Here is a 111,786-nt window from a genome sequence, read left to right as displayed (position 1 = left end):
CGCCGTCGGCGCCGAGAGTCACCACCAGCGTCTGCCCGGTTTCGCCCGAGAGACGCGCCATGGCCGCGCGACGCTCCTCCGGCGACAGGCCCGTGCGGCCGGCGAGGCGCTCGAATTCATGCTCATTGGCGACAACGATATCGGCGAGCCGCGAAAGCGCGGCGGCTTCCGGCGTCAGCGGCGCGGTGTTGATCAGCGAGGTGATGCCGGCGGTGCGCGCGGCCTTGAGCGCGGCCTCGACGGCGGCGGCCGGTACTTCGAGCTGCAGCATCAGCAGATCGCCGGCCGACAGGCTGGCGACCGCGGCGCGCGCCTCGCTCTCGCCGATCCGACCATTGGCGCCGGAAACGACCACGATCATGTTTTCCCCGTCGTCGCCCACCAGGATATGCGCCGTGCCGGTGGCCTCATCAACGGTGCCGACCAGTGACAGATCGGTGCCGGCCTCGGCCATCAGCGCCAGAGCGCCCTCGGCGAAGCTGTCTGCGCCGACCGCGCCCGCCATGCGCACCGCAGCGCCAGCCCGCGTGGCAGCCAGCGCCTGGTTGGCGCCCTTGCCGCCGGCAGCGGTGGAAAAGCCATGGCCTGCCACCGTTTCGCCCGGTCGCGGCAGCTGCGCCGTGGTGGCGATGAGGTCCATATTGATGGAACCGAAAACGGTGATCATGGGCGGTTTCCTCCTGAAGGAGGCATCGCCGGCCTCAAGGGCGCAGGCACGATGCCGTGTCTTTTCGTCATGTCGTTCGGCCACGAGAGCGGGCCTGAAATTGCGGGATCCGCCATTCGCGGGAGGGTCGTTCCGCTCGCGCCGAGCCTGAGGCGGGAGGGGCCGCAGCAGCCTGCCCATGCCTGCCCCGGCGCGGATGCGTGAGCCCTCCCGGCACGCGCGAATGCGGCGGCACACTGCCTTTCGCGTCAGTCCTCGTCAACCACCCAGAGCTTCAGCGCGCTTTGGCGCGGGCGGCCCTGATCGCCGGGGCCCTGCGGGGCCGAAGCAGAGGAGGAGGGCGTCGCCTGCGGCTGGGCCGGCGGCGGGCTTGCGACCGGGGCGGGGCCTTGCGTGTCGAGCTCCAGCGCCTCGATCCGGCCACCGCGCTTGCGCAGCTTGTCGGAGGAAATCAGGATGTCTTCGACATCGCGCTGGCTGGCGAGGAAGTGGCCCTGCAGCTTGCGCACCCGCTCGTCCAGCCGCCCGAGATCGGCCATCAGATGCACCACCTCGTCGCGGATCAGATGCGCCTGCTCGCGCATCGAGGCATCGCGCAGGATCGCCTGGATCACCTGGATCGATAGCAGCAGGAGCGAGGGCGAGACGATGACGATGCGGGCGCGCTGCGCCTTCTGCACGATCGCCTCGAAATGCTCGTGAATGTCAGCGAAGATCGATTCCGAGGGCACGAAGAGGAAGGCCGTATCCTGGGTTTCGCCCGGCAGCAGATATTTCGTGGCGATATCGCGGATATGCACCTCCATATCCCGGCGGAACTGCTGGGCGGCCTGGCGCTTCACCGCCTCGTCCTGGGCCGAGCGCAGCGTGTTCCAGGCCTCCAGCGGAAACTTGGCGTCGACCACCAGCGCCGGCTGGCCGTTCGGCATGCGGATGGTGCAGTCCGGCCGCGCGCCGTTCGACAGCGTTGCCTGGAAGGTATAGGCGCCCTGCGGCAGGCCGTCGGCGACGATGGTTTCCATGCGCTGCTGGCCGAAGGCGCCGCGCGTCTGCTTGTTGGAGAGGATCTGCTGCAGCCCAGCCATGTCGCGCGCCAGCGTCTGGATATTGGCCTGGGCGCTGTCGATCGCCGTCAGCCGCTCCTGCAGCCGGCGCAGGTTTTCATGCGTCGCCTGGGTCTGCTGCAGGATGGAACTGCCGATGCGCTGGCCCATACCGTCCAGCCGCTCGCCGATCGCCCGGTTGAGCTCGCTCTGGCGCGTGCCGAACACCTCGGTCAGCGTGGCCATGCGGCTCTGCATCTCCGCCTGGGCGGTCAGCAGCCGGTCGATGCGCTCCTGCTCGGCGGCATGGGCGCGCCCGCGCCGCAGCGTTGACAGCAGCATCGTCAGAAGCAGCAGGCCGCAAAGGCTCGCCAGCAGCAGGCCCAGGGTGACGGGATGGCCGCCGAGGATGAAGAGCACGGTATCGAAGCTGAGGGAATCGCGGGACATGGCACCTGGAACGCATGAGGAGAGGGCGCGCGCATGACCCGCAAGGGCGCGGCGCCTGGCGATGGAACCTAGCAGAATTCGCGGTGACCACTAGATCAAAACAAGAACAAGCCCCATCTTTCCGCGGAAAGAGGGGCGGAGCGTGCCCAAGCCGGCGCAAAGCGAATTCCCTCCGGTTCAAGTTTGGGTTAAGGGAGCGCCATGACCATCAAATCGCTCATCATTCTGCCTGATCCGGTGCTGCGCCAGATCTCGGCGCCGGTGGAAACCGTTGACGACGCCGTGCGCCGGCTGGCCGACGACATGCTCGAAACCATGTACGACGCCCCCGGCATCGGCCTGGCCGCCGTGCAGATCGGTGTGCCGCGCCGCATGCTGGTGATCGACGTGGCCAAGGAAGGGGAGGAGAAGGCGCCGCGCGTCTTCATCAATCCCGAGATCCTGACGTCGTCCGATGCCCGCTCGGTCTATGAGGAAGGCTGCCTGTCGATCCCGGATTATTATGCCGAGGTCGAGCGCCCCGCCGCCATCACGGTTCGCCATGTCGATCTCGAGGGCCGCGAGCAGGTGCTGGAGGCCGACGGCCTCTTGGCCACCTGTCTGCAGCATGAGATCGACCATCTGAACGGCGTGCTGTTCATCGACCATATTTCCAAGCTCAAGCGCGAAATGGTGATCCGCAAGTTCACCAAGGCCTCGAAGCTGCGCGGCACGAAGGCGATCTGACGGCAGGGCGGGCCCCCACAGGCACCTGCTGGATCTGGCCGCATTCCACGCCCGTTTCCGCCCGCCTCATGGGGCGGGCATCAATGATCGCAAGGAGGGACGGATGGCGCTACGCATCGTTTTCATGGGCACGCCGGCCTTTTCCGTCGCCACGCTCGAAGCCTTGGTGCGGGCCGGTCACGAGATCGTTGCCGTCTACAGCCAGCCGCCGCGCCCGGCCGGCCGGCGCGGACTGGATCTCACCCCGTCGCCGGTGCATCAGGCGGCCGAGACGCTCGGCCTGCCGGTGCGCACCCCCCTGAATTTCAAGGCGGAAGAAGACCGCGCGGCCTTCCGCGCGCTCGATGCCGATGTGGCCGTGGTCGTCGCCTATGGTCTGCTTCTGCCCGAAGCGATCCTGTCCGGCACCCGGCTTGGCGCCTATAATGGCCATGCCTCGCTCTTGCCGCGCTGGCGGGGTGCTGCGCCGATCCAGCGCGCGATCATGGCCGGCGACCGCGAGACCGGCATGATGGTGATGCAGATGGAGAAGGGGCTGGACACCGGCCCCGTTGCGCTCACCGCCCGCGTGCCGATCGACGATGCCACCACCTATGGCCTGCTGCATGACCTGTTGATGACCACAGGTGCTGAACTGATGGTCGAGGCCATGGCGCGGCTTGAGGCCGGCGACCTGCCGCTGACGCCCCAGAGCGAGGCCGGTGTGCTCTACGCCGCCAAGATCGCCAAGGAGGAGACGCGGATTTCCTTTGCCCGCCCGGCAGAAGAGGTTCTGCGCCATATTCACGGCCTGTCGCCTTCGCCGGGCGCCTGGTTCGAGGTGGAGGCTGGCGGCAAGCGCGAGCGGGTGAAGGTGCTGGCCTGCGAGCTTGAGACCGCCGGCGGCGAGACCGGCACGGCGCTGTTCGACGATCTGACCATTGCCTGCTCGGAAGGCTCCGTGCGCCTGACGCGCCTGCAGCGCGCCGGCGGCAAGGTGCTCGACGCGGAGGATTTCCGCCGGGGCCTGCCGATCCCTGCCGGGACGCGGGTGTTCTGAATGCCGCGCTATCGCATGACCGTCGAATATGACGGCATTCCCTATGTCGGCTGGCAGCGCCAGGAAAACGGCCCATCCGTCCAGGGCGCGATCGAGGGCGCGATCCTCAGGCTGACGGGCGAGACGGTGTCGATCCGCGGCGCCGGCCGCACGGATTCTGGCGTGCATGCGCGCGGCCAGGTGGCGCACGCCGATCTTGCCCGGGTCTGGGCGCCGAAAAAGCTCTGCAATGCGCTCAACGCCCATCTCGGCCAGGCGGGCGAGCGGGTGTCGGTGCTCGAGGTCATGGCGGTGGACGACCAGTTCGACGCGCGCTTTTCCGCCCTGCGCCGCCACTATCTCTACCGCATCCTCTGCCGCCGCGCGCCGCCGGCGCTGGAAGCCGGCCGGGTCTGGTGGGTCCACCGGCCGCTCGATGCCGCGCGCATGCATGAGGCCGCGCAGACGCTCGTCGGCAAGCATGACTTCACCACCTTCCGCTCGGCCCATTGCCAGGCCAACAGCCCGGTGCGCACGCTCGACCGGCTGGATGTGACCCGCGACGGCGAGATGATCGAGATCCGCGCCAGCGCCCAGAGCTTCCTGCACAACCAGATCCGCTCGCTGGCCGGCACGCTGAAGCTTGCCGGGGAGGGCAAGTGGAGCGTGGCGGATGTGCGCGCGGCGCTGGATGCCTGCGACCGCCGCGCCTGCGGCCCCGTAGCGCCGCCGGACGGGCTCTATTTCATGCAGGTGGATTACTGACAGGCTGTTCACGACCTGGAAGGACGGTGAACGTTCCTGTCAGGCGTATTACCCCGGCAGAAGGCCGAGGCTGCGCTGCAGGAGATCGCCCAGCATCAGCGAGGGCAGCACCAGCAGCGCCGAGAGCGCCCAGGAGAGCAGCGCCTGTTCCCCCGTGACGGCGCGCACCACGCGAAACAGTGCCAAAAGCGCGCCGATCAGCGCGAGAAGCGAGAGAAGCCCGCTCAGGCCCTGCGCTTCCGGCAGGAGCAGCCGCAGCGCCGAGGGCACGGCCATGGCATAATAGGTCGGCACCGAGAGCCAGTTGGTCGCCACGATCAGCGGCGCCAGCAGCGTGTCGAAGCCGAGCGGGCGCGACAGCGCCGCCACCAGAAGCAGCGGCACGATCCAGCTCAAGAGATCGACGATCATCAGCTTGGCGATGAAGGCGAGCCCGGTCGGCGTGCCGGCCGGCATGTCCGAGAGATAGGCGAGCCGCCAAGAGGCCCAGGAGACCATCATGGCCGGCAGGCACCAGAGGATGGCGGCAAAGGAGCGCCAGACGCCCGAGACGCTGATATCCAGCCAGCCAAAGCCCTCGGATTTGCCGAGGATCAGCAGCCAGAGGCCCTTGAGATAGATCCCGACTTCCTCAAGCTGCGGCATCGGCGAACCAGCTTTCCACGAAACGCATGTATATCTGCGTCAGCGTCTCCAGATCGGCGACCGCGACCCGCTCGTCGACCATGTGCATGGTCTGGCCGACCAGGCCGAATTCGACCACGGGGCAATGATCCTTGATGAAGCGGGCATCCGAGGTGCCGCCCGTGGTGGACAGCGCAGGCACATGCCCGGTAACGCCTTCAACGGCGGAGGAGAGCGTGGAGATCAGCCGGTCGTTGCGGGTGAGGAAGACATGGCTCGGCCGCTCGGCGAAGGTCAGGCTATAGCTGACGGGCGCGCGGCCGGGGCGCAGGGCCTCATCCCTGGCGGCCGCATCCAGGCGGCGGATCAGCTCGTCCTTCAGGCTGTCGGCGGTCCATGTGTCGTTGAAGCGCACGTTGAAGCGCGCCGTGGCGCTGGCGGGGATGACGTTGGTGGCGGGATTGCCGACATCGATGGAGGTCACTTCCAGATTGGTCGGCTGGAAATTCTCGGTGCCGGTGTCGAGCGGCGGGTCCATCAGCGCCCGGGCCAGCGCCAGGATGCCGCGCACGGGATTGTCGGCCAGATGCGGATAGGCGGCATGGCCCTGGACGCCCGTGACCGTGACGATGCCCGACAGCGAGCCGCGCCGGCCGATCTTGATCATGTCGCCGAGCCGGTCCGGATTGGTGGGTTCGCCCACCAGGCAGGCGTCCCAGCGCTCGCCGCGGGCCACCGCCCAGTCGAGCAGCTTCGGCGTGCCGTTGATGGCAGGGCCTTCCTCGTCGCCTGTGATCAGCAGCGAGACGGAGCCGGGCAGCTTGCGCCCCTCGGCAAGCAGGCGGGCGATGGCGGCGACGAAGCAGGCGATCCCGCCCTTCATATCCACGGCGCCCCGGCCATGCAGCATGCCGTCCTCTATCATGGCCGAAAAGGGCGGATGGCGCCACAGCGCGGCATCGCCCGGCGGCACCACATCCGTATGGCCGGCAAACATCAGATGCGGGCCTTCCGTGCCCAGCCGGGCATAGAGGTTCTCGATATCGGGCGTATCAGGCGTGGAGGAGACGATGCGATCGACCGTGAAACCAAGCGGCCGGAGCTGCTCTTCGAGCACGGCGAGTGCGCCGCCCTCGGCCGGGGTCACGGAGGGGCAACGGATCAGCGCGGCCAGATTGGCGATGGGATCGGTGGCGGACATAGGGATCATCAGAGGGGGATCATCAGAGGGCGATTGTCGGTAGGCGATCAGTGGCGGGATCATCGGTCCTGAACGGAACCGTACGGCGTGAGACCCAAAGCCTCTAGCCGATCCGCCCGCGCCTGTCACGCAATCCCGGGGAGAGGCGACTTTTAACGCCAGCGCATCGGACCGAAAAAGTGTCATCGCTGCGAGGCTCTGGGTTCCTGTTTCCACGCCGGACCGATGCGAAACACGGCTTTGTCTTTTCGCTCGGATGCTCTGGCCCTGGCACGGCAAAACCAGCGCTTTCCTTTTCCCGTCCTCTGCCTATATGCTGTGAGGGCCCTCCTTAATTTAGGAGAGGCCGATTGTCCTTCTCACCTTGTCCGACGTGCGCGACCACCTTGCCGATTCCCCCGTGAATGCCGCAAGCCGTGCCGGCCGCCCGCGCCGAGGAGATTGCTTCATGCGCTACAATCAGCTGGGCCAGACCGGCCTTTTCGTGTCCGAACTCTGCCTGGGCACCATGACCTTCGGTGCCGCGGCGGAAGGCTCCCCCTGGGGCGCCATCGCCGATCTCGACGAGGCCGGCGCCACCCGCATCGTCGAGCGCTCGCTCGAAGCCGGCGTCAACTTCATCGATACGGCCGATGTCTATTCCTTCGGCGCGTCCGAGCGCCTGCTCGGCCAGGCGCTGAAGACGCTCGGCGTGCCGCGCAAGGACGTGGTCATCGCCACCAAGACCTTCGGCCAGATGGGCGACAAGCCCAACGACCGGGGCGCCTCGCGCGGCCATATCATGGATTCGGTCGAAGCGAGCCTTGAACGGCTGCAGACCGACCACATCGACCTCTACCAGATCCACGGCACCGACACGGTGACGCCGATCGAGGAGACGCTGCGCGCCATGGACGATCTCGTCTCGCGCGGGCTGGTGCGCTATGTCGGCGTGTCGAACTGGCAGGCCTGGCGCATCGCCAAGGCGCTGGGAATTTCCGAGCGCCGCGGCTATGCCCGCTTCGAGACGCTGCAGGCCTATTACACCATCGCCGGCCGCGATCTGGAGCGCGAGATCGTGCCGCTCCTGCAGGAAGAGCGGATGGGCCTGATGGTCTGGTCGCCGCTGGCGGGCGGGCTGCTCTCGGGCAAATACGGCCCCGGTGCGCCGGGCAATGGCGAGGGGCGCCGCGCCAATTTCGACTTCCCGCCGGTGGAAAAGGACCGGGCCTGGGCCTGCGTCGCCGTCATGCGCGAGATCGCCGAGGCGCAGGGCACGACGGTGGCCGCCGTGGCGCTCGCCTATATCCTGGCCAAGCCCTTCGTCACCACGGTGATCATCGGCGCCAAGCGGCTGGAGCAGCTTGAGGACAATCTCAAGGCTGTCGATGTTACGCTGTCGGACGACGAGATGCGCCGTCTGGACGAGGTGAGCACCCTGCCGCCGGAATATCCCGGCTGGATGCTCGCCCGTCAGGGCGCCAATCGCCGTCCCGGCCCCTTCACGCCGCCCAAGAAGGACTAAGGCTGCGCGTGCTTGACGCCGGAACGAGAGCATCGGACCGAAAACTGGGCATCGGTTGCCGGAAAATCCGATGCTCCTAGCCATTGGCCCGCGCAGCATGCCGCTACGCCGGCCATGGTGTGCATCGTCCCGCTCCTGAAGCCGTTTCGAGGGGCGGGATGACGGGCGGCCCCTAGGTGTGCGCCTCTGCGCGATTGGCCATTGTTCGCCGGGCCTGTCTGGCCTAAAATCGTTTCGGCCGAGGCAAGACATGTCGGCCACCGGACGCCTGATGAACAGGCATGGGTCTAAAGGATTGGCGAATGGCAGATCTCATATCGCCCCTGCCGGGCGGGCAGGTCGGCGGGGCTGTTCCTGTGCCAGTGCCGCAAGGTCCGGACGAGGCGCGGGAAGCGATCGACCTCATTCAACGCATCGGGATCGTGCCGAAGCTGCTGGACGTGTGCTGCCGGGTGACCGGCATGGGATTTGCCGCCGTCGCCCGCGTAACGGAAACGCACTGGATCGCCACGCAGGTGCTGGACCAGTCGGATTTCGGGCTGAAGGCCGGCGGCCAGCTCAAGGTGGACACCACCATCTGCCACGAGATTCGCAGCCATCGCACGGCCGTCGTCATTGACGATGTCTCGCAGGATCCGGCCTATGCCGCGCATCACACGCCGGCGATCTACGGGCTGCAAAGCTATATCGCCATGCCGATCATCCTGTCGGATGGCACGTTCTACGGGACGCTCTGTGCCGTGGACGCCAAGCCCCACCGCTTGAACACGCCCGAGGTCACCGGTCTGTTCACGCTGTTTGCCGAGCTGCTCGCCTTTCACATCGACGCCCAGCGCCGGGCAGTGGAGCAGGACGAGACCGGGGCGCTGCGTGAGCGCTTCATCGCCGTGCTTGGCCATGATCTGCGCAATCCGCTGGCCTCGCTCGATGCCGGCACGCGCATGCTGGCCAAGACCGAGCTGACCCCGCGCGCGAAAGGCGTGGTGGAACTGATGCGGGCCAGCATCGAGCGCATGTCCGGCCTGATCGACAATATGCTGGATTTCGCCCGCGGACGCCTGGGCAGCGGCCTGGCGCTGGACGAGACCGCGCCCGCCTCGCTGGCGCCGGCGCTCGGCCATGTCATCGAGGAACTGCGGCTTGCCCATCCCAGCCGCCGGATCGAGGCTCAGCTGACGGATCTGCCGGTGCGCTGCGATGCCGGGCGCGTGAGCCAGCTTCTGTCCAATCTGCTGGCCAATGCGATCGCCCATGGGGCGGCCGATCTGCCGGTCAGCGTCGAGGCGTCCGTCACCGACGGTCGCTTCAGCCTCAGCGTCGCCAATGGCGGCCCGCCGATCCCGCCCGAGCTGCAGCAGGACCTGTTCAAGCCCTTCGTGCGCATGGGTGGAAACGGGGGCGGCAACGGATCGGGCACCGGTCTCGGCCTCGGCCTGTTCATCGCCGCCGAGATCGCCAAGGCCCATGGCGGCACCATCAGCGTGGCCTCCGACGCGCGCGAAACCCGCTTTACCTTCTCCATGCCGCATCACTGAACAGAAAAGGCGACCGTGACGGCCGCCTTTCTTCGTTGTGGCAATCAGGCGCGGGATCAGTCGCGCAGCAGCTCGTTGATGCCGGTCTTCGAGCGGGTCTTCTCGTCCACGCGCTTGACGATCACGGCGCAATAGAGGCCGGGGCCCGGGTCGCCATTCGGGAAAGGCTTGCCCGGCAGCGTGCCGGCGACGACGACCGAATAGGGTGGCACTTCGCCATAGCTGATCTCGCCGGTGGCGCGGTCGACGATCTTGGTCGACTTGCCGATGAAGACGCCCATGCCGAGCACCGAGCCCTCGCGCACGATGCAGCCTTCCACCACTTCCGAGCGCGCGCCGATGAAGCAATTGTCCTCGATGATGGTGGGGCCGGCCTGCATCGGCTCCAGCACGCCGCCGATGCCGACGCCGCCCGAGAGATGCACATGCTTGCCGATCTGGGCGCAGGAGCCGACGGTGGCCCAGGTGTCGACCATCGTGCCCTCGCCGACATGGGCGCCGAGATTGACGAAGGACGGCATCAGGATGGCGTTCGGCGCAATATAGGCCGAGCGGCGCACGACCGCATTGGGAACGGCGCGGAAGCCGGCGGCGCGGAACTGGTTCTCGCCCCAGCCCTCGAATTTCGAGGGCACCTTGTCCCACCAGGTGGAATTGTCGGGGCCGCCCTTGACGACCTGCATGTCGTTGAGGCGGAAGGAGAGGAGCACGGCCTTCTTCAGCCACTGATGCACGGTCCAGCTGCCGTCATCGCCGCGGGTGGCCACGCGGGCCTTGCCACTGTCGAGCAAAGTGAGCGCCGCTTCCACCGCGTCGCGCACCTCGCCGCGGGTGTGGATGTTGACGCCGTCGCGCGCTTCGAAGGCGGCTTCGATGACGGCCTCAAGCTGGCCAATTTCCTCGGTCATCAGGATTCCTTTAACTGGTGGGCTTATGCTGACTTGTTATAACCCGATTAGATCATGATGGTGCAAAGTTGAAGCGTTTTCAGCCGGGAGGGGAGGCCTTGTCCCGGCTGGAAACAGCACTGGAGTTGCAATCGATGTCACGAATGAAAAAGCCGAAGCTGCGCCGCAAGGATGGTGTCTGGGATCCGCTGGCCGACAGCGCGCAGGCGCGCGAGCGCGCCGCCGGCGTGCCGCCGACGCCGCAGTCGCTGTCGCCCACCTACCGTCTTGCCTATGCCGATGCGGACTTTCTCTGCCGCGAGGAACTGCGCCCGATCCGCCTGCAACTCGAACTGTTGAAGACCGAGATGGCGCTGGCCGAGCGCGGCATCGCCTCGACCGTCGTCATGTTCGGCGGCGCGCGCATTCCCGCCCCCGGCCAGGAGGCCTGGGCCGCCAAGAACGAGACGCAGCGGCGCAATCTCGAAGCGGCCTCGGTCTATTATGACGAAGCCCGCAAATTCGCCCGGCTCTGCTCCAACCATGCCGCGCGTTTCGACTACAAGGAATTCGTGGTGGTGACCGGCGGTGGTCCGGGCGTGATGGAGGCCGGCAATCGCGGCGCGCAGGATGTCGGCGCGCCCTCGATCGGCCTCAACATCGTGCTTCCGCACGAACAGGCGCCGAACCGCTATGTCACGCCGGACCTGAGCTTCAACTTCCACTATTTCGCCATCCGCAAGATGCATTTCCTCGTGCGGGCCAAGGCGGTCACGGTGTTCCCCGGCGGCTTCGGCACGCTGGACGAACTGTTCGAGACGATGACGCTGATGCAGACGGGGCGCATGGCGCTGGTGCCGCTGATCCTCTTCGGGGAAAGCTTCTGGCGCTCGATCATCGACTTCCAGGCGCTGGCCGATTTCGGCACCATCGCCCCCGCCGATATGGACCTGATTCATTTCGTCGACACGGCGGAGGCGGCCTGGAAGATCATCGCCGACTTCTACGACAAGGTCGAGCCGGCCTCGGTCGATCCCGCCGTTCCGCTGGCCTCCGGCCTGCGGTAAGGCGCGCAAAGAGAACGCCGCGCGCCCAGGGGCACACGGCGTTCTACGGATGACCTGTCGCCATCAGCTCTTGCGGGCGAAGTCCGAGGCGTCGAGCACGCCGTCGCCATTGCGGTCGTGGCGCTTGAAATAGGCGGCGGCGCGGTCTTCCATTTCCTTGCGGCTCAGCCCGCCGCTCTTGTCGGCATCGGCGCGCTCGAACATGCGCGCCCGCCAGCCCGGGAAGGCGCGCAGCGCCTCGAACTGGGCCTTCTTCTGGTCCTGGTCGGCGGCATCGCTCCGGCGCGCCGCGGTCCAGCTCTTGCGCGCAGCCTTCATCGCCTCGGCGCGTTTGGCAAATTCCTCCTTGGTCACCTGCCCGTCGCCGTTGGTGTCGAGCGCGGCAAAGGCGGTGTCGGCGGCCTTGGTGAATTCCTCGGGCGTGATCTTGCCATCGCCATTGGCATCGAAGCGGGCGATCATGCGCTGGACACGCTCCTCGCGCGTCATCCGCTTCTTTTCCGGCTTGGTGGCCGGCGCCACGTTTTCCGCGCCGGTTGCAGGCGCGGGCTTGTCCTGAGCAAAAGAGGGGGTGGCAAAGGCTGACATGGCGAGGAAGGCGGTGAGAAAACCGGCGCGTCCAAGCTGGATGATCGTCTTCATGAGGCAAGCGGCTCCTGCGAACGGAATGATCCGATCATCAGCATAGCCTCATAAGGCTGCGATCCCCAGTTAAATTTCTGTAACGCTCTTCCCGTCTCAGTCGATAAGATGCTGCAGGAAGCCGGCCAGATCCTCAGTGATGTAGTCGATCTCGTCGCTCTTGCCGTCATGGCGCTCCCAGATCTCGGAAAAGGCATATTCGAGATTGCGCGGCACCGTCAGCACCGTGGTCATGCCCAGCGCCTTGGGAACGGTGAGGTTGCGCGGCAGGTCCTCGAACATGGCGGCATGGGTGGTGTCCACCCGGTTCAGCGCCATGAACTTGTCATAGGTCGCGCCCGCGGGCTTGGGCACATATTCGGCGGCGACGATGTCGAAGATGTCGTCGAAATGCTCGAGAATGCCGAGCGCGCGCGCCGTCATCTCGGCATGGGCCACCGTGCCGTTGGTGAAGATGAACTTGCGGCCGGGCAGGGCCTTGATCGCCGCGCCGAGCGCCGGATCGGCCGGAATGACCGTATAGTCGATGGCATGGGCCTTCTGCAGGAAGTCGTTGGGATCGACGCCATAATGCAGCATCAGCCCCTGCAGCGTCGTGCCGTGATCGCGGTAATAGGCCTTCTGCAGCTTGCGCGCCTCATCCGGCGCAAGCTGGAGAAGCGTTGCCACATAGTCCGTCATGTTGCGGTCGATCTGGGCGAACAGATCGACATGATGCGGATAGAGCGTGTTGTCGAGATCGAACACCCAGTCTCGGACATGGGCGAAATCGGCGGGACGGGGAGCGGTGGTGAGCGGTGCCATGGCGCCTATATGCCGCGCGACCGGCCGAAAGGAAAGGTCCGCCACCGGCATGGCGCGGCAAATTCCCGCCAGCGCTGCTTGGCGCAGTTCGTCTGTGGTGCTAACGGGCGGGGATCATGGACGCCTGGATCCCCATCACCATTGCCGCAGCCTTCCTGCAGAACCTGCGCTCGGCGCTGCAGAAGCATCTGCGCGGCAGGCTCGGCACGCGCGGCGCCAGCTTCGTGCGCTTCGGCTATGGCTTTCCCCTGGCGCTCGCCTATGTCGCCGCGCTGCATCTGGGCCTCGGCTATGGCCTGCCGGTGCCGGGGCTCGATTTCGCGCTCTGGGCCGTGATCGGCGGGCTGGCGCAGATCTATGCCACCATCCTGCTCGTCCATCTGTTCTCGTTGCGCAATTTCGCGGTCGGCACCGCCTATTCTAAGACCGAGCCGGTGCAGGCCGCACTGTTCGGCTTCCTGCTTCTGGGCGAGCGGCTGTCGGCCGGCGCGGTCATGGCGATCGCCGTCGGGGTCGTCGGCGTCATGCTGATCTCCATCGCCCGCGCGCCGCTGTCCTGGCGCACGCTCGGCGCGGCGCTCTTCGGCCGCACCGCGCTGATCGGTATCGCCTCGGGCGCGATCTTCGGCATGTCCGCCGTGGCCTATCGCAGCGCCGCGCTGGCGCTCGAAGGACCCAATGCCGTGATGCAGGCCGCTGTGACGCTTGCCTGCGTCACCGGCTTCCAGACCGTCTATATGCTGATCTGGATGCTGATCCGCGACCGGCAGGAAATCATCCGGGTGGCGCAGTCCTGGCGCTCGTCTGCGCTGGTCGGGCTATCTGGCGTTCTGGGTTCCGCCTGCTGGTTCACCGCCATGGCGCTGCAGCCGGTCGCCTATGTCCGCGCGCTCGGGCAGGTCGAGCTGGTCTTCACCTTCGCCGCCTCCTTCTTTCTGTTCAAGGAGCGGGTGAACCGGCTGGAGCTCCTGGGCTGCCTGCTGATCGTCTCAGGCATTCTCGGTCTGCTCCTGAACTGACAATCTTGCACGAAAAAGCCTCCGACCCGGATGGGCGGAGGCTTGTCTTTTCAAGATATTGAGCCGGATCAGGGAACGATCAGCGTGCCGATGCCATGCTCGGTGAAGATTTCGAGCAGCACGGAATGGGCGGTCTTGCCGTTCATGATGACGACGCCCTGCACCCCGGCCTTGATCGCGTCGATGCAGGTCTCGACCTTGGGGATCATGCCGCCGGAGATCGTGCCGTCGGCGATCAGCGCCTGGGCCTGGGCGACGGAGAGTTCCTTGATCAGTTCGCCCGATTTGTTGAGCACGCCGGGAACATCGGTGAGGAACAGCAAGCGCGTGGCGTTCAGCGCGCCGGCAATCGCGCCGGCGAAGGTGTCGGCATTGATGTTGTAGGTGGCGCCGTCGCGGCCGGGTGCGACCGGGGCGATCACGGGGATCATTTCGGAGCGGGCCAGCAGATCAAGCAGCGTGCGGTCCACCTCGACCACTTCGCCGACGAAGCCGAGATCGAGCACGCGCTCGATGTTGGAATCGGGATCGGTCACGGTCTTCTTGGCCTTTTCGGCGAAGACCATGTTGCCATCCTTGCCGCACAGGCCGATGGCCCATTCGCCCGTCTGGTTGATGAGAGCGACGATTTCCTTGTTGATCGAGCCAGCCAGCACCATCTCGACGATCTCGACTGTCTTGGCGTCGGTCACGCGCAGGCCACCCTCGAACTTCGATTCGATGCCCATCTTGGTCAGCATCGCGCCGATCTGCGGGCCGCCGCCATGGACGACGATCGGATTGACGCCGGACTGCTTCAGGAGCGCGATATCGCTGGCAAAGGCCTTGCCCAGCTCGGCATTGCCCATGGCGTGGCCGCCATATTTCACCACGATGGTCTTGTTCTCGTAGCGCTGCATGAAGGGCAGCGCCTGGGCGAGAAGGCGGGCCTGGAGTTCGCTTTCGGATGGGGACATGTCGGATACCTTAAAGGACGGACGGCAAGGGCGGCTGCTTTTAGCGCAACTTGCCCAGCGATGGAATGATCCGCCATGAATATAAAGCCGTAATGACGCCCGGCTTGCAGAGCGGCCTGCGGGCAGAGCGGGCGACCATGACGCGGCAGACCGGTCGGCCCCGGACGTCCGGGCAATCACATGGCGGAACATCATGACACAGGACGGCTTGGCGCTGCTGATCGCGCGCATCGGACTGCGCGACCGGGAGGCCTTCGCGCTCGTCTATCGGCAGACCAGCGCGAAACTCTTCGGCATCTGCCTGCGTATTCTCAAGGACAGGGCGGATGCCGAGGAGGCGCTGCAGGACATTTATGTGAAGATCTGGGAGCGTGCCGTAAGCTTCGTTCCGGGCGAAACCAGCCCGGCAGGCTGGCTGCAGGCCATTGCCAGAAACCATGCGATCGACCGTCTTCGCGCGCGAAAGCCAGTGGCGGATGCGATCGATGAGGCCTATGATCTGGCTGATTCCACCGATGATCCCGAAGCATGCGCCGTCGCCGCCGGTGAACGGCGACGCATTGATGTCTGTCTCGGCGAGCTGGCGGCGGCGCGGGCGGAGGCCGTGCGGCGCGCTTATGTGGAGGGAGCGAGTTATCAGGAGCTGGCCGACCATTTCGCCGTGCCGCTGAACACGATGCGCACCTGGCTGCGGCGCAGCCTTTTGACCTTGAGAAAGTGCCTGGAGCGATGACGGACAAGAATGCGGATGGGCCCGGCGCGGAGGGCGAACGGGCAGACAGCGGGCCGATGCGGCGCGACGAGCTGATCGCCGGCGAATATGTGCTCGGCATTCTCTCGCTGGAAGATCGTGGCAAGGTGGAGGCGCGCATGGCGGCCGATCGCCGTTTCGCCGCCACCGTCCGCCGCTGGCAGACCAATCTTTCCGGGCTCGACGATGCCTATCAGCCGGTGACGCCGCCGGCGCATCTGCGCCGCAGGATCGAGCGCCGCGTGTTCGGCGCGCCGGCGCCGCAGCCGTCGCTGTGGCATTCGCTGGTCTTCTGGCGCGGCTGCGCTTTTGCCTCCATCGCGGTCATTGCCGTGCTTGGCGGCATGGTCGCCCTCTCCGAACGCGCGCCTCGTCCGGCACCGGCGCCCACGCTTTCGGCGGAGATGGCCGTCACCGGCACGGGCATCGACCTGATCGCCGCCTATCAGGCCGCTTCCGGGCGGCTGATGGTGCGGCCGGTCGCCGCGCGCCAGGAGGGTGCGCGCTCGCTCGAGCTCTGGCTTGTCGAAGGCGGGCAGGCGCCGCGCTCTCTAGGCATTCTGCCCGAAAGCGGGGAGGGCGGCCTGATCGTGCCCGCCGATCTGCGCCGCGCGCTCGGCCCTGGCGCCACGCTCGCCGTCAGCATCGAGCCGCCGGGCGGCTCGCCCACGGGCAAGGTGACCGGCCCCGTGATCGCGCAGGGCCCCGTCGCCCGGATGCCGTGAGGCTCCGACTTTCGCAAAATTCCGTTGCGAAAACAAAAGTCCAGAGCATCAGACTGAGCAGGAACACAGTACAGGACAGAATGATCTGTGAGCTCGTCCGGCCCCCTCATCTGCCTACCGGCATCTTCTCCCCGCCGGGGAGAAGATGCCGGTAGGCAGATGAGGGGCCAACACGGCGCGCAAACCATGGTGTCGTGTCCTGTGGGAGGAATTCCAGTCCGATGCCCTGCGCTCCAAAGGTGACAGGCGCGGCATGGAAAAAAATCCGAGCCGCCCGCACGGGCGCTGAAACTTCTTTTTCCGCCTTCCGTAGTTCGTTCTGTCCCCATCGACGGGGAGGACAACGACGCGCCGCTGCCGGCCATGTCCGCAGCGGACCTCAAGGAAGGGAAGAGATCCATGTTCACCTCCATCAAGCGCACCACCCTCGTGGCTGGCCTGATTGCCGCACTCGCAGCGCCGGTTGCCGTCCAGGCCAAGAACCCGATGGTCGGCGGTGCGCCGATGTATGCCAATAAGAACATCGTCGAAAATGCCGTGAATTCGAAGGACCACACCACGCTGGTTGCCGCCGTCAAGGCCGCCGGCCTGGTCAGCACGCTCGAAGGCAAGGGCCCCTATACCGTCTTCGCACCCACCAACGAAGCCTTCGACGCCCTGCCGGCCGGCACGGTCGAAACGCTGCTGAAGCCGGAAAACAAGGCCAAGCTCACCAAGATCCTGACCTGCCATGTCGTGGCGGCCGATGCCATGTCGAAGACCATCAACAAGATGATCGCCGATGACGGCGGCACCCACCCGGTCAAGACGGTGGGCGGCTGCGTGCTCCAGGCGAAGAAGGACGGCAAGTCGATCACGCTCACTGACGAGAACGGCACGGTCGCCCATGTCACCATCGCCGACGTCAAGCAGTCGAACGGCGTGATCCATGTGATCGACAAGGTGCTGCTGCCGAAGTCGTAAACCCGCCCCGGCCTCCCGCGCGCTGCCTTTTCCGGCGCGCGCTGCCAACCTTGCTACGTCAGGCCGCCGGCTCAGCCCGGCGGCCTGACGCGCGAGAAGAGAGCAGAGGTTTTCGGGCCCGGTTCGAGGCTTGCCGGGCGGCAAACTGCGCTAATTATGCAGGGATTGCCAGCAAACGCCCGCCTTGCGGGTCCTATGATCCGTCAGGAGCCTTCATGATCGACAGACGCCATCTCCTCCTGTCCGGCGCCGCCTTCGGCCTTCTGGCCTCGGTTGGCGCGGGCCGCCTGCGGGCCGAGGAGTTCGAGATCACCCGCACGGATGCGGAATGGCGCGCCAAGCTCACGCCCGATCAATACCGCATCCTGCGCCAGGCAGAGACCGAACGTCCCTTTTCCTCCGCGCTCAACAATGAGAAGCGCGAGGGCATTTTCCATTGTGCCGGCTGCGACCAGCAGCTCTATAGCTCGCAGGCGAAATTCGACAGCGGCACGGGCTGGCCGAGCTTCACCAAGGCGCTGCCGCAGGCCGTGGGCCTGCGCAAGGATTCTTCGGCGGGAATGGAGCGCACGGAAGTGCATTGCCGGCGTTGCGGCGGCCATCTCGGCCATGTCTTCGACGACGGCCCGAAGCCGACGGGCAAGCGCCATTGCATCAATGGTCTGGCGCTGGCTTTCGTGCCCGGAGAGATGCCGGCCGAGCCGTAAGGTCCGCCGCATACGGCGGGGCATCGCAGGGCGTTTCCGGCCTTGGCGCCGGAAACGCGGGGTCGGAAACGCGAAAGCCCGAGGCCGTCAGACGCCGGCGGGCGTCGGCAGCGACGTGCCGGACAGGGCGGCCTGAAGCTTGGCCTCCTGGTCGGGCGAGAGCGAGGTCTTCAGCACCCGGCCGCGGAAGCCGGTCAGTTCCGCCATCACCTTTTCCGGCTGCACCTTGCGCACCAGGATGAATAGGGCGGACGAGCCATTGGGAATGGTCTCGCCGAGCGATTTGATGAAGTCATCGTCAATGCCGTAATCGGCCATCGAGCCGGAGAGCGCGCCGGCCCCGGCGCCGATCGCGCCGCCAATGGCGAAGCCGGCCAGTGGATTGAGGAAGAGCAGGCCGACCAGGCCGCCCCAGAGCGAGCCGGAGAGCAGGCCCGACGTGGCGCCGATCGCGGTCAGGTTCATGCTCTGCTTGAGATGCACCTTGCCGCTTTCGTCGCGCACGACGACGACGGCATCTTCCAGATCGACCAGATATTCCTTGCTGAGGCTGTTGAGCTTCAGAAGCACATTGTCGGCTTCTTCCTTGGTGTCGAAACCGACGACGATGAGATCGGACATGGCCTTGTTCCTTTATGAATCGAGACTGCCGGCTTTCCGGGAAAAGTCGTGCGACGCAGGAATTAGTGCCATGTGTTCATAAGGCGAGCGTGACAGAGGATCGCGTTCTCACGGCCCCGCGCAGCGCGGCCCGTGTCGCATTCGCGCATAAGACCGCGCCGGAGTGGCTGCCCGATGATTCAGCGGGCAATCGCGGTCAGGATGGCGTCCCTGAGCGCATCCAGCCCCTCGTTCTTTTCCGAGGAGGTGGCGATCACCTCGGGGAAGGCGGCCGGGCGCTTGAGGATGCGGGCCTGGGTGTCGGCCATTAGATGTGGCACGGCGCCCGCCTTGATCTTGTCCGTCTTGGTCAGCACGACCTGATAGGAAACGGCCGCCTTGTCGAGAAGGGCCAGAACCTCCTCGTCATTCTTCTTCAGCCCGTGGCGGCTGTCGATCAGCACATAGACGCGCTTCAGGGTCGCGCGGCCGCGCAGATAGTCGAAGACCAGCTTGGTCCAGGCATCGACCTGGGCCTTGGGTGCCTGGGCATAGCCATAGCCGGGCATGTCCACCAGCGCCATGGGCGGCAGGTCCGCGCCCTCGCCGGAAAAGCCGTCCGGGACGAAATAGTTGAGTTCCTGCGTGCGCCCCGGCGTGTTGGAGGTGCGCGCCAGCCCGCGCTGGCCGGTGAGCGCATTGATCAGCGAGGACTTGCCGACATTGGACCGGCCGGCAAAGGCGACTTCGGCCGGGCCCTCCGGCGGCAGGAACTGCATTGAAGGAACACCGCGGATGAAGATCCAGGGATTGCCGAAGAGCGGCTTGTCGTCGGTGGGGCGATCGGTCTCGGTCATGTCTCGTCTTCCTTGCGGGTCTTCACAGTGCGGCATCGCCCGGGCTGCGTCCAGCACCCGGGCAATGTCTTCGCCAAACGAAAACCCCGGGCGCGAGGCCCGGGGTCTTGAGAGCATCGGACCGAAAAGTGGGAACCGGTTTCCGGAAAAATACGATGCAGAAACGAAAATCCGGAGCATCGGACCGCTGATGATTGTCGGTCCGATGCTCCGGGAAAACCCGGCCTATTCCGCCGGCTTTGGCTTCTTGAAGAGGCCCTTGATGTTGTCGAACAGCTCCACCTTGACCCCGTGGCGGCGCATGATGATCGCCTGCTGGATCACCGAGAGCGTGTTGTTCCAGGCCCAGTAGATGACGAGGCCCGAGGGGAAGCTCGCCAGCATGAAGGTGAAGACCAGCGGCATCCAGGTGAAGATCATCGCCTGGGTCGGGTCCGGCGGCGTCGGGTTCATGCGCATCTGCAGGAACATGGTGATGCCCATCACGATCGGCCAGACGCCGATCATCAGCGCATGCGGCACGTCATAGGGCAGCAGGCCGAACAGGTTGAACAGCGAGGTCGGATCGGGGGCCGACAGATCCTGGATCCAGCCGAAGAACGGCGCATGGCGCATTTCGATGGTCACGTAGATGACCTTGTAGAGCGCGAAGAACACCGGGATCTGCAACAGGATCGGCCAGCAGCCAGCCACCGGATTGATCTTCTCGTCCTTGTAGAGCTGCATCATCGCCTGCTGCAGGCCCATGCGGTCTTCGCCATACTGCTTCTTCAGTTCCTCCATCTTCGGCTGAACCTTCTTCATGTTCGCCATGGACGCATATTGCTTGCTGGCGAGCGGGAAGAAGAGAAGCTTGACGACGATTGTGGTCATCAGGATGGCCACGCCGAAATTGCCGAAGAAGCGGAAGAAGAAGTCCATCAGCTTAAACATCGGCTTGGTGATGAAGTAGAACCATCCCCAGTCGATCAGCAGGTCGAACTTCGGAATCTGGTAGCTGGCCTCATAGCCGTCGATCAGCGGCACCTGCTTGGCGCCGGCGAAGACCAGCGTCTTCAGCTCCTGCGTCTGGCCGGCGCCGACGGTGAGCGCATCCTGGCGATAGTCCGCCTGATAGCTCGGGCGGCCCTGCGTGAAGTGGTTGTAGCTGGCCTCATAAGCGAGGTTCTGCTGCGGAACGATGGTTGCGGCCCAGTACTTGTCGGTGATGCCGGTCCAGCCGCCGGTCGCCTTGCCCGGCTTGACGGCAACGTCGTCCTCGACCTTGGTGTATTTGATTTCCTGCAGGCCATGATCGCCGAGATAGCCGATGAAGCCTTCATGCAGAACGTAGACGCTCGGCGTCGCCGGCTTGGTGTTGCGCGTCACGCGGCCATAGGGCTGCAGCGAGACGGGCGCGCCGGAGGCATTGGTGATCTTGTCGACCACCTGGAACATGAAGTGCTCGTCGATCGAGATCGTGCGGGCGAAGGTCAGGCCCTTGTCGTTGGTATAGGTCAGCGTCACAGGCGTCTGACTGGTGAGCTTGGCGCCCTCGGGAGCGGTCCATACCGTCTGCGGGCCGGGAACGGCGCCGGTCTCGGCGGTGCCGACATAGCCGAGCTCGGTGAAGTAGCCGTCGGCGGTTTCGCCCGGGCTGAAGAGCGTGATGATCGGGCTCTTCTTGTCGACGGTCTCGTGATATTCCTTGAGCTTCAGGTCGTCGAGACGGGCGCCGGTGAGGTTGATCGAGCCGGCGAGCGCTTCGGTGTCGATCGCCACGCGCTGGGTGCGGGCGAGAACCTGGTCGCGCGAAAGGTCTGTGGCCAGCGGGCTGCCGGCGGGCGCCGCGCCGTTTGCGGTCTGGCCGGGTGCGGGCTGGCCAGCCTGGCCGGCGGCGGGATTGGCCGCCTGCTGCTCGGCGATCTGCGCCTGGCGCACCTGTTCGGCGGCGCGTTCGCGCTCCATCTTCGGATTGATGTAGAGGAACTGCCAGGCGATCAGGATCAAGACGGACAGGGCAATCGCCACGAAGTAATTGCGGTTGTTTTCCATTAATCTTTCCTGGAGCCGGCTTTTTCGGGCCGCGTTTGTCGGGTCTTGCCGTCGATTCGTTCGACGAGGGCCCGCTTCAGCCTGTCGAAGGGCACGCTCAGCACGTCGCGCCGGGCGACAATCACATAGTCATGTCCGGGTTTCATGGCGTCATCGGCCGAAAGCCGGACGGCCTCGCGCAGGCGTCGCCGCATGCGGTTTCGTTCCACCGCGTTGCCGTGCTTCTTCGTCACGGTAAAGCCGACACGCGGACCGGTCTCCGGCGCCTTGCGGTCCAGCACCTCCAGAAGGAAGAACGGGCCCTTGCGCCTCTCGCCCTCGCGGACGGCGAGAAACTCCGGCCGGCTTTTCAGCCGCCCGGCAGTCTTCTTGGGAGGGATCGAGGTCATCGCCCGATAGCTCCTCGTTCGATCCGCCGCGATGCGGCTGATCCTTGCGCTCCGAGCAAAGCTCCCCGAGGCCCGCGGCTGTGTCGTTTCACGGCGGATGCGGGCATCGTGACGGGATTCTTAAGCGGACAGCTGCTTGCGGCCGCGTGCGCGGCGGGCAGACAGAACCTTGCGGCCACCCTTGGTGGCGATGCGGGCGCGGAAACCGTGCCGGCGCTTGCGAACCAGCTTGGACGGTTGATAGGTACGCTTCGTCATTTATTTTAATACCGCGGTGTGCGGCCCTTCTTGATTTGCCGTTGCCGGCAATTGAGCGTGGTGAAAGACCCCGCAAAATCTGCCTCATGGGCAAGAGCGGGGCCGGACGCGCGGCTTATAAGTGGAAATTGCGGCGAAAGTCAATCTGCGCAAGGGCTCGGCAAGGGTGCGGCAGGGGCACGACGGGGGCTGGACCCGGGTTTGGCAACGGCCGGCCGCTCATGAGCCGGCTAGCGCTTTGCGCATGCGATCGCGGATCGGGTGTCTGCCTGCCGGCATGCTCTTCATGATTTCTTTGGTTGTTTGCGCGAAGCATGTCGCTTCGGGCCGTCGGGAGGCCGCCTTTATCTGAGGGGCGCCGTTGGGCGGGGACCCGGGCGAAGCGAGGGGCGATGCGCATCAGGGGTAAAATCAACGTTATCTTGGCCGTCATGGGCATCGTGACCCTGCTGGTGGCCGCCACGGCCATGATGGTCGTTCGGCTTTATGACAACCACTTCGACCGATATGTGAGCCTGACGGAGCGCGTCTATAATGGCGAACGCATGAACCGTCTGGTCACGGCTGTCGTCATGGAATCGCGCGGCATTTATGCGGCCAAGTCGCTGAAGGATGCCGCCAAGTTTGCCGACGGAATGGAAAAGGCGCTGGCCGATATCGACCTTCTGCTCGAAGGCTGGCGCCGGCTGGTGCCGGATGCCGAACGCCCTGCCTTCGACGCCATGCTCGGCAAGGCGGCGGAATTCCGCACGGTGCGTCAGGAGACGATCCGGCTCGGTCGCGAGGTTTCACCCGAGGCTGCCAGCGTCCAGGGCAACAATGATGCCAACCGCGCCAATCGCAAGGCCTTTCAGGCGACCATCGACGGCATCGTCGATCAGGATCGCCGGAGCCTGGAGAACATCCGCAAGGCTGGCGATGAGCTCGTGTCTTTTGCCACCCTGCTGATCGCCTTGGCCGCCGGCCTCGGCCTGATCGTCAGCATGGCAATCGGCCTGATGATGGCGCGGCGGCTGAGCCGGCCGATCCTGACGCTGTCCGACACGATGAAGCGTCTGGCCGGCGGCGAGCTGGAGACGCCCGTGCCCTTCGCCGAGCAGACGGACGAGGTGGGCGAGATGGCCCGCGCCGTCGAAGTCTTCAAGCGCAACGGTCTGTCCATGACCGCGCAGGCGCGGGAAGAAGCCCGCCAGCGCGCCCGCGCCCAGGAATTGCAGACCCATGTGGCCAGCCTGGTTTCGGCCGCTGTCGTCGGTGATTTTACCCGCCGCGTGCCCGAGCGCAGCGGTGATCCCGCGCTCGACCAGTTCGCCGCCAGCGTCAACGCGCTGGTGGAAAGCGTGGAGGCCGGCATTGGCGAAACCCGCCATGTCATCGCCCGCCTCGCGGAAGGCGATCTGAGCCAGAACATGACCGGCAATTTCCGCGGCGCCTTCGCCGAATTGCAGACCAATATGAACGAGACGCTGTCGCAGCTGCGCACCACGATGCAGGACCTGCGCAGCGCCACCGACGGCATTCACGGCGGGGCGGCCGGCCTGCGCCAGGCCTCCGACGATCTGTCGCGCCGCACCGAGCAGCAGGCTGCCGCGCTGGAAGAAACCTCCTCGGCGATCGAGGAGATCGCCTCGGCCGTGCGTCTGTCGACCGACCGCGCCCAGGAGGCTGCGGTGGTCATGACCGACGCCGCCCGCAGCACGGAACAGTCCGGCGTGATCGTGCGCGATGCGGTCGATGCCATGCAGCGCATCGAACAGGCCTCCGCCGAGATCGGCCAGATCACCAATGTGATCGACGAGATCGCCTTCCAGACCAATCTTCTGGCGCTCAATGCCGGGGTGGAAGCGGCGCGCGCCGGCGAGGCAGGCAAGGGCTTCGCGGTGGTCGCCCAGGAGGTGCGCGAGCTGGCCCAGCGCGCCGCCAAGGCAGCAAAGGATATCAAGGGCCTGATCGCCCGCTCCGGCAACGAGGTGTCCAGCGGCGTGCGTCTTGTCCAGGAGGCCGGCCGGGCGCTGAGCTCGATCGACGCGCGCGTTCAGTCCGTTGACGGTTATATCCGCGAGATCGCGACGGCTGCGCGCGAGCAGTCCACCGGGCTGAAGGAGGTTTCGACCGCCATCAATGCGATGGATCAGGTCACCCAGCGCAACGCCGCCATGGTCGAGGAGATCAATGCGGCCACGCACAAGCTGGCAAGCGAGGCGGATCATGTGTCCGACATGGTCGCGAGCTTCCGTCTCGAAGAGGGCGCTGGCGCCCGCACGGGCTTTGCGCCGGCGCCGCACAGCGCCGATCGCACGGCGAGCCCCGCCACCGCCCCGCGCGCCTCTCAATCCCCGCCGCCACTGTCCCCCACCGCGCGCTCCGAGCGCGCCGGCTTCACGCCCGCGCCCGCTGCCGGACGGGGCACGAGCTCCGCCTCGTCCTCCTCCGCCGCCCCGGCGCCCGGGCGGCCCGCATCCGGCTTCGGCCTGAGGCTTGGCCGCGCCAAGGCGCCACGCGTCGCCCCGGCGTCCGAATCGAGCCGCGCCGTCGTCTCGCCGGCCCGCCAGATGATGAAGACCGTGGCCAAGGCCTTCGCGCCGGCCCAAAGCGCCAAGCCGGCCGAAGACAATTGGGAGGAATTCTGAGGACCGGAAGTGCCGCGGCATCGAAACGCGGCAACCGTCTGTCCTCCCGCACCGGCCGGCCCGACTTTTCCCGCCGCGTCCTGGCTCGACCGGTTTGCAAGCCGGTCGCCCCCCATTCCCCAAAGCGCCCGAGGGGCGCCCATAGCCGATGCGCGCCACCGGCGATCGTCGCCCCGCGACGGATTACCAGGGCGCGTGCCGGCCGGCATTGATCGCCCCCGCGTGATTTTCTCGGGAAAAGCTGAGCCGGAGGGCTTTTACCGTCGCCAATCCGCCATACTTTCTGCCACCGTAGAGATGATGCAACCAAGCGCCGCTGGAGCTTGAGAGCTTGCTATCGGCGAGAGGTGCATGAGATCGCGGACGAGCCCGAGTTCGCTTTGCAGGCTGTCAGCCGACCCCGCAGAGGTGACAGGCAGAGTCGGCAGACAGATGCAGCAGGCAACACGGAATCTGAAGCGCGAATGCCGTTCCGTGCTCTTGAGAGCGCGGCCTTGCGGCAGCGCGCATCAACGCTCTGCTCTCGCGCAAGCGGCGGGGTGCCGGCATCGCCTTGAGGGATCCACCGTGACAGGGATGGCGTGAAAACAGGGGACGTGTGGACGAAGGTGATGGAGAATGCGACCGCGCAACAGGAAGAAGCGCGCCATCAGGCGCAGCCTTCCGCGCGCCCGCTGTTTTTCCGCGGCCTCTCCGGCAAGCTCCTGCTTCTGACGGTGATCTTCGTGATGGTCGCCGAAGTGCTGATCTTCGTGCCTTCCATCTCCGCCATGCGCATTCGCTGGCTGGACGACCGGCTGAACACGGCCGCCGCCGCCGCCGTGGTGGTGGACGGGCTGCAGAACATCCAGCTCGACGGCAAGGTGCGCGAGGATACGCTGCGCACGACGGGCGCGCTCGCGATCGCCCTGCGCCACAAGGACGAATCGCGGCTGATCGTTGCCGATGAGATGCCGCCGCAGGTCGACGGCCAATATGATCTCGATGACGACAACCCGCTGCTGGCCATCCGCGACGCGCTGGATACGCTGATCTTCGGTGGCGACCGCATCATCCGCGTCTACGGCGCCATCGATGAGGATGGCGGCGATACGGTGGTCGAGCTGGTGATGCAGGACAGGACCCTGCGCAAGGCGATGCTGCGCTATGCGCGCAATGTCTTCCTGATCTCGATCGTGATCTCGCTGATCACTGGCATCTTCATCTTCGTCGCGATCAACCGCATGATGATCCTGCCGATCCGGCGGATGACCGACAATATGCAGGCCTTTGCCGCCGATCCGAACGATCCCGGGCGGGTGATGGCGCCCACGCCCGGTGGTGATGAGCTGGCGACCGCCGGGCGCCATCTGGCCGAGATGCAGCGCGAGCTGCAGAAGACGCTGAAGGAGCAGAAGAACCTCGCCGATCTCGGCCTGGCCGTGTCCAAGATCAACCATGATATGCGCAACATGCTCTCCTCGGCGCAGCTGATTTCCGACCGCCTGACCGATGTCGACGATCCCATGGTCAAGCGCTTCGCGCCGACGCTGTTGCGCGCCATCGACCGCGCCGTGTCCTACACCACCCATGTCATGTCCTATGGCGGGGCCAAGGAGAAGGCGCCCAACCGGCGCTGCCTGAAGCTGAAGCCGCTGGTGCAGGATGTGGTCGAGCTTCTGGCGGTCGATGCGCGCTCGGGCATCGAGGTGCGCCTGCAGATGGATGGCGACATCGAGGTCGACGCCGATGGCGAGCAGCTTTTTCGCGTGGTGCACAATCTCGCACGCAACGCGCTGCAGGCGCTGCAACAGGAGCATGCCGAGGACAACAGCGTCATCACCATCGCCGCCAACCGCACCGGCAGCGTTGTCTCCATCACCGTGGACGATACCGGGCCCGGCATGCCGCAGAAGGCGCGCGAAAACCTCTTCTCCGCCTTTCGCGGCTCGGCCCGCTCGGGCGGCACCGGCCTCGGTCTGGCGATCGCCCGCGAGCTGGTTCTCGCCCATGGCGGCACCATCGCGCTGGTGGAGAAGCCAACGCGCGGCACCCAGTTCCGCATCGAGATCCCCGACAGCCCCGTCTCCCTCGACCTGTTCCGCTCGCGCTCGGGCCATTGACGCGTCGCGGCCGTCGCCCAGACGCGGTTGCGCGATCACGGCGTCTTGCGCAGCTGCCCGGGAGGAAAGGCTGCGTCGTCATGAGCCGACAGGCTGTGAAACGGGAGGGCCGCTAGCGGATGTCTCGATGCCCGCAATCTTCAGCCGAAACTTTTCGATGCCGACCGTGGACCGCGGACGGCGGCGCGCCTTAGCGCGTGGCAGGCAAGCGCGCAGAGGGAGCAAAAGAGCACTTTTAAAAATCCATTATTTTCAAAGACATGCGGATTTTGTCCGTGTTTTTTGCATTTTTCGTGACATTTCCGCTTGCAAAGGTCCGGGGCAATTTGTAGAGAACCGCCACGCAAGCGGTTCAGCCCGCTGCCACACGCACCCGTAGCTCAGCTGGATAGAGCACCAGACTACGAATCTGGGGGTCAGGAGTTCGAATCTCTTCGGGTGCGCCATTTCTTCTCAATTACGAAAATAAAATGATGCAGCCCTTTCAAAGGGTTTGCGCTAATCATTCAGGCGCGGCGGTCGTAAGAGCGGGCCGATGATGCTGCCATCACCGGTGCTGGTTCAACAAATCGATCGTCATGACATCCGGCTTGCCGTTGTAGAAGCGCCGGATGGCCATTTTGAACCTGTCGGCATCGAGGCCGGCCGTTTCGGCCACCGCAGCAAACAGCGTCATCGACGAGTGAAATTTCAGCGCATCGGGCGTGCCGAAGATCGTCAGCGCGGTCGCTGTATCGTCCTGGGCCAGAACCGCCTCTGTGCAGGCGATCAGCCGTTCGCCGAGGCAGGGATGGGCCAGATAAGCCAAGGCCTCCGCTGCCCCTGAGAGCGCGAAATGGCGGGCGGTGGAGGAGCGGCCGAGCCCTGCAAGCTGGGGAAAGATGAACCACATCCAATGCGTCTGCTTGCGCCCGGCCTGCAGCTCCGCAAGCACCGTGGGATAGACATGGTTCTGGGCGTCGATGAAGCGGGCCAGGTTGAAGACGTCCTTCTGTGCCCCGGCCGCGACCCTCTCGCTCTGACTGTAAAGAATGCGCGGCAGCGCTGCCATGATCGCCTCTCTCCGTTTGATTGCCTTGCCGATCCCGTGCGTAAACGCTGCCGGTCCTCATGTCTGGGACATGCACCCGGGATCTGCTCCCGCACGGTTTGCCGAAGCGCTCAGGCCTGACAGGCCAGGCCATCGCAACAAGCCGGATGGTCTGCCTCGTCTCTCATGCATCGACGCGCAGGTTCGGTGCGGACGCCTGGAGAAGGGTGCTGAAAATCGGGCGCAGTCCGATGCTTCAGGATTTTGTTTCCGCAACGGATTTTTCCGAAAGCCGGCTCCCGCTTCTCGGTCCGGTGCTCTAACGTTTCGGCGGCCGGTTGGTTCGCGAAGGGTAAGTGTTTCCGAACAATTCTCCCGCGCGGACGCGGGCATCTCATCCTCTGGCGCTCTCTGACAAGGCAGGGCGGGGTAGGCGGAGGATTCACGTTGGCGTGTGGAATTGCCGGGCGTTCCGGGCTCTGTTCAGTCAAAGGCGAGCAGGCTCTGGCCGCGGGTCAGGTCGCGCACCAGCTCGGCGATCGCCTCCGCCGAGGTGACCGGCAGCGCGAGCTCCAGGGTCGCGCCTTCGCCGGTGAAGTGCTCGGCGGTGATGGTCACGCCCTGCTGGGTCAGGCGGGCCTTGACGCGCTGGAGATCGGAGAAGCCGACGGCGAGCGAGCTGCTCACCGTCTCGATCCGCTCGATGCGCGGCGCGCAGTGGAGCGCCATGGCCGCCGTGCCGCCATAGGCGCGCACCAGGCCGCCGCTGCCGAGCAAAATGCCGCCGAACCAGCGGGTGACCACCACCACGACCTGATCCAGCCCTTGCCCGTCTATGGCCGCCAGGATCGGCCGGCCGGCCGTGCCGCCCGGCTCGCCATCGTCGCTGAAACGGTAGACCTGTCCCAGGCGATAGGCCCAGCAATTATGCGTGGCGGCGGGATCGCTGACCCTGTCGATGAAGACGCGCGCCTCCTCGGCATCGGCAATGGGGGCGCAGGCCGCGAGAAAGCGGCTTTTGCGCACCTCCTGTTCCAGGGTCACGGGTTCGGCAAGGGTCAGCATGATCCCCGGCTTATACGCACTGGCACAGGCTCTGCGAAGAGGGGATGCCGGCCCACCTGCGCGGGCCGGCTTTGCCTCGTCCGCTGACTTGGCCTTCTCAGCCGATCGACATCAGGCTGGCATTGCCGCCGGCCGCTGTGGTGTTGATGCTGGTCGAAACCTCCTCCAGCAGGAAGTTCAGGCCATAGGCTTCGGGATCCGCGGCCAGCGCCTGGCTGGTGGCGGCCTGGGTCAAGAGCAGCGGGCCCGGCAGGCTGGCAATGCGCCGCTGCGCCTCGACGAGCTCCGGGCCCTCGCCCTCGATCAGCGCGCCGGCGAAAGGGCCGGCCGCCGACCAGTCTGTCGCCTGGCTCACGCGCCGCGCCACGCTTTCCGGCAGGCCGGCAAGGCTTGAGTCCAGACCGGCCGCGCCATCCACCACCGCCTCGTTGCCCGTCGCGAGCACGGCCGAAAGCTGGCGCATCAGGCCGGTCTCGGTCTTGGGCTTGAGCAGGATGCGGCCGCGCGGATGCAGCGCATAGAGATTGCGCTCGCCCACGGGCCCCGCCAGTTCGGTGACGAAGCCGAGCGCCGAGCGGCCGCCGATCTCGCGCGCGGCCTCCGCATCCTGCGCGCGGCCCTTGCCATCCAGCCAGCGCGCAAAATCCGTCAGGCCGGGATCGACCGTGACCGAATTGATCTGCGGCGGCAGCGGCGCCACCGGGGTGAGGCGGCCGAGATAGAGCGGGCCGCCGGCCTTCGGTCCGGTGCCGGAGAGGCCGCGCCCGCCAAAGGGCTGCACGCCGACCACGGCGCCGATGATGTTGCGGTTGACATAGACATTGCCGACGCGCACCCGGCTCGTCACATGGGCGATGGTCTCGTCCAGCCTTGTGTGCAGGCCGAAAGTGAGGCCGTAGCCGGTGGCGTTGACGCTGTCGATCAGCCGGTCCAGCCCGTCGCGGCGGAAACGCACGACGTGAAGGACAGGGCCGAAAACCTCGCGCTCGAGATCGGCGAGCGTGGCGATCTCGATGATGGCGGGGGCGACGAAGGTGCCATGCGCGGTGCCCTCGGGCAGGGCGATGCGCTCCACCTTGTGGCCGCGCGCGGCCATCGTGGCAATGTGGGTCTCGATGGTGGCGCGGGCCTCCTCGGTGATGACGGGCCCGACATCGACGGCCAGCCGGTCGGTGCGGCCGATCACCAGCTCGTGCAGCGCGCCCTTGAGCATGGCGAGCACGCGGTCGGCCACGTCGGTCTGCAGGCAGAGAACGCGCAGGGCCGAGCAGCGCTGGCCGGCGCTGTCGAAGGCGGAGGCGATGACATCGGCCACCACCTGTTCGGCAAGCGCGGAGGAGTCGACGATCATGGCGTTCTGCCCGCCGGTCTCGGCGATCAGCGGGATCGGCCGCCCGGCGGGCGAAAGCCGTTCGGACAGCTGGCGCTGGATCAGACGTGCGACCTCCGTGGAGCCGGTGAACATCACGCCCGCCGTCTCGGCCGCGCCCACCAGAGCCGCGCCCACCCGGCCATCGCCGGGGACGAGCTGCAGCACATCCTCGGGCACGCCTGCCGCATGCAGGAGGCGCACGGCCTCGGCGGCGATCAGCGGCGTTTCCTCGGCCGGCTTGGCGAGCACGGGGTTGCCGGCCACCAGCGCCGCGGCCACCTGTCCGGTAAAGATGGCGAGCGGGAAGTTCCAGGGGCTGACGCAGACGACGGGGCCGAGGCCCTGATGGGCCGGGCCGAAGGTCTTGAGCGCCTGTTCGGCATAATAGCGCAGGAAATCCACCGCCTCGCGCACCTCGGCGATGGCATTGGCGGCGGATTTGCCGGCTTCGCGGATGATCAGGCCGAGCAGGATCGGCATGCGCGCTTCAAGCGCATCGGCGGCCGCCGTCAGGCAGGCGGCGCGGGCGGCGGGCGGCGTGGCGGCCCAGCGGGCGGCGGCACCCTGCGCGCGCGCCATCGCGGCCTCCACATCCTGCGGGGTCGCATCCTGAACCTGGCCGACCGGATCGCGCCGGTCGCCGGGGTTGGTCACCGTCACCGCACGGGCCGGATCGAAGGCGAGGCCGGTCGGGGCGGCCCGCCAGTCGATCGCCGCACTGTCCTGAAGGCGTGCGCTCAGTTCGCCCAGAACCGTTTCGTCGGACAGGTCGAGCCCGGCGGAATTGCGCCGCGCGCCATAGAGGTCGCGCGGCAGGGCGATCTTCTCATGGCCGGCGCCCGGGCGCGCCATGGCCCGCACGACATCGGCCGGATCGGAGATCATCTCGTCGACGGAGACATTCGGATCGGCAATGCGGTGGACGAAGGAGGAATTGGCGCCGTTTTCAAGCAGGCGGCGCACCAGATAGGCCAGCAGTGTCTCATGCGTGCCGACGGGCGCATAGATGCGCGCGGGACGGTTCAGCTTGGCCTCGCCCACCACCTCGTCATAGAGCGGCTCACCCATGCCATGCAGGCACTGAAACTCGTAATCGCCGACCTTGAAGTCGGGGCCGGCCAGATGATGGATGGTGGCGAGCGTCTGGGCATTGTGCGTGGCGAATTGCGGGAAGATCACGTCGCGCGCGGCAAGCAGCTTGCGGGAGCAGGCGATGTAGGAGAGGTCGGTGTGGACCTTGCGCGTGAACACAGGGAAGCCGGGAAGGCCATCGGTCTGCGCGCGCTTGATCTCGGCATCCCAATAGGCGCCCTTCACCAGCCGCACCATCATGCGGTGGCCGGAGCGGCGGGCGAGGTCGATGATGTAATCGAGCACGAAGGGGCAGCGCTTGCCATAGGCCTGCACCACGAAGCCGAGGCCGTTCCAGCCAGAGAGCGCGGGATCGAGACGCAGCGCTTCCAGTATGTCCAGCGACAGCTCCAGCCGGTCGGCCTCTTCCGCGTCGATGTTCAGGCCGATGTCGTAGCCCTTGGCGATCAAGGCGAGCGCGCGCACGCGCGGCAGCAGCTCGGCCATGACGCGGGCGGCCTGGGCGCGGGAATAGCGCGGATGCAGGGCCGAGAGCTTGATGGAGATGCCGGGCCCTTCATAGATGCCGCGCCCGGCCGCTGCCTTGCCGATGGCGTGGATGGCATGTTCGTAATCGGCATAATAGCGGGTGGCATCGGCGGCCGTGGTCGCGGCCTCGCCCAGCATGTCATAGGAATAGCGAAAGCCCCGGCTTTCCAACGGCCGCGCGCGCTTGACGGCTTCCTCGATGGTTTCGCCGGTGACGAACTGCTCGCCCATCATCCGCATGGCCATGTCGACGCCACGGCGGATCACCGGCTCGCCGGCGCGCGCGATCAGGCGGGTGAGCGCGGTGGAAAGGCTACGGTCGTTGACGGTGGAGGTCAGCTTGCCGGTGACGACGAGGCCCCAGGTGGCGGCATTGACGAAGAGCGAGCGCCCGCCGCCGACATGGGAGCGCCAGTCGCCATGGGCGATCTTGTCGCGGATCAGCGCATCGCGCGTGTCCATGTCGGGAATGCGCAGCAGCGCTTCGGCAAGGCACATCAGCGCCACGCCCTCCTGGCTGGAAAGCGAATATTCCTGCACCAGCCCTTCCACGCCCGTGCCCTTGTGCTTGGCGCGCAGCGCGACGATCAGCTTGCGGGCAATCTCGCGGATCGCCGTCTTGTCTGTGTCCGGCAGGCTGGCCTCAGTGAGAAGGGGCGCGACCGCCTCCGCCTCGTCACGCCGGTAAGCCGCGGTGATGGCGGCGCGCAGTGCCGTCGGCTGGGACACCGGCGGGGCGAAGGCGGCAAAGGCCGGCGGGGTCGGATCGTCGCTGCGGACCGGCAGGTCGAGGGGCTGGCTTCCGGTGGTCTGGGGCAGGGACATGACGGTCGATCCTCAAGGGGTTCAGCGGGCGCCACCGGCGACCCGGCCGGCAGGGGCCGGCATTGCCCGCGATCATAGCGCGCTTTCCGCCGAATGACGATCCGGATAAACTTAGAAATCATGGATGAAATCGCTATTTAATCCGTAATAAGTAGTGATTTAAACGGTGATAAAAGAGAATAGCCGATTGATCGAATGTTCAGGAAGGCTCTCCCGGGGTTTCCTGCGCTGCCCCGTGCAGATGCTGTTGCAGCGTCTCGGTCAGGCGGTCGCGCGCCATCAGGCATTCGGGATCGCCCGGCATGCAGTCGCGACAGACGATGGGACGGACAGCATAGATCCGACAGCCGACATGCAGGCCCAGCGTGCCCTCCAGCGCGACGCAGCGATCGCTCTCGCAGCGCATGCCGCTCAAATCCGCCGAGACATAAGCCTCCGGGATTTTCGCCAGATCCTCGTCACTCTCCAGCGAAAAGCGCGGCCATTCCTCGGAATAGGCGCAACAGGCACCGCATGCCTGACAGTCGAAATCCTCCGTCCTCAGCCCTTCGCCTGAGAGGAAGATGCGCGCGACGGCGGTCGGGTCGGCGGGTGGGGTGATGATGTCAGGCGTGGCTTGTGTCATAGGTTACTCGATCAGGGGTGGACGCTTCGCGCGGGCGGCCGGTGACTTGGCGCAGGCGCGATCTCTGCGGTCTTTCTAGCCTATTAAAGTCCATGCCGCCCGCGGCATTTCCGAGGCAATTCCGTTGCTTGGCGACAATTTGCATGCAGGCCTGAAACTTGCCTTTGCAAAGCAGCTTCCCCTCGCTATCACCGTGACCATGCGACCCTGCATGCGGCGACCCATAAGACAATCGCGCGGGGTCAATCTCTGTGCTTGAGGGAGCTTGAAGACCGATGAAATGGAAGCGCACGATCCAGCTTCTGGACGTTCATTGCGAAGGCGAAATCGGCAAGGTGGCGATCGGCGGCGTGCCGAAGATCCCAGGCAATTCGATTGCCGAGCAGCTGAACCATATCAATACGGTGGATGACAGCCTGCGCCGCTTTCTCTGCCTGGAGCCGCGGTCCGGCTCCATCGGCTCGGTCAATCTCCTGGTGCCGGCCAAGCGGCCGGAGGCCGATTTCGGTTTCATCATCCTGCAGGCCGACCAGGCCCATGCCATGTCCGGCTCCAATTCCATCTGCGTCACCACGGCGCTGCTCGAATCCGGCATGGTCGAGATGAAGGAGCCGGAAACGGTGGTGATGCTCGACACCGCCGCCGGCCTGGTCAAGGCCACGGCCACCTGCCGCGACGGGCGCTGCGAACGCGTGACGCTGACCATGGTGCCCTCCTTCGTCGAGGCGCTGGATGTGGAAATCGACACGCCGCAATGGGGCCGGATCAAGGTGGATCTCTGCTTCGGCGGCATCTTCTACGCGCTGGTCGATGTCGGCCAGATCGGCACCACCATCGAGAAGGCCAATGCCCGCACGCTGGTCGAGGCCGGCATGGTGCTGAAGGATCTGGTCAACAAGGCCGTGCCGCTGGTCCATCCCGAGATCCCGGAGATCCGGGGTGTCGCCTATGTGATGTTCCGCGACCGCGAGCCGGATGGCGCGGTGCGCACCTGCACCACTATGTGGCCGGGCCGGGCCGACCGCTCGCCCTGCGGCACCGGCAGCTCGGCCAATCTGGCCACCTTGCACGCGCGCGGGCTCGCCAAGGTCGGCGATGTCTTCACCTCGCGCTCCATCATCGGCTCGGAATTCCAGGCGGGCATCGAGAGCGTCACGGAAGTGGCCGGCCGCCCGGCGATCGTGCCGACCATTTCCGGTCGCGGCTGGACCTTTGGCCTGCATCAGGTCTCGCTCGATCCATTCGATCCGCTGGCGGACGGCTTCGCCATGACCGACACCTGGGGACCGCAGGCCGGCGAGATCCGCTGATTGCGCCGAACAGGCCTCTTCAGCTTCAGCGCGCGCTGATGGCCGACGCGGGTGCCGCGCTCTGCGTCACTGCCGCTGTGCGTAAGGGATCGCTGAAAGCCGTGTCGATCTCGGCAATATCGTCCTTGGCGGCGGCAAGCAACTGGGCGGAGAGGCGATGGCCGCCGCTTGCCGCCTCGCGCAGCATGGAGAGCGCCCGGCCCGGCGCGCCGGAGCGGTAGAGCGCCCGGGCCAGCTGATAGGTCTGGCGGGGGCCGCTGCGCTCGCGATAGGCCTCGCGGCAGGCCGACAGGGCTTCGCCGATGCGGATCTCGCCGAGGGTGATGGGGGCAAAGGAGGGGTTGCGCTCGAGGTCACGCGGATCGCCGGCGCTAGCATCACAAGCCTCGGCCGAGCTGCCATGGCCCGCATGCGAGGCGATGGCGACGGACTGGTTCAGGGCAAGGGTCAACCCGGCCAGAACGGCAAGGCAGCAGCAGCGCGCAAACATGACGTGATCTCTCTCTCCGGGCCCCTCTATCCGGCGATAACAACGCGCCAGCCCGTCATTTGATCCGTTTCGCCCCGGCCGATTGTGGAAAAATCTGGGCAGGGCATGACGGGCAGGGGTGCGTGGCCGTCTGTCGCGATTGAACGGTGAGTCGTCATCCCATGCGCTATGCCTAGAATGATGCGGCGCTACATTGGCCTTATGTAACCTGATGGAGTTTTTCATGTCCAAGAGCGCAATCGTCCTGGCCGGCCGGGTCTTGATGTCGATCATCTTCGTGCTGTCCGGCTTCAGCAAGATCACGAGCCTTGCCGGCACCGCCGGCTATTTCGCGGCCCAAGGCTTGCCGGTGCCGATGGTGACGGCGGTCATCGTCTCGCTGGTGGAGCTCGGCGGTGGCATCGCCATCCTGCTCGGTGTCTTCACGCGTCCTGTCGCCGTTCTGCTGGCGGCTTTCTGCGTGGCGACCGCCTTCATCGCCCATGCCAATTTCGCCGATCAGATGCAGTTGATCAATTTCCAGAAGAACCTCGCCATGGCCGGCGGGTTCCTGATCCTGTCGGCTTTCGGCCCCGGGGCGCTGTCCATCGATGCACGCCGGGCCGGCGCATCCTTCGCCTGATCCGCATGCCTGATCCGCGCGCGCCTGCCTTTCGCCGCGAGGCTTGAATCCCCGCGCAAATCCCGTCATGAGAGCTGCGATCCTGCCGCCACGCGGCAGGCCCGGTTCGGGAGGATGACGGATGGAGCTCGACGATCTCGTAAAGGCGGTGCTGGGCCGTGCCAAAGGCCTGGCGCGGATGATCGTGGCCGTTGCCGGGCCGCCGGGCTCCGGGAAGTCCACGCTGGCCGAGGTGCTGGCCGAGCGTCTCTCGGCCGAAGGCGAGACGGCCGTCGTGCTGCCGATGGACGGCTTCCACATGGACAACGGCATCCTCGAGGCGCGCGGCCTGCTGGCCCGCAAGGGCGCGCCGGAAACCTTCGACGTGCGTGGCTTTGCCGATCTTCTCAAGGCGGTGCGCGCCGGCGGCGAGGAGGTGCTGGTGCCGGTCTTCGACCGCTCGCGCGAGATCGCCATCGCCTCGGCCCGGCCGATCGCGCCCGAAACGCACATTATCATCGCCGAGGGCAATTATCTGCTGCTCGACGAGGCGCCGTGGTCGCGGCTTCAGGATTGCTTCGATCTGACGATCATGCTCCTGCCGCCGCGCGCCATCCTGGAAGAGCGCCTGCGCGCCCGCTGGGCCTATTACGGGCTGGATGCGGCGGCGATCGCCCGCAAGGTCGAAGGCAACGATCTGCCGAATGGCGACCGGATCCGCGCCCATCAGCGCTCCGCCGATCTCGCGATCGAGGCAATCGACCTGCCTTTGTGACCTTTGCGGCCAAGGGGAATTGTCATGCCCCGGAGAAGGGTGGTATCCGAGCCGGACAGCCATCTTCCCCAAAAGCCGCCTGCCCGGAGACGCCGATGCCCGCCGATGCCCCGAAGACGCTCACCCTGCGCCGTCCGGATGATTGGCATCTGCATCTGCGCGATGGCGCGATGCTGCGCGGCGTGGTCGCCGACAGCGCCCGGCACTTCGCCCGCGCCATCATCATGCCGAACCTCGTGCCGCCGGTCGTCACCACGGCCGATGCCGAGGCCTATCGCGACCGCATCCTGGACGCGCTGCCCGACGGCAGCCGCTTCCAGCCGCTGATGACGCTCTATCTGACGGAGCACACGGCGGCCGACGACGTCGCCGCCGGCAAAGCGAGCGGGCTCATCACGGCGGTCAAGCTCTATCCCGCCGGGGCCACCACCAATTCCCATGGCGGCGTGCGCGATCTCGACAAGGTCATGCCGGTGCTCGAACGCATGGCCGAGATCGGCCTGCCGCTCTGCGTCCATGGCGAGGTGACCACGCCGGAGGTCGATATCTTCGACCGTGAGGCCGTCTTCATCGAGACGGTGCTCGATCCGCTGCGCCGGCGCCTGCCGGAGCTGAAGGTGACCATGGAGCATGTCACCACCAAGGACGGGGTCGACTATATTCTGGGTGCCAATCGCAATCTTGCGGGATCGATCACCACCCATCACCTGATCATCAACCGCAATGCCATCCTCGTCGGCGGCATCAGGCCGCATTATTATTGCCTTCCCGTCGCCAAGCGCGAGAGCCACCGGCTTGCCTTGCGCAAGGCCGCGACCTCGGGCGATGCCCGCTTCTTCCTCGGCACCGATTCCGCGCCGCATGTGGACCCGCTCAAGGAATGCGGCTGCGGCTGCGCCGGTATCTACACCTCGATCAACACCATGAGCTGTCTCGCCCATGTCTTCGAGGAGGAGGGCGCGCTCGACCGGCTCGAGGCCTTCACCAGCCTCAATGGCCCGGCCTGGTATGGCCTTCCGGTCAATGCGGAGAGCATCACGCTGACGCGCAGCGAGACGCCGGTGACCTTCCCCGACAAGATCCAGACGGGCGCCGGTCCGGTCACCGTGTTCGATCCGATGTTCCCGTTGCACTGGGTGGTCGAGGCCTCCCATGGCTGAGCCTGTCGGCATCGCCGGTGCGATCCCGATCCTGCGGATCTTCTCGGTCGAGAAGGCCATGGCGTTCTATCTGGACTTTCTCGGCTTCACGCTCGACTGGGAACACCGCTTCGAGCCCGGCATGCCACTTTACTGCCAGATCACGCGCGAGGGGCTGATGCTGCATCTCAGCGAGCATTTCGGCGATACGACGCCCGGCACCCGCATCTTCGTGCCGGTTCGCGACGCCCGGGCGCTGCAGGCCGAACTGGCAGGGCGGGACTTTCCCTTCATGCGGCCGGGGCTGGAAACCGTGCCCTGGGGGCTGGAGGTGACGGTCACCGATCCCTTCGCCAACCGCATCACCTTCTGCCAGCGCAACGACTGAACGGCCTGCCGCCGGCCGAGACGCAAATCGACGAGGACCCGCCCGATGATCCAGACCCCCTTCTGCGACAAGGCCTTCATGGCCAACCAGCTTGCCCGCATGCTCTGGGAGATCAAGGCGGTCCATTTCCGGCCGGAGCAGCCGTACAAGCTAGCCTCGGGCATGGCGAGCCCGGTCTATATCGACTGCCGCAAGCTGATCTCCTATCCGCGCATCCGCTCGGCCGTCATGGATTTCGCCGCCGCCACCATCCTCTCCGAGGCCGGCTTCGAGCAGTTCGATGTGATCGCCGGTGGCGAGACGGCCGGCATTCCCTTCGCCGCCATGCTGGCCGAGCGTCTGGCCCTGCCGATGATCTATGTGCGCAAGGCGCCCAAAGGCCATGGACGTAACGCCCAGATCGAAGGCCATATGGCCGAAGGCGCTCGCGTCCTCGTCATCGAGGATCTGACGACCGCCGGCGGCTCGATGTTCACCTTCATCAATGCCGTGCGCGCGGCCGGCGGCATTGTCGATCATGGCATGGCGCTGTTCTATTACGACATCTTCCCCGCGGCGCGCGGCGAGATGCAGGACAAGGGCGTGACCCTGCACAACATCGCCACCTGGCGCGACGTGCTGGCAGTGGCCCGCGAGAAACAGCTCTTCGAGACGGACAGACTGGCGGAAGTCGAAAGCTTCCTCGACGCCCCGCTCGACTGGTCGGCCCGCCATGGCGGCGTGGCCACGCTGTGATGCCATAAGGCGGGCCGGAGCCAATCCCGGACCCTGCCGTCCATGACTTGCCGCTGGCCTTTTTTTCGGCCATGGCTTAAGTCGATCTAATCGATTGAATTCTTGCTGGGGGACCTGCGACCATGATCATCTGCTGCGGAGAAGCGCTGATCGACATGCTGCCACGCCAATCGGACCGGGGCGAGGGCGCCTTTGCGCCTTATGCGGGCGGCGCGGTCTTCAACACGGCCATCGCGCTCGGCCGGCTTGGCATTCCCACCGGCTTCTTCACCGGCCTGTCGACCGATATGTTCGGCGACATCCTGCGTGAGACGCTGAAGGCGAGCAATGTCGATTTCGCCCCCTGCGCCACCTCCGACCTGCACACCACGCTGGCCTTCGTCAAGCTGACCAACGGCCATGCGAGCTATGCCTTCTTCGACGAGAACACGGCCGGCCGCATGATCACCGAGGCCGACCTGCCCGAGCTCGGCGATTTCTGCGAGGCGCTGCATTTCGGCGCCATCAGCCTGATCCCCGAGCCCTGCGGCGCGACCTATGAGGCGCTGATGACCCGCGAGCATGAAAAGCGTGTGATCTCCTTCGACCCCAACATCCGCCCCGGCTTCATCAAGGACAAGGAGGCCCACCGCGCCCGCATGCTGCGCATGGCCGCGATGTCCGACATCGTCAAATTCTCCGACGAAGATCTCGACTGGTTCGGCATGGAAGGCAGCCATGAGGAACTGGCCGGCCAGTGGCTGGCGCGCGGCGCAAAGCTGGTGGTGATCACCAAGGGCGCCGACGGCGCGGATGGTTACACCACGCGCGGCAAGGTCTCCGTCGGCGGCGAGAAGGTGACCGTGGTCGACACGGTCGGCGCCGGCGATACCTTCGATGCGGGCGTGCTGGCCGCGCTGAAGCTCAACAACCTTCTGACCAAGGAGGCCGTCGCCAACCTCTCCGAAGATGCCGTGCGCGCCGCCCTCGCGCTCGGTGCCAAGGCCGCCGCAGTCACCGTGTCGCGTGCGGGGGCAAACCCGCCTTGGGCGGGGGAGATCGGGCTGTAAGAGCCACGCAACCAGACGCAATCTGATAAAAAACCCGCTCGATCATTTGTCGAGCGGGTTTTTCCATTATGACGAGTATCTTAAGGGGCCTGCAAACTGCCCGTGGCGGTCTTTGCAGACTTTCAGCTTAAGCTTTCGCCGAAAGCAGCGCCTTCACCAGCCCTGCCGTCGAGCTGTCGTGGCCTTCAGCGCTTTCCTTGCCTTCGACGACGGGAAGCAGGCCGGTGGCCAGTTCCTTGCCGAGCTCGACGCCCCACTGGTCGAAGGAGTTGATGTTGAACAGGGCGCCTTCGACGAAGACGCGGTGTTCGTAGAGCGCGATCAGGCGGCCGAGCGCGAAGGGGGTGAGCTTGTCGTAGACCAGCGTCAGCGACGGGCGGTTGCCGGTGAAGACGCGGTGGGGGGCGATGCGGGCGATGTCGGCTTCCGGCATCTTCTTGTCTTCCAGCTGGGCGCGGGCTTCTTCCAGCGGACGGCCCTTCATCAGCGCTTCCGACTGCGCCAGGCAATTGGCGATCAGGAGATCGTGCTGGTGGCGCAGCGCCGGCTCATGGCCGTTGGCGGCGATCATGAACTCGGCCGGGATGATGCTCGTGCCCTGGTGGATCAGCTGGTAGAAGGCGTGCTGGCCATTGGTGCCAGGCTCGCCCCAGACGACCGGGCCGCTGTCGCCCTCGACCGGCGTGCCGTCGATCGTCACGCCCTTGCCGTTCGATTCCATGTCCAGCTGCTGCAGATAGGCCGGGAAGCGCGAGAGGCGCTGGTCATAGGGCAGGATTGCGCGCGAGGGATAGCCGAGCACGTTGCGATGGTAGAAGCCGATCAGGCCGAGCAGCATCGGCAGGTTCTGGCGCAGCGGCGCGGTGCGGAAATGCGTGTCGATCGCATGGCCGCCGGCGAGGAACTCGCCGAAATTCTCCTTGCCGATGGCGATCATCAGCGGCAGGCCGATGGCCGACCAGATCGAATAGCGTCCGCCGACCCAGTCCCAGAAGCCGAAGACGCGGGCGGCGTCGATGCCGAAGGCGGCGACCTTGTCGAGCGCGGTGGAGACGGCGCAGAAATGATGGCCGACCGCCTCTTCGCCGAGCTTGTCGGCGATGAAGGCCCGCGCCGTCTTGGCGTTGGTCATCGTCTCGATGGTGGTGAAGGTCTTGGAGGCGACGATGAACAGCGTGGTCTCGGGCGACACCAGCTTCAGCGTGTCGGCAATATGGGCGCCGTCGACATTGGAGACGAAATGCAGGCGCGGCCCATCATGATAAGGGGCAAGGGCCAGCGTAGCCATCACAGGACCGAGATCGGAGCCGCCGATGCCGATATTGACGACATCGGTGATCTTCTCGCCGGTGGCGCCAGCAAGCGCGCCGGAGCGGATGCCGTCGGCAAAGGCGCCCATGGCGTCGAGCACGGCATTGACGTCGCCCATCACATCCTTGCCATCAACGAGAACCGGCGTGTTGGCGCGGTTGCGCAGCGCGGTGTGCAGGACGGCGCGGCCCTCGGTGAAGTTGATCGGCGCGCCCGAGAACATGGCATCACGCTTTTCCGCCACCTTGGCGGCATCGGCCAGCTCTTCCAGCCCGGCGAGGATCTGCTCGTTGACGGCGCATTTTGAGTAGTCGAGCAGGAGATCGTCGAGCGCGACGCTGAAATGGTCGAAACGTTGAGGATCGGCGGCGAAGGCGGCGCGAAGATCGGTGGCCGAGGTCTCCGCGGCAAGGGTCTTGAGCTTGTCGACAAGCGCTTTCATCAGGGTACTCCCGCTTCTGATTTCGCGGCGCACGCTACTGCAAAAACCGGAAAATCAAAATCGGTTTGCACGGGAAATATTGCATGTGCTTTGCAGGACCTGTCATGCGCCCGTTACAGCAATGCGCCTGTCATGCCGAGTGTCGATGATTGGGACCTGGTATCAGCCGCGCAGCTGGCGCCGCAGGATCTTGCCGACATTCGACTTCGGCAGTTCCTCGCGGAATTCGATGTGGCGCGGGCGCTTGTAATTGGTCAGATGCCGGGCGCAATGCGCCTTGATCTCATCCTCGGTCAGATCCGGCCGTCGGCGCACCACGAACAGCTTGACCGCCTCGCCCGAATGCGGGTCCGGCACGCCGATGGCGGCGCATTCCAGCACGCCGTCGAGCGTCATGACGACCTCTTCGATCTCGTTGGGGAAGACGTTGAAGCCGGAGACGAGGATCATGTCCTTCTTGCGGTCGACGATCTTGGTCAGTCCCTCCGGGCTCATGAAGCCGATATCGCCGGTGCGGAAGAAGCCGTCGGCAAACATGGCGCGTGCCGTCTCCGCCGGCATGTTCCAGTAGCCGGCCATCACCTGGGGCCCGCGAATGCAGATCTCGCCGGGTTCGCCAGGCGGCAGGCTGCGGCCCTCCTCATCGCGGATCTCCACCTCCGTCGACGGCAGCGGCAAGCCGATCGTTCCGGTGAAATCCGGCAGGTCCAGCCGGTTGGCCGTGGCCACCGGCGAGGTTTCCGACAGGCCGTAGCCCTCCTTGATCGGGCAGCCGGTGACGGCCTCCCAACGCTCGGCCACCGGGCGCTGCACCGCCATGCCGCCACCGAAAGTCAGCGCCAGGCTGGAATGGTCGAGCGTTCGGAAATCCGGATTGTTCAAGAGCGCGTTGAACAGGGTGTTGAGGCCGGGGAAGACGGTGATGCGGTTCTGCCCGATCTCCTTGACCAGCGCCGGAATGTCGCGCGGATTGGGAATGAGGACATTGAGTCCGCCGAGCTTCAGGCCCATCAGCGCATTCACCGTCAGCGCGAAGATATGGTAGAGCGGCAGGGCGCAGAGAAAGACGATCCGCTGCGGCCGCGGGCGGTTGACGAAGGCGGTGTCGAGCCAGAGGCCGAGCTGCGTCATATTGGCGAGCAGATTGCCATGGGTGAGGATGGCGCCCTTGGAGATGCCGGTCGTGCCTCCGGTATATTGCAGGAAGGCGGTATCGCCAGACGCCAGCGCCACTGGCTTCAGCGTCAGCCCGCGCCCGCGCGAAAGCGCCTGCTTGAAGGGGATATGACCGGGCAGGGACCAGCGCGGCACCAGCTTCTTGACATGGCGCACCACGGCATTGACCAGAAGGCCCTTCAGCCCCAGGCAATCGCCCAGGCTGGTGACGATCACATGGCGCACATCCGTGCCCGGCAGCGCCTGCTCCACCGTCGCGGCAAAGTTTTCGAGCACTACCAGCGCCTTGGCGCCGGAATCGCTCAGTTGGTGGCGCAGTTCGCGCGCGGTATAGAGCGGATTGATGTTGACGACGACGAGACCCGCCTTCAGCACCGCGAAGAGGGTGATCGGGTTCTGCAGCACGTTCGGCATCATCACGCCGACACGATCGCCCTTTTCCAGCCCGAGCGATTGCAGCGTGGCCGCCAGATGTCCGGCATCGCGGGCGAGTGCGGCAAAGCTCAGCGTGCTGCCCATGCAGGAATAGGCTGCGCTCTCGGCATAGCGGGCGCAGCAGGCATCGAAGAGATCGGGGATCGTGCCGTGGTCGAGCGGCGGGATCGTTGCCGGCACACTGGCATGATAGGACTTCAGCCAGGGCTTGCTAACCGCCGGTGAACTCGCCGTGGCAGTGGGGTCCAGCATCATGATCCTCCCGATCCTTTCCTTCGTCGAAGATGACGCCGTTGCGGCAGGGCGGCAAGCGCAATCCGCGGCTGCGCCGGCGATCGGGGGAATGGCATGTCCTCAGGTCCATACGGCTGCGGTTCGGCGTGCGCGTCTTCCTCCAGACCGGCGCGCCTCTTGCATCCTCCTTCATCGCCGGGGGGCTTTGCCCGCCGCCGTCTCCTCTCCTGAAGAGGTAAATGACCTGAACGTAAACGTCAATAAGCTATGTCTTCGCAGCATGGAAGATGAGAGGCATGCGCATAGCTCTTCATGCCGCATTGCGGCATAATGGAACCCTCGGCATTTGCCTTGAATCGTTTCGATCATGCTTGGGCTCAGCCTTTCGCTTCGCTGAGGGCGAGGGCCAGGCCAGCACGCGCTCCCGACCTCCTTCCTGACGGCTTCTGATCCCATGGCGGACACTGTTCTCTCTTCCGCGCCGCCTGTGCGCTCGACCATGATGAGCCCGGCCGAGTTCGCGCTGACGCTTGGCGGCTTCGGCATTGGCACCGGCGAATTCGCCATCATGGGTCTTCTGCCCGACGTTGCGCGCGACACGGCCGTTTCTGTTCCTGCGGCCGGCATGGTCATCAGCGCCTATGCGCTGGGCGTGGTGGTGGGCGCGCCGGTGATTGCCGTGCTCGCCGCGCGCTTCAGCCGGCAGCATGTCCTGCTCGCACTGATGGCGATCTTCGCGCTCGGCAATTTCGCCAGCGCGCTCGCGCCGGACTTCCTGACGCTGATCGCCGCCCGCTTCTTCACCGGCCTGCCGCATGGCGCCTATTTCGGCGTTGCCGCCATCGTCGCCGCCGGTCTGGCGCCGCCGCATCAAAAGGCGCGTGCCGTGGCGCGGGTCATGATGGGCCTGACGGTCGCCACGCTCATTGGCACGCCGCTGACCGCCTGGTTCGGTCAGATGGTCGGCTGGCGGGCCGCCTTCGCCATTGTCGGCCTCATCAGCCTGATCACCATGGCCATGACGCTGCGTTTCGTGCCCAGGGACAAGCCGGAAACCGGGGCCTCGCCGCTGCGCGAACTCGGCGCGCTGGCCAATCCCCATGTCTGGCTGGCGCTCGCCATCTGCGCCGTTGGCGGCGGTGGCATGTTTGCCGTCTTCACCTACATCACCCCGGCAATGACCGAGGTGGCCGGCGTGCCGCTTTCCGGCGTGCCGTTGATGCTGGCACTGTTCGGCGCCGGCATGATCGCGGGCAATCTTCTGGGCGCGCGGCTGGCCGACCGGTCGTTGAAATACGGTCTCGGCGTGGCGCTGCTGTTCAATCTCGGCGCCTTTCTGCTCTTTGCCTTCACGATGGGCAATCCGGCGATTGCCGCGCTGAACATCTTCCTCGTCGGTTGCGGCTTCCTCCTGGTTCCGGGCATCCAGCTGCGGCTGATCAATGTTGCCGGCGAGGCGCAGACGCTGGCGGCAGCGCTCAGCCACTCCGCCTTCAATCTGGCCAATGCGCTCGGCGCCTGGGCTGGCGGCGTGTCGATCGCCCATGGCTATGGCTGGACCTCGACCGGCCTCGTGGGCGCAGCGGTCACCCTTGCCGCGCTGGCAGTCTGGGGCGTGGCGATTGCCAGCGATCGCCGCCGCTGGTAGGCGCGTCGCCGGCATCTCGGCCTTCGGGCGGCGCAACCGGCGATTTTTCGGCCGGTGCTCGCCTTATTTTGGCTTCCATTATAGAATTGTCGTCTCTACCAACTAGAACGCGGCGAGCGTCCATGCGGCATGGACGCGTGACGGTCGCGGGTCCCAAGACGCGCCGGCCTCCGCGATAAGGCATATCGTTGCGGGCCGGGCCGTAGGGAGAGGACATCGAAGGTGAATATGAGCACCAGGGAACGGGACTTTCCCGCTGAGCCTCGGCTCTTCGGCCGGCCGGCCTATGACCGCTCGGCATTGATCGGCCCGATTTCGGCGGCGCGCTGGCTCCTGGCCTTCGTTCTTCTGGCGGGCGTCTATTTCTTTCACGGCTTTCTGGTGCCGGTTCTCGCGGCGCTGGTCATCGGCTTTGCCAGCTGGCCGCTCTACCGTCGCCTGCTGGCCGCCATCGGCGGCAGCCGCACGCTCGGCGCCACCATCGCGCTGGTTCTCGTCATTGCCTTCATCATCGCGCCGGTGTCGATTGCCGCCATCTATGCGGTGGACGAATTCCGCGCCTGGGCCGTCTGGGCGATCCAGGCCAATGCCAACGGTGCGCCCGTGCCGCCGTGGGTGCTGGCACTGCCGGCCGGCGGTCCCTGGCTCGGCGAACAATGGGCGCGCTATATCGGCCATCCCGGCGCACTGGGCGAACTGGTCCAGCTCGTCAGCGGGTCCAATATCGGCAATATCTATCGCGGCCTCGTGGTTGTCGGTGCCTCGGCCTTCAATTCCTTCCTGACGCTGCTCTTCATGCTGATCACGCTGTTCTTCGTCTATCGCGACGGCGAAGGCTTTGTCGCGCAGCTCGACCGTCTGGGCGAGCGTATCCTGCCGATGCGTTGGGAGCGCGTCTCGCGCATCGTGCCGCTCACCATCAGCTCGACCGTGACGGGCATGGGCGTGATCGCCATCGGCGAAGGCATTGTGCTGGGTCTGGCCTATTGGGCGGCCGGCGTGCCGTCATCGGTGACGCTCGGCATCATCACCGGCTTCATGGCGCTTGTGCCCGGCGGCGCTCCGCTCTGCTTCATCCTCGTCTCCGTCTATCTCGTGGCCAGCGGCTCGCCCTTCCACGGCCTGGCCCTGTTCGTCTGGGGCACGGTGGAGCTGTTCATCGTCGACAAGACCTTGCGTCCGCGCCTCGTCGGCGGCCCGATCAAGCTGCCCTTCCTGCCGACCTTCTTCGGCTTGGTCGGCGGGGTAAAGACCATGGGCTTCCTTGGTCTGTTCGTCGGTCCCGTGCTGATGGCGCTCATCGTCGCTGTCTGGCGCGAATGGCTGCACGAGGTGACGACGCAGCCCGACCCGATGCGCCCGTCGCCGGCGATCATCACGTCATCCTCCTCGTCCGAGCCGCCGCTGACGCGGTAACGGACCGAGCCTGCGACGCGCCCTTTATGCCCATGGTGAGGAGAAGGGCCGTCTGCCGACGATTGTCGCCGGCAGCGATGGCCGCCGGCGCGCCGGATTTTTCTGTCTCTGCACGAAAGCCGTTTCGCCCCTTCGCCGGATCGGCTAGACCATTCCCTGCCCAGGACAAGGCGTGTCCATGCCCCGGGCAGGATGGCACAGTCGTGCCCAGCCTGAAACTTGCCGCCGTTCTCGCTGTTCTGCCGGCTCCCGCCGCCGCGCGCGCCATGATGTCCATTATGGCGGCTGCCACAGAATGAAAGGGTCCGTCCCTCATGTCCTTCTTCTCCAGCTATCATCAGGGCTTCGTGCGCGTGGCCGCCTGCACGCCGGTCGTGAGCCTCGGCGATCCCGCCGCCAATGCCGCCGCGACCCTGGCGCTGGCCGAGGAGGGGCATCGCCGCGCGGCCGGGCTGATGGTGTTTCCAGAGCTGGGCATCTCGGGCTATTCGATCGACGATCTCTTAGGCCAGGCCGTGCTGCACGAGGCGGTGGATCAGGCGCTGGCCGGTCTCGTGGAAAAGAGCCGCGAGTTGATGCCGGTCCTGCTGGTCGGCGCGCCGCTGGTCCACAATGGCAAGCTCTACAATTGCGCCGTGGTCATCCATCGCGGCGCCATCCTCGGCGTCGTGCCGAAGACCCATCTGCCGAATTACCGCGAGTTCTACGAGAAGCGCTGGTTCGCGCCCGGCCGCGACATTCGCGGCGAGACGATCACGGTGGCCGGCCGCCCGGTGCCTTTCGGCGTCGATCTCCTGTTTGCCGCGCGCGATAGGGCCAATTTCGTCTTCCACGTCGAAATCTGCGAGGATGTCTGGTTGCCGGCCTGCCCGAGCGATTTCGGGGCGCTGGCCGGTGCGCTGATCCTCACCAATCTCTCGGCCAGCAACATCACCGTCGGCAAGTCCGACACGCGCCATCTGCTCTGCGCCGCGCAGTCGGAGCGCTGCTTTGCCGCCTATGTCTATGCCGCCGCCGGACCGGGCGAATCCACCACCGATGTCGCCTGGGACGGCCAGGCCTGCATCTACGAGCTTGGCCGCCTGCTGGCCGAGACCAGCCGCTTTCCCGCCGGCGCACAGATGTGTGTCGCCGATGTCGATGTCGACCGGCTCGCGCTCGAGCGCCTGCGCACTGGCAGCTTCAACGATGCCGGGCTGATGAACGGCCGGCCGGAGACGACGATGCGGCGCATCGGCTTCGATCTTGCGCCGCCGGAGGCGGATATCGGGCTGGAGCGGTCGATCTCGCGCTATCCCTTCGTGCCTGCCGATCCCGCCCGGCTCGACCAGGATTGCTACGAGACCGTCAACATTCAGGTGGAAGGCCTGATGCAGCGCCTGCGCACCACCCGGCTGAAGAAGCTGTGCATCGGCGTCTCGGGCGGGCTCGATTCCACTCATGCGCTGCTCATCGCCGCCAATGCCTTCGACCGGCTCGGCCTGCCGCGTTCCGGCATTCTCGGCTTCACCATGCCGGGTTTTGCCACGGGCGATGCGACGAAGAGCAATGCCTGGGCGCTGATGGACAGCCTGGGCATCACGGCAGAAGAGATCGACATCAAGCCGCTCGCCCATCAGCTCCTGAAGGATCTGCGCCATCCCTTCGCCGATGGCGAGAAGGTCTATGACATCACCTTCGAAAACGTCCAGGCCGGCCTGCGCACCGATTTCCTGTTCCGCGCCGCCAACCGCTATGATGCCATGGTGCTCGGCACCGGCGATCTCTCGGAGATCGCGCTCGGCTGGTCCACCTACGGCGTCGGCGACCAGATGAGCCATTACAACGTCAATGCCTCGGTGCCGAAGACGCTGATCCAGCATCTCATTCGCTGGATGATCCGCACTGGCCTGTTCAAGGCGGACACCAACGAGGTGCTGGGCGCCGTGCTCGACACGATCATCTCGCCGGAACTGGTGCCGGCGGACGAGAACGGGCAGATGCAGAGCACCGAGGACAAGATCGGCCCCTATGCCCTGCATGATTTCATGCTCTATTACACCACGCGCTTCGGCCTGAAGCCGTCCAAGGTGGCCTTCCTCGCCTATCACGCCTGGCGGGATGCAAACGCCGGAGACTGGCCGCCGGGCTTCCCGGCCGAAAGCCGGCAGGCCTATGATCTGGCGACGATCAAGCGCTGGTTCGAGACCTTCCTGTTCCGCTTCTTCACCATCAGCCAGTTCAAGCGCTCGGCCTCGCCGAACGGCCCGAAGGTCACCTCCGGCGGCTCGCTCTCGCCGCGCGGCGACTGGCGCGCGCCCTCCGACGGCAATGCCCGCGCCTGGATCGACGAGCTGAAGCGCAACGTGCCCTGATCCCGCGCAGGACCTTTCTCACCCCGCGCGGCTGAGAAAGGCCTCTGCCGTGAGGATCTCCACCTGCACGGAAAAGCGTGATCCGAGCAGCTCCAGCGAATCGTCATGGGTGGCATCCGTGCCGCTGCATAAGCCATCCTTGATCAGCGTGATGTGGTAGCCGAGGTCGACCGCGCCGAGCAAGGCGGCCATGACGCAGACATCGGTTTCGCCGCCCGTCATCACCAGCCGGCGCACGCCCTCGGCCTGAAGCAGCGGATGCAGCCGCCCGTCCGCCCAGGGTGAATAGACCGCCTTGTCGAATAGCCGCCCAGGCGGCACGAAGCGGGCAAGCTCGGGCATCAGCCCCAGCATCTCCGCCGGCAGCGCGGCCCGGGTCATCATCGGCCATTTCCGATAGTAATCCACCCAGGCGCCCGGCATGTCCTCCGCCTTTTCCGGCGTGATGAAGCGGGTGAAGAGGCTGCGCTCGGCATGGCGGCCGGCAATGGCCGAGACCTGTGGCAGGATGCGCGCCATCCACGGCACATGCCAAGGCGTGTCCTCGGAAAACAGCCGCTGCATGTCCACGCAGAGGTGACGCCAGTCGCCCTGTTCTTCTCGGTCGAAACTCTGTGCCATGGCCACCTCCGGAGACATTTTTTCGCTCTTAGAACTGGCGTCCGCCCCTCTGGTTTCAGACAGGCCCGCTCGGCATGACCTGCGCAGTGGGCGCCGGGAAATGTAAGCGGCAAAAACCTTTGGTGGGAACCATGCCGGGACCGGCACGTTGGACAGCCGTGGCCACTCCGCGCCTTAAGGGGCCGTCGCCACCCTTTTTCCCTGCAGATCCGCTCACCGAGACGAGGTAACGCCCATGAACGCCCATCCGCAGCCGCCCTTTCCCGACCAGCAGCAGCCCATGCCCGGCCTGACCGGCCAGATGGATCCGAAGCCTGATCACGGCGAAACCAGCTATAAGGGTTCCGGCCGGCTGGCGGGCAAGAAGGCCGTGATCACCGGCGGCGACAGCGGCATCGGCCGCGCGGTAGCCATTGCCTATGCCCGCGAAGGCGCGGACGTGCTGATCGCCTATCTCAACGAACATGAGGATGCCGAGGACACCAAACGCCTCGTTGAGGAGGCCGGCCGCAAGGCCGTGCTGGTTGCCGGCGATATCCAGACGGCCGAACATTGCCGCCGCATCATCGACACCGCCGTCAAGGAGCTTGGCGGAATCGATATCCTCGTCAACAATGCCGCGCATCAGGCGACCTTCAGCGATATCGGCGAGATTCCGGACGAGGAATGGGAACTGACCTTCAAGGTCAATATCCATGCCATGTTCTACCTGACCAAGGCCGCCGTGCCGCATATGAAGGAAGGCGGCGCGATCATCAACACGGCCTCCATCAATGCCGACAATCCCAATCCGTCGCTTCTGGCTTACGCGACCACCAAGGGCGCGATCCAGAATTTCACCGCCGGCCTTGCGCAGATGCTGGCCGAAAAGGGTATTCGCGCCAATGCCGTGGCGCCCGGCCCGATCTGGACCCCGTTGATCCCCTCGACCATGCCGGCCGAGAAGGTGTCGAATTTCGGCAAGCAGGTGCCGATGAAGCGCCCCGGACAGCCGGCTGAGCTCGCGACCGCCTATGTGATGCTGGCCGATCCCTTGTCGAGCTACGTCTCGGGCGCGACGATCGCGGTCACCGGCGGCAAGCCGATCATCTGACTCCGTTATCTGCTTGAATCCAAGAGCCCGGCGCGGTCCCTGCCACGCCGGGCTTTTTCGTGTGTCCCGTCGCGCGCCGGCCGGCGCATCGACTGCGGCAAAAGCATGGCGCAGGCTGCGCCGGGCACTCGCGACTTCAAGGGCATTGAGCCGACAAAGGATTTTCGGCAGAATGATCCCGCTTGCGTCTCTGTCTGGAGCGCACGGCATTTCAGGACGATCCGGGGGCGGATCGGCAGGGAATGAAACGACGGGGGTTCATGCCATGGGGTTGCGCGTGATCGCGGGCGGCGCGGGAGCGTCGGTCTTGCCGACTTTGCCGGAGGGCTGCCGGCCACGGCCGGCTTTGCGGGTCATTGAAGGGGTGGAGTGCGGTGCGACGGGGGAGAGATCGTCGCAACTCTCGCCAAGCGATGGCCTTGTTCCGAGCCTTTCTGATCTGCATGCGGAGATGGCCCGCAGGCTGGCCCCGCTCAATATGGCCCGCTGGGACGCAAGGCTGAAGGCCACGGGTCTGCCCGTGCCGCGCCACATTGATCGCAAGCGCCGCGAAATCGAATTCGTGGCTCAGGCGCTCGGCCGACTGGCGGCCATTCCCGCCGATTATCGCGACGACCTCTATTGGCCGGCGCTGCTGCCGTAACGGGCAAAGCGCAGCGTCGCAGTTTTACAGAGACGTGTTACCAGTCAGGCCACGCGGTTCGATGCATTGATCTGATGGCGGCCTAAGATCAAATGGCGCGGTGAAAGGCGTGCGGAAAGCCTTCGGGCTTTATCGGACCCGGAAGCCTTCCGCGCGCTCCAGCGCTGCTCAGCCGCGAAACTCTCCCTCATTCATGTCGCGCTCGTCATAACGCGGCGAGAACTCGGTGCCGACACGCTTGCCGTCCGGCCGCTTGTTTGCGGTGGCATCGTCCGAGCCGGTGATGACCGTGGGCTTGGCGCTGTGGACGCCATTGTTGTCGCTTGACGTGATGCCCTTGGCGAACTGGCCGGCGGCGTCGCTTTTTGTCGCGGATCTATCCCCCGCGCCCGTGCCGGGATTGGATTTGTCCTTCATGAGCCTGTCTTTCCTGCAACATCCGCACGAATGGTACCCTGTGCCTGCGGTTTTCCGTTTCGGGTTTCAGCCTGAGCGGCGCCGGTGCGCTCGCCCGTATCATCGTCGCCCTTCACCTTTACGGCTTCGCTGAGGTTGCGCCGTTCAGGATCTTCCAGGGTCTCGCCAAGGGCGTCGCGGTCATGGATCGGGTCGTCGGTTGCTTTGAGGTAGCCGCTGGGCCGCGTCTCCGGCGGACCCTCCCATACCGGCGATTGGGCGGTGGTGCCGGGCATGCCCGGCTGCGGGCTCTTCTGGTCGAGCTTCACCATCTGCGTCTCCTAGTGTGGGCGAAGACGGGAAGCGGTCCTGCGGATCCTGCCCGTTCGCCGGTTGGAAGAGTTCATCAATGCTTGCGCATCCACCGCCTTGCGGCGGCTCAGCGGGGCTTCGTACAGAAGCTGTCGATCGTCGCATCGCTTGTCTGCGTCCCGTCCGGCCGCGGCTTGCGCCGGCGCGTGCGGGCGAAGGCGATGATCGCGCCAAGAACGAAAGCTGCGCCTGCGATTGCGAAGAGCCAGGCGATGCTGTCCATGATCGTTCTCCCGTCGGGAGCTGGCCGGCGCTTGCCGCCAAGGGTGCTCGCGATAAAGAACGAACCATGGCCGGGCCGCTTTGTTCCTTGTCGGTTGGCCGATGTGCAAGAGGCAGCTCGAAAGCATGATGCTGTCATAAAAATGCACGGCTTGATGTGGTGCCGCTTGGCGGGCTGGCCCAAGCCCGTTCAAACAGGACCTGAAAAGACATGATCCAGACCCCGCGCCGTGCCTTCTTCTCTAACGCCGTTTGCCGTGTTGCGGGTCTTGCACTCGCGGCAAGCCTCGCTGCCCATGCCGCACTGGCCGAGGGCGACCGTCGCGCAGTGACGGAGCCCCTCTTGCCGGCGCAGCTCTGCGCCACTCTGCCGGCTCCCGGAGAGGCGCAGGCCGGAGCAGAGCCGGATGCGGCCACGGATACGGCGCGGCTTCAGGCGGCGATCGATGCCTGCCCGGCCGGCAAGGCGGTCAAGCTGGTGGCCGGGAGCGCCGGCGGGCGCTTCGTCAGCGGGCCGCTCACCTTGCGCTCGGGCGTCACGCTTTGGCTCGATCGGGGCGTGGTGCTGGCCGCCGTGGCGGACCCCAAGGCTTATGACCGGGGGCAAGGCCTTTGCGGCAGGATCGATGCCAAGGGCCAGGGCTGCCGTCCCTTCCTGCTCTTTTCGCAGACGCAAGGGGCCGGTCTGGTCGGCGACGGGGTGATCGATGGTCAGGGGGGAGCGGCCATGGCGGGCGGCAGCGAAACCTGGTGGCAGCTCGCCCGCCGGGCCCAGCGCGAGGGCGGCAAGCAGAACATTCCGCGCCTGATCCAGGTCGATCACGGCGCGGACCTCGTCTTCTACAGGGTCACGCTCAAGAATTCGCCGAATTTTCATATCCTGCTCAACGGCGTGAAGGGCGCCACGCTCTGGGGCGTGCGCATCGACACGCCGGCCGACGCCCGCAACACCGATGGCATCGATCCCGCCGGCTCCGAAGATGTGACGATCGCGCACAGTTTCGTGCGCACGGGCGATGACAATATCGCCATCAAGGCCGGAAGCGCCCCGACACGGCATGTGTCCCTGATCGACGATCATTTCTACTGGGGTCACGGCCTGTCGATCGGCAGCGAGACGCTTGCTGGCGTCAGCGATGTGCTGGTGCGCGACGTCACCATTGACGGCGCCACGTCGGGGCTGCGCATCAAGAGCGATGTCAGCCGTGGCGGGCTCGTCAGCAATATCCGCTATGAGAATGTCTGCCTGCGCGGCAATCGTCGGCCGATCGATTTCGACACGCATTATGACGAGAAGGCGCAGGGAACGGCGATCCCGGTCTATCGCGACATTCTTCTGCGCGCGGTCGCGGGAGGAACGGGCACGCTGGTACTGCGCGGCTATGATGCGGCCCATCCGCTCGACGTGCGCTTCGAGGGCGTCCGCTTCGATCCGGCCGTCGACTGGCAGGTGGAGAATGCGCAGATCGCCGCTGCGCCAGGCGGCCTTCTTCCGCCACCGCCCGTAGCCTTGTCCCCGCTTATGCCGAAGCCAATGGCCGTAACAGGGGAGCAGCCATCCGCCCCGGACTGCGCCGCGCGCTGGGTGGCGTTTCCCGCAACCCGGTGAACCCGCCCCTGAGTGTGCCCCTGGGGCCGGGCGTCATAACCGAATGAGACCGGCGGATGCCTTTCGGTCCGTCGGCCGGCGCGGATAAGTGCGCCGGCCGATATCGGTCGTCCGCTACCTGGAGAAGGCGGCGCGAAGCTTCTGCTGATAGGCGTGCGGCGCCGTCTCGCCGCGCGCGGGCGCGGCAAGGCCGGGCTCCCGCCGCCCGCCAGTCTGTCCGCCTCCGCCCTGCATCCTGAAATGCGCCAGAAGGCCGGTCAGCGTGTCGATTTCCTGGCTGAGATTGTGGCTGGCAGCCGTGGATTCCTCGACCATGGCGGCGTTCTGCTGGGTGTTCTGGTCGATGGTGTTCACCGCCGTGTTGATCTCCTGCAGACCGGTTGACTGCTCGCGCGCGGACTCAACGATGGCGCGGACATTGCGGTCGATCTGTTCGACATCGGTGACGATCTGGCGCAGCGACTGGCCGGTGCGGCCGACGAGATCGACGCCATTCTGCACCTGATTGCCCGAGGTCGAGATCAGCGCCTTGATCTCCTTGGCGGCCTGGGCCGATCTTTGGGCCAGCTCGCGCACCTCCTGCGCGACGACGGCAAAGCCCTTGCCGGCCTCGCCGGCGCGCGCGGCCTCCACCCCGGCATTCAGCGCCAGAAGATTGGTCTGGAAGGCGATTTCGTCGATCACGCCGATGATGTTGGAGATCTCGGCCGATGATTTCTCGATCTCGACCATGGCGGAAACGGCCTGGCCCATCACCTCGCCGGAGCGTTCCGCGCCGGCTCGTGCCCGGGCCACCAGGGCGCCGGCTTCCTCCGCGCGGGCGGTGGCATCGCGAACGGTCGTGGTGATCTGTTCGAGGGCCGCGGCCGTCTCTTCCACGGAAGCCGCCTGCTGTTCCGTCCGCTTGGCCAGATCATTGGCGGCGGTGCGGATCTCGCGTGCGCCGGCGTCGATGCCGCGGGCGCTCTCGCTCACCCCCTGAACCGTCTGCCGCAGCGTGTTCATGGCGCGGTTAAAGTCCTGGCGCAGCTGGTCGAGGTCTTCGGCAAAGGCCGTATCCAGGCGATAGTCCAGATCGCCGTCGGACAGAGCGGTCAGCCCGGAGGCGATATTGTCGATGGCGAAGCGGATCTGCGCGGCTTCGCGCTGGCGCAGCACGTCGCGCTGTTCGCGGTCGCGGTCGGATTGCTGGCGTGTGTCCGTCGCCTCCTGCTCCATGCGCTTCTGCGTGACGGCGGCGTCGCGGAAGATGGCGACGGCGGCGGCCATTTCGCCCAGCTCGTCCTTTCTCTCAAGCCCCGGCACCGTGCTGTCGGCATCGCCGGCCGCCAGCGCGGCCATGCGGGCGCGAAGCGCGTGCACCGGCTGGGTAATGCCGCGCCGCGAGACCAGGATGGCGGCCACGAGACCGAGCGAGAAGATCGTGAGCAGGCCGCCCAGCGTCGTCTTGATGGTGAAGACCGTCTGGTCCGACATGGCGTCGGAATCCTTCTGGACCCTGGCGATATGGTCGTCATTCCATTTGCGCATCTGCGTCGTCAGCTGAGAGATCAGCGGATCGGCTTCGCCCAGAAGGGCTTTTCCTTCTTCATCCTTGTTGAGCAGGCTGACGGCAACGGCCTTGTCCGTCAGTGCCAGGATTGTGTTCGCCTCCTTTTCAAAGGTCGAGAAGGCTCCTGCTTCTTGCGGCAGAAGCTCCGGCAGTCTGCGCAGCAGTTTGCCCAGCGCTTCCTTGTGGTCGATATAGGCCTTTTGCGCAGCTGCCGCTTCGGCAGATGCTCCGTCATAGACCATAATCTCGTATGCGCTGTAGGCCGTGGCGAAGATGCGCTGCCCGGCGCGGGCCATCAGCATGGTCACGGTTGCATCCTGGCTGATGAAGTCAGAATAAGCCTCGTCCGCTTTATAAAAGCGATAGCTTATCAAAGAAGCGCCGGTGCAACCTCCGGCAAAAAACAGGATGGTGATTGCCAGTATCTTTGTCTGGATGCGCATATTCTCTAGTATGGACATGATGGCCCTCGAGAAAGATTAGTCAATAGCAGCAAACAAGCTGCAATTCTGCTATAGATCGTTAGGAAAATTTCGCTAATCGGCGGTTAAGCCGAATCTTGCTGTCATCGTTAGTTTTAGGGAGGAAATTTTGCTTAGGATCGGCAAGGCTACGCCGCATTCAGGTCGATCCGCTTCGATCCGAGCTGCCTTGAGGAGGTCTTAACCTGCGCCCAGGCCAGCAGAAGGAATGCTGACCTTTGGGAAAGTTTGGGGGTAGGGGGCTTTCTCTGTGACCTTCGCCATCATCACACCGCCTGGGCGCAGGCGCCGTGCCAAATATGTGACACGCCGTCGCCGCTTCTTGCAGCATCACGGATCTGTCATCCGCCCTTCATGGCCGAAGCTTAAGCGCCTTTACACGGCGGGCGCGAACCAGTTCGGACTGTGGTTTGCCCGGCGCCAGGACAGGGGGCACATATGATGAAATTCGCTTTGCTTGCCAATGTGGCGGCCATTTCTTTGTTTGCAGGTTCGGCCTTTGCCGCTGACGCCATCGTTGCCGCCTCGCCAGAGCCGATGAGCTATGTCCGCGTCTGCGACGCCTTCGGCAAAGGCTATTTCTACATTCCCGGCACGGAAACCTGCTTGAAAGTCGGCGGCTATGTGCGGTTCGACTCGATCAATGGGGAAAGCCCCTTTGACGGCATCAACCGGGGATGGGCGCCGCACACGCGCGCGACGCTGCGCTTCGATGCGGCTTCCGACACCGAATATGGCGAACTTCATGGCTTCATGGAGCATCGTTATGACGTGCAGAACGGCGATTCCAAGTTCACGCTGATCAGCACCTATATCGAGCTCGGCGGCTTCCGTGCCGGCTATTCCGACTCCCGCTTCGACAAGTGGCTGGATTCGGCCGGCAACGTGGTCAATGACGACGTCATCGATTACTCGCCGCCGCGCACGAACCAGATCAGCTACGTCTATAAGGGCGCCAACGGCTTCAGCGCCCTGGTCGGTCTCGAAGAGGGCAATGGCTCCTACAAGACCGGCGATGCCGCCGAGCCGACCGGCTATTACCGCGCCAATGACTGGCCGCACACGCTGGCCGGCCTGAAGCTCAAGCAGGATTGGGGTGGTCTCTCGCTGATCGGCGGCTATGATACCGAGGCGGAAACCTTCGCGGGCAAGGCCCGCCTGGATCTGACGCTGACGAAAGCCTTCTCGATCTTCGTCATGGGTGGCTATCAGTCGGATTGGGACAATGAGCGCGGCCCGGGCAACACCCGCATGCGCAACTTCTTTGCCTCCTGGAATGGCGACTGGGCCGTGTGGAGCGGCTTCACCGCGAAGATGACGCCGAAGGCCTCGCTGAACGGCCAGGTCGCCTACGAGGAAGACGGCACATTTGCCAGCGCCCTCAATGTCAAATATGCGGTTGCCAGCGGCCTCAGCCTCCAGCCGGAACTGACCTACACCAAGTTCCACGGCCTGCGCGGCGATGGCGACGCCTTTGGCGGCACGATCCGCCTGCAGCGCGATTTCTGATCCTCAAGCGACGGATCGCGATGCCGGACCGGAAGCCCGCCTTCCGGTCCGGCGCAATCCATGTCTATGCTCCGTGACCCGGCACTGTGGAACGCCTGCAAGGGCGAGCGCATTGTGCCCGTGCGACTTTTCGCGACGAAGGAGGGATCATGAGCGAGACACGCAAGAAGATTTACGAGGCGCTGATCGACGGCGCCACCGACGGGCTGAGCGGTCAGCAGCTCTATGACCATGTCCGCAAGCGGGTGCCCAAGACGACCAGCAAGAAGCTCGTGCGTGCGGCGCTGCTGGCGCTGACCGATCCCGATGTCAACGACAAGCATGTGCTCGACGTCATCTACGCCCTTGCCATCCGGCATCGGCTCGACACGCTCCAGGCGCAGGATGGCGACCAGGACGACGAGCCCGTTGCGACCGTTCCCGTTCTCAAGAAATCCAAGAGTGAACTGCGTGGCGGCGTCAGCGGCGGCGGCTTGGAAGCGGGCAGGCGGGACGACGCAGGCTGAGATCGGCCGCTGGTAACGTCGGAACGACAGGGCAACGCGGCAGACGCGCCCTCTCACCCCCGCCTCGAGCATCGGACCGACAAGTGGGAACCGGTTTTCGGAAAAATCCGATGCAAAAACAAAAATCTAGAGCATCACACTGAGGACTGTTTTCAGTCCGGTGCTCTAGCGCGCGGGCGGCGATCCTGTCATGATGCATGACGGATATCACTTTACCGGTCTATTTCACAGGATGGAATGGTGCCGCTTACGTGACTCGAACACGTGACCCCATCATTACGAAGGTTGGGGTCTTAAGCTAGAAACCCCAGAAGTCTGGGATTCTCGTCACCGCTAACTGCTCCTGATTCCCGCTGTTTCACGCTGTTTCCGGAGATATCCGGAGACGTGGTCTTCTGTTATTCGGGATAGGCGATCCGCGCAAGGTTCCGCGGACCGTCCCATTCAAGCCGCATATGGGCGAGCAAATTCCGGCCGATAAGCACTTGGTCCTGCTTTCCAAACTGTGCGGAAAGTACCTTTGTCCGGAACAGCCTCTCGCCAGGGAGCCAGACTTCGGCTTCATACACCTTTGATACGACTGGAGCGCTGTTGGGGCCGCCGGTCGTGATTCCTTCGTCGAGGGGCTTGGCACCGGTTCCGATAAGAATCCGTTCGTCGACGTAAGTTTAATCCGCACCAGTGTCTATGAGAGCTGTCAGGTTCTGGACCGGCTTGCCGTTGAAGACGATGGTAGTTGGTGATCGTAGCCCAGTCTTCTGGAAGTCGCCGGGAGCGACACCGACAGCAGTCCACTCGTTGTTGAACGAGCGACCCTGCACACTGGGTGTCTTAGTTCGGTCGACATCCTGGACTTCGACAAATGTGGGGTCGAATTTACCGAAGGCCGCATACCGGAGCGGGGTGGTAACCATCTGCTGCGATCGCTACACCCCCGACCGCTACGCCCAACAGAAATGTAGCAGTACCTTGCCATACGTTCATAAGCTTCATGCAGCTTTCTTCTGTGCGAGTTTGTCTATCTGCTGACGGCGTGCAGTCCGTCGCGCATCGTCGATCTCTTTGTGAAAATCAGGCGAGAAGTGCCCATAGTGCCGGAGGATCACTTCTTCGGTCGTCGATAGGTAACTTGCAATGATCGACAGCGGAACCCGCTTCTGCATCAGCCATGAGGCGCAGGTGTGCTTGCATGTGTGACGGTTGACGACCTTCGCACGTTCATTCGAGAGGACCTCATGCTTAAGGTTGAAGAAACCCTTGCGCGTGGAACCTACTCCACGCGTGGACTTGATGACGTCGTCTCCCTCTTTCGCCCAACGCCGAAGGTGCGACAGAAGGTCGTCAGGGATGCGAACGGGATCCGCGCGCTTGTTGACCGGAGACTTGTTTGCCACTCCAGCACGGTAAAAGATCCCGTTCTCGAGATCGATCCATGGTCGGTCGGCGTGGTTCTTAAAAGATGCTTGCTCGATGCGCTCGGCACGGGTCCCCGTCTTGACTGCAATCAGCAAGAATCGGGCAATGTGCTTCGATGTATGGATACCTATCCCAGGCTTTCCCATCGCCATGTTCTTTCGGCGGTATGCGGTCCATACGAGCTTGGCGATTTCCGATCTGGTATAGAATGTCATCCGCGGCTCGGGTGGAGGTGGAAGCTCCCAATCGACGATGTGACCGCGCAGCTCACACAGCCCTTTCTGGATCCCGTAGTTGATGATCGACTTAAGTTCGGCCAGTTCACGAAGCGTTGTTGATGCAGCTAGTGGCTTCCCGGCACGGGCTTTCTTCTGATACTCGTCGATCGTCTTCTCGTTGATCTGATAGACTGTCTTGCCACCCCAAAACTTGATCAGCCGCTCTATCATATTCAGGTAATCACGGAGCTTCGTCTTCGATTTCGCCTGGATCTTGGCTTCATGGCGCTCGATGAAAAATCGAATGAGATCCACGACGAAGACCTCGCGCACGCCTCGGCCGCGTTCTTCGACAATCTCATGAACTGACCTCTTGGCGTGCTGCTCTACTTCGTACTTGAGCCGCGCTGCCTCAGCCTGTTCACGACATTCAAGGCCGAAGCCTGTGCTAATTCGGGTCGTTCCATCGGCGATGGCCCAGTAGCCGTGCGCCCGGAGCTTTCCGGTGTCTTTGTTGTACTTCGGCTTGATCCAAATGAGATGCGGAGGCTGGCGTCGTCTTGGCATTCTGTCCACTCTTTGATCGTCTGACGCGAGACCAGGAATTTCCCGGCTTTGAATGGCGGGACACGCCGAAGGCGCCCCGCCTTGATTTCTTCGTAGAGCGCCTTGGCCGTGATGTGCCGACTGGGGATGCCTTCGTGTTCCACGTAAAGCTTGCCGCCCAGTTCCGGCAGACAGCAGGCCTCCGCGATCGACAGCGGTTCGCTCTCGTGCGGTTCCCGAAGCTTGGGCTCATCCAGAGACCTACGGATTACTTCTACAAGGTCGAACGCCTCCCGCATGTTGTCTTCGTCACGCTGCGCGATGCGGTCGAACTCCTCCGCCACCGCAGCCATCTCAGCATCGACATCGACTAGATCAGAATCTCCGTCCGGCCTCCCGTCGTCGTAGAAGTAGTCGTCGTCACCAGGAAGGTAACGTCGTAGGTCCATTCTGAGCGGCATACTCGGTCTCCTGCTTTCGCTTGCGACTGAACATGAAAACGGTTTTCGAGAAGTTCCCCGGTTTGGTGAACGCTGAAGTAAGGTGAATCCTTTCTTCCTGCGCGCGGCTGGCGACATGCAGCACCAATGGGGCGAGACGGCGTCCATCCTCATCAGTGCCGAGTGTTTTCCGGGATGCTACCGAGGAGCTGAGCAAGCTCTTCGTCATGCTCTTCGTCATGTGGGTGCTCAACCAGATGAATCCTGAAGCCAAGCTCGAGGGAGCTGTAATAGACCTCCGCTCGGTCAATCCGCAGAAAATCGCAGACGTCGCGCATCTCTGCCTGTCCCTCAGACCAACGGCGCAGGATATCCTCTCGCTCTTGGATCTCGTCGCCGTATCCGGCCGGCGGCGAGAACCGCTGACACGCGTTGTCGAGCTCGAAGATCTTGCCATCGTGCTCCGGCCAAAGCTCGCCTACGAGGTGGGCATGTCCACCGCAGAAGACGCGTGCGCGGGTCTTTCCGATCCGAAGCCGCCCCGGACGCCCGCAGACTTCGCATGTGTAGTACGACCGGAGGCGTGCGACCTGTCTCCAGCCTTCCAGGTTATCGAGTTCTTTGTCTGTAAGATAAACAAGACCTGTGTGAGACAGATGAAGAGCACCATGAACGCGGGTGGCCCTCGTCAAAGTCCAAGCTCCCAGTGCGGAGGCCATCACGACGGCATCAAGAATGATAGCACTCCATCCGCGACCGACTTTGATCTCAATCATGCGGCAGCTCCGACAACAATGCGCCGTCGGATGCAGGGTCTGCGATCACTCCATCCCCCGGCAGCACCGGCTCCGCGAGCCGCGCATGCTTGTCGCACAGTGTAAGGCTCCGGCTCGGGCTGTATCGGAACCTTCCGTGACGACCGCATTCCTCGCAGACAGCGAGCGACATCAGTCTAATCTCCTCCCGGAGCCGCTCGAGTTCATTGTACGCGGCCGGCTGATCCCGATCATATTCGAACCCAAGCACTAGGTATCCCGACTGCTCCTTCGCCTTCCGGAGCCGCATGCTCCACTGCGCTGGCATCCAGCGAATGCGATCGCAGACGTGCTCGAGTATCGATTTCCATCCCGGCCGGATCGCCAGCACGGCGTCTTCGACGAGGACATCCGCATATCGCTCGCGGAGCCTCACGAAGCGACGATGGCGGAGCATGTGCTCGTATGTCCGGAGATCGCGCTCGTGGATCACACCTGTTGTCGATGTCCAGAAATCGGCGCCTTCGGCATCGAGGACGGTCGGGATCCTGTCGACGCGGTCGAGGAGATCGCGCAGATACGACAGCGATACCCCGAGGCGGCCGGCGGCTTCTTGCAGGCTAATGAACGCCACGAAGACCTCCGTGATTGAGACGCATCCGGATCGTGCGCAGGAGACGAGCCTCGACGAGTTCTCGCTCCTCGAATGTGAGCTCATCGACATGGTTGTCGAGATCGTCCCGCACCCATTGCTCGATGTCCTCTTCGTGCGGAGCCGGGTCACCGGTGTACTTGAGAAGGAAGCCGCGGACGCAGTCGTGCATCGCAGGCGTCATCCGCTCGATGAGCCGCGTGTAGTCGAGATCAGACTGCATGGTGCATCCTCCTTCCCAGCCGGATCCAGAAGACATCGGTACGGGCGGCGTCGGCATGCCTGTCGACGTGCAGGAGCGGATACCATCGCCAGTCACGGTCATCATCACGAACCCATAGCCGGCCCCCCACTCGACATTGGGGCCTGCCGTCGATCCACATCAGCTCGACGGAATATGGGTCAAGAAGCCCGGCGAGATCGAGCGCACCAGCAGACGGTCCTACCCACCACCGAGGGTGCGGCGGCGGGTGCAGGCGCCCGTTTGCGGCTTTATCGAGTAACTTCCGACCCGACCGGAAAGCTTCCCTGTCGCCGCTGTTGATTAGGTGCCATCCGACCATTCTGAGGACAACATCGTCCTCCTTGCCGAAATCCTCCACGTGCACGTCGAGGAGGTGCTGGACATGGCGTTCTATTGCCGCATGCAGCAGTTCGCGCGATGTTCGTCGGATCGCGACAGTCATCAGATCACCTCGTGTAGATCGCATCGGGTCGCGTACGTACCCGTCTCCGACACCCGGAGCCGCCCCGGCGCACCGCAAACTTCGCAGGTCTTCAGCGCTGTCTCTTCCGCCGCTCGGATGATGTCCGCCCAGCGGATTTTGTTTTCCGTTGGAAGCGTGGTTGGTGCCACGATGGACATCTGTAAGCAGCCCATTTTCTCTCGGATGCGCCGGATCTCGATGGGGACGCCGAAGGATTCAAGACGCGTTAGGCAATCGTCAATCACCGGGAGCCAACCGTCGTCGCACGAGACGTAGAGGCTACCTTGAGCGAGCGGATGGCGTGAGAACATTGCGCGGGACCCGGTCATTACGCGTCTCCAGCCGGATGTTCGACGTCCACGAGAGAATCCGTCTCGATGTCGTAGCGAACAAAACCGTCGAGCGTAGCACGCACGAATCCCAGGTCGCGCTCCCGGATGAGCGTCCCCACTGCGTGGTCGTCGCAGAGTGTCTGGATGTCTCCATCAATTGCGTAGCCGTGCCCGCGCCGTCCGCACTCGCGACAGGTCGTCAGGCTCCTCGCTTCGAGGAGGATGCCGAGGCGCTCGAGTGAATCGAAGCGCGGATCGGTCATGGACATCGGCCGCGACGTAGACTCGAGATCAAGACCCCCATGGGCTTCAACGATCCGCTGGATGCGGAAGTCAGCGCCTTCCATCGACGTTGCGGCGGCACGAAGGTATTCGTCGAGGATGGCTAGCCAGCCGACTGGGACGTGGTCGACGGCGCCCACCGAGAGGATGCCACGGTAGGTCTGGTAGATCTTCTCCGCAGTCAGTTCGTCAACGCGCATCCGGTCCAGGAGATGATCGTAGACCCAGTACTGGCCACCGATACGATGTCGACGCTCTCGGCGAATGATAGGCCACGCCGTCTGGTCGCGGGGCATATGACGATGACAGCGGCAACGGAGCCACTCAGCACTACCGTCCGGCGGCCGACGGATGGAGCCGATCTCCCCGCAGACCTCACACAGATAGCGGCTGCGCTCCTCGGCGAGGACTTTCGCGAGGCGCACCGCGGCTTCCTGTTCCGGCGAGAGCCCATCCGTGTGCATCGACACACGCAGACCACCCATCTTCTCGCCCAGCTCGGTAATCTTTACGGATCCGGCAGGCAGCCGCTCGAGATCCAAGCACATCTGCCAAACGATCCCGCGCCATCCGGTTCCGACGTCAGTGTACCGACAGTCACCGCAGACCATCGGAAAGGATCCCCGCAGCACCTCCGGACGAATTCGCTCAAGCTCGATCATCCGATTTCCTTCCGGAAGGCGTCGGCGCAGTCAGTACACAGGAGGCGGTCGCCCAGCACGACATCGGGAGCAGACAGCAAGGATTCGAGGCCTACCTTGACGACCATGCGGGCGGGCTTGCTGCAGTGCTCGCATGTGCGGCGAGCGGCCTCCTCGGCATCCGCGATGATGTCCCCGGCTCCAGCAGCTCCACCGGTCGTGACAATCTCCAGCCAGCCGGCGTTGCGGCTCTCGATCCGGACCACCCGGAGATCCCGACGGTGCGGCAGGCGTCCGATCTGTGCGAACATATGGTCGACGAGGGCGTAAAGGCCGGAGCGGACGGAGATCATCTCCAGCGGCGGGACGAGATCGCCGTAGAGCGTGCGGAGGAGGCGGTGCTGGTCGGGGTCGAAGCCTTTCGGAAAGCCGTTGGTCATTTCAGCCCCCAGTGCGCAGTGAGTTCTTTGAAAGTTCGAGGGGTGTAGGCGACGTCCGGCATGTCGACGCCGACATCCCGGCTCAGGCCGGTCTCCGGAAGGTGCCCGTGCGAATGCCCATAGAAATGGACGGCACCCTTCATCTGGTGCTGCCAAGAGCGTTGGGCGTAGTGAGCCATCACAATCCGGCGCCCACCGTCGTCAGTGAATCGGAACCCGGTTGGCGGCGCTTCCCAGGCCAACGACAGCAGCGTCTCGTGCGCGTTCCCATGCCTGTCGACATCATGGTTGCCGACGATCAGGAACTTGCGGCCGTTGAGCCGAGAGAAAATCCACCGCACGCGGTCAGCGCGCTCGTGCAGCGCCATAGCAAAATCGCCCAGGTGAAAGACGATGTCGTCCTCGCCAACGACGGCATTCCACCGGTCGATCAAGAACTCGTCATGGTCTTCGATGCTCGCGAACAAACGCGGCTGCATAGTCAGAATATTGGTGTGACCGAAATGGGTGTCAGAGGTGTAGAACTTGCGGACGTAAGTCATGCGGAACTCCTGGATAGAACATACGAAAGCGGCCGCCGCGTGGGCGTCAGGCTATCGGTGCTATTCGGAGTACCTTCATCTTCGTCTTTTCCTTCTCTTCGCCTTACCTAACAGGTCCCCGCATGCTTGGGAGCCCGCTATTTTCGCCGTCCGAGACGATACATCCTGCTCCTGCAAACAGCCCACCGCGGCGGCTCCTGGTCGTCGAGCCGAAGGACATCCGACGAATACCCGCGATGTCCTTCACCAATCTCCGGATGCCCGTAGAATACTCCGTGCAGCCGCGTCTGGTCGAAGGACTTCCGCAGCGCCGCAGGGACGAGTTCCCATTCCTCGACCAGTGGTGCGACAGCCAGTTCCTCGTCTGTCGGTTTCCTAATCTCCATCACCGCACTCTAGCCGGCGAGATCTAAGAATTCGCGATCGTCGCCGTTGAAGTGCGGGTGCCGGCGGATTTCCTCCTGGATCGCGCGAATGCGCTCTTCGCAGTCGTAGAGGTCGAAGAAGGCGTCAACGACGGCCTGCACCTCGGGACTGATTTCGGTCTGTTCCGGAAGGGCTTCGTCTGCAGGGGAGAAGGTGCGGTCTGAGGCATGCCGGTCTCCTTAGAAGTTGGGGACCGGCAATAAGACGCCATTCTTGTCGGGCGTCAACAAGGAGCTACTCGCCCCAGCCCCACAGCTCGTGGCGCATCAGGGGCTGGCCTACGCGGTCGGGGTTCGCTCCGAAATAGGCCTCGCGAAGGATTGCTTTCAGTTCCGGCTCCGGGCGACTTCCAGCGGAGAAGGGGCGGCCGGTCAGCGCGGCGATGCGCTGTTCGTACCGACGTCGCTGGGAGTCGTCTTGAATGTGGCGCTCGATCTGAGCCACGCGCTTCAGGTCCTCGTCCAGGCGGGTCGATGGGGTCGTCTGCCGGGCCAGCTTGGCTAGGTCCTTCTTCTCTCGCCGGCTACCGTACTCGCCGGTGTAAACGGTATCCGGCAGAGACGCGGCGATCTCCTCGTCCGCGCTGAGCCGCCCGCCGCCGTGGCTGAGGATCCACGCTGCCCTGATCCGAAGAGAGACCGCGTTGGGACGGCCGAGCCGCAGTTCGTCGATCCAGCTATAGCTCCCGTGCACTATATACCACGGTACGCGGCGTCCCTCGGACAACGACAGGAGTGACTTCGACAGGATGCCGTCGAGGGCGATGTCGGCCGCGTGGATCGCGGGGAACCTGTCGGGCCATCCGGAGACGAGAGTGTTCATCCAGCTCTTCAGGTAGCCCGGCAGGTGATCCTCTGTGTACCGGCGCAGGATGACGTACAGGCGGTCGATCTCCTCCTTCCCCGCATCGGACAGCAGAGGCCGCAGAAACGGGGGGACGTGCGCGCGCTGCAGTGGCCTTGCCATCTCATCTAGCTTCGCACGGATCTCAGCGGCAGTCGGGGTGGTCTTGGTCATGCTGCGTACTCCTGCTGACCCACGAGATAGGGGCCAATCTTCCCGAGGATAGCGGTGACGTCGTCCTCGATCATCGGCTGCTCGACTTCCCACTCGTCCTGTTGCCCCGCGTCCAGGAAGCGCACGCGGAGAGTCTTCTTGTCAGCACCGGCAGAGCGACCGAGCCAGACGTGATCAGTGATCGGCTTGAAGACGAGCGCGGTCTGAGACGCCGCGTCGAGCCTCGGATCCACATTGATGATGATCTCGCGCGCTTCGTCGAAGCCGACGGCTACAGGAGATGTAACGGATTCCTCCGGTGCCGTTGTCGTTGCCGTCAGGCGGCTTGCCCGAGCCTCACGCCCGACCGCGCCGAGGTCGCGGATCTGATCGCGGGACCGAAGCGACAGGTCAGGTTCTGCGGCTTCTTCGGCCACGAAGCCCCAGGCTGCGGTGTCGGCGCCGACGGCGGCGATCCTTTCGCGGAGGCTTTCGCCGCGGTAGACACGCTGATCACACTGCCGGGACAGCGGAACGCCGCTGTTCATCTCGTTCAGCGCAGCTAGCCATAACTCCCACCAATCGCGAGGCGTGAGCAGCTTGCGGCCGGGGACGTCGAACTGAGCGGCCGCTTTGATCCAGAGCAGCGACTCGACATGCAGATCTTCTACGTCTCTTCCGCCCACGTACCGGAGGTCTTCCTTCTCGACTGTGAGCCGGGTCTTGAACCTGCTGGGTGCCGCAAGCTCAAGTCGGAACTCGATCCGCTCGAGCGGATTCCCTCGCCCCTTGCCCGCGTGCGTCAGTAGAGATAACTTGAACGCGTTGACCGCAGCGAAGTCCCTCGGGAGCACGGACAGGACGCGCTCACGCAGCTTGCCAACATGCAGGCTACCGTCCCGGCTCCGAGGAAAAGAGACCCATTCCGCCAGCTCCGCCGGAGTGACGGTTACTTGGAAGACGTTGTCTCCGCCGGCTTCCCACCGCTTGCCGCTCTCGGCGATGGCAGCAACCAGACGACGGTAGACCCGCGAGGAGTAAGTGGAAGACATTGCCGGAAGCGCCGCGAGCTCGACATATGCGTAGCGCGCGCGGTCGGACATCACGATGCGAAGCGGCTCCGGTAGCTGGAACACGATGTCGTCAGCCGTATCCGTCGTTCGGAGCCAGGACACGAGCAACGGCACGTCCTCGAAGACAGCGCCGTCATGGCGAAAAGTGACCGTTGTCATCTTCAGCCGATTGAGCGACGCTTTCACGTGGTCGCGACGCGCATCCTGCCCCAAATAGCGGAGCACGTGGCTCATGGGGATCGCAGACGTCTCTCCGTTCATTCCGCGGTCGATCTCGTATGCGAAGGAGATCAGCAGCTCGTGCAGAGCGGCGTCGTCCGCAGTCATCGTCGTCCCGCCGGTCACCGTCAGGCTGCTCAGCAGTTCGACGGGCCTCGGGGACTCTGGAGCGACTCTCATGATCTGGCCGGGCATCCCCAGCGCTTTCAGAAGGCTGCCCACCGGGCCGGGGGCGAATGCTGTTTTCGTCATGGCCGATCTCCTCTTGCACCTATGATTGTCGCCGGCGGAACACAGCGCAAGGTCTTCGTCCAATATTTTCGTATGAGGGGACGAAACGATGGACGTTATTTCGTCCCGAGTCTGCTACGTTAAGGACGAAAGCTTCTGGCGCAGGGTTTCGTCCAAAATTTACCGAACAGGATCTGCGTCTTCGTCCGTCGATGATACCTCTCTGGACAGAGAAACCGGGAATCTTGGGACGAAGACATCCGTGAGGTATCGCTAATGTCGGGAATTGTGGGACGATAAGAATGTGGACGAATCCCCGCCGCGCAAGGCGTTTCAGGCCCCTCTCGCGTACGCGCGCGTAAATACCAAGTAGATAAGGCCCGGAGGCATCGTTTGGTGGGTATCCGGATCGGGTTTTTTCTGGTTGCCGCTTGGTCGGCCTTCGGCCTCGTGGTGCTTCGCACTGCGACTGCCGTGCGCCCGTGGAGGCCCAGTCAGCACTCGCGGCCGTGAAGTCTCCGACGCCGCCGAAGAGGATAAGACTGTTGGATAACCGGCGGCATGGATAAAGCCATTCGGTGGAATCTCGCGTAGGGACGGCGGACTTCCTCGAACGATTGATACGCCGGCGGTTTTGTCTCTTGCGGCTCCGTGCCCGAAAGTCTCGTAGGGACGGTAGGTACCGTCACGTAGGGACGCGGAGGTGCGAGATGCCGAGGGAAGCGAAGCCGGAGAACGGGGCGAAGAGGCTGAAGACCGAACGGTGGCGTGCAGGGCAGCGAGCCATCCGGCGGCCAGAGGCGGCTCATGTGGATGTCGCGCTGGCAGCGGCCTTCGCAGCGACGCTAGTTGAACTGGGGCAGCGCAATGAGGCTCCGGCACCGTTGTTCGATGTCGTGACGACGGCGATCAGTATGCTGGAAGCGCGCGGCTTCGACTCAAAGGCCGCCAAGCGGAAGACGCACGAGCGGCTCCAGTTCCGGAAGGACCTCCCTAAACTCCGCGGCATGCTGGCTCCGTCGAAAATCGTCACTACGGGGTCCTGAATTGGACGACACTTCCACCCGTTACTCCGCAACCGAGAATCGAGAATCCGTCGAAGCTCGTAGAGACGCGTTGGATGCAATCTTCGGGCCCCGGCGCGTAACCCTCAAGCGCCCGAAGACTGCACTCGAGAAAATCGCAGCGCGTGCAAAAGGCAAGAAATACAGGCTGACGATGACGAGCGACACCGCAGTTCCGAGCATGGGTGCCGTCCTGCCCATCCTGCCCATACCGCAGTCGGTGGTCGAGAAACATCAACGGCAAGAACGTCGGCGCACGGTTCTCACCGCGGCTCTCGATGTCCTGACATCCGTAGCCGCGCAGGATGCGGACGGAGCGCGGCAGCAAAACGGCGTCGGATTCAACAAGGCGGATTCCAGCCTTGGTCACCGACTGTCTCGTATCCCGGTCGACCGGCTGATGAAAGACCGCACGACCGCGGAACAGGTTCTAAAGCTGGCGGCACGTTATCGCGGTCAGGCATCCGCGCTCAGGCAGATCAACCTATTCGAATGACCTTGCGGCGCCCGCCGCCGGCTGCCACCATATTGCCTATACCTCCTCCGGGGGGTCGCGTTTCTCCTTCCGATTGGCCGGGCCTGTCCCGGCCTCTTTTTTCCTGTTGCGCCATTCCGCCGGCGGTCACAACGTTAATGCAGGGAACGGGAGGGTAGCATGCGCCAGATTGCGGCGAACGGGCGGCACTATTTTCATCACGATCTTGACGAGCGCATAATCTACCATCGGGTGGGCTTCGCTTGGCAGTGGTACGATCTTCTCGCTGCGTGGGACCGTTTCCAGCGACACCAGCTTCTGGACTGCGACGACGGCTTCTGCGCAATCGCAGATGTCCTCCGAGGCGCGCGTCGAGAGACGTTCTACGTTGAAGATGTGGTCGTCGATCCTCGGACAGGCGACACGGATGTCGCGGTCTACGCTCACCCTGCCGCTCTTCGTGAGCTGATAGCGGGCTGCAGAGAGCTCCGGGACATGATGAACAGCGACGCCGCCGGCGCCTTCATCGGCTACCAGGCACCGCCGCTCCTGAATTCTGATGAGGAAGCAACCGTACGGCAGCTCATCGGCGTCCTCGAGAAATCAGTCGACGACACGATCGTTCCGTTCCGTCAGCGCGCACCGGAGGCTGCGTGACCGGCGAACGTCCCCCGCACCCGGCTCTCATGCACTTGATCGAGACGGCCCGCGCTTTTGCGGCTTCTTGCAGCGACGATGGCAGGAGCTACAGGACCGGTCACTACGAAGGCTTGGCGCACGGTTCGCGACTTCTGACGCGGCAGGAGTTTGCCGACGCTGCAGTCGCCGCTCGCTCGCAGTCGGATCTCAACTACACCTACGGCTTCCTCCGCGGCCTCCAGCACGCCTTCAGCGTTGTCCTGCCCCGCGAATAACTTCTCCTTGTAGCTTTCAGCCGGCCGCCGGAGCCTCGTGTGAGGGAACGGCGGGAATGGCATGGCGAAGAAGCGGAAGAGCAAGGGGAAGAACATCTCCCTGGGCGTGACGGACGATGAGATCGACCGCGGCACCGGCGAGACGCGCCGCCGCCTCACTCCTGATCCCCTGATGTCCGACAGCCTCCATGCGCACCGCATCCCCGCGGGCATGCGCATCCGCACGGCCCTCGAAGAAGGCATTGGCTGCAAGGCTCTCGATATGGTCCGCATAGGCATGACGTCGGGCGCCTCCTCCGGCATCACGCAGCCGACGCCGCTCGACCGGCTTCTGGTCGAACGCACTTGGCTCGACCGCTGGCGCAACGCCTGTGACCACAAGTGCCTTCATCATGCCTTCGCCGAAGAATTCGCCATCGGCCACTCGCTCCGCCAGATCGCAGAACGTCACGTCCTGTCCCGCCACAAGGTCAGCCAGCTCGTCTACGACGGCCTTGATCTCTATGCGGAGCTTCGCGGATTCCTCCCGAAGCCCAACGGCTCGAAGGCCTCCATCCGCGTCTTGGAGAACCCCAATTTCGTCGCGCCGCCGGCTGCCGACGATCACGAACCCGCTCCGTGGAAGCTGCCTGTCAAGGCGCGGCTCCGGAACCGGAACCTCACCAACTGAACGCCAAAGGGAGACACGCATGCAGTACAGCACGACCAACATATTCACCGCCGACGAAGCCATCGCCTTCGTCATCGAGAACGCGCAGAAGCCGCACACGGACAAGACGAGGGTTTCCCAGGCAGCACTAAAGAGGATGCACCCGCTGGTTCGAAGGGCGAACATTCTCTGGAAACGGGTCGAGACGAACCACCGGTCTAGACAGGCCACGATTCCGTTCTGGGAAGAGCGGACCACAACTCCATTCCAGATCAGTGGTCCCCATCGCGACGAGCACCGTCGCAGCGGTGCTGCTGAGGCAAAGGAGCGCCGGAAGGATTCGTGACTCACCATTTCTTCAGAGGTTTCGCCCCAGTGAAAGATCACTGGGGCATGAAGAGGTATTTCGATGCGAGTGGTGGAACTGTTCTGCGGAGCGGGCGGGATGTCGATCGGATTCAAACAGGCGGGGTTCGAGATCGTCCACGCGCTCGATGCGTGGCCAGAGGCGGTCGAGGTCTACCGCCGCAATGTCGGCCGGCATGCATGGGTGGCTGACCTCAAGAACATCGCCGAGGTCGCGCCGATCCTCTTCGGCCTGCGCCCCGACGTCATCGCGGGCGGCCCGCCGTGCCAGGACTACAGCTCCGCGGGCGGGCGTCAGGAAGGAGATCGGGCTGGTCTCACAGCCGCATATGCGATGCTCATCGCTATCGTCAGGCCTGAGTGGATCGTCATGGAGAACGTGCCTGGCGCCCTGAAGTCGAAGGCGTGGCAGCAGGCCGAGGCGATCCTCCGTAACGCGGGCTATGGATTCACGATCCAGCTTCTGGATGCCGCGTTCTACGGCGTCGGCCAAACCCGCGAACGACTGATCGTCGTCGGCCGCCTCGGCGAGGAAGACGGTTTCCTGACGGACGCGCTTGTCGCCGCGGCATCACGGAGGCCGACGACTGCACGGGATGTTCTCGGTGACGCCATCGGCGATCGGTTCTACGTCCACCCCCGCTACATGCACAAGAAACGCATCTGGTCGGCAGACGAACCCGCGCCGACCGTCCGCTCGACATATGCTCGCCGAGTTCCCCCAGACTACGTACCGATCTCAACGGATGCCCAGGGTGACGGTGCTCCATCCGAATTGACGCGAGACCTCGTCGCCGCACTGCAGGGGTTCCCAGCCGATTTCGACTGGTCGTCGTGCGGCCTAGAGGACCGAGACCGCATGGGAGGAAACGCGGTACCCGTTCCGCTGGCCCGCGCCATCGCGACTGTCATCCTGCAGCGCCATCGCGGCGAGACCCAGCCCGCTCTGGAGAGAGATTTCTCTTCGTGGCTCCGAGACCGAGGCCATGCTCCTTCGACGGTCGAGGATGTCCGAGCAAAGGCGAACCGGGCGCGGCGCCTTCTGGGTGGCCGCATCATGTCTGAGATCGCGGCCGAGGTAGCGAAGCTGGAGGGAGCGGCAGCGTTTCAGGAGCTTCCGGCGAAGACGCAGAGCGCCCTGCGAGTTGCACTTCGTCTGCACGCGGAGTTCCGTCAGGAACGGCGGCAGGCACCGTTGAAGAAGGCCGTAAAGGCTAGGAAGACAAGCGCCAAGAAAGCGGCATGAACGTAAGTCCACGAGATCATCCAGCGGCCGGTCATTGATCCGGCCGTTTTCTTTCTCTGGCGTAAAAAAGTTCGTTGACCTTCCCTAGGCATTCCGAGTTCTTTGTAATTTGCAAAGTACAAGTAATTGAATTCCCTGTATTTCCTCTTGCGCCATGTCCGCCGAGGACACATCCTCTATTCATCGGGAGCGAACGCAACCGGTGTCGGAGGGAACCCGGCACGCCATGAAATGAGAAACAGGGAGAAACAACATGACGCGATTTTCCACCTTTGAAATCGTCTCGCTCGACGGGGCCCTCGCTCTGCAGCAGGTCGACCACACGGAGTTGGTCGAGATCGAGATCGCCGCCGTCTATGGCGAGAGAGAAGCGGTCCTCCGGGTCGGACTCGTCGACCTCAACGACAGCAACTTGGCAGCATGGGTGGACTGCGACGTCGAGGCGGTCCGGGCAGAGATGCAGGAGTGGCTCGACGCATACATGACACTGCGCCTAGTTGTCGACTACTACGCACACCCCAGCGAGTGTTCCTCGCTCAACCGCATTCTGCGTAAGCTACTCGCTAAACGCGATGCGTTCCTCGCCGGAGACTATGTGCCGCTTTCTTCTCGCTGGCAGGTCTACTGGTCCTCCGAGAACGAGCAGGGCAGCTACGACGGCGGCGCGTACGACACGCTTCCCGATGCGCAGCAAGCTGCACGGGAACTGGCCGTCAAGCTCCTCGGACAGTGCACCGATGACGAGCAGTGCGAGGGCATCCTCAGCGGGACAATGGATATCCTCCCGATGGTCGGCACCGACGGACGAGATGGAGAGGTCGTCGGCGATTGGATTCAGACCCCCGTCACCGAAGTTGTCAGCACACATCTTCTCGCAGCCTGATGCCCCGCCTTGTCCCCTCCGGCAGCCGGAGGGGACAGAGAGCGACATCGCTCCCGATGCCGGGCGGCTCCCGGCCAAGAACTCCAGAGGAGACACTACATGTCGAAAAAAATGGCCTTCAGCAACTTTCACGTCGCCGACTACGACGATCTCGCGATCATCTCCTGCTGCGTCGAGATCGACGGCGATCAGTTCAAAGCGAGCGAGCTGTACTGCCCGAACCGGGACATCCTTGAGACGGGTCCGGAATCACTCTTGACCACGTTGGGTCTTTACCGGCCGGACGGCACAGGGTGGCCCTTTCTCCTCCTTACCAAAGATCTCGAAGAGGAGCTTGAGGCAACCGCTATCGAGGAGGCTATCATCGCCCAGATGCGAAGCTTCCTTGACAGCAGATCCTTGAACGAGGCCGCGTGATGGACAACCGCAAGCGAGATTTCATCACTCTCGCGGACCGGCTCCGGCTCGACCGCGAGGAACTGGCCGCATTCGTCGGACGTCCAGCCGCCACCGTTAAGGCCTGGCGGTCTCCGTCGCACCCGGCGACACCGCCGCAGCTCGTCGTCGACCTGCTCCGGGGGGAAGTCCTCGATCGCATCAGGAAGGAAGTCCGGGCGCAGGGATACGATCTCATCCGGCAGAGCGCAGCATGACCCAGCACATGCCTCACGGCGTCTCCCGTTATAGAACGGGGGACATCGGGCGGCATACCCCCGTTCCCCGCCGGAACGGCAACCAGCGGCCGGAGAGCCGAGAGAAGGAGACTACCAATGCAGATTGAGGACATCCTCCTGGAAGACGGAAAGGCAGTCGTCGCATTGACCGGCGGCATCATCATCGAGGCGGACTACGTTCGGCACGAGAGCGTAGCGCACAGCGGTGTTGTTGTTGAGGACCCGCGGGTGTCGCGCGCCGTGGCACTGCTTTCGAGCGGCTCAGCGGAAGACAGAAAACTGTCGTCCGCTGTCAGGCGCCTGATCGAGGCAGCGGTCGAGATCAACGCTTCAGCAAGCCCTTCGGATGCCGTCCGGAAGGATTCAGACGGTCGGGTCAGCGGTGAGTATCGTATGAGTTTGAGGCATTCCTGAGAAACGCTGATGCTGGGGCGGTCCTTAAAGCCGCTGCCACTTCTCCCGATGCCCTCCGGTACCTGCCTGTCGGAGGCTCCTTCGTCGTGGCCGGCATCGAGAACGGCCTTCACGGTTACCAGGGCACGAACGGCAGTTCCTCTTCGACGACAAGCATGCGCAAGATGGGTACAGGATCACGGCAGAGCACAGTCACACTCCGCAGATCGCGGGAGGCGTCTACCGCGGCGGGGTTTCCGGAAAACTGAACCGCGGCTTTAATGTCGGCCCGACCACGGAAGCCCACACCGTGCTGTATTCCTACGGCGCACGGGCCTTGCTCATCTTGCATCCGGACGGATGCCACCGCGCCTGCGCCGATCGCCAGACGCGGTCCGGCAATCAGTACATGGAACTGCCGGAGGCATCGTAGTCGGGTCGCCGCTGCGCTGTAACGAAATAGCAGAAACGTTACAGCCGAAGCTGCCCAGCGCAGACCAACCGGCGCTTCTCGCTTTCATCTCCATCCCCGACAAAGTCTGGATTCAACAAGGAGCCGACGACGGTCGCCTGGACATACCCGCTTGCTATCGCGGACCTGAAGATTTCGGAATGTGGCTACGTAAACCATCCCAAGGATCCGGCCGAGAAACGAACTTCGGCGTGACGCAGGCCGTCTATGACGAGTACCGTGCATCGAGGGGACTGCCCAAGAGATCCGTCAAGCTGATCACGGAGGCCGAGGTCGCCGAGATCTACCAGACCCGCTACAATGAACTGCCCGCAGGCATCGACTACGCAACCTTCGACGCGGCGGTGAACCGGGCGTGTCTCGTGGCTCGAAATGGCTGCAGAAGGCACTGCGCGTCGGCCAGGACGTCGTTCGTCTCCGGCCTCGTAACCTTCAAGGTGTTTGGCAGGGGCTGGCTCTCCCGTATCGCAAGAGTCGAGGCCAAGAGCGTGAAAATGGCGATGGAGAAGCGCGGAACCTCTGCCGCATCCCAGAATGTCGCGTTCGACATCGAGTCCGATGTGGCATCGAAGAACGCAAAGTCTGCCGCAACGACCTCGAAGGTGTCCGGTGCGGGCGCTGGTGGTTCAGCCTATCAAGTGGACTGGTCGAACATCACGGCGCTCGAATCCGCCGTCCTCATCCTTGTCGCTGTCGGCTTTGTCGGCCTCGCGTTCTACCTCATTCACCGTTCGCGGCAGGAGAAGGCTCGCGCCGACGCCTATGCCGCCATCGCTTCAGAAGGAGCAACAGCATGAACCCGAGGTTCTCCGATCTCATCAAGACGCTGATCACGATCGGCGCAACCATGGTGCTCGCCGACACCAAGCTTTCGCCGGACGACATCAACGCTCGCCGGCGCGGCCGCCATTCTCGTGACGTTCGGGTACGCCGCCTACGAGCGGACGGGTGAAGGCTGGCGGTTTGGCAGGAAGAAGTTTCAGCCAGGCGAAGAGGTCGTCGAGGGCGGATAGACGTGGGTCTGCAAGGGGTAAATCATGCTGACGGCCGTCCTCACCTGGTTCTCCACGACCATCGGCAAGACCGTCGCCAAGTGGATGTGGTTCGCGGCGGTCGCCGCGGCCGTCTACTGGAAGATCCACGCAGACGGCGCCGCGGCCGAACGATCGAAGCGAATTGCGGACGACATCGCCGCGCAGAAGGATCGGGAGACGATCGATGACAAAGTTCGCCAGATGGACAACGCTGCTTTTGACCGCGAGCTGTCTCGCTGGGTGCGTCACGACGGCTGACGGCTGTTCCGGAACACGCCCCATTAGACCGTCGCCGTCCGACATCATGACGATGTCTCCGGAGACGAAGCGGGAGGTTCTCCAACACAACCTCTGGGGTGCCCGGCACTGTGGCTGGCAGCCCTAGTCCAAAACTAGGACTATCCGAACCAGATTTTGGTCCACCAGCAGTGCCCCGCCATAGTGACATCATGCTTTGTGGTTCAGTTCACACGGACGACCTGCCCGATGCCCAGCGCGGCCAGCACCTCGTTCTGCTCGAGTTGCGACACAAAGGGTGTGTTGCAAGGGTTCCAGAAATCGGCCATCTCGTCGGTGGGCGCATACTGCTTCAGATGGGCGGTGATCAACAGCAAGGAGTCATTGAAGTGCTCCTTCGGTGTTGATGTGGGAGTGGTACTTTTCAGGCCGTAGGACATCGCGGGCCGAGCCGAACCTACCAGGCCGGAGATCAAGATGTCCGTGTCGAACGCACCACCGCCGTCGTCGTGAATGAGGATCGAGCACGATCGCCCTTCCTTCGTCTTGACGATGATTTCGTGGACGTCGCGCCATGACGACATTGTAAGGACGGTATTCTCGGACATGTTGCCTCCCTGTGGGCCTCGGCTATTGTTGCGCGATGGTGGATAGCGACTACACATACTCCGTCGACGATTGCGATGTCCAAGACAAGGTGAAGCTGCGCACGTTCCGCGAAAAGCGGCGGCAGTGGAAGGACTGGCTTGACGACGATCCTGACCATGCGATCTGGAGGACGGTTCAGGAGCTGATCTGGCGCGATGTGCAGTTCGCGACGATCGGACAGCTCGCGAAGGACAATCCAGAAGGACCACTGAACACCAGTTTGATAGCCGAGTCGCTGATCGGCGGGCACGTTGCGCAGCAGGTGCTTGCGATCCGCCGGCTTATGGACAAGGGACGAAACCGCATTTCGCTGTACCGTCTGGTCGTTGACGTGAGATCTAACAGAGAACTTCTCACTCGTGAGAACATCGTCTGCTTCGACGGTCTCCCCTTCGATCATGAGGCGGTGGAGGCAAGAGAATGGGCGGAGATGACGCCGGGCGTCAGATGGGGACACACCACCGGGCCTCGGGCTTGGTCGACATCCGAGCGACTTCACAGGAAGTTCGACAGGGTATCCGGCCACCATCACCCTAACAGGAGCCGTAGTGACACGATCCCGAAGGCGACCTTGTCAGGACTTGAACAACTGTTGCTTTCTAGCGGAGCGGCTAGGATAGCGGAATGGAGCCACGCCTATCTGGCGCATGCCGGAGCACCTTTCGATCGCGAAGCTGTCAAGAGCGTTGCCATCGCCAACGGCACCGTCGCCGCCGCCATTCGAGACCTCGCTCTGATCACGGAGTACGTCTCGTCCCAGATCCTATGGATCGGCGGTTATCGAGGAGCTCTTATGCCGACGCCGCAGTTCGATGTGTTCGAAAAGCTTGAGAACCCTGTCGCCGACGACGCGGGGCAACAGGAAGCGGCTCTGGTCTGGGAGCGCAAGCGTCGCGAATGGGACGATGCACTCGAAGGCGTCGATGAGCTTCTTGCCCGAGAAGAAGCCGCCAATCCGCCGGGGATTTGAGATCGCGCTCCCACCGACAATAATCCTCCTGGGAACACGGGAGGAATTTAATGATTTCCATTGATATGAGGTCGCTCCACGACCTGAACGAAGTCTAAGCCGCTATCGACCAGCTCCAGAAGGTTAAGTCGAGGCTCCAGCGGGAGCAGGAGCTCCAGCAGGCCCGCGATGCATTCCGTCATTCGATGGACTCTTTCGGAACATGGCTTGGCGGCATCGCGGGAGAGGTCGCGAAGGCGGCTGAGAAGATTTCGGAGCGCCATGGTGCTGGGGCCGGAGAGAATTCGCCAGTTACTCCGATCGCGTTCTCTATCAACGATGGACCCGCCATTGTCGCGCACACGAAGGATGGCGATATCGCTGCGGTACTGGCCGCACAACAGAGACGGTCCAGCATCTATTCAGCGCAGATCGTGAATGCTCAAGGGTAAGCGGTGTTTTCCTCGCACATTGACCAAGCTCGATTGGGCTTTCGAGAAATGCCGCTACCACATTGATGGCAAGAAGCGCCAATAGCGGACATTGAGAATGGAAGGCATCGGCTGGCCCCATCATTTTCGTCTGCTGCGTGTGATTGCACCGACTGCCACAACACTCATGCCGCCGCACATCTGTGTATCGTTCAGATCTTCATCAATCATCAGGCGAGTCCAGCTTCTCGACCGTTGTATCAGAAGTAGTTACTTAGTTTCGAGGGCTGCAACATCATTATTCCGGGAACAATATGGGCGGAACATGCCGATAGATTTCAACGCGATCCTAGACGAGAATCTGGGTATGGAGCTGCCGCCGAAGATGCGGCGGTTCCTGACGCCACGGAAAAATCCCGGTGCCTATGGCCAGTCCTGGGGCTACTACGCCTTCGCCTTCGATCGTGCCTTCGAGATCATGGCGGAGGATTACTGCCGGCGCTATCCTTCGCAGGAATACCTCCTCATCCCACTGATGCAGCTCGCGCGTCACAGCATGGAGCTTGCACTTAAGCATGCCTTGAATGAGTGCACCTTTTTTGCGAACGCACCGTTGAAGACTGACGGTCACAGCCTCATCGTGCTCTATGACCGGCTGAATGACTTCCTCTTGGAAAAGGGTATGATTGAGGGCGATGACGAGTGGTCGATACATGTCCGCAAGGTCATAGTTCATATCAATAAGGTCGATCCTACCGGGGAAGTATTTCGCTACCCGACGGCTCTTGGAGGCGATCCATTCGAAGCAATGGATATCGATCTGAAAGGATTGATCGAAGCCCACCATCATATAACCTCACTGGCTGACGCGACCGTCACTATGTTGCAGGACGTTGGAAATTATCCATCCGAGAGAGACTGGTATTCTATCTGAATTCAGGCGTCAGAATGTTGCCGATCGGTTCGAGTTACTGGAGTGAACAGGGGGATTTCATGAGTGATATTGAATGGCGCTGGGTATCCGCCGGGTTCATCTCAGGTGGGGGCACTTCCGAGAAGGAACCCCACTTCAAGAAAGACTGGGTAAGTTTCTTGATTGAGGTCACCGAATTTGAACTCACATACATGCTGCGAGCCAACGACCGTGGCTATGACGATCTTCCAGAGTTTCCCCTGTCGCACCATGGGATGGAAGACATCAAGGCGGCGCAGGCGGAACGCATTACGCCGATTTTGAACGACGGGCACTACATCAGGGGCAAGGGAAAGATCGTTGATGACAACATCATGTGGTCGAACTTCGCCAAGGGCACGCCGGGCGGGGACAAAGACGAGACGATCAACCAGACCTTCAGCGAGGTTGAGTTTACAATCTGGCCGGGCGACCGGTTCGGCGAGCTGAGAGTCAGCCGTCCGGAATACCGGGATGAGCCTTATCGGTTGCTGGCCAACCTACAACTGCCCCAAACCCGCATCGACAGTCTAGCAGAAATGGCTCACCGCTATGGTGCAGATGCGAGGATGAAAATCAGTCTGCTGGCTTCTCTCTTCTACTACCGAAACGGATACAGCGAGTACGCCAGCACCTATCTCATGCCAGCGATGGGCGCAAATAATGCCGAAGCCGTGATTTCCCACGCCTCTGTGACGCCCGCTGACAGGAATGAAGCCGAGCATAACCTGCTGATGGCAACATATGAGCAGCGGCGCACCACGATGCTCCAAGCGTTCAGCAACGGGTCGGAAAACATCCACAAGGCTCTCGCTTACGCCTATCAGGAGAGGATGGCGCCAACGCGGAATCGTTCAGAGCTGGAAAAGCTGCGGCGACCAGATCCGTTTGAGGCAGTCTACGCCATTCCATCAGCCGCCGTGGAAGCGGCCGAAGCATTCATCGTACATAATTGGGATAACGATGCCCCCGAGAAGATCGCCTTCCCCCGGATAGAGGAAGCAATGGCTCCATATCGCCTACGGCGGTGGCAGGTCGGTAGCATCCTTCAATACTTTTGGCTCTCGCGTCTATTCCTGAAACCCGAGGTGCTTGCAGCGGTGCGAATAGATGTGCCCTTCGAATGCGGTGGGATTGGGGAGGATTTCAAACCCTCGGACGTCGTTCTCGACTGCTGAGCACTCTAACAAGCCTCTAGTTCCCAAAGAGAGTCTGATAGTCGTTCTGGACTGGCCTACCTGCCGATACGTCTTTGCGAGCGAGAAAGTCCGCTTTGGGGCCGCAAGTTGACCGGCTGCTTTTAGCGCTCTTATTGCTTTAGCGGACGCGATAATCACTCCTAGCGCTGGCCTTCAAGCGGGCTGTCTCTCTGCCTTCAGGCATTTCAGAAATTGCTGGTCGACCACAATCTGAGTAAATTGTGCTCGTTCAGTATGGTGTGGTGTGATTTTTGAAAGAATCAATTTATCGTTGAGAGTAAGAAAGTGCCGTAGTCGTTATGAGGTACTATGCCAAGCGAGATCGTACACAATCCAGATCAATACATGACGGCACTCCGCACGATTATCGCCGGAGGCCGGAAGAGGATCGGACTACTGCTGGGCGCCGGCGCTTCGGCAGGAATGAAGAAAGCGGATGGAACCTATCCCCTGATCCCGGCAGTCGCCGGTTTGACCAAACTTGTCCTTGATGAACTCGAGAAAGATTTTGGGAAGCAGATCGCAGAGCTGATGAAGGAGCTCGCGCCCAAAAACGACATCGAGTCTCTCCTGTCCAGGATTAGGTCGCTTGCGAAGGTGATAGGGCCGGCCAAGATCCATGAGTTGGACGGACCGGGATATGCACAGTTTGGCGAGCGCGTGTGCGAGGAGATCGGGAAGGTCGTCACAGTAACATTGCCGGCGAGCGGCTCCGCCTACAGCGACATCGTGACATGGATCACCGGCGCCGGTCGTGATAATCCTATTGAGATCTTCACGACGAACTACGATCTGCTGCTCGAGGAAGCGTTCGAGCGCGTGCGCGCGCCGTACTTCGACGGCTTCACGGGCGGTCGTGAGCCCTTCTTCGACCCGGTCACGGTCTCCAACAACGACCTCCCTGCAAGATGGACGCGTCTCTGGAAGCTGCACGGGTCGCTGGGGTGGTGCTCTAACAGCAAGGACGAGGTGATCCGCTCCGGGAAGGACAACGCGCGGCACCTCGTTTTCCCCGAGCACCTCAAGTATGAGCAGACCCAAAAGGCACCTTACGCAGCTCTCCTCGACAGGCTGCGCGCCTTCCTCGCCACGCCGGACACGCTGCTGATCTCGATCGGATTCTCGTTCGCCGACGCTCATATCTCGGCGCGAATCGATGAGGGGCTCGCGGCAAACCCATCCGCGAGCGTGTTTGCGTTCCAGTTCCAGAAGCTTGCCAACGAGACCTGCGCTAGAGAGCTCGGTCGCCGACTGCCCAACTTCAGCGTCTATGCGCGCGACGCGGCGTTGGTGAATGGTTCAGAGGGCCCGTGGCGTGTTCCTTCGGAGCTACCCTCAAAGGACTGGGGACCAATCCGGTCCTCGTACTGGTCGGAACCGCTAGGGGGCGGCCCGCATGAGTTCACGCTCGGAGCGATCGAGCCGTTCGCGCGATTCTTCTCCGCATCACGTTCCACACAGGTCTTCGTTACACCGGCCGCACCCCCTGCGGCGGCCGCGCCCGTCTCCACGGTGGCGTGATGAGTGCACCAACTCTTCTCGGCCACGTAGGAGCCGTTGCAGGCGCGACAATTAACGTGCGACAGTTCGAGGGAACCGCCTCAGGTATCGCTATAATTGGCGGCCGCAGTTACCGCATCGGCCAGGTCGGCAGTTTCGTCCGTATCCCGCAGGGCTATCACGACCTGTACGGTATCATCTCTGATGTCGGTGCTACGGCCACGCCTGAGACACTGGTCGACAGCGGAGCCAGAGGGGACCGCTGGATTAAGGTGCAACTCGTTGGCGAGGTTTTGGAGGCGACATTCGAGCGCGGGATCAGCCAGTATCCCGCAATCAACGACCAGGTGCACCTCGTAGTCGAGGAGGATCTCGCCCGCATCTACGGCACTGCCGACACGGGTCAGGTGACCATCGGCAGATTGTCGGGAGCTGAGAGCATCCCCGTCCGTGTCGATCTGGACAAGCTCGTGACCCGCCACTCCGCGGTGTTGGGGTCGACAGGCGCTGGCAAGTCGACAACGGTCACAAGCCTGCTACGCTCACTTTCGGTCGGCCAGGGTGACCACTCGGGTTTTTCGAACGCGCGGGTGCTGCTGATGGACATCCACGGCGAGTACGGCCGCGCGCTTGGCGAGGTCGCCAAAGTCTTTCGCGTTAACCCGCTAGAGAATGAGGAGCGCCTCTACGTTCCCTATTGGGCACTCAATCTCGATGACCTGCTGACCTTCCTGCTCGGCAAGACCGAGGAGAAGGCACTAACGGCGATTCAGGACCGCATTCTTAGAGCAAAAACAGCAGTCTCGGCCCAGATGAACTATCCTGGTGTCGATGCCAACTCGCTGACCGCCGACAGCCCTCTACCATTTAGCCTGAAATCGCTTTGGTTCCACCTGATCGACCCAGAAATCAAGACGTGGATGGAGAACACTCAGCAGAACTCGGCTCAGACCGCTCCGGGCGATGCCGAAACACTTACGGCGCCTACCTATCCACTGCCTGGTCAAGGCAATACGCCGCCGTTCGCAAACAAGACAAACGTGCTGTCAATCCGGCGACAGCTCGAACAGTTCCGGTCACGGCTACTGGATCGACAGTACGACTTCATGCTCCACCCTGGGCCTTGGGAACCGAGCCTCGACGGGGCTCCGCAGAACGACCTGCCCCAACTGCTCGAGAGCTGGCTCGGGCACGACAGACCGATCACGGTGCTGGATTTGTCGGGCGTGCCAAGCTCGACCCTTATGCGACTGATTGGAGGCATCCTGAACATCATCTACGAGGCCCTCTTCTGGAGCCGCGAGATGCCTGAGGGCGGGCGGGCACGCCCCCTACTCGTAGTTATGGAGGAGGCACATCGCTACCTAGGCCGGGACGACGCCAACCTTGCGCGGGATGCCGTCCAGCGCATTGTTAAGGAGGGCCGCAAGTTCGGCCTCGGCGCGATGATCGTGAGCCAACGCCCGTCCGAGATCGACGAGACCATTCTCTCCCAGTGCGGTACGTTCTTCTCGCTGCGCCTCTCCAACTCGTCGGACCGCAGCAAGGTTCAGGCCGCCCTGCCTGACAGCCTGAGCGGCATCGTGGACAGCTTGCCTGTGCTTCGTACGGGCGAAGCTGTAATCACCGGCGAGGCTGCAAAGCTGCCTGTGCGATGCAGGATTACGCTTCCCGAGGAAGGCAAGCGGCCTACTAGCGAGGATCCGCGCGTTGCACACAACTGGAGTAAGGAACGCGGCAACGAGAATTACGTGAACGTCACGGCTGCGTGGCGATCACAGAACCCACGATGGACGGAGGAATGAATGGAACGACAGCCAGTAAGCTCGTCGAGTTTGGCTTCGGTGGGCTATGACCCAGGTTCGGAGACACTTGAGGTGGAGTTCGTCGCTACCGGCAAGGTGTACGAATATTACAACGTCCCTCAGTTCATGTACGAGCGGCTGGTGGAAGCCTCTTCTATCGGACAATTCTTCAATGCTGAGATCAGAAACGCCTATCCATGCAACCCGATCTGATTGGAGAGTTCTAGCCGATCTCGTTGGGTGCATTGAACTGCCGATTCCCGCATACGGTCAGTTCGAGCGCGCCACGAAGTCGGCCGGATAGCGACTCCATGTCGATAGCGATCACCGCACCGCAGAAATTCGCGTTTCAAGACCTGGTCTGCATCGAGATCATGCTGCGGTTCTGCGGGCACGACGATGCCACACTGCTTGTCGAGCCTGACGGCGGCGAGGACGCCGAACTGAGGTTCACCGCTTATGGCCGGCCGGTCCACTGCGAGATCCAGGTGAAAGGCGCAGCGGGCACGGTTGCGCTCGCCGACGTCGCCGCATGCCTCGCCCATGCACCGCCGCGGCGCACTGCGCCGACGCTCCTCGAGCGTGTGATCAGCAATTCTGATCGTCTCGTCCTCCTCGTGATGACCGGCCGCGCCGATGATGCGAGCGCGGTCTATCGCGGTTCAAGCACCTGGCATGGCGAGCAGCACACCGTGTCGCGCATCAAAGCCACAGACGCCGCAGAGCTGCTCGCCGCCTTCGCCATCGCAGAAGTGGCGGGCAGCGACGGCGGCGCGCTTTACGCCAAACGACAAGCGCACAACGCGGCGTTCGCCGCATCGGCAGACCTCGCAGCCATCCGTGAGGCCCTCCGTCGAACCCTTATCTTCGACCAGACGGACGAGGACGGGCTAGAGACGCGTTGCGCGGAGCGCCTCAGGCGCGACCACGGGATCCCCAGTGACCGCACAGCGGCGGTCCTGCTCGAGCTACGCGCCGCAATCGGCGAGGCCAAGACGAATAAGACGGACGCCTTCCCCCTGCTGCGGAGCATCCTCGCGCGGGCCTCACCACCGTCAATCTGCCCGACCGATTATCTTGCGAGGGGCGACGAAGCCGCTCTCGTCGACGCTCTCTCGCGGGACAACGTCCTCTTGTTGTCCGGGACGCCCAGGGTCGGCAAGAGCTACACGGCCCGCTATGTCGCGGCGGAATTCACCCCGCACGGCTACGACGTGCAGGAATTCGTCGACGTGGAATCGGCGGAGCGCTTCCTGCTCGAACCGGGAGCAGCGCCGCGGCTCGCGCTTCTTGATGACCCCCTCGGGGGTTCGCAAGTCGAGGCGCAGGCGACCCGATCGCTGGCGCGTCTCTCCAAGCTGATCGACCGCACCCGCCCGCAGCGCAAGCTCCTCGTCGCGCAAGGGCTCGAACCGCTGCTCGCGACCAGCCGAACAGCATCGCTCGCCCAGACCATCACGGCGCAACGGCGCTGGCGCGACATCGGCGACCTCGAAGCGGCGTTTCTGGCCAGCCTTTGGCAAGCGCTGGTGGCGACCTTCGCGATTGACGACGCGCTTGCCGCGCGCGTGACCGACGCGCTCGTGACCGGCGAATTGGTGCTGGAGCCCGGCTGTCTCGAGCACCTTGCCGCCAACGCCGATCGCCTCCGCCTGGCAGCGTCGATCGCCGATATCACTCGCTTGGCCCGTGAAGACGCCGCCCAACTCGGCCAGATGCTCGCTGCCGACGGGCTGGAAGACCTCGCGGTCAGCCTGGCGGTGGCGACCGCGCCGCGCGAGCCGATCAAGCTTTCCGACCTGGCTTATGTGCGCGGCAGCGGCGGCGCGGGCCTGCCAGGCAAGCGCACGGCACTGGGCACGATAATTGCGATCGGCGGCCCGCCGATCCTACCCGCGACCGCTCCCGCCTATGATGAGCCTCCCAAGCTCGCCGTCGCCGACCAGACGGGCCTCGACGACCTCGAACGCCGACGGCTCGTCACAATCGACGCAAAGCCGACCGTCGGCTTCGCGCATCCCTTCTACCGCGCCGCGGCCGAGACGCTGCTTGAGGCGCCTACCCATCACGCCGCACAAGCCATCGGTCACGCGTTACAACGCGGGCTGTTCTGCCTGTCGCCGCACACTTCGCGCGCCACCGCGCGCAATCTCGACTGGATCTTCGACCGCCTCCAAGCGCGTCCGACCGCGCGTGCGTCCCTCGTTGAGCAGGCCACCGAGGGGCTGCGCTCGTTCTTCCCAGCGACGCGCGATCTCTGCTTCGGCTTCCTTGTCAACCGTCTGTCCGACCTACCCGCCGAAACCCAGCGAGAGCTGCCGAGATGGATTAGTTCGGTCACGTCGGTGACGCTCGACGACGTCGAATGGAGCGACGGCGAGGCGCATCTTCCCTATGGCGAGCAGCTTGGGACCGACTATTTCGAACGCGCCTTCCGGATCGTCCACCGCCGCGAGGTCGCGGCCGAACTGGCCCTACTCGACGCGCCCGAGGGCTTGGTCGGCCCCGAGCGCGCCGCCGCCGTCCTGCGCTTCCTGGCCGCCTCTCCCGAGGCCATGACCCTCACAATGGCTGGGCGCCTGCTTAGCTACGACGAGGCGGCGTTGCGGGCCGAGGCGACAAAACTCTGGTTGAGCCGACCACGAACAGGTGACGACGAGATCCTCGACCGAATCTTCGCCGACGATCATCCAAGCGGCGCGCTCGCCGCGCTGAAGGGCACCGTACTGGGCTGGGAAGCCAGCACAGCCGATCGGCGGGCGCGGCACCTCGACGGTCTCGCGACTCTCGCACACAACGTCGCAGCCGCGGCCGCGATGCTCGACTTTCTCGTCGTCTTCGATCGCGAAGAACATACCGGCGAGCACCCGCCCTGGCCGATCTTCGAGCGGCTCATGCCCATCGTAATGGCGGCCCTGCCGCACAACGCCGCGTTCATCGACGCCAGACTGTTTGCCGTCGCACGCAGCGCCCTGGGCGCGCTGTCGCCGACATCGCTCGTCGCTCTCTGCGACGGTTGGATCGACTGGCTGGAGCGCAACGAGCGTGCCGGGCGCTTGCCGAGCGAGTTCTCGCTCGGTGTCGCGGAGATCCTGCTGCAGGCGACAGCGGCGGAGCCGGAACGCCGTGAAACCCTGGTCACGCGCTTGCTCGACTTCACGGGAACCGGCGCAAAGATCACCTTCATAGCCGACCTCATCGACCACTGGTCGCTGCTGCGTGACGACGAACGCGCCGCGGTATTTGAGCGCCTGAAAAGCGGCCGCTCGGATGATCGCTGGCTTCAGGCCGTCACCTTGACGCGCTCGGAGGTCCCCGACGCGGTCGTCGTGACGCTGCTCCCCGAGGGCATCGACCTTTCACAGCCGCCCACGCGATTGATCGACATGGCGCCGCCCTCACTGATTGAGGCTGCGATCCATGTCTACTGCGGTCAGCCTCAGCCCTTGTGGTGGCTCGGCACGCATCACAGCGGCGAGGCCGTCTGGGAACCGGTTGTGGAGATCATCGCGTGCCGGCCTGACCACCCGCTATTCGAGCTCGCGTGGGATCACATCACTTATAACGGCGACGGCAAGCGTGTGGCGCGCATCGTCGGTGCCCTTGGCGCGACGAACGCTGAACGCACGCTGGGCGTTATGCTAAGGCTCAAGGTGAGGTGCACCGGCAATTTCATGCCGGAGGCCTGGGCAACGCTGCTCCGCCTCGCCGCCGACTCGGACGAATATGAACTGTGGCTCGACCGGATGGCCGAGGCGTCGCCCGCGATTCTCGACGACATTTACGATCTGAGAGATTGGCTGAGCGACGATGGCGATCTCCACGGCATGCTGGACCGACTCCAGAACGATTTTCGGCCCTTGGAGATGGCCAAGATCGTCTTCGATCCGCCCCACGATGTCGACGCCCGCGAGATGCAGGACAACGCTGTCAAGGTGCTGGCATTCTTGGTCCATGAGCGCCCGCCGCTGCTGTTCGGCACCTGCGATCGCCTGCTCAGGTGGCTCGAGCACGCAACGGTCGACACGGCCGAGCTCGTCACCCTGCTTCGCGAGCGGCGCGCAGCAATATTTGCCGAGCGCGAGGCTATTGAACAAGCGATGAATCAGCCAGACCCGCAGCTCGACGGCTGGATCGATCCCTAGCTAAGTTCTGGTCGCCGCCACGACGGCGACAATATCATTTCGCCGCCGCGTTCACGTCCCTTGCGATTTCAGAGCAGCCCGCCATCAGAGCATCGAGGGGCGCGGCCTCATCCAACACAGGCCGTCCCCGGCCATCGGCTCGTCTGATCAGTCCGGAATTGCGGCACGGTGTGTGCGGACGCCGAGCCAGGTCGCGGACGGCGCCTGACTTTGTGCACGCCCGGCAGCGTCACGATCGAGTTTGCGCCCGTCTAGGATAGCGGCAGCGTGCCCGCTTCTTGCACCGGCCTTCTCCAATACTGCCAGTCTGCTTTCGGCCATTCTGTCGTGCTGGATGCCAATGGGTCGAGCGATGAATCTCTGCTCTATGTTGGAAAGCCGACATGAAGAGATCCAGGCTGAAATGACGGGTTTGTGCCAAAGTGGGTCGAAGCCAACGCAGCATCGGGAGATGAAAGAACGGCAGGTTTTGGGATCGACCGCACAATCGGTGAACGGCTGAATTGAGGGCGCGAAGCGGAAATCATTTCCGCTGTCGGGCCCTTACCGGACATCAGCGCCGCGCTCAGCCCAGCACACGTGTATCAGTACCGTATTGGGCGGGTGCACCGAGATGATGACGTAGGGTGTGCCCCTCATAGTCGCGATGGAACAACCCGCGCTCCTGCAAGATTGGGACGACGCCGTCCACGAAGGCGTCGATCCCGTCCTCGAACACGTCTGGGACTACCCAGAAGCCATCGGCGGCATCAGCTTCAAACCATGCCTGCATGAAGTCGGCAATTTCGATAGAGGGTCCTGCGATGGCTGGGTGAAACTCGATCACTCCGTGCGCCAGTACATCGCGCAAGTTCCAGCCTTCGCGAGCGACCTGCAATGCATAGACCGAGCGAGGGTCAGCCGGGGATGGGCGGGCTGCGGCCAGTTGCTCAGGAGACAACGGTGCGTCGAGACTAGCGGATTCGAGCCGCAGCCCAAGCATCTGCCCCAGGTAGACGACGCGGTCGGCGAAAGTGTGTTCCGTTAGCAGGATACGGCGGTCGAGCCCCGCACGCCTGTCCGACGCGACCGTCGTCATGATGCCAGCGAAGTACTTTATCTCGTCCGGGTCGCGCCCTGCACGTTGAGCAGCCGCCCTTAGCTCGGAGCGCTGGTGGCGGGCATCCTCCATCGTCTGGGGTGCCCCCATCACGCCGGTGGCATAACGTCCGGCTACTTCCAGCCCGTTCCCACCGCCACCTGCCTGAAAGATTACCGGTTGCCCCTGTTCGGAGGGCGGGAGCGGCAACGGCCCGCGTGCACCGACATGCCGCCCGCTTAGATTGATTGGCTTGATCTTCGCGGGATCGGCAAACTGACCGGAGGCTGTGTCGAGCACCCAGGCATCCCGTTCCCAGCTTCCCCATAGAGCCTGGACCAACTGGACGACCTCATGGAGCCGCTGGTATTTTTCCTCACGCGGAGGTAGCTGTCGGCCAAAATTGGCGGCGACAGCAGGGTCCCAGGAGGGCACGGCATTCCATCCCACCCGGCCGTGGCTCATGATGTCCAGTGTCTTGAACTGGCGTGCGAGGTTGTAGGGTTCGTTGAAGGTGGTCGATCCGGTGGCGACCAGACCGATCCGGTTGGTTTCACGGGCGATTGCGGCAAGTGTGAGCATAGGTTCAAGCGAAACCCAGGGAGCCTCCATGGCCACGTCACCCTTAAGCGCAGGGTAGTCGGGCAAGAACAGGAACTGGAACTTGCCCCGCTCGGCGGCCTGGGCGTAGCGCACCTGACTGTCGAAACTTGTGTAGTTTGCCGGATCGACCCAAGGCATCCGCCACGCGCTGTTTTGCGCACCATAGCCGTTGCCCAGGGCAACGCCGATCATCATCTGCTTGGTCATTGACCTCTCGCTTTTCCGCCCACGGAAGCACGCCGTGTACTCTTCGAAGCAATCGCCTGAGCTTTTCGTTTGCCGCGTTCTTCTATGCAAAAACGTCATGGCGCAGAAGCGCCATGAGCGGGTTCTACATTCGCCGGAACTCATCCGTGGAACGTCACGCTTTCCTCAATCGGTGCCTTGCCGATCCGATAGGTGTTCGCGGCATGAGTCGCGTCGGGATAGCCGAAGGAGATGCCGAACACCTTGTTCGGTGTGTTCAGAGGAAAGTTCTGCTGAAGGCGCTCTGCGAGGTCCGGATTGGCGATATAGTCGCGACCGAATGCCAGGGCGTCGGCATGACCGGACTCGATAAGTCGCTCCCCATCTTCCTTTGACATAAGTTCATTGGCTATGACCGGCCCCCCGAACCGACGCTTGATCTCACCGAGAAGGCTGTCTTCGGCTTCAATTTCGCGGACAAAAATGAAGGCAATCTTCCGTCTTGCCAGTTCGTCGGCGACGTACCCGAAAATTGCCTTGGGGTTGCTGTCCCCCATATCGTGTTCCTCGCCCCGAGGTCGAAGGTGCACGCCGACACGATCAGCGCCCCAAACCTCAGTCACTGCATCCGCAATCTCAAGGAGAAACCTAGCGCGGTTCTCGACTGTGCCACCGTAGCAATCGGTGCGCTTGTTGGTCTTGTCCTGTAGGAACTGATCAATCAGATAGCCATTGGCAGCATGCAACTCGACGCCATCAAAGTCAGCGGCCTTTGCTCGCTCCGCGCCCTGTCTAAAGTCCTCAACGATTCCCGGTATCTCATTCGTTTCCAAAGCCCGTGGAATAGGATGCGGCCTTTTCGGGCGTAGTCCCGAGACATGACCAGCGGCGGCGATTGCGCTCGGCGCTACGGGAAGTTGGCCATCGAGAAGTTCGGGGTCGGAGATGCGGCCCACGTGCCAGAGCTGCAGGAATATGCGACCATCGGCTTCGTGAACCTGCCGCGTGACGTGTTGCCAGCCTTGGACCTGGGCATCGTTCCAAATACCAGGCGTGCCCCAATATCCAACGCCTTGTGGGGACACAGAAGTCGCTTCGCTCAGAATCAATCCGGCACCAGCCCGTTGCCGATAGTATTCGGCCATCATCGCGTTGGGTACGCGCTCGACGCCGGAGCGCTTGCGTGTAAGCGGGGCCATGATAACGCGGTTCGGCAGCTCGAGAGCCCCAACCTTCAACGGATCGAACAAACGGGACATCGATATCTCCTGGTTTAGCGCAGATATGGCTCTGCTTCTGTCTGGAGACAATTGTCCTTCCGGTTGTCAGACTGTACACTTCAAGTCGTCAATTGGAGTGCCTGCAGAATGGCTATTACCAGCACCTTCGGTGGCGTAGAAATCTTTATCACCGTGGTGAAAGCCGGGTCGTTCACTGCGGCGGCGGCACAGTTTGGCATCACCAAGTCGGCCGTCGCCAAGTCGGTGGCCCAGTTGGAGGGTCGGCTTGGCGTCAAACTTCTGCATCGGACAACACGTCGGCTATCGTTGACGCCCGATGGTCAGGCCTACTTTGTGCAAGCCGAAGCCGCACTTGATCAGCTCCGGTCAGCAGAAGACCTCGCACGGTCCAAGGCCAGCGCGGTTAGAGGAATATTGCGGGTGGACATGCCAGTGGCGTTCGGCCGACGGATCGCCATGCCGATCCTATTGGATATCCTCAGGGCCCATCCCGGACTCCGTTTGGAGGCCAGCTTCTCTGATCGTATTATAGACCCTGTCGAGGATGGGGTAGACCTATGTCTGCGGTTCGGCGAGCTGCCTGACCGAACTGACATCTCTGCCCGACCGCTCGGAACACAGCGCCTCGTTCTCTGTGCAGCACCACGCTATCTTAGTGAAGCAGGGGCACCAACAAGCCTACGTGATCTACAAGACCACGCCTGTATCCTCGGAGGCAGGCCAGGCAGAGCCGCACCCTGGCGCTTCCTGGAGGAGGGCGGGCGCGTAAAGTCGCTTGATCCGCTGGCCGCTCACCTAGTGAGCGACGGAGAGGTGGTCATCGATATGGCGGTTGCTGGTTTCGGCTTATGCCAAATGCCACAGTCTCTCCTGCAGCCTTACATCGATGGGAAAGAATTGGTCGAGGTGCTGCCGGATCGGTGCCAGGTGCAATCGCCATTTAACGCTGTGTGGCCAACGACCCGTGCGATACTTCCCCGGATCCGGGTTGTTGTGGATGAGTTCGTTAGACGGGCCAACGCGAAAGCTCTTTAGCAGGCAGAAGATGACGAGTCCTACGTCTGCTTCCAGGTCAGCTCGTATCAAGACTGGCGGACCTGAATGGGGTGGCAACAGGTCCTTCATAATGCGTCGGCGGACGTCCGCTTATGGCGGATACTGTTGAAATACTCCCGTGGGCAGCTTCTCGTAAGCTTTAGCTGAAATGACATTGCTTAGAGGAAGCTCTGTACCCACTCTGCCGCAAATCCGTTTCAGTCAGCTAAGATCATCGGAAATCCATTCCGGACAGTCACGGCAGTGAGTTGTTTTGTCGACCCTCAGCGGAGTTTTTCAACACTATCGGCGTAAAGGCGACGTGACGCGGGCGCCGAGGCTATGTCTGCTTTTAGGCACGCACGACGACACGACAGCCTCTATGACCGACATGGAGGCGCATAGCGGAAATCATTTCCAGTCCGGGGCCGATGGCAGACTGACCGCTGCTAGGGCACCTACGCGAAGGCGGACATCGATGTATGACGGCGAGGTTTCAGCCGATGTCTACTTTCAGGCAGGCACACGAAGGCCTCGGGCGCGAAGCGGAGACGTTTCAGCAATCTGAACTTTGCGGAAACGAATATTGCGACGAAGGTATTATACCAACCGTCATTGATCAGAACCCTTGTGCCCATTTGCGTCTGCCGATCGACATGATCTTCCATGGTCGGTCCTGGAGTGTTCTCCAAGCGTAGCAGCAATGGTCGACGATATCCTCGTAGGACTTGAAGACGCGGTTTGAGAGCCAGTTGTCCCTCATGAACTGCCAGATGTTTTCGACCGGGTTCAGCTCGGGTGATTTGGGCGGCAGTGGCAGGATGGTGATGTTTTCTGGGACGACGAGATTGTTGGACATGTGCCATCCAGCCTGGTCCATGATGAGGACGGCATGTTCGTTATCTGCAACATTACGGGATATCGATCAGGTGCTGGTTCATGGCATGGGTGTCGCACCACGGCATGACGAGAGCGGCAGCCTTGCCCTGTTTGGGGCAGATGGAACCGAAGATATAGGCCGGCTTGGTTCGCTGGTCGTGTGGCGCAGACGGCCTTGTTCCCCGCTTGGCTCAGCGGCGGGTGATCTTGTTCTTCTGGCCTATACGAGCTTCGTCCTGAAACCAGACTTCGATCACTTTGCTCTTGGCGGGGCCGGCGGCAATTTCTGCCACAGCGGCGGGGAAGTTTTTTTAAAAGCCTCGGCCGCTTCGGCATCCTGAGCATGATGTCTTGGGCGAGCAGAGAGCTTGCGCTACCCCATGGCACGCACTTCGCGACCAAGGGCCTCCTGGCTCACCGAGATGCGGAACTCTTCCCAGAGCCATTGCGCCAGATCACACAGACGCCAACGAACGACGCCATCCAGTACGGTGTCGGTCCGCGCTCTATGGCTTGCGCCAAGGCCGCTCGCTGTTCGTCGTTCAGGAGAGAAGGCTTGCCCGAAGCCTTGCCATTGATCAGACCGTCTGGACCGCGATCGTTGAAGCGGACCACCCAGTCGCGCACGATCTGAACTGTCACGCTGCCAAGCCGGGCGGCATCGGCGCGCGAGCCGCCATCATAGATCGATGCAAGAGCCAGAAGCCGTCGCGCCTGATTGGCATCCCGTGTCTGGCGAGCCAGACGCCGCAACCTGGCCCCGTCGAAATCCGACCGCAATGAAAGCGCTGAACCCATCGCAACCTCCTGTTTGCAACAAAGATTCAGATTCGTCGGCTGCTGGGAATCCCCACGAGAGTCACATTCACTGAAGGTTGGTATTATTCCACCAGCGCCATCAGTGCCCGAACTTCGCGCCGTCTCATGTTCCGGGTCAAGCATGCGACGTGCTCAACGTAAACGTCGTTCAGCTCCATTATGGGCAGGCGGACAACGTTGCTTTCTGCCCGGCTGACCGCCAGTTCGAACATGAATCCTATTCCCAGTCCTTGGTGCACTGCCTCGTAGACCGCCTCACGCTCGCCGAGTGAGAGAGCTGGCTCAAGGTTTACGCCAGACTTCCTTATTGCCATGTTCAGCGCCGATTGCGTGAGAGATTGGTCGTTGCGAAAAATGAGTGGCTGATCGGCAAGTTCATGCAGCGAAAGGGGCTTGCCTCGCTTTGCCAGCGGGTGCCCGGCAGGCACCAGCGCGACCGCTCGCTGCTCCATGTACGGAATGCGCGTCAGGCTATCGTCGTCCGGTACGCCTGTCAGGATGATCGCGTCGCATTGTTGCTCATAAAGTGCCGTCGTGACCCGATGCCAGTTACCAAAATTGGCGGTAACCCGGACACCGGGGTAACGGCGCCTGAACTCGGAAATCAGCGCCATTGCCGGATTCGGAGCGCCGCACATGATGTTGAGTTCACCCGTCTTCAACGCGCTCGATGCACCCAGGATATCGGCGGCTACAGCCTCTATAACATGCAGCTCTTGTGTCTCCTGAAACAAGCTCTTGGCGAGTGGCGTCATCCTTGCACCGTCCCCCCTGCGCTCGAATAACAGCACGCCGTAGCTCTGTTCCAAAGCTTTGACCTGCGCCGTTATGGCAGGCTGACTGAGGCCGAGGCGACGCGCGGCAGACGAGAAACTGCCTTCCTTTGCAACCGCATTGAATGCTCGCAACTGGGCATAGCTAAGCTTGGAACGCATTGAGCCTCACGAAAAATGAGAGGTGTCTACCTGATGGGCGGTATAACCTGAATTTATAATGCGTCATTGTAATGTAAAATCTATGAAGTATCTGGCCAGCCATTGAACACATTTTTTTGGGCCTTCCTTCATGGCAAGCGTAAACATCAGATCTGTCGTTAAGACATTCGGGGAGACCCATGTTTTGAAAAGGATCGATCTGGATATTCGGGACGGCGAGTTCATTTCCTTGGTTGGCCCGTCAGGCTGCGGAAAGTCCACTCTATTGCGCATCATTTCCGGCCTCGAACAGCAGAGCGGGGGCAGCATCCTACTAGATGGTGCAACTGTCGATAGGATCCGGCCACGCGACCGCGACCTCGCCATGGTGTTCCAGTCCTATGCACTGTATCCGCACCTGACGGTGGCGGAAAACATCGCCGTACCGCTCGTCATGCGCCGCCTGAACACCACTGAGCGGTCGCTCCTCGGCACTCTTCTGCCGTCGGCGAAGGCGAAGCGCAAGGAGATCGCAGGGGAAGTGGGCAGAGTTTGCGATGCCCTATCAATCTCTATGCTAAAGGACCGCAAGCCTGCTTCACTTTCAGGCGGCCAGCGCCAGCGTGTGGCACTTGCCCGCGCCATGGTGCGTAAACCGAGCGCCTTCCTGATGGACGAGCCGCTCTCGAATCTCGATGCCAAGATGCGGGTACAGGCGAGAGGCGAGATTGCCGCGCTCCACCGCCAATTGGGTTCGACCTTTATCTATGTCACCCACGATCAAGCCGAAGCGATGACCATGTCCGATCGTATCGCAGTGATGATGGGTGGCGAAATCCTGCAGGTGGATACGCCTGACCAGATCTACCAGATGCCCCTGGATCTTCGCGTCGCGGAGTTCATAGGTAGTCCCAAAATCAACGTTCTTCAGGCGGCTCTGACTGAAGGTGACGTCCTATCCTTCACCTTCGCCGATACCGCGAACAACCGGGTGCAGGCGGCTTTTCGTCCAGAGGCGGCTCGACTAGCAGGCATAGCCAACGCACCGCTTGCCGGCGTTATCCACCACATCGAAAATCTCGGCGCCGACCTCTTCGTCCAAGTCATGACCGCTGGCGGCAACCTCGTCGTTGTGCGCTGCGATCCGGGCGGCATCCGCCCAGCCATCGGCGACAAAGTGGGGATCGTGATGGATGAAGCGCGCCTGCATGTCTTCGGCACAGACAACCGGCGAATAGAAGGCAGCTACCGACTGGAGGCTCCCCTATGAGCCTTTCCGCCAGCCAAAACCGAGCAGGCCTTGCCCTCATCGCGCCGGCGTCCATCTTGGCAATCATCTTCCTGATTGCGCCGCTCTCCTCGATTCTTGTGCTGGCCTTTACCGACTATCAGCTCGGTGATCGCTCGCTGAGATTTATCGGTTTCGAAAATTTTCAAGCGCTGATCGATGACCCGGTCTTCTGGAAGTCGTTGAGCAATACGCTGATCTACTCTGCCGTCGTCGTGCCCGGCTCGATGCTGCTAGGCCTGGTCAGTGCGCTTCTGATCGACGCAGGAACCTCGTTACGATCCTTCTATCGCACCGCCTTTTTCATGCCGGTGATGGCGAGCCTGCTTGCCATGGCCATCGTCTGGGAGTTCATGCTGCACCCGAGCTTTGGCATCGTCAACACGACGGCGAAGGCCCTGGGATTTGCCTCGCACAACTGGCTCAAGGATGGCGACATCGCACTCTACGTGCTCGCGGTCATCGGCATCTGGCAAAGCTTCGGCTTCAACATGGTGCTCTTCATGGCCGGTCTTTCTGCCATCCCGCGCGATCTATACGACGCAGCCGAGCTAGACGGCACACCGCATGCCTGGGAGCGGTTCAAGCTGATCACCTGGCCACTGCTGGCACCTGTCGCCGTTTTCGTCGCCATCACCTCCGCCATCCGCTCTTTCCAGGTCTTCGACACGGTTCATGCACTCACTCAAGGAGGGCCGAACAAGGCGACCGAAGTGCTGCTCTACACGATCTATGCCGAAGGCTTCGAGTTCTTCCGCAGCAGTCACGCGGCGGCGATCACGATTGTCTTCATCCTGCTCGTCGTCAGCGTCAGCCTGCTGCGCTTCGTATCCCTCAAGAAGAATGGAGAAGGCGCATGACGGCTCGTTCCTTTGTAAGCTCGGCGCTTCGCCACACAGCACTGCTCTTGATTGCTGCCTTTGCCCTTCTGCCCTTCGCCGTGATGGTTTCGACCTCGATCAAGCCAGCCGACGAGATCTTTTCCGAAACGTTGCGCTGGTGGCCGCAAAAACTCGCCGTCATCGAGAATTATACGGAAGCATTTTCAGCAGCCCCGCTGATGCTCTATCTCATGAACGGCGTCGTCGTTACGGCAGCGATCTTTTTCCTGCAGGTGCTCGTCACGCTGCCGGCAGCCTATGCACTGGCCAAACTGCATTTTTTCGGTCGCCGTCTAGCCTTCGGTTTCGTGCTCTTCTGCTTGCTGATCCCCTATCAGGCAATTGCTGTGCCGCTGTTCATCCTACTGTACTACGTCGGCCTGCTCGACAGCTACAGCGCGCTGGTGTTGCCCTTCACGATTTCAGTGTTCGGCATCTTCCTGATGCGGCAGTTCTTCATGGGCGTTCCGGATGATCTGGTCGATGCGGCCCGTATGGATGGCATGTCTGAATTGTCGATCGTTTGGCGGGTCATGCTGCCGGCCGCCATCCCGGCGCTCACGGCCTTCGGCGTCTTCTCGATCGTCACTCACTGGAACGATTATTTCTGGCCTCTGGTCGCCGTATCAAGCGACAAGTACTTCACGCCGCCGCTCGGCGTCATGGCCTTCCGCAATGCCGAGGCCGGAAATGACTTTGGCCCGCTGATGGCGGCCGCGACCATCATTGTTGCCCCGCTTCTTTGCCTCTTCCTGCTGGCGCAACGACGGTTCATCGAAGGCATCGCCTTCACCGGCATCAAGTAGCAGTCCTCTCACCCCCCCAACCACCGGAGACTTGTCCATGAGAACGATCCTGACCGCCGCAGCCCTGTCCCTGATGGCATCCGCAGCGATGGCCGATACTACTACGATCACCGTGCAGTACGCCTATCCGGAACTGTTCGACACGACCCAGAAGGAGATGCTGGAAGCCTTCAGCAAGAAGCATCCCGACATCAAGGTTGAGTTCCGCACGCCCTACAAGGATTATGAGGACGCCGCCCAGCGCGTGCTGCGCGAAGGCATCACCGGTAATGTACCGGACGTCACCTTCCAAGGCCTCAATCGCGTACGCGTTCTTGCTGACAAGGAAATCGCCGTTCCGCTCGATGATTTCATCGCCAACGAAACGGACTTCGACGCCGCCGGCTATCATGACGGCATGCGCCAGGCCGGCGCCGTCGACGGCAAGGTTTACGGCCTTCCCTATGCCATCTCACTGCCGATCGTCTATTACAATATGGATCTCGTGAAGAAGGCCGGTCTCGACGAAAACAGCCTTCCCAAGACTTGGAACGATATCATCGCGCTCGCCAAGAAGATCGAGGCTCAGGGCGAGGCTGACGGTATCGAAACCGAATGGGCGATCACCGGAAACTGGCTGTGGCAGGCGCTGGTGTTTGCAAATGGGGGCACGATGCTCAATGAGGACGAAACCAAGGTCGCCTTCGACGGCGAGGCCGGCAAACAAGCGATCGGCACACTGGCACGTCTCGTGATCGAGGCGCAGTCGCCGAACATGACGCCGAACGAGATGCTGGCGGCTTTCTCCGCCGGCAAAATCGGTATGATGGTAACCACAACGGCTCGCGTCAATGCCGTCACCAAGCAGATCGGCGGCAAGTTCGAACTAAAGACCGGCAACTATCCGGATCTGAAAGAAGGCGTCTCGCGTCTGCCGGCCGGCGGCAATGTCGCGATAATCACGGCCAAAGACAAGGACAAGCAGAAGGCAGCATGGGAATTCCTGAAGTTCGCGACGGGCCCCGAAGGTGGCGCAATCATGGTCAAGACCACCGGGTACATGGCGCCGAACACCAAGGCGGCCGACCTCCTGAAAGATTTCTATGCCGAGAACCCGAACCAGGCGGTTGCTCTTTCCCAGCTACCCTATCTGACCGGCTGGTACGCGTTTCCCGGCGATAACGGCCTAAAGATCACAGACGTGATCAAGGACCGGTTGCAGTCGGTCATGGACGGCAGTCGCGCCGAGGAAGCCGAGGCGGTTCTCGCCGACATGGCAGCAGACACCCAGGCTCTCCTGCCGCGTCGCTGATCTGCCAACCTCCCGCTACGTGGCCAATCGGCCACGTAGCCTCACCATCAGGAAGGTCACCATGAAGATCGTTCATGTCACTGATATCCACCTCGTGCCGCAGCCGGCAACCTTGTACGGGCTCGACCCGTGCGCGCGGTTCGATGCAGCGATTGTCAGCATCCATGCGGACCATTCCGACGCCGATCTCATGGTCATCACTGGCGATCTGGCTCACTGGGGCGAGGTTCCAGCCTATCAGGCACTTCGCCAGCGTATCGATCTCCTCAAGGTCCCTGTGGTGATGATGGTCGGCAACCATGACGACAGGGCCTCGTTGCGAACCGTGTTTCCCGAGGCGATGGATGATGGCAACGGCTTCGTCCAGAGTAGCCGCATCGAAGGCGGTCATAGGCTGGTGTTTCTCGATACCAAGCAGGAAGGCAGTCATGCGGGAGCCTATTGCCAAACACGGCTGACATGGCTTGCCGAGGAGCTCGCCCAGAGCAACGAGCCTATCCTTATGTTCATGCATCATCCGCCCATCCTGACCGGCATCTCGTCTATGGACGCGATCACGCAGCAGGATGCCGACGCCCTCTGGCAGGTGCTTCAGCCGCATTCGCATCGCATCCGCCACATCTTCCTGGGGCATGTCCATCGCCCGATTTCTGGCAACTGGCACGGCATCTCGTTTTCCCTCATTCCAGGCCTCAACCACCAGGTGCCGCTGGAACTGTCACCGCATGGCGAAGACATCCCCGGCAGCCACGAACCGCCAGCCTATTCTGTAGTCTCAATCAACGCAGACAGTGTCGTGGTGCATCTGAATTACTTCCTTGAAGAGTCGCGGCGCTTCCCGCTCGACGGCTATGAAATCAAGGGCCGCGACTACGCACTCGGTTTTCCAGCGGAGTAGGTCTGGCATGATCTTCAATTTCCACGATACCCGAACGCAGGGAGAAGCTCCTGCGCTGGGTCTCCATTGCCTGAGCGCACGGAATGGATGATTTTCTAAACGTAGACGGTGTCCTGTTCGATCTGGACGGGACGCTCATCAGCGGAGGCCAAGCCCTCCCGTGGGCGCACGATCTCATTGATGCTAGCCGAGGAAATTTCGCGATCGTCACCAATGACGCCGAGCACACTGCTTTCGAAATCGCAATTCTGATGGACCAGCTCGGATTTGCCGTGGCTGAAGAAAGAATTGTAACCGCTGGGATGGCGGCGATCCGGATGGTGGCGGAGAAAATGCCAGGGGCGCAGATTGCCATGGCGGCAAGCGAGTCACTTCAAGAGTATGCGCGAAGCCTCGGTTTAAACATATCTCGGGAACGGCCAGATGTCGTCCTGATCGGCCGCGACCGGACGTTTTCATATGATACAATCCAATCGGCAGCCAATTCCGTACTGGCCGGTGCGCAACTCGTCGTTTGTAATCCGGACCGCACTCATCCTGGCCGAGGTGGGAGCATTGTTCCCGAGACTGGAGCGCTTGTGGCAGCAATTCTGGCCTGCACTGGGCCGGTCCCTCACCAAATAGTCGGAAAGCCCGAACCCGGCATTTTCCTTGCCGGGGCCCAATTGCTCGGCACCTCTCCAAACCGTACATTGATGGTCGGAGACAACCCGGAGACTGACGGCAAGGGTGCTATGCGAGCTGGAATGACCTTCTTGAAAATCGGCTAGTTATGCCGAGGCGCACCAGTGAAGTGACGCCGCTGCCACGACGATGTCCGCTTTCAGGTAGGTGCCAAGACGGCCTCAACGACCGATTTGGAGGCGCGAAGCTGCCCTTATCCCTTCGACCCGTGATGACCGCAATGGGCCGACAGCAGACTTCATCCGTTTGTTCGTCCGAATAATTCCACGGCAAAAGCATCATCGATGCAACTCTGCCTGCTCAAGGGGAGGCTGTGCTCAAAGCTGTGTTCAAGTCGGCACCGTTCTGCGACCGCAGGATGCGATCCAGGAAGATCACCTCGTCTGTGTCGCCGACGGCGAAAAGCGGCAGAGGCCTCAAGCGGTGGCTCCGCCAGCAGCACTGGATGTCTTGGCAGGACTGTCTCCGCGTTTTCGACCTCCCGCGGGACTACTCGTCGATCTGCCCGGCTCTCTCGCGAAAGAAGTCGGAGGACGCGATCCGGAACAGGCTGGGCAGGAATCCAGAGCCTTCGGCATCGCAGCCGGAGCCTGCAACCCATCGGCTTCGACCTCAGCAAGGCTATCGCAACCGGTTTCCTCCCTTCCACTTCCAGCACAAGATCAGCGATTAGCGTAAGCCCCCAGTGAGAAATCACCGGGGCTTTGATTTTCGCAGCCCCGCATCGTCTACCTGCGATATTCGCTGGCTCGCATCCTGCACGGTCCCGAGCAGAGCTGCCGCAATGTCGTTGCTACTTGCCATGCCGACGGACATCCTTCTCGAGACAACACGGAGGGAGGACGAATATGCTGAATTTTCTGAGATCGATTTGGTGGGGGTTCTGGAACACGTTCAACGGGCTCGTATGGGGCGTTCTTCGCCTCTTCGGGCATTACCCGCCGGTGCCCCAGGCGAAGCACGACAACCTGTCGACGGAGGATGTTCAGCAGGAACTCCAGAACGCCAGAGATCGCGCCAGCATAGCAGAGCCAGACGACCTTGAGACGCGGGTGGCTCTGATCTGGGGGTACGCACATGCCGACGCCCGCGTTCGCACGGAAATCGATCTCGGAATTCTTCCCGAGCCGCAGCGGCACGCGCTGATGCTCATGTCGGACCTCGACCTGCTTCGGCTTGCCGGAGATCGATCGCTCTGTGCGAAGTGGCACCTGGGCGGCGGCAAGTTCCCACGGACAAAGAAGAAGGCCCCGGAAGCTCCGGAGCCGTCGAAGGAGGAGGTCGTGTCGCACGCGTTCATGCGTCGGCAGCAAGCTCGTCGTTGGCGGGTCGAAGACGACGAGACGCCGTCGCTGACATACGCACGCCGATAGACTGCAGAGGCCGCCTCTGGGCGGCGTTTTCGCGCTCAGGACGCATGCTCTTCTCGAACCGAAGGATCGCCTCGTCCAGGCCGGGGATCTCGTGAAGTATGTCGCTGAAGCGATCGTAGAGTTGCTTTTCCTCGTCCGTCGTCATCGTGCGACCGCGATCTTGCCGGACTTGATGCCGTCGATGAGGTCCTGGCGCTGCTGCAGGGCGTTCCGGAGATGTCGAACCTCTGCTTCGAGGGACGCAACGTGACGGACGGCGCGGACAGCGACACGTCCAAGATCGTCGGCTCTCCCGCGCGCCTCCTCCAACTCGCAGGCGTACTTGTATGCCGCCCGGCATTCGCGACGCTCGTCGGCGGCCTGGAAGCCGGCGGCGAGGGCATCGGTCATCGTCGTCGCGATGACGGTGGAGATGAGGCCGAGCTGAAGAGCGGCGACGCCTGCGGGGTTTCGGGAATCAAACATCGATACGTCTCCCTGTTGTTCGACCGACATCCGATCGGAAAAGATCCAGGGAAAAGTTACCAGAGAGCCCGAGACGCCGGCGTCAAGACGGTGGGTAAAAGGCCGGTTAAGCAGCTCTGCACTCGCTCGTCTCCTTGCACTGCCCGCAAATGTGGCTCCCCACCCATTCTGAACCAAAGTTCCTTCGGAAGCACATGCACCTGCGAATACCGGCCGTCGTGCTCCGTTCCTTCGAACGAACAGGAGGCGGTGGAGCAAGATGAAAAAGACCCTCACGCGTCATGTAAGTCTGCGGCGCACCGAATGTGCGGTCGGGTAGATGCTCGAGAATTTCCGCCGGCTGCCGGCCGTCCTTCAGCATCTTCAGGATCAGCTCGTTCTCCCCTTCTCCCACTTCAGTTTCGGCATGTCGTCCTCCGTCTTCTTTTGTTCTCGACGGGAGAATGGTGAGTCACCGGCGGACCGGAGGCAAGCGACGCCGTGTCTTCGGGATTCCATTAACCTTCGGCCACGAATCCTTCGTGATTTCGACGCCGCGAGTCGACATACAGCCGGCCGACCGGCATGGACCGGCAGCCACTCACACCATCCGAGGAAACAATGGTCTCCGTCTGGAGCGACAAACACGGTCGCTATCTCAACCTTGCGAAGCTCGAGGATGCCGTTCTCGACAGCGAGAACTACTTCGACGAATGCCGGAGGAAGCAGTCCGAGTACCTCGCCACGCTCAACGGATGGCAGCTCCGTTGGGAGAGGATCAAGATGTTCTTCGGCGCCGGCCGATATCAAGCCTAACTCCGAGCCGAACCGACCGTACCGAGCTGCAGCGTTCGCTCGTCGGTCTGCACCGGGTTATAGGGAAAGCACGATCGATCTCCTCGAAACCGAATGATAGCCTTCACCGCAACCGATGATTCTATGAGGGGAAGCGTTCGTGCCTGCAAACTCCGCAACAGGAAGCAAACCATCGAAAGCTGCAGGCGGCGTCGACATCACGGCGACGAAGAAGCCGCCGATGGAGACCGAAGAGCTACGCAAGGGCATCCGGAAGTTCTTCCGCGAAACGTTTCATGAAGACGAAGCGGGCCTCAGGCGCGCTGTCGGCGGATTCAAATGGGGCGTGTACGCGTTCTATGATTACGATGGCGAACCGATCTACGTAGGGCAGACGAAAGAGAAGCTCTCGGGCCGCGTCGGCCGCCATCTGACGAACCAGCGGACCGATGCGGTCGCTATGTCCGTTCTTGATCCATTCGAGGTAGCTGAGATCGAAGTCTGGCCGCTTCCCGAGTTCCAGGGTGTCGGCAGCAAGCACCCGAAGTACAAGGAGGCGAACGACCATCTGAACGCGTTGGAGCACATGATCTTCACGCGTCTCCGCCAGCAGAGCCGTTTCAAGGTAATCCTCAACGAAAAAGACCCGCCCGCTCCGAAGGTCGAGATCGAGGAACCGGCTTCGTTCAGAGGCACGATCCTCAATGAGCAGATCCGTGACCTGCGCGGCCATCCCGATATCAGGCTGGCGCGTCGGGCCCTTACCGTCTCCAAACTCGCTCAGGTTATTTCGGAACGGGAGCTCAAAGGACTGGGACTGAGGCGCGTCCTGCTGGCTCAGGCGAGCCGGATGCGCTGGCTGGCGGAGCAACGCTTTTTCGCTTTAGGCGGCGAGGCTGGGGTCGAAGAGGGCCACGAGGACGAAGAAACTGGGGAAACGGATGAATGATGCCGGCAACAGCGCTTCTTATGTTCTCTTGATCGGAGACGGCGCCGACTGCTTCACGACGTTGCCGTCGCGGGTGATAGTCGTCGTCCTGACTGTCTCGACCCCTTGATACTCGACGGTAAAACCCACCTGATGCAGGTGGTGATCGTTCCCGCCGAAGCATGAGTGGAATGCCTTGAGGATGCCAACCTGATCGATCGTCTGAGGCGGAGGAGAGGGATTGTTTCGCGGTGCCGGGATCGTGCCGGGAAACAGGTAGATGCACGGTGGAGGCAGTTCGTAGGGTCCAATGGTCGTGACCGGCGCTGCGCCGGCGGCGACCTTGGGGCATGGACGGCCGATTGTTCCGCACGCCCAATCCCAGATGATCAGCCCGTCGACGCGCTGGCTCCGGGATATAATTTCGGCCGAGAGCCGCGTGTGGATTCCCGACCATGCATTGTGCGGCGGCGAAGCGCCGGGGTTCGAGCACACCGACCAGATGATGAATTCCTGTACGTGGGGCGGCCTGTCGAAGATGTTGGTGTTGTTGCCGTCGAGACAGCCCTTCAGCTCGATGGCCGCCTTCCTGCCGTCCAACAACTCGACGACGTAGTCGTGCCTGTTCGCTTCGCCGGCAGATTGCCATTCGGCGATGGCGCCCTGGTCCTGCATGTGGTTCAGGACGTGTCGGACGAACTCCCTCTTCTCGGACATCGTCGCGGAGAACTGTCCTCGCACCCGCTCGACGGCACCGCGGAAGAGACCGCTGTTGTAAAACTCTTTCTCGTCCAGTCCGTGGTCCCCGAGCTTGTGGGATTCGGTCTTCAGAACTTCCGCGAACGTCTCGATCTGCCTCCGCAGATCCGCGTTCGCTATGCAAGGAATCGGCGACTCTGCCGTCATGCCACATTGATCCCGTCGGTTGATTCGACCGACGTTGCTACACCCGCGAGTGGCTCCAGCAAATGATGAGCAAGAAAGCGAACCACGGGCACGGCGACGCCGTCGCCCATGAGATGATACGCTTCGTTGTACGGTTTCGGCAGCTTGTACGAATCCGGAAGCCCCATGAGGCGGGCTGTCTCCCGCGTGGAGATCAGGCGGCTGCGCACCACGTTGCCGTCAACGACGATGATGGTCTGGCGCGACGAGCCTCCAGCAGGCGTACGAAGACAGCCGGCAACGTCATCGAAGCGCACTTCGGCGCGCACGCCCCGACCTTCGGCATCCTGACGAGTCCTCTTGTAGATGCCTCCGACCATCCGCCGTCCAGCCCGTTTGGCAGCCTCGACCTTGGCGCGGTTGATGGAAGACATCGAGTCAAGCAGCTTCGCCGTCTCGGCCTGCGTGTGCCACTCCACCGAGGCCGGATTCTCTTCGATGATGTCGGCAAACGTACTCGTTCTCATGGCGGGCATCGACAGATTCCACCACACCCAGTTCTCCATCGCTTTCGCAGGAACGCGCTCGACGGCGTTGCGGAGGCCACGCGTATGGAACGGCATCGTCGCTCCCGGCGCCACGAGAGCAGGATCGATTTCGATGTCGTCTCGGACTCCGACCACGAAGAGCCGCGGACGCGACTGGGGAACGAAAACGGCGGCATCGATGACGAGCGCGCCGTAGCGATAGCCGTGTTTCGTGAAGGTCTCGCAGATTGCGGCGAAGTCCTTACCGCCGTGCGAGGTCAGGGCGCCGTTGACGTTTTCCAGAGCGATGACGTGGGGCGCGCGGCCGTCCTCCCGGAGGTCGCGGATGATGTCCCAGAAGGGATAGAACGTTCCTGAGCGCTCGCCCTTGAGACCCGCGCCGCCACCAGCCAGCGACAGGTCCTGGCAGGGGAACGAGCCCCATACGAGGTCGGCCACGCCCGGAAGCTTGTCGATAGTGACCTTACGAATGTCGCCGACTTCGAGCTCGCCACCGAGCCCCCAGTTCAACTGGTAGGTCAGTCCCTTCTTCCGGTCGAAATCATTAGCGAAGACGCATTCCCAGCCCTTTCCGAGGCCAGCACGCGCCATCCCGGCGCCGGCGAAGAACTCGTAAAACGTTGGCTTGGACATGATCGCTCCCGATTTCTTTTTCATAGGTTATCAACAGCCGGATGAGAATAGAACCCTATTAGTTTACGATTTGTTCTCTTTCCAGAGGTTTATTCCGGTCCTCTGCCGAATACATGCTCTGTGGCTGCCGCGCTTCCAATCCTCCGCGACCGTTCACCGAGGAAAGAGCGAAGTCTCTCCTCCAGCGCAAGGCCGGCCTTCAGCTCGCATTCCCACACAGTCATCACACTCCACCCCGCTTGTACGAGGCTGGACACGTTCCGGACATCCCGTTCCCGGTTGCGGGCGACCTTCGCGAGCCAGTATTCCTGACGTGTCGCCGGGATCCTGGCGCCCCGCTTACAGTCGTGCCCATGCCAGAAGCATCCGTGGACGAAGAGTACCTTCTTGCGCCCGGAGAACACGAGGTCGGGCTTGCCCGGAAGCTGCGCGCCATGGAGCCGATATCGATAGCCCATCGAGTGCAGCAGGCGCCTGACGACGATCTCCGGGGTCGTGTCTTTCGACTTCACCTGGGACATTGTCCAGCTTCGATGCTCGTCCACGCCATTCACCGGGAAGCAAGCCTCATCAGGTAGCCGAAGTCCAGATCCATGCCCGACTGCCTCATCGCCACAAGTCCATTTGATTTCTACTCGGCCGGGAATGCGGCGTCGAGATCCACGCCCCGCATGGAAGGGTGACTGAGCGCCGAGCTTCTACGCGTAGACGTTGGGCCTGTGCGCAAAGAGGACCTATCGTCCGACTTAGAATTCTGCTGAGATCATGCGGGTTGTTGGCGCTAGTGGAAGCAAATGGAATACAGCGACGATTTCAGTGATAGCAGACATAAGGCATGGTGCATCTATTGTGGTAAGGCCATTGCCGGGTTGGATGTCAATCGCGATCACGTGCCCACCAAGTCGCTGCTTTCCAAAAACCTTCGGGACAAGGGTCGCAGGTTCGATGCTGGGGAAGACGTCCCTGATGGTTATCTCCCTCAGGTCGTAGTTTGCAAAGAATGCAATTCGGGATTTTCCTTGGATGAAACATACCTGTTGTGCGTCTTGCATGCTGTTATGGCAGGTTCCTTATATCCGAATCCAGCCACACATGCTGAGGCGGCGACCATCTTGAGAAGCAACCGGACCATAGTTCGTTCGCTGAAGCAGCATCCAGATGGGCAGTTGCAACTATTCGACAATTTGCAACCGTTCACTCTCTATCCCGATGCTCAAAGGATATCGAGAGTGGTCCTGAAGAATGCGCAAGGACACGCATATCACGAGCTGGGAGAGCCTAAACTAGACCCGCCGGCCCAGGTTTCTTTTCTGCCTGTTTCCCAAATGAGCCAAGAACAGCGCGATTCATTTGAAGAAATTGGCGGCGGATCAGACGTTTGGCCTGAGGTTGGCAGTCGCATGCTTCTCCGAGTTATCGACGGATCGTCGATGGCCGGCGGCTGGGTTGTGGTCGAAGAAGGACGGTATCGATATGCGCTCGACTGGTCGGATGGCCTCACCGTGCGCACAGTGATCTGGGAATATCTAGCGACGGAGACAATCTGGGAGGTGTAATGCAAAGCCCACTACGGCATCTTGCCGACCTTACCCCCGAACGTAAACAGCTTGTTGGAAACCAATCGGGAGACATTTCAGGAGACGTGACCTCTCTCCCGCATCCCGAACAAGCGAAAATTATGAGTTATTTCAGGGACATGTGATTGGTGCCGCTTGCAGGACTCGAACCTGCGACCCCATCATTACGAATGATGTGCTCTACCGACTGAGCTAAAGCGGCCCTCGCGAAGCAGGCGCCGTTGGGCGGCGCCAGCGCGGTGTGAGGGGGCTGATACAGGCAAAGGCGGAGGATTTCAAGCGGTCACTGTGCGGGAATGTGGAAAAAGCACAGGCGAGGTTCTGTCTGCGGGGAGCGTCTGGCTGCCCGCGAAACGGGACCGTTAGGATCTCCGGTCGCGTTGCCGGTGCGGCATGCCGCGGCAAGGACTGTCGCGGCCGCAGGCAGGGCTGTTGCGGCCGCGCGCCGATGCCGCGCTTCAGGCGGCGCCGGTGCAGCAGAGCCGGGCGCGCGCCTCGCCATATTCCTGGGCGAGCCGGCCGACGAGATCGGCGACGGGACGAATGTCCTTGATCGCGCCGATGCCCTGTCCGCAGCCCCAGATGTCCTTCCAGGCCTTCGCGCCTTGGCCGCCTTCGGTGCGGTCCAGATCCAGGCTTGCGAGGCCGGGCGGTGGGAGATGGTCGGGATCGAGGCCGGCCTGGACGATCGACGGACGCAGATAATTGCCGGGAATGCCGGTGAAGGTGGCGGAATAGAGAATGTCAGCCGCGTTGCTCTCGACGATCATCGCCTTGTAGGCCTCGCTGGCGCGCGCCTCCGGCGTGGCGATGAAGGGCGAGCCGATATAGGCCATGTCCGCCCCCATCGCCTGGGCCGCGAGAATGGCGCCGCCGGTGGCGATGGCGCCCGAGAGCAGGAGAGGGCCATCGAACCAGGCGCGGATCTCCTGGATCAGCGCGAAGGGCGAGAGCGTGCCGGCATGGCCGCCGGCGCCGGCCGCCACTGCAATGAGGCCGTCGGCGCCCTTGGCAATGGCCGAGCGGGCGTGGCGGTCGTTGATGACGTCATGCAGCACGATGCCGCCATAGGAATGCACCGCGGCGTTCACCTCCGGCACCGCGCCGAGCGAGGAGATCACCACCGGCACCTTGTATTTGACGCAGAGCGCGAGATCCTGCTCCAGCCGCGTGTTCGACTTGTGCACGATCTGGTTGACGGCAAAGGGCGCGGCCGGGCGCTGCGGATGTTCCCGGTCATGGGCTGACAGCGTCGAGGTGATCTCATCGAGCCATTCGTCCAGCTGCGACTGCGGCCGGGCGTTCAGCGCCGGAAAGGCGCCGATCACCCCGGCCTTGCACTGGGCGATCGTCAGTGCCGGATGGGAGATGATGAAAAGCGGCGCGGCAAGGACAGGCACGGTCAGGCGCTCGGTAAGCACAGCGGGCAGCGGCATCGCGGATCTCCAGGGCAATGAGAAATTGACGTTTGCGTAAACGTAAGATAACCGCCCCACCCTTGGCTTGGCAAGATGCCGCCGGCACGCGCCCAAGGCTTGCGGATCGGCCCGCCAGCTTGTACCGAGACACACAGGCACAGCTTGCTTGATGGCGCGGGGTCGCGGGTGGCGCTGTCGCCCTTGCCGCATGGGCCGGAATACGATGGCATTGGAAGGACGGATGGCGTGAGCGGACTGGAGACGGCAATACGGGAGGCGCTTGCGCGCTCGGATCGTCGCAGCCCGGAAATCCGCGCGCGGATCTACCAGTCTGCACGCAATGCTCTGGAGGCGGGTCTGCGCAAGCAGAACGTCACCGATGCCAAGGTGGTGGAGCAGCAGCGCCATCGCCTGGAGGTCGCCATTCACGCGATCGAGCGCGAGGAGCGCGCCAGTGCGCCGCAGGCTCCTGCAGGGTCCAAGCCGGCCGCACCTGCGCGCACGCCGCCGAGCGCCGCCGATCTTCCTTTTTCTGCCTCTGCCCCACCGGCACACCCGTCCGCACCGCGGGCGGCCGCGCCCCGCCAGGGCATGGCCCCGCCTTCGGCGCCGATGCCGGAGGATCCTCTGGCCGGCCTCAGGGCCGAGCGCGGTCTCTCCGCCGGCCGCTCTAGCGATGGCGATGCCGGGCGGCTGGACATGATGCCCGATGTCGACCAGCGCCGGCGCGAAGCGGAAGACGACGGCCTTGAGATCGCATCCGCCATTCCGCCCGTGCGCGCTGCACGTCCTGCACCACGGCGCGGCGCCGAGCCGCAGGAGCCGAGCTTCGACGCACTGGACGACGACCTCGCTTTGTCGGATGAGGACCGCGCCATGGCCGAGCGCCTGCTCGCGCCTGAGCCGGCACCCGTCGGCCCCGCCAGCCGCCGCATCGACAAGCCCGGCCGCCGTCGGCGCAGCCGCTTCTTCTCCTTCCTTCTGGTTCTCGTCACGCTTGTCGGCACCTTCGGTCTGGCCGGCTGGTGGGCGATCAATGGCGGTTTGATGAAGGCGGCGCGGGAGGGCGTGATCGGACAGATTTCCGTGCGCGGCGATGATTACGATCCCTCCAAGGGCCTGCGGCAGCTCAACAGCAAGTCGGGCTTCTCGGCCGACTGGAAGATCCTGTTCGCCCCGGACCAGGCGGCGCATGGCGTCACCACCGGTCCGCGCGCCGTGGCCGCCGCCGTAAGCGACGAGGGCGGGCAGCGGCTGCGCATTACCTCCTCCTCGCCGGAGGACGATGGCGCCGTTGTGGTGACCATTCCCGTCGAGATCATGCGCGATCTCGCCGGCAAATCGGCGACCATCGCCGTCACCGTCCAGGCCGATCGCGGCTCCAGCACGCAATTCTCCGTGGAATGCGATTTCGGCGCATTGGGCAATTGCGGGCGCCATCGCTTCACCATCAATGACGAGCGCAGCGATCTCCTGTTCAAGACCGTGTTCTCCGCCCGCGCCCCGACCGGCCCCGGCCGCTTCCTGATCAACAGCGACGTGACCGGCAGCGGCCTCAGCCTCAATCTCTACGGTGTGCGGGTTCTCGCCGATCCATAAGCGGTTTCGCGGCCTGTCTGCTCCCGCAGGGGTGTCGTGCCTGCCGCCGCGGGATCATGCCGAAGCGCCAGGCCGTGCGGCATCACTTGTCCTTGAGGAAATCCAGGGCGTCGAGAATGATCTTGTCATCGGTCTTGCCGATGGCCGCCTTGTCCTTGCCCTCGTAATCCAGCGCCTTCAGCATGTGGCGGATCAGCTCCAGCCGGCCTCGGCGTTTGTCATTGGCACGGATTACCGTCCAGGGCGCCTCTTTGCTGTGGGTCTTCTTCAGCATGCGGTCGCGCTTCTCGCTATAGTCCTGCCACTTGTTGAGCGCGGCAATGTCCATTGGCGAGAGCTTCCAGACTTTCAGCGGGTCATGGCGCCGGTCGTGAAAGCGCTTGAGCTGCATCTCCTGGCCGATGTCGAGATAGAATTTGAACAGCACGATGCCTTCATCCGCCAGCATCGCTTCCAGCCGGGGCGCCTGAACCAGAAAATCCTCGTATTCGGCCGGCGTGCAGAAGCCCATGACGGGCTCGACACCGGCGCGGTTGTACCAGGAGCGGTCATAGAGCACGAACTCGCCGGCACTGGGGAAGGTGGCGACATAACGCTGGAAATACCATTGTCCGCGTTCGGTCTCACTCGGCTTGGACAAGGCGACGATGCGGGCGGAGCGCGGGTTCATGAAGGCGCGCGTGGCCTGGATCGCGCCGCCCTTGCCGGCGGCGTCCCGGCCCTCGAACAGCGCGATCACCCGCCGGCCCGTCGCCTGCATCCAGAACTGGACCTTGACGAGCTCGATCTGCAGCGCCTTCAGCTCGGCCTCGTAGCGGTCGCCATCGAGCTTTCGATCATAGGGGTAGTCGCCCGATGTCAGCGCCTGTTCCTCGATCCATGCCGGAAGGACGGGATCGTCGATGTCGAACCGGCGCGGCGTCTTGCCGACGAGAAGATCGACGGGCTTGATTTCGGACAGTGACATGCGGCGGTCATCTCCTGTTGGCGGCTGCGGCTGGAAATCTGCCCTAGCAGGTAAGGCATGGCCGTCGCCTGGCAAGAGCAGTCAGGAGCAGGCGC

General features: G+C 63.2%; 107 protein-coding genes, 2 tRNA genes and 2 pseudogenes (1 of these 111 cut by a window edge). 62 read left to right on the top strand and 49 right to left on the bottom strand.

What is annotated here, in order from left to right; translation table 11 throughout:
• Both BJF92_RS20485 and BJF92_RS20480 read right to left on the bottom strand, forming a co-directional pair.
• Positions 1-667: the 5' portion of a ribokinase gene (locus tag BJF92_RS20485; RefSeq protein WP_075636594.1), read on the bottom strand. 245 nt of this gene lie to the left of the window's left edge; 667 of the gene's 912 nt are visible here — the first part of the coding sequence; it begins with the start codon at positions 665-667; the stop codon falls past the left edge of the window.
• Between the two features lie 248 nt (positions 668-915).
• The gene (locus tag BJF92_RS20480) at positions 916-2,160 is read right to left on the bottom strand and encodes a DNA recombination protein RmuC (protein ID WP_075636593.1); all 1,245 of its coding nucleotides are present in this window, start codon (positions 2,158-2,160) and stop codon (positions 916-918) included.
• 201 nt (positions 2,161-2,361) lie between these two features.
• Between BJF92_RS20480 and def the strand changes: the two genes are divergently transcribed.
• The 3 genes from def (at position 2,362) to truA (ending at position 4,669) form a co-directional block, all read left to right on the top strand.
• Positions 2,362-2,886 (top strand): peptide deformylase, encoded by a 525-nt coding sequence (gene def, locus BJF92_RS20475; protein ID WP_075636592.1) that lies wholly within the window; start codon positions 2,362-2,364, stop codon positions 2,884-2,886.
• 103 nt (positions 2,887-2,989) lie between these two features.
• Entirely contained in the window at positions 2,990-3,925 is a 936-nt protein-coding gene (gene fmt / locus BJF92_RS20470) for a methionyl-tRNA formyltransferase (protein WP_075636591.1), read from the top strand.
• Entirely contained in the window at positions 3,926-4,669 is a 744-nt protein-coding gene (truA, locus tag BJF92_RS20465) for a tRNA pseudouridine(38-40) synthase TruA (RefSeq protein ID WP_075636590.1), read from the top strand.
• 48 nt (positions 4,670-4,717) lie between these two features.
• Here truA and BJF92_RS20460 read toward each other — a convergent pair whose 3' ends face one another.
• Positions 4,718-5,314 (bottom strand): hypothetical protein, encoded by a 597-nt coding sequence (locus BJF92_RS20460; RefSeq protein ID WP_075636589.1) that lies wholly within the window; start codon positions 5,312-5,314, stop codon positions 4,718-4,720.
• Entirely contained in the window at positions 5,301-6,494 is a 1,194-nt protein-coding gene (dapE, locus tag BJF92_RS20455; protein WP_075636588.1) for a succinyl-diaminopimelate desuccinylase, read from the bottom strand. The genes BJF92_RS20460 and dapE overlap by 14 nt, the downstream gene beginning before the upstream one ends.
• A 448-nt stretch (positions 6,495-6,942) precedes the next feature.
• Between dapE and BJF92_RS20450 the strand changes: the two genes are divergently transcribed.
• Together BJF92_RS20450 and BJF92_RS20445 are read left to right on the top strand one after the other, a co-directional pair.
• Entirely contained in the window at positions 6,943-7,998 is a 1,056-nt protein-coding gene (locus BJF92_RS20450) for an aldo/keto reductase (RefSeq protein WP_075636587.1), read from the top strand.
• A gap of 302 nt (positions 7,999-8,300) precedes the next feature.
• On the top strand, positions 8,301-9,533 hold the full coding sequence (locus BJF92_RS20445) for a GAF domain-containing sensor histidine kinase (protein WP_078058292.1): 1,233 nt from the start codon (positions 8,301-8,303) through the stop codon (positions 9,531-9,533).
• Positions 9,534-9,589: 56 nt separating this feature from the next.
• Here the strand turns inward: BJF92_RS20445 and dapD are convergent, their stop codons facing one another.
• Positions 9,590-10,441: a 2,3,4,5-tetrahydropyridine-2,6-dicarboxylate N-succinyltransferase gene (gene dapD, locus BJF92_RS20440; RefSeq protein ID WP_075636586.1), complete on the bottom strand. Its 852-nt coding sequence runs from the start codon at positions 10,439-10,441 to the stop codon at positions 9,590-9,592.
• 134 nt (positions 10,442-10,575) lie between these two features.
• On the opposite strand from dapD, the gene BJF92_RS20435 reads away from it, so the two are divergent.
• Entirely contained in the window at positions 10,576-11,487 is a 912-nt protein-coding gene (locus BJF92_RS20435) for an LOG family protein (RefSeq protein WP_075636585.1), read from the top strand.
• A 63-nt stretch (positions 11,488-11,550) separates the two neighbouring features.
• On the opposite strand, the gene BJF92_RS20430 is transcribed toward BJF92_RS20435, so the two are convergent.
• Both BJF92_RS20430 and BJF92_RS20425 read right to left on the bottom strand, forming a co-directional pair.
• A complete protein-coding gene (locus BJF92_RS20430) occupies positions 11,551-12,129 on the bottom strand; it encodes an EF-hand domain-containing protein (RefSeq protein ID WP_075636584.1) in 579 nt (192 codons plus the stop codon).
• A gap of 96 nt (positions 12,130-12,225) precedes the next feature.
• Positions 12,226-12,933, bottom strand: coding sequence for a pyrimidine 5'-nucleotidase (locus tag BJF92_RS20425; protein WP_078058300.1), 708 nt, complete (start codon positions 12,931-12,933; stop codon positions 12,226-12,228).
• Between the two features lie 116 nt (positions 12,934-13,049).
• On the opposite strand from BJF92_RS20425, the gene BJF92_RS20420 reads away from it, so the two are divergent.
• Positions 13,050-13,952: a DMT family transporter gene (locus BJF92_RS20420; protein WP_075636583.1), complete on the top strand. Its 903-nt coding sequence runs from the start codon at positions 13,050-13,052 to the stop codon at positions 13,950-13,952.
• A 68-nt stretch (positions 13,953-14,020) separates the two neighbouring features.
• On the opposite strand, the gene argB is transcribed toward BJF92_RS20420, so the two are convergent.
• A complete protein-coding gene (gene argB, locus BJF92_RS20415; protein ID WP_075636582.1) occupies positions 14,021-14,908 on the bottom strand; it encodes an acetylglutamate kinase in 888 nt (295 codons plus the stop codon).
• A 193-nt stretch (positions 14,909-15,101) separates the two neighbouring features.
• On the opposite strand from argB, the gene BJF92_RS20410 reads away from it, so the two are divergent.
• The 4 genes from BJF92_RS20410 (at position 15,102) to msrB (ending at position 18,054) form a co-directional block, all read left to right on the top strand.
• Complete coding sequence (locus BJF92_RS20410) at positions 15,102-15,641, top strand: sigma-70 family RNA polymerase sigma factor (protein ID WP_075636581.1); 540 nt, start codon at positions 15,102-15,104, stop codon at positions 15,639-15,641.
• A complete protein-coding gene (locus tag BJF92_RS20405) occupies positions 15,638-16,384 on the top strand; it encodes an anti-sigma factor (RefSeq protein WP_078058291.1) in 747 nt (248 codons plus the stop codon). Before BJF92_RS20410 ends, BJF92_RS20405 begins: the two co-directional genes overlap by 4 nt.
• 399 nt (positions 16,385-16,783) lie before the next feature.
• Complete coding sequence (locus tag BJF92_RS20400) at positions 16,784-17,347, top strand: fasciclin domain-containing protein (protein WP_075636580.1); 564 nt, start codon at positions 16,784-16,786, stop codon at positions 17,345-17,347.
• A gap of 215 nt (positions 17,348-17,562) precedes the next feature.
• Entirely contained in the window at positions 17,563-18,054 is a 492-nt protein-coding gene (msrB, locus tag BJF92_RS20395) for a peptide-methionine (R)-S-oxide reductase MsrB (RefSeq protein WP_075636579.1), read from the top strand.
• A gap of 87 nt (positions 18,055-18,141) precedes the next feature.
• Here msrB and BJF92_RS20390 read toward each other — a convergent pair whose 3' ends face one another.
• The 5 genes from BJF92_RS20390 to rpmH all read right to left on the bottom strand — a co-directional run bounded on the left by BJF92_RS20390 (position 18,142) and on the right by rpmH (position 22,192).
• Positions 18,142-18,675, bottom strand: coding sequence for a DUF1269 domain-containing protein (locus BJF92_RS20390; protein ID WP_075636578.1), 534 nt, complete (start codon positions 18,673-18,675; stop codon positions 18,142-18,144).
• A 179-nt stretch (positions 18,676-18,854) separates the two neighbouring features.
• Positions 18,855-19,511 (bottom strand): ribosome biogenesis GTP-binding protein YihA/YsxC, encoded by a 657-nt coding sequence (yihA, locus tag BJF92_RS20385; RefSeq protein ID WP_075636577.1) that lies wholly within the window; start codon positions 19,509-19,511, stop codon positions 18,855-18,857.
• Positions 19,512-19,736: 225 nt separating this feature from the next.
• Positions 19,737-21,545 (bottom strand): membrane protein insertase YidC, encoded by a 1,809-nt coding sequence (gene yidC / locus BJF92_RS20380; RefSeq protein WP_075636576.1) that lies wholly within the window; start codon positions 21,543-21,545, stop codon positions 19,737-19,739.
• Positions 21,545-21,934, bottom strand: a complete 390-nt coding sequence (gene rnpA / locus BJF92_RS20375) for a ribonuclease P protein component (RefSeq protein WP_075636575.1) — start codon at positions 21,932-21,934, stop codon at positions 21,545-21,547. Before rnpA ends, yidC begins: the two co-directional genes overlap by 1 nt.
• 120 nt (positions 21,935-22,054) lie before the next feature.
• Positions 22,055-22,192 carry a 50S ribosomal protein L34 gene (gene rpmH, locus BJF92_RS20370; RefSeq protein WP_075636574.1) on the bottom strand — a complete coding sequence of 46 codons (138 nt, stop codon included), beginning with the start codon at positions 22,190-22,192 and terminating at the stop codon, positions 22,055-22,057.
• Between the two features lie 392 nt (positions 22,193-22,584).
• Between rpmH and BJF92_RS20365 the strand changes: the two genes are divergently transcribed.
• The 3 genes from BJF92_RS20365 (at position 22,585) to BJF92_RS20355 (ending at position 27,370) form a co-directional block, all read left to right on the top strand.
• The gene (locus tag BJF92_RS20365) at positions 22,585-24,822 is read left to right on the top strand and encodes a methyl-accepting chemotaxis protein (RefSeq protein WP_075636573.1); all 2,238 of its coding nucleotides are present in this window, start codon (positions 22,585-22,587) and stop codon (positions 24,820-24,822) included.
• 611 nt (positions 24,823-25,433) lie between these two features.
• Positions 25,434-26,924 (top strand): sensor histidine kinase, encoded by a 1,491-nt coding sequence (locus tag BJF92_RS20360; RefSeq protein WP_075636572.1) that lies wholly within the window; start codon positions 25,434-25,436, stop codon positions 26,922-26,924.
• A gap of 369 nt (positions 26,925-27,293) precedes the next feature.
• Positions 27,294-27,370, top strand: a tRNA-Arg gene (locus tag BJF92_RS20355).
• A 101-nt stretch (positions 27,371-27,471) separates the two neighbouring features.
• On the opposite strand, the gene BJF92_RS20350 is transcribed toward BJF92_RS20355, so the two are convergent.
• From BJF92_RS20350 to BJF92_RS20335, 4 genes are all read right to left on the bottom strand, one after another.
• Positions 27,472-27,975 carry a DUF1810 domain-containing protein gene (locus BJF92_RS20350; RefSeq protein WP_075636571.1) on the bottom strand — a complete coding sequence of 168 codons (504 nt, stop codon included), beginning with the start codon at positions 27,973-27,975 and terminating at the stop codon, positions 27,472-27,474.
• 462 nt (positions 27,976-28,437) lie between these two features.
• Entirely contained in the window at positions 28,438-29,019 is a 582-nt protein-coding gene (locus BJF92_RS20345) for an IMPACT family protein (protein WP_075636570.1), read from the bottom strand.
• A 97-nt stretch (positions 29,020-29,116) separates the two neighbouring features.
• Positions 29,117-32,836, bottom strand: coding sequence for a trifunctional transcriptional regulator/proline dehydrogenase/L-glutamate gamma-semialdehyde dehydrogenase (gene putA / locus BJF92_RS20340; protein ID WP_078058290.1), 3,720 nt, complete (start codon positions 32,834-32,836; stop codon positions 29,117-29,119).
• A gap of 199 nt (positions 32,837-33,035) precedes the next feature.
• Positions 33,036-33,461 (bottom strand): YkgJ family cysteine cluster protein, encoded by a 426-nt coding sequence (locus BJF92_RS20335; RefSeq protein ID WP_078058289.1) that lies wholly within the window; start codon positions 33,459-33,461, stop codon positions 33,036-33,038.
• Positions 33,462-33,736: 275 nt separating this feature from the next.
• Between BJF92_RS20335 and BJF92_RS20330 the strand changes: the two genes are divergently transcribed.
• Positions 33,737-34,771 carry a proline racemase family protein gene (locus BJF92_RS20330; RefSeq protein ID WP_075636569.1) on the top strand — a complete coding sequence of 345 codons (1,035 nt, stop codon included), beginning with the start codon at positions 33,737-33,739 and terminating at the stop codon, positions 34,769-34,771.
• 25 nt (positions 34,772-34,796) lie between these two features.
• Here the strand turns inward: BJF92_RS20330 and BJF92_RS20325 are convergent, their stop codons facing one another.
• On the bottom strand, positions 34,797-35,261 hold the full coding sequence (locus tag BJF92_RS20325) for a hypothetical protein (protein ID WP_075636568.1): 465 nt from the start codon (positions 35,259-35,261) through the stop codon (positions 34,797-34,799).
• 223 nt (positions 35,262-35,484) lie between these two features.
• Here BJF92_RS20325 and BJF92_RS20320 point away from each other — a divergent pair, with 223 nt between their 5' ends.
• From BJF92_RS20320 to BJF92_RS20295, 6 genes and pseudogenes are all read left to right on the top strand, one after another.
• Entirely contained in the window at positions 35,485-35,883 is a 399-nt protein-coding gene (locus BJF92_RS20320; RefSeq protein ID WP_075636699.1) for a DoxX family protein, read from the top strand.
• 121 nt (positions 35,884-36,004) lie between these two features.
• Positions 36,005-36,637, top strand: a complete 633-nt coding sequence (locus BJF92_RS20315; protein ID WP_075636567.1) for a nucleoside triphosphate hydrolase — start codon at positions 36,005-36,007, stop codon at positions 36,635-36,637.
• Between the two features lie 95 nt (positions 36,638-36,732).
• A complete protein-coding gene (gene pyrC / locus BJF92_RS20310) occupies positions 36,733-37,797 on the top strand; it encodes a dihydroorotase (RefSeq protein ID WP_075636566.1) in 1,065 nt (354 codons plus the stop codon).
• A 4-nt stretch (positions 37,798-37,801) separates the two neighbouring features.
• Positions 37,802-38,164: pseudogene (locus tag BJF92_RS20305) on the top strand (glyoxalase superfamily protein); the annotation flags it as partial.
• A gap of 45 nt (positions 38,165-38,209) precedes the next feature.
• A complete protein-coding gene (locus tag BJF92_RS20300) occupies positions 38,210-38,899 on the top strand; it encodes an orotate phosphoribosyltransferase (protein ID WP_075636564.1) in 690 nt (229 codons plus the stop codon).
• A gap of 122 nt (positions 38,900-39,021) precedes the next feature.
• On the top strand, positions 39,022-39,948 hold the full coding sequence (locus tag BJF92_RS20295; protein WP_075636563.1) for a carbohydrate kinase family protein: 927 nt from the start codon (positions 39,022-39,024) through the stop codon (positions 39,946-39,948).
• Between the two features lie 127 nt (positions 39,949-40,075).
• Here the strand turns inward: BJF92_RS20295 and pgi are convergent, their stop codons facing one another.
• Positions 40,076-41,701, bottom strand: a complete 1,626-nt coding sequence (pgi, locus tag BJF92_RS20290) for a glucose-6-phosphate isomerase (protein WP_075636562.1) — start codon at positions 41,699-41,701, stop codon at positions 40,076-40,078.
• Positions 41,702-41,863: 162 nt separating this feature from the next.
• Positions 41,864-43,564 (bottom strand): long-chain-fatty-acid--CoA ligase, encoded by a 1,701-nt coding sequence (locus tag BJF92_RS20285; protein ID WP_075636698.1) that lies wholly within the window; start codon positions 43,562-43,564, stop codon positions 41,864-41,866.
• A 436-nt stretch (positions 43,565-44,000) separates the two neighbouring features.
• Here BJF92_RS20285 and BJF92_RS20280 point away from each other — a divergent pair, with 436 nt between their 5' ends.
• The 3 genes from BJF92_RS20280 to BJF92_RS20270 all read left to right on the top strand — a co-directional run bounded on the left by BJF92_RS20280 (position 44,001) and on the right by BJF92_RS20270 (position 48,964).
• Positions 44,001-45,194, top strand: a complete 1,194-nt coding sequence (locus BJF92_RS20280) for an MFS transporter (RefSeq protein WP_075636561.1) — start codon at positions 44,001-44,003, stop codon at positions 45,192-45,194.
• A 228-nt stretch (positions 45,195-45,422) separates the two neighbouring features.
• Positions 45,423-46,610, top strand: coding sequence for an AI-2E family transporter (locus BJF92_RS20275; RefSeq protein ID WP_075636560.1), 1,188 nt, complete (start codon positions 45,423-45,425; stop codon positions 46,608-46,610).
• Between the two features lie 314 nt (positions 46,611-46,924).
• Positions 46,925-48,964 carry an NAD(+) synthase gene (locus BJF92_RS20270; protein ID WP_075636559.1) on the top strand — a complete coding sequence of 680 codons (2,040 nt, stop codon included), beginning with the start codon at positions 46,925-46,927 and terminating at the stop codon, positions 48,962-48,964.
• 18 nt (positions 48,965-48,982) lie between these two features.
• On the opposite strand, the gene BJF92_RS20265 is transcribed toward BJF92_RS20270, so the two are convergent.
• Complete coding sequence (locus BJF92_RS20265; protein ID WP_075636558.1) at positions 48,983-49,585, bottom strand: cysteine hydrolase family protein; 603 nt, start codon at positions 49,583-49,585, stop codon at positions 48,983-48,985.
• 235 nt (positions 49,586-49,820) lie between these two features.
• On the opposite strand from BJF92_RS20265, the gene BJF92_RS20260 reads away from it, so the two are divergent.
• Positions 49,821-50,678: an SDR family oxidoreductase gene (locus tag BJF92_RS20260; RefSeq protein ID WP_075636557.1), complete on the top strand. Its 858-nt coding sequence runs from the start codon at positions 49,821-49,823 to the stop codon at positions 50,676-50,678.
• A 451-nt stretch (positions 50,679-51,129) separates the two neighbouring features.
• A complete protein-coding gene (locus BJF92_RS20255; protein WP_078058288.1) occupies positions 51,130-51,321 on the top strand; it encodes a hypothetical protein in 192 nt (63 codons plus the stop codon).
• A 168-nt stretch (positions 51,322-51,489) separates the two neighbouring features.
• Here the strand turns inward: BJF92_RS20255 and BJF92_RS20250 are convergent, their stop codons facing one another.
• From BJF92_RS20250 to BJF92_RS25660, 3 genes are all read right to left on the bottom strand, one after another.
• Positions 51,490-51,738 (bottom strand): hypothetical protein, encoded by a 249-nt coding sequence (locus tag BJF92_RS20250; protein ID WP_075636556.1) that lies wholly within the window; start codon positions 51,736-51,738, stop codon positions 51,490-51,492.
• A complete protein-coding gene (locus BJF92_RS20245) occupies positions 51,735-52,049 on the bottom strand; it encodes a hypothetical protein (protein ID WP_075636555.1) in 315 nt (104 codons plus the stop codon). The genes BJF92_RS20250 and BJF92_RS20245 overlap by 4 nt, the downstream gene beginning before the upstream one ends.
• 107 nt (positions 52,050-52,156) lie before the next feature.
• Positions 52,157-52,312 carry a hypothetical protein gene (locus BJF92_RS25660; protein ID WP_158032257.1) on the bottom strand — a complete coding sequence of 52 codons (156 nt, stop codon included), beginning with the start codon at positions 52,310-52,312 and terminating at the stop codon, positions 52,157-52,159.
• A 210-nt stretch (positions 52,313-52,522) separates the two neighbouring features.
• On the opposite strand from BJF92_RS25660, the gene BJF92_RS20240 reads away from it, so the two are divergent.
• Positions 52,523-53,920: a glycoside hydrolase family 28 protein gene (locus tag BJF92_RS20240; RefSeq protein WP_078058287.1), complete on the top strand. Its 1,398-nt coding sequence runs from the start codon at positions 52,523-52,525 to the stop codon at positions 53,918-53,920.
• Positions 53,921-54,034: 114 nt separating this feature from the next.
• Here BJF92_RS20240 and BJF92_RS26280 read toward each other — a convergent pair whose 3' ends face one another.
• A complete protein-coding gene (locus tag BJF92_RS26280) occupies positions 54,035-55,774 on the bottom strand; it encodes a methyl-accepting chemotaxis protein (protein WP_280938394.1) in 1,740 nt (579 codons plus the stop codon).
• A 618-nt stretch (positions 55,775-56,392) separates the two neighbouring features.
• Between BJF92_RS26280 and BJF92_RS20230 the strand changes: the two genes are divergently transcribed.
• Both BJF92_RS20230 and BJF92_RS20225 read left to right on the top strand, forming a co-directional pair.
• Positions 56,393-57,463, top strand: a complete 1,071-nt coding sequence (locus BJF92_RS20230; RefSeq protein ID WP_075636553.1) for a porin — start codon at positions 56,393-56,395, stop codon at positions 57,461-57,463.
• 149 nt (positions 57,464-57,612) lie between these two features.
• Positions 57,613-57,969, top strand: coding sequence for a hypothetical protein (locus BJF92_RS20225; RefSeq protein ID WP_075636552.1), 357 nt, complete (start codon positions 57,613-57,615; stop codon positions 57,967-57,969).
• Between the two features lie 989 nt (positions 57,970-58,958).
• On the opposite strand, the gene BJF92_RS20220 is transcribed toward BJF92_RS20225, so the two are convergent.
• Positions 58,959-60,170: a tyrosine-type recombinase/integrase gene (locus BJF92_RS20220; protein ID WP_143524123.1), complete on the bottom strand. Its 1,212-nt coding sequence runs from the start codon at positions 60,168-60,170 to the stop codon at positions 58,959-58,961.
• Between the two features lie 134 nt (positions 60,171-60,304).
• On the opposite strand from BJF92_RS20220, the gene BJF92_RS25350 reads away from it, so the two are divergent.
• Positions 60,305-60,523, top strand: coding sequence for a hypothetical protein (locus tag BJF92_RS25350; protein ID WP_143524122.1), 219 nt, complete (start codon positions 60,305-60,307; stop codon positions 60,521-60,523).
• 239 nt (positions 60,524-60,762) lie between these two features.
• On the opposite strand, the gene BJF92_RS20210 is transcribed toward BJF92_RS25350, so the two are convergent.
• The 11 genes from BJF92_RS20210 to BJF92_RS20165 form a co-directional block, all read right to left on the bottom strand.
• Entirely contained in the window at positions 60,763-61,365 is a 603-nt protein-coding gene (locus BJF92_RS20210) for a hypothetical protein (RefSeq protein ID WP_075636549.1), read from the bottom strand.
• Positions 61,358-61,978 (bottom strand): hypothetical protein, encoded by a 621-nt coding sequence (locus BJF92_RS20205; RefSeq protein WP_075636548.1) that lies wholly within the window; start codon positions 61,976-61,978, stop codon positions 61,358-61,360. The genes BJF92_RS20210 and BJF92_RS20205 overlap by 8 nt, the downstream gene beginning before the upstream one ends.
• Positions 61,965-62,219 (bottom strand): hypothetical protein, encoded by a 255-nt coding sequence (locus BJF92_RS20200; protein ID WP_075636547.1) that lies wholly within the window; start codon positions 62,217-62,219, stop codon positions 61,965-61,967. The genes BJF92_RS20205 and BJF92_RS20200 overlap by 14 nt, the downstream gene beginning before the upstream one ends.
• On the bottom strand, positions 62,209-62,682 hold the full coding sequence (locus BJF92_RS20195; protein WP_075636546.1) for a hypothetical protein: 474 nt from the start codon (positions 62,680-62,682) through the stop codon (positions 62,209-62,211). Before BJF92_RS20195 ends, BJF92_RS20200 begins: the two co-directional genes overlap by 11 nt.
• A complete protein-coding gene (locus BJF92_RS20190) occupies positions 62,682-63,032 on the bottom strand; it encodes a hypothetical protein (protein WP_075636545.1) in 351 nt (116 codons plus the stop codon). The genes BJF92_RS20195 and BJF92_RS20190 overlap by 1 nt, the downstream gene beginning before the upstream one ends.
• A complete protein-coding gene (locus BJF92_RS20185; RefSeq protein WP_075636544.1) occupies positions 63,032-63,979 on the bottom strand; it encodes a hypothetical protein in 948 nt (315 codons plus the stop codon). Before BJF92_RS20185 ends, BJF92_RS20190 begins: the two co-directional genes overlap by 1 nt.
• Positions 63,976-64,398, bottom strand: coding sequence for a hypothetical protein (locus tag BJF92_RS20180; protein ID WP_075636543.1), 423 nt, complete (start codon positions 64,396-64,398; stop codon positions 63,976-63,978). Before BJF92_RS20180 ends, BJF92_RS20185 begins: the two co-directional genes overlap by 4 nt.
• Positions 64,395-64,940, bottom strand: a complete 546-nt coding sequence (locus BJF92_RS20175) for a metallophosphoesterase family protein (RefSeq protein ID WP_075636542.1) — start codon at positions 64,938-64,940, stop codon at positions 64,395-64,397. Before BJF92_RS20175 ends, BJF92_RS20180 begins: the two co-directional genes overlap by 4 nt.
• 395 nt (positions 64,941-65,335) lie before the next feature.
• On the bottom strand, positions 65,336-65,467 hold the full coding sequence (locus BJF92_RS26275) for a hypothetical protein (RefSeq protein WP_280938392.1): 132 nt from the start codon (positions 65,465-65,467) through the stop codon (positions 65,336-65,338).
• Between the two features lie 133 nt (positions 65,468-65,600).
• Positions 65,601-66,383 carry a hypothetical protein gene (locus BJF92_RS20170; protein WP_075636541.1) on the bottom strand — a complete coding sequence of 261 codons (783 nt, stop codon included), beginning with the start codon at positions 66,381-66,383 and terminating at the stop codon, positions 65,601-65,603.
• Positions 66,380-67,906: a replication initiation protein gene (locus tag BJF92_RS20165; protein WP_075636540.1), complete on the bottom strand. Its 1,527-nt coding sequence runs from the start codon at positions 67,904-67,906 to the stop codon at positions 66,380-66,382. The genes BJF92_RS20170 and BJF92_RS20165 overlap by 4 nt, the downstream gene beginning before the upstream one ends.
• A 788-nt stretch (positions 67,907-68,694) precedes the next feature.
• On the opposite strand from BJF92_RS20165, the gene BJF92_RS20160 reads away from it, so the two are divergent.
• The 13 genes from BJF92_RS20160 (at position 68,695) to BJF92_RS20100 (ending at position 76,313) form a co-directional block, all read left to right on the top strand.
• Positions 68,695-68,931, top strand: a complete 237-nt coding sequence (locus BJF92_RS20160; protein WP_143524121.1) for a hypothetical protein — start codon at positions 68,695-68,697, stop codon at positions 68,929-68,931.
• Position 68,932: 1 nt separating this feature from the next.
• Positions 68,933-69,445, top strand: coding sequence for a hypothetical protein (locus BJF92_RS20155; protein WP_143524120.1), 513 nt, complete (start codon positions 68,933-68,935; stop codon positions 69,443-69,445).
• 159 nt (positions 69,446-69,604) lie between these two features.
• On the top strand, positions 69,605-70,081 hold the full coding sequence (locus tag BJF92_RS20150) for a hypothetical protein (RefSeq protein WP_075636537.1): 477 nt from the start codon (positions 69,605-69,607) through the stop codon (positions 70,079-70,081).
• A gap of 318 nt (positions 70,082-70,399) precedes the next feature.
• Positions 70,400-71,008, top strand: coding sequence for a hypothetical protein (locus BJF92_RS20140; protein WP_075636535.1), 609 nt, complete (start codon positions 70,400-70,402; stop codon positions 71,006-71,008).
• A gap of 19 nt (positions 71,009-71,027) precedes the next feature.
• Positions 71,028-71,333: a hypothetical protein gene (locus BJF92_RS20135; protein ID WP_075636534.1), complete on the top strand. Its 306-nt coding sequence runs from the start codon at positions 71,028-71,030 to the stop codon at positions 71,331-71,333.
• A gap of 63 nt (positions 71,334-71,396) precedes the next feature.
• A complete protein-coding gene (locus BJF92_RS20130) occupies positions 71,397-72,599 on the top strand; it encodes a DNA cytosine methyltransferase (RefSeq protein WP_075636533.1) in 1,203 nt (400 codons plus the stop codon).
• 253 nt (positions 72,600-72,852) lie between these two features.
• The gene (locus BJF92_RS20125) at positions 72,853-73,482 is read left to right on the top strand and encodes a hypothetical protein (RefSeq protein WP_075636532.1); all 630 of its coding nucleotides are present in this window, start codon (positions 72,853-72,855) and stop codon (positions 73,480-73,482) included.
• Positions 73,483-73,581: 99 nt separating this feature from the next.
• On the top strand, positions 73,582-73,899 hold the full coding sequence (locus BJF92_RS20120; RefSeq protein WP_075636531.1) for a hypothetical protein: 318 nt from the start codon (positions 73,582-73,584) through the stop codon (positions 73,897-73,899).
• Positions 73,899-74,135, top strand: a complete 237-nt coding sequence (locus BJF92_RS20115; protein WP_075636530.1) for a hypothetical protein — start codon at positions 73,899-73,901, stop codon at positions 74,133-74,135. Before BJF92_RS20120 ends, BJF92_RS20115 begins: the two co-directional genes overlap by 1 nt.
• 117 nt (positions 74,136-74,252) lie before the next feature.
• The gene (locus BJF92_RS20110) at positions 74,253-74,570 is read left to right on the top strand and encodes a hypothetical protein (RefSeq protein ID WP_075636529.1); all 318 of its coding nucleotides are present in this window, start codon (positions 74,253-74,255) and stop codon (positions 74,568-74,570) included.
• A 339-nt stretch (positions 74,571-74,909) separates the two neighbouring features.
• Entirely contained in the window at positions 74,910-75,818 is a 909-nt protein-coding gene (locus BJF92_RS20105; protein ID WP_078058286.1) for a glycosyl hydrolase 108 family protein, read from the top strand.
• The gene (locus tag BJF92_RS25655; protein ID WP_158032255.1) at positions 75,815-75,973 is read left to right on the top strand and encodes a hypothetical protein; all 159 of its coding nucleotides are present in this window, start codon (positions 75,815-75,817) and stop codon (positions 75,971-75,973) included. The genes BJF92_RS20105 and BJF92_RS25655 overlap by 4 nt, the downstream gene beginning before the upstream one ends.
• A gap of 85 nt (positions 75,974-76,058) precedes the next feature.
• Positions 76,059-76,313, top strand: a complete 255-nt coding sequence (locus BJF92_RS20100; RefSeq protein ID WP_075636527.1) for a hypothetical protein — start codon at positions 76,059-76,061, stop codon at positions 76,311-76,313.
• 203 nt (positions 76,314-76,516) lie between these two features.
• Here BJF92_RS20100 and BJF92_RS20095 read toward each other — a convergent pair whose 3' ends face one another.
• Entirely contained in the window at positions 76,517-76,900 is a 384-nt protein-coding gene (locus BJF92_RS20095; protein ID WP_075636526.1) for a hypothetical protein, read from the bottom strand.
• 35 nt (positions 76,901-76,935) lie between these two features.
• On the opposite strand from BJF92_RS20095, the gene BJF92_RS20090 reads away from it, so the two are divergent.
• The 7 genes from BJF92_RS20090 (at position 76,936) to BJF92_RS20055 (ending at position 87,921) form a co-directional block, all read left to right on the top strand.
• On the top strand, positions 76,936-77,910 hold the full coding sequence (locus tag BJF92_RS20090) for a hypothetical protein (RefSeq protein ID WP_143524118.1): 975 nt from the start codon (positions 76,936-76,938) through the stop codon (positions 77,908-77,910).
• Positions 77,911-78,438: 528 nt separating this feature from the next.
• On the top strand, positions 78,439-79,254 hold the full coding sequence (locus BJF92_RS20080) for a hypothetical protein (protein WP_143524117.1): 816 nt from the start codon (positions 78,439-78,441) through the stop codon (positions 79,252-79,254).
• Positions 79,255-79,313: 59 nt separating this feature from the next.
• Entirely contained in the window at positions 79,314-80,450 is a 1,137-nt protein-coding gene (locus BJF92_RS20075) for a hypothetical protein (protein WP_143524116.1), read from the top strand.
• A gap of 366 nt (positions 80,451-80,816) precedes the next feature.
• Positions 80,817-81,992 (top strand): SIR2 family NAD-dependent protein deacylase, encoded by a 1,176-nt coding sequence (locus tag BJF92_RS20070; RefSeq protein WP_198931572.1) that lies wholly within the window; start codon positions 80,817-80,819, stop codon positions 81,990-81,992.
• 56 nt (positions 81,993-82,048) lie between these two features.
• Positions 82,049-83,776 (top strand): ATP-binding protein, encoded by a 1,728-nt coding sequence (locus BJF92_RS20065; RefSeq protein WP_210187604.1) that lies wholly within the window; start codon positions 82,049-82,051, stop codon positions 83,774-83,776.
• A complete protein-coding gene (locus tag BJF92_RS20060; RefSeq protein ID WP_037093944.1) occupies positions 83,777-83,989 on the top strand; it encodes a KTSC domain-containing protein in 213 nt (70 codons plus the stop codon). It begins immediately after the preceding gene.
• Positions 83,990-84,087: 98 nt separating this feature from the next.
• Positions 84,088-87,921, top strand: coding sequence for an nSTAND3 domain-containing NTPase (locus BJF92_RS20055; protein WP_075636523.1), 3,834 nt, complete (start codon positions 84,088-84,090; stop codon positions 87,919-87,921).
• Positions 87,922-88,486: 565 nt separating this feature from the next.
• Here BJF92_RS20055 and BJF92_RS20050 read toward each other — a convergent pair.
• Together BJF92_RS20050 and BJF92_RS20045 are read right to left on the bottom strand one after the other, a co-directional pair.
• The gene (locus BJF92_RS20050; protein WP_037093929.1) at positions 88,487-89,809 is read right to left on the bottom strand and encodes an NtaA/DmoA family FMN-dependent monooxygenase; all 1,323 of its coding nucleotides are present in this window, start codon (positions 89,807-89,809) and stop codon (positions 88,487-88,489) included.
• Between the two features lie 140 nt (positions 89,810-89,949).
• Positions 89,950-91,047 carry an alkene reductase gene (locus tag BJF92_RS20045; protein ID WP_075636522.1) on the bottom strand — a complete coding sequence of 366 codons (1,098 nt, stop codon included), beginning with the start codon at positions 91,045-91,047 and terminating at the stop codon, positions 89,950-89,952.
• A 108-nt stretch (positions 91,048-91,155) separates the two neighbouring features.
• Between BJF92_RS20045 and BJF92_RS20040 the strand changes: the two genes are divergently transcribed.
• Positions 91,156-92,064 carry a LysR family transcriptional regulator gene (locus BJF92_RS20040; protein ID WP_037093923.1) on the top strand — a complete coding sequence of 303 codons (909 nt, stop codon included), beginning with the start codon at positions 91,156-91,158 and terminating at the stop codon, positions 92,062-92,064.
• Between the two features lie 619 nt (positions 92,065-92,683).
• Here the strand turns inward: BJF92_RS20040 and BJF92_RS24790 are convergent.
• Positions 92,684-93,741 (bottom strand): annotated as a pseudogene (locus tag BJF92_RS24790) (IS630 family transposase).
• Positions 93,742-93,824: 83 nt separating this feature from the next.
• The gene (locus BJF92_RS20025; protein WP_075636521.1) at positions 93,825-94,697 is read right to left on the bottom strand and encodes a LysR substrate-binding domain-containing protein; all 873 of its coding nucleotides are present in this window, start codon (positions 94,695-94,697) and stop codon (positions 93,825-93,827) included.
• 130 nt (positions 94,698-94,827) lie between these two features.
• Here BJF92_RS20025 and BJF92_RS20020 point away from each other — a divergent pair, with 130 nt between their 5' ends.
• From BJF92_RS20020 to BJF92_RS19985, 7 genes are all read left to right on the top strand, one after another.
• Positions 94,828-95,946 (top strand): ABC transporter ATP-binding protein, encoded by a 1,119-nt coding sequence (locus BJF92_RS20020; protein ID WP_037093919.1) that lies wholly within the window; start codon positions 94,828-94,830, stop codon positions 95,944-95,946.
• Positions 95,943-96,824, top strand: a complete 882-nt coding sequence (locus BJF92_RS20015; RefSeq protein ID WP_075636520.1) for a carbohydrate ABC transporter permease — start codon at positions 95,943-95,945, stop codon at positions 96,822-96,824. The genes BJF92_RS20020 and BJF92_RS20015 overlap by 4 nt, the downstream gene beginning before the upstream one ends.
• The gene (locus BJF92_RS20010) at positions 96,821-97,651 is read left to right on the top strand and encodes a carbohydrate ABC transporter permease (RefSeq protein ID WP_037093916.1); all 831 of its coding nucleotides are present in this window, start codon (positions 96,821-96,823) and stop codon (positions 97,649-97,651) included. Before BJF92_RS20015 ends, BJF92_RS20010 begins: the two co-directional genes overlap by 4 nt.
• Before the next feature lie 37 nt (positions 97,652-97,688).
• Positions 97,689-98,942, top strand: coding sequence for an ABC transporter substrate-binding protein (locus BJF92_RS20005; protein WP_037093913.1), 1,254 nt, complete (start codon positions 97,689-97,691; stop codon positions 98,940-98,942).
• Between the two features lie 61 nt (positions 98,943-99,003).
• On the top strand, positions 99,004-99,840 hold the full coding sequence (locus BJF92_RS20000) for a phosphodiesterase (protein WP_037093910.1): 837 nt from the start codon (positions 99,004-99,006) through the stop codon (positions 99,838-99,840).
• An 83-nt stretch (positions 99,841-99,923) separates the two neighbouring features.
• Positions 99,924-100,610, top strand: a complete 687-nt coding sequence (locus BJF92_RS19995; protein WP_037093935.1) for an HAD-IIA family hydrolase — start codon at positions 99,924-99,926, stop codon at positions 100,608-100,610.
• Between the two features lie 762 nt (positions 100,611-101,372).
• Entirely contained in the window at positions 101,373-101,897 is a 525-nt protein-coding gene (locus BJF92_RS19985; RefSeq protein WP_075636518.1) for a hypothetical protein, read from the top strand.
• Between the two features lie 141 nt (positions 101,898-102,038).
• Here the strand turns inward: BJF92_RS19985 and BJF92_RS19980 are convergent, their stop codons facing one another.
• Positions 102,039-102,362: a hypothetical protein gene (locus tag BJF92_RS19980; RefSeq protein ID WP_125270242.1), complete on the bottom strand. Its 324-nt coding sequence runs from the start codon at positions 102,360-102,362 to the stop codon at positions 102,039-102,041.
• Positions 102,363-102,962: 600 nt separating this feature from the next.
• On the opposite strand from BJF92_RS19980, the gene BJF92_RS19975 reads away from it, so the two are divergent.
• On the top strand, positions 102,963-103,157 hold the full coding sequence (locus BJF92_RS19975; protein ID WP_075636516.1) for a hypothetical protein: 195 nt from the start codon (positions 102,963-102,965) through the stop codon (positions 103,155-103,157).
• Between the two features lie 139 nt (positions 103,158-103,296).
• Complete coding sequence (locus tag BJF92_RS19970) at positions 103,297-104,085, top strand: GIY-YIG nuclease family protein (protein WP_245294841.1); 789 nt, start codon at positions 103,297-103,299, stop codon at positions 104,083-104,085.
• A gap of 18 nt (positions 104,086-104,103) precedes the next feature.
• Here BJF92_RS19970 and BJF92_RS19965 read toward each other — a convergent pair whose 3' ends face one another.
• The 3 genes from BJF92_RS19965 to BJF92_RS19955 form a co-directional block, all read right to left on the bottom strand.
• Positions 104,104-104,970, bottom strand: coding sequence for a hypothetical protein (locus tag BJF92_RS19965; RefSeq protein ID WP_075636514.1), 867 nt, complete (start codon positions 104,968-104,970; stop codon positions 104,104-104,106).
• Entirely contained in the window at positions 104,967-106,154 is a 1,188-nt protein-coding gene (locus tag BJF92_RS19960) for a DNA cytosine methyltransferase (protein WP_245294840.1), read from the bottom strand. The genes BJF92_RS19965 and BJF92_RS19960 overlap by 4 nt, the downstream gene beginning before the upstream one ends.
• A gap of 65 nt (positions 106,155-106,219) precedes the next feature.
• Positions 106,220-106,675: a very short patch repair endonuclease gene (locus BJF92_RS19955; RefSeq protein WP_342585806.1), complete on the bottom strand. Its 456-nt coding sequence runs from the start codon at positions 106,673-106,675 to the stop codon at positions 106,220-106,222.
• Between the two features lie 249 nt (positions 106,676-106,924).
• On the opposite strand from BJF92_RS19955, the gene BJF92_RS19950 reads away from it, so the two are divergent.
• Positions 106,925-107,686, top strand: a complete 762-nt coding sequence (locus tag BJF92_RS19950) for a hypothetical protein (protein ID WP_075636511.1) — start codon at positions 106,925-106,927, stop codon at positions 107,684-107,686.
• Between the two features lie 147 nt (positions 107,687-107,833).
• On the opposite strand, the gene BJF92_RS19945 is transcribed toward BJF92_RS19950, so the two are convergent.
• Both BJF92_RS19945 and BJF92_RS19940 read right to left on the bottom strand, forming a co-directional pair.
• Positions 107,834-107,909 (bottom strand) — tRNA-Thr (locus BJF92_RS19945).
• 256 nt (positions 107,910-108,165) lie between these two features.
• Entirely contained in the window at positions 108,166-109,143 is a 978-nt protein-coding gene (locus BJF92_RS19940) for an NAD(P)H-dependent flavin oxidoreductase (RefSeq protein ID WP_075636510.1), read from the bottom strand.
• Positions 109,144-109,371: 228 nt separating this feature from the next.
• Between BJF92_RS19940 and BJF92_RS26485 the strand changes: the two genes are divergently transcribed.
• Entirely contained in the window at positions 109,372-110,724 is a 1,353-nt protein-coding gene (locus tag BJF92_RS26485; RefSeq protein ID WP_245294839.1) for a biotin transporter BioY, read from the top strand.
• Between the two features lie 82 nt (positions 110,725-110,806).
• On the opposite strand, the gene ppk2 is transcribed toward BJF92_RS26485, so the two are convergent.
• On the bottom strand, positions 110,807-111,691 hold the full coding sequence (ppk2, locus tag BJF92_RS19930) for a polyphosphate kinase 2 (protein WP_075636509.1): 885 nt from the start codon (positions 111,689-111,691) through the stop codon (positions 110,807-110,809).
• Between the last annotated feature and the right edge of the window lie 95 nt (positions 111,692-111,786).

This window comes from Xaviernesmea rhizosphaerae, assembly GCF_001938945.1.
GTDB classification, from domain to species: domain Bacteria; phylum Pseudomonadota; class Alphaproteobacteria; order Rhizobiales; family Rhizobiaceae; genus Xaviernesmea; species Xaviernesmea rhizosphaerae.
This window is presented reverse-complemented; position numbering and strand designations above follow the sequence as displayed.

What these genes read in the sequence shown, in the direction of transcription:
- BJF92_RS20480 (WP_075636593.1), bottom strand. Translation starts at nt 2,160, where the DNA reads ATGTCCCGCGATTCCCTCAGCTTCGATACCGTGCTCTTCATCCTCGGC.
- def (WP_075636592.1), top strand. Translation starts at nt 2,362, where the DNA reads ATGACCATCAAATCGCTCATCATTCTGCCTGATCCGGTGCTGCGCCAG.
- fmt (WP_075636591.1), top strand. Translation starts at nt 2,990, where the DNA reads ATGGCGCTACGCATCGTTTTCATGGGCACGCCGGCCTTTTCCGTCGCC.
- truA (WP_075636590.1), top strand. Translation starts at nt 3,926, where the DNA reads ATGCCGCGCTATCGCATGACCGTCGAATATGACGGCATTCCCTATGTC.
- BJF92_RS20460 (WP_075636589.1), bottom strand. Translation starts at nt 5,314, where the DNA reads ATGCCGCAGCTTGAGGAAGTCGGGATCTATCTCAAGGGCCTCTGGCTG.
- dapE (WP_075636588.1), bottom strand. Translation starts at nt 6,494, where the DNA reads ATGTCCGCCACCGATCCCATCGCCAATCTGGCCGCGCTGATCCGTTGC.
- BJF92_RS20450 (WP_075636587.1), top strand. Translation starts at nt 6,943, where the DNA reads ATGCGCTACAATCAGCTGGGCCAGACCGGCCTTTTCGTGTCCGAACTC.
- BJF92_RS20445 (WP_078058292.1), top strand. Translation starts at nt 8,301, where the DNA reads ATGGCAGATCTCATATCGCCCCTGCCGGGCGGGCAGGTCGGCGGGGCT.
- dapD (WP_075636586.1), bottom strand. Translation starts at nt 10,441, where the DNA reads ATGACCGAGGAAATTGGCCAGCTTGAGGCCGTCATCGAAGCCGCCTTC.
- BJF92_RS20435 (WP_075636585.1), top strand. Translation starts at nt 10,576, where the DNA reads ATGTCACGAATGAAAAAGCCGAAGCTGCGCCGCAAGGATGGTGTCTGG.
- BJF92_RS20430 (WP_075636584.1), bottom strand. Translation starts at nt 12,129, where the DNA reads ATGAAGACGATCATCCAGCTTGGACGCGCCGGTTTTCTCACCGCCTTC.
- BJF92_RS20425 (WP_078058300.1), bottom strand. Translation starts at nt 12,933, where the DNA reads ATGGCACCGCTCACCACCGCTCCCCGTCCCGCCGATTTCGCCCATGTC.
- BJF92_RS20420 (WP_075636583.1), top strand. Translation starts at nt 13,050, where the DNA reads ATGGACGCCTGGATCCCCATCACCATTGCCGCAGCCTTCCTGCAGAAC.
- argB (WP_075636582.1), bottom strand. Translation starts at nt 14,908, where the DNA reads ATGTCCCCATCCGAAAGCGAACTCCAGGCCCGCCTTCTCGCCCAGGCG.
- BJF92_RS20410 (WP_075636581.1), top strand. Translation starts at nt 15,102, where the DNA reads ATGACACAGGACGGCTTGGCGCTGCTGATCGCGCGCATCGGACTGCGC.
- BJF92_RS20405 (WP_078058291.1), top strand. Translation starts at nt 15,638, where the DNA reads ATGACGGACAAGAATGCGGATGGGCCCGGCGCGGAGGGCGAACGGGCA.
- BJF92_RS20400 (WP_075636580.1), top strand. Translation starts at nt 16,784, where the DNA reads ATGTTCACCTCCATCAAGCGCACCACCCTCGTGGCTGGCCTGATTGCC.
- msrB (WP_075636579.1), top strand. Translation starts at nt 17,563, where the DNA reads ATGATCGACAGACGCCATCTCCTCCTGTCCGGCGCCGCCTTCGGCCTT.
- BJF92_RS20390 (WP_075636578.1), bottom strand. Translation starts at nt 18,675, where the DNA reads ATGTCCGATCTCATCGTCGTCGGTTTCGACACCAAGGAAGAAGCCGAC.
- yihA (WP_075636577.1), bottom strand. Translation starts at nt 19,511, where the DNA reads ATGACCGAGACCGATCGCCCCACCGACGACAAGCCGCTCTTCGGCAAT.
- yidC (WP_075636576.1), bottom strand. Translation starts at nt 21,545, where the DNA reads ATGGAAAACAACCGCAATTACTTCGTGGCGATTGCCCTGTCCGTCTTG.
- rnpA (WP_075636575.1), bottom strand. Translation starts at nt 21,934, where the DNA reads ATGACCTCGATCCCTCCCAAGAAGACTGCCGGGCGGCTGAAAAGCCGG.
- rpmH (WP_075636574.1), bottom strand. Translation starts at nt 22,192, where the DNA reads ATGACGAAGCGTACCTATCAACCGTCCAAGCTGGTTCGCAAGCGCCGG.
- BJF92_RS20365 (WP_075636573.1), top strand. Translation starts at nt 22,585, where the DNA reads ATGCGCATCAGGGGTAAAATCAACGTTATCTTGGCCGTCATGGGCATC.
- BJF92_RS20360 (WP_075636572.1), top strand. Translation starts at nt 25,434, where the DNA reads ATGGAGAATGCGACCGCGCAACAGGAAGAAGCGCGCCATCAGGCGCAG.
- BJF92_RS20350 (WP_075636571.1), bottom strand. Translation starts at nt 27,975, where the DNA reads ATGGCAGCGCTGCCGCGCATTCTTTACAGTCAGAGCGAGAGGGTCGCG.
- BJF92_RS20345 (WP_075636570.1), bottom strand. Translation starts at nt 29,019, where the DNA reads ATGCTGACCCTTGCCGAACCCGTGACCCTGGAACAGGAGGTGCGCAAA.
- putA (WP_078058290.1), bottom strand. Translation starts at nt 32,836, where the DNA reads ATGTCCCTGCCCCAGACCACCGGAAGCCAGCCCCTCGACCTGCCGGTC.
- BJF92_RS20335 (WP_078058289.1), bottom strand. Translation starts at nt 33,461, where the DNA reads ATGACACAAGCCACGCCTGACATCATCACCCCACCCGCCGACCCGACC.
- BJF92_RS20330 (WP_075636569.1), top strand. Translation starts at nt 33,737, where the DNA reads ATGAAATGGAAGCGCACGATCCAGCTTCTGGACGTTCATTGCGAAGGC.
- BJF92_RS20325 (WP_075636568.1), bottom strand. Translation starts at nt 35,261, where the DNA reads ATGTTTGCGCGCTGCTGCTGCCTTGCCGTTCTGGCCGGGTTGACCCTT.
- BJF92_RS20320 (WP_075636699.1), top strand. Translation starts at nt 35,485, where the DNA reads ATGTCCAAGAGCGCAATCGTCCTGGCCGGCCGGGTCTTGATGTCGATC.
- BJF92_RS20315 (WP_075636567.1), top strand. Translation starts at nt 36,005, where the DNA reads ATGGAGCTCGACGATCTCGTAAAGGCGGTGCTGGGCCGTGCCAAAGGC.
- pyrC (WP_075636566.1), top strand. Translation starts at nt 36,733, where the DNA reads ATGCCCGCCGATGCCCCGAAGACGCTCACCCTGCGCCGTCCGGATGAT.
- BJF92_RS20300 (WP_075636564.1), top strand. Translation starts at nt 38,210, where the DNA reads ATGATCCAGACCCCCTTCTGCGACAAGGCCTTCATGGCCAACCAGCTT.
- BJF92_RS20295 (WP_075636563.1), top strand. Translation starts at nt 39,022, where the DNA reads ATGATCATCTGCTGCGGAGAAGCGCTGATCGACATGCTGCCACGCCAA.
- pgi (WP_075636562.1), bottom strand. Translation starts at nt 41,701, where the DNA reads ATGAAAGCGCTTGTCGACAAGCTCAAGACCCTTGCCGCGGAGACCTCG.
- BJF92_RS20285 (WP_075636698.1), bottom strand. Translation starts at nt 43,564, where the DNA reads ATGCTGGACCCCACTGCCACGGCGAGTTCACCGGCGGTTAGCAAGCCC.
- BJF92_RS20280 (WP_075636561.1), top strand. Translation starts at nt 44,001, where the DNA reads ATGGCGGACACTGTTCTCTCTTCCGCGCCGCCTGTGCGCTCGACCATG.
- BJF92_RS20275 (WP_075636560.1), top strand. Translation starts at nt 45,423, where the DNA reads ATGAGCACCAGGGAACGGGACTTTCCCGCTGAGCCTCGGCTCTTCGGC.
- BJF92_RS20270 (WP_075636559.1), top strand. Translation starts at nt 46,925, where the DNA reads ATGTCCTTCTTCTCCAGCTATCATCAGGGCTTCGTGCGCGTGGCCGCC.
- BJF92_RS20265 (WP_075636558.1), bottom strand. Translation starts at nt 49,585, where the DNA reads ATGGCACAGAGTTTCGACCGAGAAGAACAGGGCGACTGGCGTCACCTC.
- BJF92_RS20260 (WP_075636557.1), top strand. Translation starts at nt 49,821, where the DNA reads ATGAACGCCCATCCGCAGCCGCCCTTTCCCGACCAGCAGCAGCCCATG.
- BJF92_RS20255 (WP_078058288.1), top strand. Translation starts at nt 51,130, where the DNA reads ATGGCCCGCAGGCTGGCCCCGCTCAATATGGCCCGCTGGGACGCAAGG.
- BJF92_RS20250 (WP_075636556.1), bottom strand. Translation starts at nt 51,738, where the DNA reads ATGAAGGACAAATCCAATCCCGGCACGGGCGCGGGGGATAGATCCGCG.
- BJF92_RS20245 (WP_075636555.1), bottom strand. Translation starts at nt 52,049, where the DNA reads ATGGTGAAGCTCGACCAGAAGAGCCCGCAGCCGGGCATGCCCGGCACC.
- BJF92_RS25660 (WP_158032257.1), bottom strand. Translation starts at nt 52,312, where the DNA reads ATGGACAGCATCGCCTGGCTCTTCGCAATCGCAGGCGCAGCTTTCGTT.
- BJF92_RS20240 (WP_078058287.1), top strand. Translation starts at nt 52,523, where the DNA reads ATGATCCAGACCCCGCGCCGTGCCTTCTTCTCTAACGCCGTTTGCCGT.
- BJF92_RS26280 (WP_280938394.1), bottom strand. Translation starts at nt 55,774, where the DNA reads ATGCTGATGGCCCGCGCCGGGCAGCGCATCTTCGCCACGGCCTACAGC.
- BJF92_RS20230 (WP_075636553.1), top strand. Translation starts at nt 56,393, where the DNA reads ATGATGAAATTCGCTTTGCTTGCCAATGTGGCGGCCATTTCTTTGTTT.
- BJF92_RS20225 (WP_075636552.1), top strand. Translation starts at nt 57,613, where the DNA reads ATGAGCGAGACACGCAAGAAGATTTACGAGGCGCTGATCGACGGCGCC.
- BJF92_RS20220 (WP_143524123.1), bottom strand. Translation starts at nt 60,170, where the DNA reads ATGCCAAGACGACGCCAGCCTCCGCATCTCATTTGGATCAAGCCGAAG.
- BJF92_RS20210 (WP_075636549.1), bottom strand. Translation starts at nt 61,365, where the DNA reads ATGATTGAGATCAAAGTCGGTCGCGGATGGAGTGCTATCATTCTTGAT.
- BJF92_RS20200 (WP_075636547.1), bottom strand. Translation starts at nt 62,219, where the DNA reads ATGCAGTCTGATCTCGACTACACGCGGCTCATCGAGCGGATGACGCCT.
- BJF92_RS20195 (WP_075636546.1), bottom strand. Translation starts at nt 62,682, where the DNA reads ATGACTGTCGCGATCCGACGAACATCGCGCGAACTGCTGCATGCGGCA.
- BJF92_RS20190 (WP_075636545.1), bottom strand. Translation starts at nt 63,032, where the DNA reads ATGACCGGGTCCCGCGCAATGTTCTCACGCCATCCGCTCGCTCAAGGT.
- BJF92_RS20185 (WP_075636544.1), bottom strand. Translation starts at nt 63,979, where the DNA reads ATGATCGAGCTTGAGCGAATTCGTCCGGAGGTGCTGCGGGGATCCTTT.
- BJF92_RS20180 (WP_075636543.1), bottom strand. Translation starts at nt 64,398, where the DNA reads ATGACCAACGGCTTTCCGAAAGGCTTCGACCCCGACCAGCACCGCCTC.
- BJF92_RS20175 (WP_075636542.1), bottom strand. Translation starts at nt 64,940, where the DNA reads ATGACTTACGTCCGCAAGTTCTACACCTCTGACACCCATTTCGGTCAC.
- BJF92_RS20170 (WP_075636541.1), bottom strand. Translation starts at nt 66,383, where the DNA reads ATGACCAAGACCACCCCGACTGCCGCTGAGATCCGTGCGAAGCTAGAT.
- BJF92_RS20165 (WP_075636540.1), bottom strand. Translation starts at nt 67,906, where the DNA reads ATGACGAAAACAGCATTCGCCCCCGGCCCGGTGGGCAGCCTTCTGAAA.
- BJF92_RS20150 (WP_075636537.1), top strand. Translation starts at nt 69,605, where the DNA reads ATGCGCCAGATTGCGGCGAACGGGCGGCACTATTTTCATCACGATCTT.
- BJF92_RS20140 (WP_075636535.1), top strand. Translation starts at nt 70,400, where the DNA reads ATGGCGAAGAAGCGGAAGAGCAAGGGGAAGAACATCTCCCTGGGCGTG.
- BJF92_RS20135 (WP_075636534.1), top strand. Translation starts at nt 71,028, where the DNA reads ATGCAGTACAGCACGACCAACATATTCACCGCCGACGAAGCCATCGCC.
- BJF92_RS20130 (WP_075636533.1), top strand. Translation starts at nt 71,397, where the DNA reads ATGCGAGTGGTGGAACTGTTCTGCGGAGCGGGCGGGATGTCGATCGGA.
- BJF92_RS20125 (WP_075636532.1), top strand. Translation starts at nt 72,853, where the DNA reads ATGACGCGATTTTCCACCTTTGAAATCGTCTCGCTCGACGGGGCCCTC.
- BJF92_RS20120 (WP_075636531.1), top strand. Translation starts at nt 73,582, where the DNA reads ATGTCGAAAAAAATGGCCTTCAGCAACTTTCACGTCGCCGACTACGAC.
- BJF92_RS20115 (WP_075636530.1), top strand. Translation starts at nt 73,899, where the DNA reads ATGGACAACCGCAAGCGAGATTTCATCACTCTCGCGGACCGGCTCCGG.
- BJF92_RS20110 (WP_075636529.1), top strand. Translation starts at nt 74,253, where the DNA reads ATGCAGATTGAGGACATCCTCCTGGAAGACGGAAAGGCAGTCGTCGCA.
- BJF92_RS20105 (WP_078058286.1), top strand. Translation starts at nt 74,910, where the DNA reads ATGCCACCGCGCCTGCGCCGATCGCCAGACGCGGTCCGGCAATCAGTA.
- BJF92_RS25655 (WP_158032255.1), top strand. Translation starts at nt 75,815, where the DNA reads ATGAACCCGAGGTTCTCCGATCTCATCAAGACGCTGATCACGATCGGC.
- BJF92_RS20100 (WP_075636527.1), top strand. Translation starts at nt 76,059, where the DNA reads ATGCTGACGGCCGTCCTCACCTGGTTCTCCACGACCATCGGCAAGACC.
- BJF92_RS20095 (WP_075636526.1), bottom strand. Translation starts at nt 76,900, where the DNA reads ATGTCCGAGAATACCGTCCTTACAATGTCGTCATGGCGCGACGTCCAC.
- BJF92_RS20090 (WP_143524118.1), top strand. Translation starts at nt 76,936, where the DNA reads ATGGTGGATAGCGACTACACATACTCCGTCGACGATTGCGATGTCCAA.
- BJF92_RS20080 (WP_143524117.1), top strand. Translation starts at nt 78,439, where the DNA reads ATGGAAGGCATCGGCTGGCCCCATCATTTTCGTCTGCTGCGTGTGATT.
- BJF92_RS20075 (WP_143524116.1), top strand. Translation starts at nt 79,314, where the DNA reads ATGAGTGATATTGAATGGCGCTGGGTATCCGCCGGGTTCATCTCAGGT.
- BJF92_RS20070 (WP_198931572.1), top strand. Translation starts at nt 80,817, where the DNA reads ATGACGGCACTCCGCACGATTATCGCCGGAGGCCGGAAGAGGATCGGA.
- BJF92_RS20060 (WP_037093944.1), top strand. Translation starts at nt 83,777, where the DNA reads ATGGAACGACAGCCAGTAAGCTCGTCGAGTTTGGCTTCGGTGGGCTAT.
- BJF92_RS20055 (WP_075636523.1), top strand. Translation starts at nt 84,088, where the DNA reads ATGTCGATAGCGATCACCGCACCGCAGAAATTCGCGTTTCAAGACCTG.
- BJF92_RS20050 (WP_037093929.1), bottom strand. Translation starts at nt 89,809, where the DNA reads ATGACCAAGCAGATGATGATCGGCGTTGCCCTGGGCAACGGCTATGGT.
- BJF92_RS20045 (WP_075636522.1), bottom strand. Translation starts at nt 91,047, where the DNA reads ATGTCCCGTTTGTTCGATCCGTTGAAGGTTGGGGCTCTCGAGCTGCCG.
- BJF92_RS20040 (WP_037093923.1), top strand. Translation starts at nt 91,156, where the DNA reads ATGGCTATTACCAGCACCTTCGGTGGCGTAGAAATCTTTATCACCGTG.
- BJF92_RS20025 (WP_075636521.1), bottom strand. Translation starts at nt 94,697, where the DNA reads ATGCGTTCCAAGCTTAGCTATGCCCAGTTGCGAGCATTCAATGCGGTT.
- BJF92_RS20020 (WP_037093919.1), top strand. Translation starts at nt 94,828, where the DNA reads ATGGCAAGCGTAAACATCAGATCTGTCGTTAAGACATTCGGGGAGACC.
- BJF92_RS20015 (WP_075636520.1), top strand. Translation starts at nt 95,943, where the DNA reads ATGAGCCTTTCCGCCAGCCAAAACCGAGCAGGCCTTGCCCTCATCGCG.
- BJF92_RS20010 (WP_037093916.1), top strand. Translation starts at nt 96,821, where the DNA reads ATGACGGCTCGTTCCTTTGTAAGCTCGGCGCTTCGCCACACAGCACTG.
- BJF92_RS20005 (WP_037093913.1), top strand. Translation starts at nt 97,689, where the DNA reads ATGAGAACGATCCTGACCGCCGCAGCCCTGTCCCTGATGGCATCCGCA.
- BJF92_RS20000 (WP_037093910.1), top strand. Translation starts at nt 99,004, where the DNA reads ATGAAGATCGTTCATGTCACTGATATCCACCTCGTGCCGCAGCCGGCA.
- BJF92_RS19995 (WP_037093935.1), top strand. Translation starts at nt 99,924, where the DNA reads ATGGATGATTTTCTAAACGTAGACGGTGTCCTGTTCGATCTGGACGGG.
- BJF92_RS19985 (WP_075636518.1), top strand. Translation starts at nt 101,373, where the DNA reads ATGCTGAATTTTCTGAGATCGATTTGGTGGGGGTTCTGGAACACGTTC.
- BJF92_RS19980 (WP_125270242.1), bottom strand. Translation starts at nt 102,362, where the DNA reads ATGTTTGATTCCCGAAACCCCGCAGGCGTCGCCGCTCTTCAGCTCGGC.
- BJF92_RS19975 (WP_075636516.1), top strand. Translation starts at nt 102,963, where the DNA reads ATGGTCTCCGTCTGGAGCGACAAACACGGTCGCTATCTCAACCTTGCG.
- BJF92_RS19965 (WP_075636514.1), bottom strand. Translation starts at nt 104,970, where the DNA reads ATGACGGCAGAGTCGCCGATTCCTTGCATAGCGAACGCGGATCTGCGG.
- BJF92_RS19960 (WP_245294840.1), bottom strand. Translation starts at nt 106,154, where the DNA reads ATGAAAAAGAAATCGGGAGCGATCATGTCCAAGCCAACGTTTTACGAG.
- BJF92_RS19950 (WP_075636511.1), top strand. Translation starts at nt 106,925, where the DNA reads ATGGAATACAGCGACGATTTCAGTGATAGCAGACATAAGGCATGGTGC.
- BJF92_RS19940 (WP_075636510.1), bottom strand. Translation starts at nt 109,143, where the DNA reads ATGCCGCTGCCCGCTGTGCTTACCGAGCGCCTGACCGTGCCTGTCCTT.
- ppk2 (WP_075636509.1), bottom strand. Translation starts at nt 111,691, where the DNA reads ATGTCACTGTCCGAAATCAAGCCCGTCGATCTTCTCGTCGGCAAGACG.